Origin of the sequence: Streptomyces radicis (assembly GCF_003626575.1) — a bacterium.
Taxonomy (GTDB): Bacteria; Actinomycetota; Actinomycetes; order Streptomycetales; family Streptomycetaceae; genus Streptomyces; species Streptomyces radicis.
Window position 1 is genome coordinate 57,672 of the sequence record NZ_RBDY01000001.1, and the last position, 113,212, is coordinate 170,883.

A 113,212-nucleotide genomic window follows, 5' to 3' on the forward strand; every position below is an offset into this window, starting at 1 on the left:
GCCGCTGGGCAGATAGGCGGCGGGGTCGTCGCGCTGGACGTCGCCGAGGTTGGCGGCGAAGCCGGTCGCGACCACGGCGAGCGCGATCCAGACCGCCAGGATGAGCCACTTGCCGCGCCGGACGAGTCTCGCCAGCCGGGTGCTGTCCGGCTGGGGTGTGTCAGCCGGGGCTGAGCGGGAAGTCAGGGTGTCGGGCATGTCTCCGATTGGGCCAGAGCCGACGCGGGCGGCGCATCGCCGAGGCGACCCCATTGGCCTGATGCTTACTCACTCTTGGGAGTGAGGCCTGACGCCCGGGGCGCACTCGCGGGGGTGAAGCCCGAAATGGCCTGGGTGCATAGAGTCGTTGGGATGTTCGACTCAGCTGATCTCCGGTCGGGACACCGCCGTGCGCTCCATGTGGCGACGGTGGCGACGGCGATCGGTCCCGCGCTCATCGACCAGGTCACGACGGACGACGCGTCCGTCGCATGGCTGCTGCTCGGCGCCTACGCGCTGGTGGCCGCCGCCGCGCTGGCGGTGGCGCACCGGTGGCCGTTCGGGGCGTTCCTCATGGTCCTGCTGCCCTTGGGCGCGGCGGAGGTCGGCGCCGCGGCGCTTGAGGTGCGGATCAGCTCCTTGGCGGTGCTGCCGCTGGCGTTCGCCAGCTACGCGCTGGGCGCCTACAGCGCGCTGCGGCGGGCGGTGCTCGCCCTGCTGACCGGCGCCGCGGTGGTGGTCTTCGGCGTCTGGCTCAACCACGCGACGGCGCCCGACGACCGGCGCGGCGGCTCGGACGTGCTCGCGCTGCTCACGCCGCTGCCCGCGGCCTGGGCGCTGGGGATGGTGGCGCGCGGCAGGCGCGAGGAGATCGCGGCGGCCGAGCGGCGCGCCGAGCACGCCAGGCGCGAGCAACGGCTGCGCGAGGAGCAGGCGGCCACGGCCGAACGACTGCGGATCGCCCGCGACATGCACGACGTGGTCGCCCACTCGCTGACGCTGCTCGTGGTGCACGCGGAGGCGCTGCGGGCGCGCGGCGACCAACTGCCCGCCTGGGCCAGGGAGGAGGTGGACGCGATGGCGGCGAGCGGTCGGCAGACCACGGCCGAGCTGCGCGAGGTGCTCGGCTTCCTGCGCCGCGTGGGCCAGGGCGCGCCGCGCGGCCCGGTGCCGACCCTGGCCGATCTGCCGCACCTGGTGGAGACGGCACGGCAGGCGGGCACCCCGGTCAGCCTCAGGGTGTCCGACCGGCTCACCTCACTGCCCCGGCCGATCCAGCTCGTCGCCTACCGGATCGTGCAGGAATGCCTGTCCAACGCGCGCAAGCACGCCCCCGGCGCGGAGGTCGGCGTGCGCGCCGATGTCACGGACGAGGACACCGCCACGTTCGACATCACCTGCGGACCCCCGCCCGCCGACCACCCCGGCACCCCCGGCACCGGCATCGGACTGATCGGCCTGGGGGAGCGCGTCAAGGCGCTGAGCGGCACGATGAGGGCGGGCCCGGCACCGAACGGCGGCTTCCACGTGCGCTGTACGGTTCCTCTCAGGTCTCGCGACGGCTAGGGGAGGGCAGACGCCATGCCTTACGGCGACCACACCATCCGCGTCGTGATCGCGGACGACGAAGGGGTCGTCCGCGACGGCATCCGGATCATGCTGGAGTCGCAGCCGGACATCACGATCGTCGGGACGGCGGGCGACGGGGACCACGCCCTGCGCCTGTGCACCGAGATGCGCCCCGACGTCCTGATGCTCGATGTGCGGATGCCGGGTCGCAACGGCCTGGAGGTGCTGGCCGAGCTGGTGGCTCGGGGCCTGGTCGGTCCCGATGCCATCCGGGTGTTGATGCTGACGACGTTCGACATGGAGGAGTACGTCGACGAGGCGCTGACCTCGGGTGCCAGCGGCTTCCTGCTCAAGAGCTCGTCGTACGAGGAGCTGACGGTGGCGGTCAGGGCCACCGCGGTGGGCGACGGCGCGCTCAGCCCCAGCGTGGCCCGCCGGATCATCCGCGACTACGCGGCGACCCGCCGCGCCGAGCACACCGATCCGGCGGACCTGGCCAGGATCGCGGAGCTGACCACGCGCGAACGCGACGTGTTGGCGCTGATCGGCGAGGGGTTGAGCAACGGCGAGATCGCCGAGCACCTGACGGTCTCGGGACACACGGTCAAGAGCCATGTCAGCCGCCTGCTGACCAAGACCGGCTGCCGGGACCGCGCCCAGGCGGCCGTCCTGGCCCGGCGCACCGCCACCCACCTGCTGCTTCCCCCGAGCGGCGACTGCCCGGACGCGGGCCTGCCCCCCTCGCGCGGCTGACGCCGCGACCAGGAGACCCGGCGCCCCGCCCGGGCCGGGGCGGCCTGGCGCCGCCGCCTCAGGGGAGACGTCGCCCGAGGGGCTCACCCTCGGGAGTCCGGTCGGCGGGCGGTGGCCCGGCGGCGTCCCGACAGGCGTGCGCCGGTGCGGTGTTGATGGCGACGACCTTGGGCGCGGTCAGCTCGTCGATCGCCGCCTCGATGCCCTCCCGGCCGATGCCGGAGCGCTTGAAGCCGCCGAACGGCATCGCGTCGATCCGGAAGTCCGGGCTGGAGTTGATCAGCACCGCGCCGACCGTGAGGGCGCCCGCCACGGCCATCGCGTCCTGGAGGTCGCGGGTGAGCACGCCCGCCTGGAGGCCGGTGTCGACGGCGTTGGCCGACGCCACCGCCTCGTCGAGCGAGCGGAACGGGTCGAGCAGCACGACCGGGCCGAACACCTCCTGGGTACGCAGCCTGGCGCCCGCGGGGACGCCGGTCAGCACCGCGGGGGTGACGAAGCCGCCGCGCCGGTCGCCGCCGGTGTGCAACACCGCGCCGCCGCCGACCGCCTCGCCGATCCAGGCCGTGACGCGGGCGGCCTCGGCCTCGCTGACCAGCGGGCCCACGTCGGTCGCCGGGTCGCGTTTGCTGCCCACGACCAGCCGCGCCGCGGCCGCGCAGACCCGCTCGACCACCTCGGCGTAGCGGGACTCGGCGACCAGCACGCGCTGCACGGACAGGCAGTTCTGCCCGGCCACGCCGAACGCGCCGTCGATGACGGCCCGCGCTGCCTGCGCGGGATCGGCGTCGGCGCACACGATCAGGGCGTTGTTGCCGCCCAGCTCCATCAGCAGCTTGCGGGCCGGGCCGCCGCGCGCGATGCGGTCGGCCGTGCGAGGGCCGCCGGTGAAGGAGACGACATCGACCCGCGGGTTCCTGGTGAGGGCGGCTCCGGTGTGCCGCCCCGGCAGGGCGGCCAGGTAGTCGCCGGGGACGCCGCCGCGCAGCAGCAGATCGACGAGCGCGAGGGCGCTCAGCGGCGTCTGCGGGGCGGGCTTGAGCACCACGGGGTTGCCCGCCACCAGCGCGGGGCCCAGCTTGTGCGCGACGAGGTTGAGCGGGTCGTTGAACGGCGTGATCGCCGCGACGACGCCGAGCGGCTCGCGCGTGTACCAGCCGGTCCAGCCGTGCCCGCGGGGCGAGTTGTCGAACGGCACGGTCCTGCCGGTCAGGCCGCCCGCGGCGTCCGCGGCGAGCCGCAGGGTCTCCACGGCCCTGCGCACCTCGGCGTGCGCCTCGGTGACGGTCTTGCAGGACTCGGCGGCGATGATGGCGGCGAACCGGGGCTCCGCGGCGGCCAGCGCGGCGGCCGCGTGACCGATGGCCTCGCGGCGCCGCCACAGCGGCCAGGCGTGCCCGCGCCAGCGCGCGGCCAGGTGGGCGACGGCCCGGTCGGCCTCCTCGTCGGTGGCGTCCATGACCCGGCCCACCTCGGCGCCGTCCTCCGGGTCCCTGACGATCAGGCCGCGGCGCCCGTCCTGCCACGCGCCCTCCCAGTAGCCACCGGCCGGCGGCGCCCACACCGGCCGACCCGAGCCGAGCAGGTCACCCGTCGTCGCGGTCATGCGCCTCTCCCGTTCTCTTTCCCGGCCCTTTCCGCGGCCCTTTCCGCGGCCTCGTCTCCGGCCTCTGCTCCGGCCTCGCCGGCGAGCGCGGCGCGGGACTCGGACCAGCGGTGGCAACGCACCTGGTGCCCCCGTTCGACCTCGTGCGCGGGCGGCGGCTCGGTGCGGCAGTGGTCGGTCGCGAGGGGACATCGCGGGTGGAAACGGCAGCCGGCCGGTGGATGGATGGGCGAGGGCGGCTCGCCCGTCACCTCCGTCCCCGCGCCGGACGCGGCGGCAAGGAGCGCCAGCGTGTAGGGGTGGCGGGCGCCGTCGAACAGGTCGTCGCGGTCGGCGAGTTCGACGATCTCGCCCAGGTACATGACCGCGATGCGGTCGCCGAGGAACCGGACCACCCGCAGGTCGTGGGAGATCATGACCATGGTGAGCCGGTGCTCGCGGCGCAGCCTGCCGAGCAGGTTGAGGATGCGGGCCTGCACCGAGGCGTCGAGCGCGGAGGTCGGCTCGTCGCAGATCAGCAGCTTAGGGCCGAGCAGCAACGCCCGTGCGATGACGACGCGTTGCAGCTGACCGCCCGAGCAGGCCCCCGGGTGGCGGCCGAGGTAGCCGTCGTCGAGGCCGACCTCGGCCAGCGCCGCGGACACGGTCCCGGCCCGTTCCTCCCGGGTGCCGATGCGGTGCTGGGCGAGCACGGCGTGCATGCTCTCGCCGATCGTCATGCGCGGATCCAGGGCCGCGTGCGGGTCCTGGAACACCAGCTGCGCGGTGCGCGAGAGCCTTCTGCGGCCCGCCCCGTCCCGGACGGCGGCGTCCATGCCGTCCACGGACACCCGCCCCGAGGTGAGCGGGATCAGACCGAGCACGACCCGGGCCAGGGTGCTCTTGCCCGACCCCGACTCGCCGACGAGTCCGAGGACCTGGCCCGCCGGGACCCGGATCGTCACGCCGTCGAGCGAGTGCACGTGCTCGCGCCGTCGGCGCAGGCCGCGCCGCGGCAGCCGGAAGTGCTTGGTCGCCGCCTCGACGACGACCATGTCGGCGTCGGGGGCGTCGGGGGCGTCGGGGGCGTCGGGCGTGGCGGGCGCGGCGGCACTCATACCTGCTCCTTCGGCTGGGCGGCGTGCGACGGGGCGGCCTGGGGCGATGCCACCCAGCAGCGGGTGGTGTGGTCGGCCGAGCCGCCCCCCGAGAAGGCGAGTTCGGGCTCGGCGGCGGCGCACTGGTGCTCCAGGCGTGCCGCGTGGCTGGCGGCGCACCGCGGCTGGAACCGGCACCCGGCCGTCAGCGAGAGCGCCGGGCCCGCGTGCCCGGGGATCGCGTACAGCTCGCCGTGCTCGTCGGGCCGCAGCAGCGAGCACTCGACGAGGGCGCGGGTATAGGGGTGCTGCGGCGCGGCGAGCAGCTCGGCCGCGGGCCCCTGCTCGACGATGCGGCCCGCGTACATGACGGCGATCCGGTCGGCGATGGCGGACACCACGCGCAGGTCGTGCGAGATGAACAGCACCGACATGCCGAGCTCGGCCTTCTTGGCGGCGATGAGGCGCAGGATCTGCGCCTCGACGGTGGCGTCGAGCGCGGTGGTCGGCTCGTCGGCGATGAGCAGCCGCGGCTGTCCGGCCAGCGCGGTGGCGATCATCACCCGCTGGGCGATCCCGCCGGAGAGCTGGTGGGCGTAGGCGCGGGCCCGCCGCCGCGGCTCGGGGATGCCGACGTCGGCGAGCAGCTCGACGGTGGCCCTGCGCGCCGCGGCCCGGCTCAGCCGCCCGAACCGGCGCAGCGGCTCGGCGACGTGCGCGCCCACGGTGGCCGTGGGGTCAAGCATCCGCTTCGGCTGCTGGAACAGCATGCCGATCGTGCCGCCGCGGATCGCGTTCATCCGCCGCTCACCGGCCGCGAGCAGGTCCTCGCCCGCGACGGTCAGCGCCCCGGCCTCGGCGACCAGGGGCGCGGGCAGCAGCCGGATGAGCGCGAGCGCGGTCATGCTCTTGCCCGACCCCGACTCGCCGACCAGGGCGAGGACTTCGCCTTCGTGGATGGTGAGGGAGACGCCGTCGAGGATGCGGGTGGCCGGGTCGGCCCCGGCGCGGACGGTGAGGTTGTCGACCGTGAGCAGTGCGTTCATGCGCCCTCCTGAGGGTCCGTGGGATCCGCGTCGGCCGCGGGCTCCGCGACATCGGCCGCCGGTTCCCTGTGGTGCCGCAGGGTGTCCAACGCGTCCCCGAAGTGCTTGTCGAGCGTCCTGAGCAGGCCGGAACGATCCCCGGACGCGAGCAGGGAGAGGAGTTGCTCGTGCTCGTCCACCAGGTCCTGGCGGCCCTTGTAGGTGCCGACGAGCAGGTTGAGGCCGAGGCGGCTCTGCGCGGCCAGCGACCTGTACATCAGGGTCAGCCGTTCGCTCCCGGCCGCCTCGACGATGTGGACGTGGAAACGCAGGTCGGCGGCCGACACCTGGAGCCAGTCCTGGTGTTCCACGGCCAGCGCCAGCTGCTTGACGGCCTGTTCGAGGTTGGCGATCAGCGCGGCCGACGCGCCGCGCCGGATGAGCCGCACCAGCGCGGCCCGTTCGATCGCGGCGCGCGCGAAGTACAGGTCGTCGAGGTCGTCGGGGGTCAGCACGCGCACGCTGATGCCCTTGTGCGGGGTGCCGACGAGCAGGCCCTCCTGCACGAGGCGGTGCAGGGCCTCGCGGACCGGTCCCCTGCTGGTCTGGAAACGGGTGGCGAGCTCGACCTCGTTCATCGGCGTGCCGGGCGGGAAGCCGCCCGCCAGGATCCGCTCGCGGATCTGCGACGTGACCACGGCGGCCAGCGTGCGCTTCGGCACGCGCGCCGCCCCTGGGGTGCCGGATGTGTCCCTGGACTTGCTCACAGCTCCTTGGCCTTCCTCCGGGTGTCGATGCCCTGGCCGATCAGCGTGACCCCGAGGGCCGTCACGAAGATCGCCAGACCGGGATGGACGACCAGCCCGGGGGCCTGGGTCAGATACGGCTGCCCGTCCGCGAGCATCGACCCCCAGTCGGCGTCCGGCGGTTGCACTCCGAGGCCGAGGAACGACAGCGCGCCCACCGTGATGAGCTTGTGCCCGAAGCGCAGCGCCGCGTGCGCGAGCAGCGGGCTGAGCGCGTTGGGCAGCACATGCCGGAGGACGATGAACCGCCGGGAGCACCCCAGGGCGCGCGCCGCCTCGATGAAGTCCCGCGCGTTGATCTCCAGGGTGAGGCTTCTGGCGAGCCGGGCGAACGGCGTCCAGCCGCCGATGACCAGGGCCACGATCAGCGTGAGGTAGTTCGCGCCGAGCACCGCGACCAGGAACATCGCCACGATGATCTCGGGGAAGGCGAGCAGCACATCGGTGACCCGCATCACGAACTCGTCGAGCGCGCCGCCGCGGCGCGCGGCGACCATGCCGATGAGCGTGCCGCTCACCGCGCAGATCACCAGCGTGATCGCGGCGATCGACACCGAGAACCGCCCGCCGTCCATGATCCGGCTCAGCACGTCACGGCCCAGCTGGTCGGTGCCGAGCGGGTGGCTGCCGCTCGGGGGCGCCAGCCGTTGCGCGAGGTCCTGGGCCGCCGGGTCGTGCGGCGCCAGCCAGGGCGTCAGGAGCAGCACCAGCAGGATGGCGCCGGTCAGGAACGTGCCGACGAGCAGGCTCGGGGGCCAGCGGCGCGGGCCGGTCCCGCGTTCGGCCACGGGCGCGGCCTCGGCGCCTGGGGCGGGACCGCCGGGGTGAACGGGACCGCCGGGGCGAACGGGGTGTGCGGGGTGCGGGGTGTCAGCCAGAGACATGCGGGGCCCTCACCGTCGGGTTGACCCAGGCGTGGACGACGTCGGTCAGCGTCGTGATGAGCACGGCGAGGCCGACCAGGCTCACGATCCCGGCCTGGATGGCGGGAACGTCGTTGTTGACCACCGACTCGTAGAGCAGCCTGCCCATGCCGGGGATGGAGAAGATCACCTCGACCACCACGGACCCGCCGAGCAGACCGGCGAGCCACAGCGAGAAGAGCGTGAGCACGGGCAGCAGGGCGTTGCGCACGCCGTGCCGGAGCATCGTGGCCCCGAAGCCCAGGCCCCGGGCCCGGGCCGCGGTGATGTGCGGCGACCCCAGCACGTCGATCATGGACGCCCGCGTCACCTGCGTGAAGTAGCTCATCGGGCGCAGCGCCAGGGTCAGGCACGGCAGCACCATCGACGCCGGTCCCTCCCAGCCCGCGGAGGGCAGCACGCCCAGCTGGAGGGAGAACACCAGGACGAGCACCGGGGCCAGCCAGTACTCGGGGACGGCGACGAACGCCTGCGTCACGGTCGTGATCGCGGTGTCGACCGGGGTGCCGCGCCGGACCGCGGCGAGCGAACCCAGCGGCACCGCCACGAGCAGCGCGAGCAGCAGCGTGCTGATCGCGAGCACGGCCGTCACCGTCAGCGCGCCGCCGAGCATGTCGACGACCGGGGTCCTGCTGGTGTACGACAGGCCCAGGTCGCCGCGCAGCGCGCCGCCGAGCCAGTCCCCGTACTGCACGAGCAGCGGCCGGTCGAGGCCGTAGGTCTCCCGCAGGCCCGCCAGCGCCTCGGGGTCGGCGTCCAGGTCGCCGACCCTGGCCCGCAGGATCTTCCGCGCCGGGTCACCCGGGGTCAGATAGGGGATGAGGAACACCACGAACGACACCACGAAGAGGGTGACGGCCAGCACCATCAGCCGTTTGACGAGGAAGGTCATCTCGGGCCCGCCCTTCGCGTCAGCTGACGGCGTCGAGGAACTTGTAGAAGGCCCCGGCCGGCGGCAGGAACCACGGTGGCCCCACATGCCCGGGCACGGCGCGGAACGCCAGGTCGCGCCAGGGGTTGGCCGCCTGCTCCCCGGCGAGCACGCGCGCGAGCACCTTCCCCATGTGGGTGGCCATCTGCACCCCGTGCCCGCTGTAGCCGACGGAGTAGAACACGCCGTCGCGCTCCCCCGCGTGCACCATCCGGTCGAGCGTCATGTCGACAAGGCCGCCCCAGCAGTAGTCGACCCGCGTGCCGGTCAGGACGGGGAAGACGTCCGTCATGGCGCGCGTCAGGATGCGTCCGCTGCGCATCCCGCGGTCGTGGTGGGAGCCGGAGAACCGCGCCCGGCCGCCGAACAGCAGCCGGTTGTCGGGGGTGATCCTGAAGTAGTACAGCAGGTGCTTGCTGTCCGAGGCGACGCGTCGGCGGGGCAGCAGCTCGTCGGCGACGCCACGGGGCAGTGGCTCGGTGACGATGATGAAGCTGCCGACCGGCACGATCCTGCGGCGCAGCCACGGGGTCAGGCCTCCGGTGTAGCCGCTGGTGGCGACCACCACCTGGTCGGCGCGGATCGTGCCGCGGTCGGTGCGCACGTCATGCGCGTGAGGGCCGCGCCTGACGAGCTCCCTGACGCGGGCCTCCTCGTGCAGGGACACGCCGCGGGCCGCCGCGGCGCCGGCGAGACCGGCCGTCAGCCGCCCCACGTGCACCCCGGCGCCGAGCGGGTCCACCATGGCGCCGTGGTAGTAGGAGCTGCCGATCTCCTCGCGGATGCGGGACGGCGGCACCAGGCGCACCTCCTGCCCCGCGAGCGAGCCCATGAGCTCGGCCGAGGCCGCGAACTCCCGGTAGTGCGCGGGCTTGCAGGCCAGCGTCAGCTTGCCCGACCGTTCGAAGTCGCAGTCGATGCCCTCGTGCGCCACCAGCTCCTCGACGGTGTCGATCGCGTCGTTGTAGGCGCGGAACATCGCGGTGGCGGGTCCCTCGCCGTAACGCCGCACGGCGGTGGCGAACGAGATCGCGAGGCCTGTGGTGGCCATGCCGCCGTTGCGGCCCGAGGCGCCCCAGCCGACGGTGTGCGCGTCCACCAGCGCGACGTCCGCCCCGCGCCGCGCGAGGTGCACGGCCGTGGACAGCCCGGTCAGGCCCGCGCCGACGACGACGACGTCGGCGCGGGACGGCAGTTCGCTGCGCCGGAAGTCCCCCGCGGGTTCGGCGGTGTCCAGCCAGTACGAGACGAGCTTCACGGGTTCTCCCCAGTTCTGACGGAGTCGGGGCGTCACAGGCCCAGCAGCGCGGGCAGGCCGGCCAGGTCCTCGGTCTCGGCGTACTCGTAGAACGGCACGGAGGGGTCGTAGCCGCGGTTGACGTAGACCTTGTGCCTGATCCGCAGCTCATGGGCGGGGATCAGGTCGTACCAGATGTGCGAGGAGACGTGCAGGATCTCGTCGCGACCCACGTCGAGCTGGTCGAGCAGGTACTCGAACGCCTGGTACCTGGGCTTGTACGCGCGGGCCTGCTCCGCGGTGAACACCCGGTGGAAGTCGGCGCCGAGCTGGTCCACGTTGTTCTTGAGCATGGCGTCGGCGGCGTTGGAGAGGATCACCAGCGGGTAGGCGGCGGACAGCGTGGCCAGCGCCGCGGGGACCTCGGGGTGCGGGCCCCAGGAGCCGACCGCGTCGACGATCGCGTCGGCGTCCGACGCCCGGTACTGGATGCGCCAGCGGTTGCAGACGCGCTGCCAGGAGTCGCGCAGCACCCGCTGGTAGGGCTTGTAGGGGCCGAGCACCTCGTCGAGGCGGTAGGCGCGGAAGTCCTTGATGAAGACCGGCACTTCGTCGGGGGCGACGCGGTCCTCGATGAGCGGCAGCACGGCCGGGGTCATCTGGAAGTCGGTGAGGGTGCCGTAGCAGTCGAAAGTGATGAACTTCGGGGTGAATCCGGTCAGTCGCATGTCGCGTGATCTCCTCGCGCTTCTTGTCCTCGCGTCGTTCTCGCGTCGTTCTCGGGCTGTCCTCGCGCTGTCCTCGGACCGCTCGGCGGCTACGAACGGCCCAGGGTCACGTCGGCGGTGACGGCGTAGCGGGCGAGCGGGTCGTCGACGAAGCCGCTGACGGACGTCCGGTGCGCCGCGTAGGTCTGCTCGTGCACGATGAACGCGGTGATGGCCTCGTCCTGGAGGTGCCGCGCGACATCCCCGTACACGGTGGCGCGGTCCTCCGGGGCGTCCATGGTGTTCGCCGAGCTCAGCAGCTCGTCGATGTCCTGGTCGCAGTGCTGGCTGATGTTGTAGCTGCCCGCGCAGCTGTAGTCGGAGGTCAGATAGCCCAGCGGGTCGGCGATGTCGGTGAGGTGGTTGCGGGACAGCAGCGCGAAGTCGAAGTCGCCCTCGAGCAGCGACGGTTCGATCGCGGAGTAGTTGCTCGACCGCACCTCGACGTCGATCCCGATCGCCTCGAGATCGGCCTGGACGACCGCGGCGAGGTCGGCGAACTCCGGGCGCTCGGTGTAGGCGAGCAGGGTCAGGCTCAGCTCGCCCGGCTCGTATCCGGCCTCGGCGAGCAGCCGTTCGGCGGCCGCCGGGTCCCGCGTCGGCGCCACCGCGTCCTCCGGGGCCCAGAGTTCGCCGGGGGCGAAGGGCCCGACGGCGGGCTGGGCGCCGCCCGCGTAGACGCCCGACGCCATGGCGTCGAGGTCGAGCGCGGCCTGGACGGCTCGGCGCGCCGCGAGATCGTCGAACGGCGCGCGGGCGAGGTTGAAGTACAGGCCCGTGGTGCGCGGCGTGAACTCCTCGGTGACCTCGACATCGTCGTCGTCGCGCAGGTCGGCCAGGCTGGTCACCGGGACGCCGAGCGCTATCTGGGACTCGCCGGTCTGCACCTGGGTGGCGCGGGTCGCCCCCTCGGCGATGAACCTGGCCTCCACGTGGGCGATCTCGGCCGGCTCACCCCAGTAGTCCTCGTTGCGCTCCAGTGAGATCGACTGGCCCGCGACCTGGGACACCGGGGTGAACGGGCCCGTGCAGTGCCCGATGGGGTCGATCCCCTGGTCGCCGTAGGCGGCCCGGGCCAGGATCCCGGTGTTGCCGCTGGCCAGCCGGTACGGCAGCAGCGCGCTCGGCTCCGGCGTGGTGATCGACAGCGTGGCGTCGTCGACGGCCTCGACCGCGGAGACCGACTCGGGGGTGAACGCGCGTGGCGGGGTGTCGGCGTCGAGTACGTGCCGGAGCGACCGCGCGACCGCGTCCGCGGTGAGGTCCGTGCCGTCCTGGAAGGTGACGCCGTCGCGCAGCGTGAACTCCCAGACGGTGGGGGCTGTTTGCCGCCACTCGGTGGCCAGCGCGGGGCGCAGGGCGCCTGCTTCGTCGTCGTAGGTGAGCAGCGTTTCCAGGCAGCCCACCTGGGTGAGCACCAGCGCGTCGTCGGTCTCGAGGGCGTAGTTGGCGCGGGGCGTGAACTGGAGGCTGACCGTCAGCGTCTGTTCGTCGCCGTCGGAGGATGAGGCCGTGCCGCCGTCGAAGGTGCCGCACGCGGCGAGCGTGAGCGCGGCCGACACGGTGAGTGCCATGGCAGGAAGGGATCGAACGTTTCTCATGCGGACCGCCAAGGGGCCGGGGGCGGAGAGGGTGAAGGAGGACGAGAGGCCGCGTCGGTGCGGGCCAGGTCGTCGGACCGGGATGCGGTGCGGGCGCATGAGTGGCCCGGGAAGAGCGAGGGCGAGGCGGGCTCGCCGACGATGCGGGCCATCCTGGAGGGCCCTTGCGGAGATTGTCAACAACTCTGCGTCAGAAAGTGATCGTTGACGATTCCCAGGCGGTAGGCGGAGGGCATTCTCGGGGTAAATCCCCAGGTGGGAGCGGGTTCTTGGGGATCGCCGGCGGCATGGGTTTCCGTCGTGTCACCGATTTCCCGGGATTGTTAACAGTGGCGACATCGCGGAGCGGGATCGCTCCTGGCGGTTGAGCGCGACGCCGGGCATCAGTAATGTGTCTCGTGAAACATCACGAGCTGGACGCTCTCGCGCGCCCCTCCAGAGACGGGAACTCGGGCCAGATGAGTAACGAAGAACCCGGCGGCCACCGGCACGACGACCCGGCATCCGGGCACGGCCACGACCATGGGCACGACCACGGGCACGGGGATGACCACGGCCATGACCACGGGCACGGCCATGACCACGGGCATGACCACGACCACGAGCACGGGCACGGCCTGTGGGCCAAGCTCAAGCACGCGGTGGTCCCGCATTCGCACGACGCCAACGAGGCCATCCAGACCGCCGAAGAGGCCACGGGCCAGGGCATCCGCACCGCGTGGATCGGCCTGGCGGGCATGATGGCGACCGCGATCCTCCAGATCGTGATCGTCGCCGTCTCCGGATCGATCGCCCTGCTCGCCGACACCGTGCACAACCTCGGCCACGCGGTCACCACCATCCCCCTCGTGATCGCCTTCCGGCTCGGCCGACGGGCCGCCAACGCCCGTTACCCCTATGGATACCGGCGCGCCGAGGACCTGGTCGGGGTGTTCATCGGCCTGGTCATCGCGGCATCGGTGGTGCTGATCATCTGGGAGTCGGTCGACGCCCTGATCAACCCCAGGCCGCTCACCAACCTGGCCTGGGTCTTCGCCGCGGGCATCGTCGGCGCCGCGGGCAACGAGATCGTGGCCGTCTACCGCATCCGCACAGGCCGCAGGATCGGCTCGGCCGCCCTGATCGCCGAGGGGCAGCACGCGCGCGCCGACGGGCTCAGCTCCGTCGCCGTCGTCGTCGGCGTCCTCGGCGTGTGGCTGGGCTTCGAGCGGGCGGACGCCATCTTCGGCCTGCTCATCGGCCTGCTGGTGCTCGGCATCCTGGTCAACACCATGGTCACGGTGTGCCGCCGCCTCATGGACGGGGTCGAGCCAGGCCTCGTCGACGCCATGACAGGGACGGTCGCCTCCGTGGACGGAGTCGTGGCCGTCGACCGCGTCCGCGCCCGCTGGAGCGGACACCGCCTGGAGGCCGAGGTGGACATCGCCGTCGCCGGTGAGCTGAGCGTGCTCGAAGGACACCGGCTCGCCGACCGCGTCGAGCACGAGCTGCTGCACGCGACGCCCCACCTGGGATCCGCCGTTGTCCACCTGCACCCCGTCGTCGGCGGCGAACGCCCCGCCGACCTGCACGAGCTGGCAGGCCATCACGCCAGCGCCGAGGCCCGCGCCGCCTACCGCGCCAAGGTCGCCCTGCGGTCGTAGCGCGCGCCCCGCCGTCCACGCGAACGGGAGGTACGGTTCCATGTCGGACACCCACACCCCTGGCCACCACCCTCACCACGACCGGCGGGACCCGGGTTTCCACGTCCGGGAGCTGACCGCGGCCGACATCCCCGAGGCCAGGGCGCTGATGCTGCGCACCGTCGCCGAGGACTTCGGCGACCCCTACGACCCGATCGTGCACGCCGACGTCGACGACATGGCCGGGTGGTACCTCACGCCGCGGGGGCCGTTCGTGCTCGTCGCCGCCGACCCGACCACCGGCGCCCTGCTCGCCACCGCGGGCATCAGGGGCGGCGCGCTCAAGGAGGGGCTGAGCCCGCCGCACCTCGTCGAGCGCTACCGCGACGGCCGCACCGGCCAGCTCGTCCGGGTGTACGTCCTGCGCGAGCACCGGCGGCGCGGCATCGCCAGGATCCTGATCGACGAGGTCCTCGGCCGCGCCCGGCGCGAGGCCCACTACCGCACCATCGCGCTGCACACGTTCCCGCACTCGCCCGGCGCGCTGCCGTTCTGGCGCTCCATGGGCGCGGAGGTGGTCGAGGACGACACCGAAGGAATATCGCGGGCGCTGTTCATGGAGATCCCCACCAGCAGAAACGAGGAACCCCGGCATGAGCAAAAGGCGTGACGTCTTCATCTTCGTCGCCGAGCCCGGCAAGGCCGACGAGGCCCAGACCTACCTCGGCGCATGGCTCCGTTCCCTGGAAGGACACCCCGGCTATCTCGGCGGCTCGGTGCTCCAGGAGGTGGCCGGTGAGCTGCTGCCCGGCACGCTCGTGCTGATCATGGAGTTCGCCTCCACCGATGACGCCCGCGCGCTGTGGCCGAAGATCGAGAACACCGTCAACCCCCTCTACCCGGACGACAAGTCCGACACCTCTCCCGACCAGGGCACCGCTTTCTTCGACGGCACCCGCGACGCCCTCGCGAACGGCACGCCGCTGCCGCTCAGGTTCACCCGGGGCAACGGCCTGCTGGCGCGGATGCTGCACATCCACGCCGCGGAAGTCGATGCGTTCGCCCCGGTGGCCTGAGGAGGGCGGCGAGGATGAACCGGTACGCCGACGCCGATGTCGCCGTGGTCGGCCTCGGCGCGATCGGATCGATGGCCGCCTGGCGGCTGGCGCTGCGCGGCCACACCGTGCACGGCTACGAGCGGTTCGGCATCGGGCACGACCGGGGCGCCTACTCAGGACAGACCCGGCGCTTCTCCGTGCAGAGCCAGCGTGAGCCCCGGCTCACCCCGCTCGCGCTCCGGGCCCTCGACCTGTGGCGCGAGCTGGAGCGCGACACCGGGCAGCGCCTGCTGCACCTCGTCGGCGGCCTCATCCTCGGCCCGGGCGACACCCCGGCGCTCACCGCCGCCCGCGCCTCGGCGCGGGCGGCGGGGCTCGACCACGAGACCCTCGACGCCGCGGAGTTGGCGCGCAGGTACCCGCAGCACCTGGTCCGCCCGGGCGACAGCGCGGTGTTCGACCCCCACGCCGGGTACCTCCGCCCCGAACCCGCCGTCGTCGGCGCCGTCCGGCGGGCCGAGGAGCTGGGCTCGACCGTCTTCGACCGCACCCGGGTCCGGTCGCTCGAGCCCGACGCCGACGGCGTCGTCGTCAGGACCGAGCACGGCGCCCGCCGTTACGCCCACGTCGTCGTCGCCCCCGGCGCGCGCGTCCGCGACGTCCACCCCGCGGCCCGGGCGACCGTGCTGCCGCGGCGGCTCGTCCAGGGCTGGTACCTGCCCGAGGACGTGCGCCACTACCTGCCCGGCACGTTCCCCGTCTTCGACCGCGTCGGCGACGTCACCGCCTATGGCTTCCCGACCGTCGACGGCGCCACCGTCAAGATCGGGATCTACACGGCCGGGCACCCGGTGGTCCACGACACCGACCATGTGCCGCTGACCGTGGGCCGCGGCCTGCTCGACCACTTCCACGCCACCGTGTCCGGCTACTTCCCCGGGCTGCACCCCGACCCGGTCGCCACCACCGTCGGCGTCGAGGGCTACACGACCGACGGGCAGCCGCTGCTCGGCCCGGCGCCCGGCACCCGGCGGATCCTGCTCGCCTGCGGTTTCTCGGGGGCGGGCTTCAAGTTCGCGCCGGCGATCGGCGACGTGCTCGCCGACCTCGTCGGCGACGGCGGCACCGCCCGCGACGTGGGCTTCCTCGCCCCCGACCGCGCCCTGGCCGCCTGGCCCCCCGAGGCCCTGACACCGGCGTGAGCACGGGGGCGCTGCGGTAGGATCGACGGGTCTTCACCGGCAGAGGGACTGACAGAGGGCTGGACGGCAGAGGTGGACGGCTGATGACGGCCTCGGTGCACAGCGCCGGTCAGCGTGCCACCGCGACCGACAGCGCCCACCAGCACCTCAAGCACCTCATCCTGACCGGCGAGCTGGCGCCCGGCGAGGAGCTGCGCGAGGTGGCGCTCAGCGAATCCACCGGCTTCGGCCGGTCCCCGGTGCGGGAGGCGCTGCGCCGCCTGGTGCAGGAGGGCTTCGTCGAGGTGCGGCCCCGCCAGGGCTACCGCGTCGCCACCGTCACGCTGGCCAGCGTCCGCGACCTGTTCGAGATGCGCCTGCTCCTGGAGCCCACGGCGGTCGAGCTGGCCGCGCGGCGGGCGCCGCGGGAGGAGCTCGAGGCGCTGCACGCGCTGGCCCACCGGACCTATGTGCCGGGCGACACGGCGAGCTACGAGGCGTTCCTCCAGGACAACCGGGAGTTCCACGTCCGCATCGCCCGCGCCAGCGGCAACGAGCGGCTCGCCCGCACCCTCCAGGTCCTGCTCGAGGAGATGCAGCGGCTGTTCTTCATCGGCCTCGGCGACCGCGACAGCGCGTCGGAGATGATGCACGAGCACCACGACCTGCACGACGCGCTGCTCGCCAGGGACGGCGACCGCGCCCGCGCCATCGTGATCGCGCAGATCGAGACCACCCGCGGCCGGGTGCTCGAGGGCCTGATCACCCGCAGCGACCACCCGCACCGCACCGCCGTCGGCGTCGTCCTGACCGATACACGACCCCGCCACGCCTGATCCCGTCACGCCTGAGCCCGGTCCGCGGTGCCGCCGAGGCGGGTCGACCCGGCGGCTCGGGCGGTGTGGGCGGCGTCACGCGTCGGCGCGCGGTCCGGCGTGCGGACGCCGGTTGACAGCGCCGACCGGCCGATCGCATGCTATGCCCGCAGGTCACAAGCGCCAGCGCACGGCCGCCCGTCGAACGGCGTGGTGGCAGTCCGGGCGGCCGGTGTTGCCTGTGCCCGCCGAACGACTCCATGGAGCGCCATGTCGGCCCAGGCCCCGGCCCCGTCGCACCGCGCGATGCGCGGCGGCGGAGCGCGCGTGGGCCGTCCGGCACGGGCTCTTGACCGGGCGCGCGCGGCCGACCGCTGCGGTGCCCCGCGCCCGTTGCGCGTGGTGCTCTGCGTCCAGCCGCACTCGGTGACCGGCTCGCGATGTCCTGCGTGAGCGCCCGCCGCTGAGGCGTGGCCACCCGGGCCACCACGGCCCGTGGGGGAGGCCCCGCCCGTCCGCCAGGGCGCTCGCGTCATGTGCGGGAACGACCCGCCGCCCGTCGGCGTGCGTCGTCCGCTCCCTCGTCGCCCCGTCAGGCCGCGTGCCAGGCGGCGCCGAGCGGCTCCCCTTCCCACGTCGCGCCCGCGCCGCGCCGCGGTGATCCGATCGACCGCAAGGACATCTCCATGGACAGACACGCCCCGCGGCGGCCCATGGCCGCCGCCCTTCTCGCCCTTGTCGTGCTCGCGGCGGGCGCGGCCTGCGGCTCGCCCGCCGGGGAGCAGGACGCCGCGGCCGACTCCGGCGACGGCAGCCTGGTGTTCGCCCGCACCAGCCGCGGCGTCACGGACCTCGATCCGACGGCGGACGAGCTCGCCACGAACAACGCGTACACGCTCGACAAGATCTTCGAACCCCTGGTGGAGCTGCGCGAGGACGGCAGCATCGAGCCGTTCCTCGCCGAGTCGTACGAGGTCGCCGACGACGGCCTGAGCTGGACGTTCACCCTGCGGGACGGCGTCGCGTTCACGGACGGCTCGGCCCTGGACGCCGAGGACGTCGTCTTCACCCTGAACCGGCACCTCGACGTCGGCGGCGCGCTGCCGCTGTCCGCGCCGATCACCGACGTGACGGCGGCCGACGACCGGACCGTGGTCGTCGCGCTGTCCGAGCCGTACGCGCCGCTGCTTGCCGACCTGGCGACCTTCGCCAACGTGATCCTGCCGACCGACCTCGGCGGGCTCACCGAGGAGGAGTTCTTCCAGGACCCGGTCGGCACAGGCCCGTTCACCGTCGACTCGTGGGACAGGACCACGGGCGAGATCACCCTCGCCGCCAACGACACCTACTGGCAGGGCGCGCCGTCGGTCGACGAGGTCGTCTTCACGGTGGTCGACGACGACAACCAGCTCCTCCAGCAGCTCCAGGCCGGGCAGGTCGACGTGATCGACGCGGTGCCCGCCGCCAACGTGGCGGAACTCGAGGCCAACCCGGACGTCCAGGTCAACGTCTCCGACTCCTGGCAGCAGGGCCTGCTGGCGTTCAACACCGTGGACGGCGCGTTCGCCGACGTGCGCCTGCGCCGCGCCGTCGCCTCGGCGCTCGACCGGGAGGCGATCGCGGCGGCGACGACGTACGACACGGCGACCCCGGCGACGACGTTCCTGCCGCCGAGCATCCAGTTCTCCGCCCAGGACACGGACGTGCTGGGCTACGACCCGGCCGCGGCGCGCGACGAACTGGCGCGCTCCGACCACCCGGACGGTCTTTCGACCACGCTGATCGTGGAGAGCTCGTCCGCCAGCCAGACGCAGCAGGCCCAGGCCATCCAGGCGGCGCTCGCGGAGATCGGCGTCACGGTGGAGATCGAGACGCTCGACGCGACCACGTTCTGGGCCCGCTTCGGCGAACGCGACTACGACCTGGCCGTCACATGGGCGATCAGCGACACCGGCGACCCGAGCAACCTCGTGCGCTGGCAGCTCCTCCCCGACGTGGCGGACTCGTACCACACGGGCTACGGCAACGCCGAGGTGATCGACCTCGCGGCCCAGGGCGTCGCGGCCACGGACGACGCCACGCGGGCCGATGTCTACGCCCGCATCCAGCGGATCGCCGCGGACGAGGTGCCGACGGTGCCGCTGACGTACATCCCGACGATCACCGCCACGGGCTCGGGCGTCGAGGGCCTGGTCGTCCTGCCCAACGGCACCACCCGCCTCCAGGACGTGACCGGGTCATGAGGAAAGCCGCCACGCCGCTCGCGCGCCGGGTGGCTCACGCGCTCCTGCGGGCGGGCGGGGTGGCGGCCGGTGTCGTCGTCATCGCGTTCCTCCTCGGACGCCTCATCCCCGGGGACGCGGCCACCGCCCTGCTGGGCAGCCGCGCCACCCCCGAGGCCGTCGCGGAGCTGCGCGGCCGACTCGGCCTCGACGAGCCGCTGCCGGTCCAGCTCTGGGAGTTCCTGACGCGCCTTGTGACCGAGGGCGACACCGGTGCGTCGCTGGTGAACGACGTGCCGACGCGCGAGCTGATCCTCGCGCGCGTCGAACCGACGCTCTGGCTGGTCGCGTTCGCCGCGGTGTTCGCCGTCGTCCTGGCCGTGCCGCTCGCGCTGTGGGCGGCCACGCACCGCGACGGCGTCGCCGACCACGTGGTGCGGATCCTCACCACCGCGGGGATCGCGATGCCCGCGTTCTGGACCGGGCTGCTGCTGATCCTGCTGTTCTCGGTGCGGCTGGGCTGGTTCCCCGTCGGCGGCGTCAGGGACGGCTACCCGGTCAGCGTCGTGCTGCCCGCGCTCACCGCGGCGTTCGCCATCGTGCCCATCCTGGTGCGCAGCCTGCGCGTCCAGCTCGTCGAGGTCCTGCGGGCCGACTTCGTCGCCACCCTCCGCGCCGCCGGCCTGCCGGAACGCCGGATCCTGGCCCGCCACGTGCTGCGCAACGCCGCCCTGCCCGCCCTCGTGCTGGTCGGCACGAACATCTCCTACCTGCTCGGCGGCGCGCTGATCGTGGAGAAGGTGTTCGCCCTGCCCGGGCTCGGGGACCTGATGTTCGACGCGGTCGGCAGCCGCGACCTGCCGGTCATCCAGGGCGTGGTCATCTACTCGGCGCTGGCCGTCGTCCTGGTCACGCTGGTGACCGACCACCTCGCCGCGCTCCTCGACCCCCGGCTGAGGAGGGCCGCGTGACCGCCGCCCCCGTGACATCCGCCGCCCCCGAGGCGACCGAGCTCGCCGTGCCGCTGCCACTCCTGCGGCGCGCGCTGGCCCACCGGTCGCTGATCGCGGGCCTCGTCCTCGTCGGCGCCGTCGTCGTCGCGGCGGTGTGCGCGCCGCTGATCGCGCCGCACGACCCGGCCGCCCAGGACCTGAGGGCGGCGTTGCTGCCACCGTCGGGGGAGCACCTGCTCGGCACCGACCACCTCGGACGCGACGTGTTCTCCCGGCTGGTGTACGCGGCCCGCACCGACCTGCGGATCGGCGCGGTCACGGTCGTCGTCCCTTTCGTGGTCGGCACGCTCGTCGGCAGCGTCGCGGGCTACGCCGGGGGCCGTCTCGACCGGGTCCTCTCCTACCTCGTCGACACGGTGCTCGCGTTCCCCTTCTACGTCCTGATCCTGGCGATCGTCGCCGTGGTGGGCACGGGGGAGCGCGGCATCTACGTGGCCTACGCCCTGGTGGGCTGGGTGGCCTACGCGCGCGTGACGCGCTCGGCGACCTCCGTCACCGCGGCCCAGCCGTGGGTCCACGCGGCGCGGGAGAGCGGCCTCTCGCACCGCCGGGTGCTGCTGCGGCACGTGCTGCCGAACACCCTGCCGCAGGCGGTGGTGTTCCTGTTCACCGACGTGGTGTTCGTGATCGCGGCCGTCGTCACGCTGTCCTACCTGGGGCTCGGCATCCAGCCGCCCACCGCCGACTGGGGCTCGATGATCGCCGACGCCCGTGCGTTCCTGACCACCAAGTGGTGGCTGGCCGCGGCGCCGGGGCTGGCCGTCGTCGTGACGGGGGTGGGCCTGTCGCTGGTGGCCGACGGGCTGACGGACCTGTGGGGGGAACGGTGACCACGGCGGCGGGCAGGGCGGAGCGCAGCGGGCTGCGCGTCGAGGGGCTGCGGGTCACGGTCCGCGCCGGGGCGGCGGAGCGGACCGTTGTCGACGACGTGTCGTTCGCCGTCGAGGCGGGCGGCGCCCTCGGCATCGTCGGGGAGTCGGGCTCGGGCAAGAGCATGACGCTGCGCGCCGTGCTCGGCCTGCTGCCGGCCCGGGCCCGGGTGAAGGCCGGGACGGCGACGGCGTTCGGCACGACGCGCGCCCTCGGCCCACGCGGCCTGCGGGACGTCGGCCCCGGGCGCGTCGGCATGGTGTTCCAGGACCCGTTGAGCGCCCTCGACCCGCTGGCCAGGGTCGGCGCCCAGGTGCGGGAGGTGTGCCGGGTGGTCGGCGGCGAAGGGCGGCGGTCCGCCCGCGACCGGAGCGTCGCGCTGCTGACGCAGGTGGGGCTGCCCGACCCGGCCGCCCTCGCCCGCCGGTACCCGCACGAGCTGTCGGGCGGGCAGCGGCAGCGGGTCGTGATCGCCCTCGCGCTCGCCGCCCGACCCCGGATCCTCCTGTGCGACGAGCCCACCACGGCGCTCGACGTCACGGTGCAGGCCACCATCCTGCGGCTGCTGGCCGACCTGCGTCGCGACCTCGGTCTGACGGTCGTGTTCGTCAGCCACGACCTCCCCGTCGTCACCTCGGTCTGCGACTCCGTCACGGTGCTGCGCCACGGGCGGGTCACCGAGGCCGGGCCGGTCGCCGAGGTCCTGACCGCACCGCGGCACCCGTACACGCGCGAGCTGATCGACGCGGCGCGCGCCCTCGAACTGGAGACGCCATGAAGGCGACACCCGCGGCCCCGACAGGGGACCCGACCGCGGACCTGAGCGTGGACGGCGTCACCGTGTCCTACGGGCGCACGCCCGTGCTGCACGGGGTCGACCTCGACGTGCCGGGCGGGACCGTCGCGGGCATCGTCGGCGAGTCGGGGTCGGGCAAGACCACCCTCGCCCGCTGCCTCACCGGCCAGGTCACCCCCACCGGCGGCACCGTGACGCTCGGCGGGCAGCGGCTGACCCACCGCCGCACCGTGGCGCAGCGCCGGGCGTTGCAGATGATCTACCAGGACCCGTTCTCCTCGCTCAACCCGCGGCTGACCGTCGGGCAGACGCTGACCGAGCTGCTGGCCGTCCACCGGCTCGTGCCGCGCGCCGAACGCCCCGCGCGCGCGGCCGAGTTGCTCGACCTCGTCGGCCTGCCGCCCGAGGCGCTGCGGGCCAGGCCGCGGCAGTTCTCCGGCGGTCAGCGCCAGCGCATCGCGATCGCGCGCGCCCTCGCCGTCGAGCCGCGCGTCCTGGTCGCGGACGAGCCGACCTCCGCGCTCGACGTGGCCGTGCGCGCGACGATCCTCGACCTCTTCGCCCGGCTGCGCGACGGGCTCGGCGTGACGATCGTGCTCATCTCCCACGACCTCTCCGTGGTCGCGCACATGTGCGACACGGTCACGGTGCTGCGGGACGGGCGCGTTGTCGAGCACGGCGGCGCCAGGGACGTACTGCGTCACCCCGAGCACGCCTACACGCGCTCCCTGATCGCCGCCGTACCGCGCCTGCCCCGTCCGGCCGAGCCGCGGGAGGCGACGGCATGACCCGCGTTCTCCTGCTCGCCCCGGTCGGCACGGACATGCACCTGCCCGCCGAGGAACGGTCCGCGCGCCGGGCCGTGCGCCGGGGCACCCATGTCGAGGTCCGGCACCTGCCGGGGCTGCCCGAGACCGTGTACGTCCCGCCCGAGGAGCTGTTCGTGCCCGTCCTCGTCCGCGCGGTCGTCGCGGCGGAACGCGCGGGCTACGACGCCGTCGGCATCTCCTGCTGCTCCGACCCCGGCCTGGCCGAGGCCCGCGCCGCCGTGTCGATCCCCGTGACCGCCCCCTTCGAGGCCGCCCGCGCCCTGCTCCCCGCGCTCGCCCCGCTGTGCGTGCTGTATGTGGACGTGCCGCCGGGGGACGGCGAGAGCGACCGGCACGGCACCGACTGGGTGCCGGAACTCGCCGCCAGGTACGGCATGGGTGACCTCATGACCGCACCGCAGCCGGTGCCCGTGGCCCGGCCCGCCGTGGAACGGGCCGACGCCACGCACACCGCGCGCGACGTCGGTGACGCGCTGATCGCGGCCCAGCGCCGCGGCCTCGAACGGTCAGGGCCCGCCGCCGTCCGGCGCGCCGCGGCCGCGGGCGCGCGCAGCATCCTGCCCGCCTGCACCTACTGGACCGGCACCACGGACGCCCTCACCGGCCTGACGCCGCTGCCGGTGCTCGACCCGGTGGAGCTGCTGGCGCGGCACACCGAGTCGCTGGCCCTGGCAGGCCGCGCACCCGCCGGGTGACCCCGCGCCCCGCCGCGCCCCACGCCGCCCCGCCCCGGCCCCGGCCACCGCCCACTCGACCGAAGGAGCACCGCCATGAGCGAGACCCTCTTCCCACCCGACCGCTACCCGCGGCTGACCGACGGTCTTGGGCGGCTCGCGGGCGGCGCCGGGCCCTCCGTGCTCGTCCAGGCGGAGGCCGTGGTCGCCCTCGAGGCGCTGGCCCACGGCATCGGCCGGTCCGAACGCCCCGTGCTCAGCATCGAGTCGAGCCGCTACGGGCGGCTGACGAGCGCCTGGCTGCGGGCCGCCGGAGCGCGGGTCACCGTGCTCGACCTCCCGGACGGCGAGCCCGCCGACCCCGACCGCGTCGACGCGCTGCTGCGCGCGACACCGGCGACCGCCGCGGTGCTGCTCACCCAGGCCGAGGTGCTCACCGGCGTCGCCCACCCCGTCGACGACATCGTGGCGGTCGCGCACCACCACGGCGCCGCGGTCGCGGTCGACGCCGTCGCCGCGGTCGGCGGCCTGGCCGCGCCTCGCGACGCCGACGCCGTCGTCATCGGGCCGCAGAAGGCCCTCGACGGACCCGCCGGGCTGTCCGTCGCCACCCTGTCCGACCGCGGCTGGGCGCTGCTCGACCGGCAGGACGACACCCACGCGTCCGTGCTCAATCTGCCCTACCTGCGGCGCGCCGCCGCGGAGAGCGCCGCCGCCGGGACGCTGCCCGGCACCCCTTCGGTGCCGGAGCTCGCCGCGGCCGAACGGGCCGTCGCCGCCGTCGAGGCCGAGGGGATCGAGGCCAGGATCGCCCGCCACCACGCCACGCGCGCCGCGGTCAGGGCGGGGCTGCTCGCGGCCGGTCTGACGCCATGGGTCGCCGACGAACGCCACGCGAACCCGCTCGCCACCACCGTCGCCGTGCCACCGGGCGTGGCCGCGCCGGAACTGGCCGACCGCGCCGCCGCGGTCGGCGGCCACTGGGCGGTCGGCGACAGCACCCCGCGCGGCGCGTACCTGCGGGTCAGCCACTACGGCCGCCACGCCACCCTCGCCAGGGCCCTCGGCGAGCTGGTCGCCCTCACCCACGCCGCACACGCCGACACCGGCGCCGCGGCCGAAGCGGCGGCCGACGCCTGGCTCGCCGCCGCCCCCTGACAGCGCGCCGCGCCGCGCGAGCGAGCCGCCCCACGGAAGGACCTCCCATGACGTATCGACTCGCCGCCGACGTCGGCGGCACCTTCACCGACATCGTGCGCCTCGACGAGGCCACCGGTGCCTGCCTGGCCACCAAAGTGCCCACCACGCCCGACGACATCGCGGTCGGCGTGGTGCGCGGCTTCGACGAGATCGTCGACGGCGACTACACCGGCGTCACCGGCATCGTGTACGGCACCACCGCGGGGCTGAACGCGCTCATCCAGCGCGGCGGCGCCCGTACCGCGCTCGTCACGACCCGCGGGTTCCGCGACGTGTACGAGATCGGGCGCGGCAACCACCCGGACATGTACGACAACCAGTACCGCAAGCCCGTGCCGCTGCTCGGCCGCCGCGACGTGGTCGAGGTGGGCGAGCGCACCGACCGGCACGGCACGGTCGTCACCCCCGTCGACCCGGACGAGCTGCGCGAGGTCGCGGGCCGACTGGCCGCGGGCGGCTACGCGTCGGTGGCCGTCGCGTTCCTGCACGCCTATGTCAACCCCGCCAACGAACGGGCCGCGGCCGAGGCGCTGCGCGCGGCCCTGCCCGCGGCCGTGCCGGTGACCGCGTCGAGCGACATCGCCCCGGAGCTCGGCGAGTACGAACGCGTCAGCACGACCGTCATGAACGCCTACATCACCCCCGTCATCCGCGGCTATGTGACCCGCCTGCGCCAGCTGCTCACCGACCGCGGCTTCGGCGGCGAGGTCTTCGTCATGCAGTCCAACGGCGGGGTGCTCACCGAACGGGTCGCGGCCGCGCAGCCGGTCCGCATCGTCATGTCAGGACCCGTGGGCGGCGTCATCGGCGCGGGCGCGGTGGGCGCGGGCCTCGGGACCGGGCACGTGCTGGCCGTCGACATGGGCGGGACCAGCTTCGACGTGAGCCTGATCGTCGACGGCGCCCCGCAGATCGCGCTGGAGTCGCAGCTCGAGGGCTTCCCCGTGCTGGTCCCCTCGGTACAGACGCTCAGCGTCGGGGCCGGAGGCGGCAGCGTCGCCTGGACCGAGGCGGGCAGCATGCGCGTCGGCCCTCGCAGCAGCGGCGCCCGGCCGGGCCCGGTCTGCTACCGGCTGGGCGGCCGCGAACCCACCACCACCGACGCCAACGTGGTGCTCGGCCGGATCGCCCCCGAGCACTTCCTCGGCGGGCGCATGGCGATCTCCCCCGACCTGGCCGCCGAGGCCCTCGCCGCCTACGGCGCGCCCCTCGGGCTGACCGCCACCGAGGCGGCCGAGGGCGTCCTGACCATCACCAACAGCGCGATGGCGGACGCCATCCGGCAGATCACGCTGCGCCGCGGCCTCGACGCCAGGGACTTCACGCTGCTCGCCTACGGCGGCGCGGGCCCGCTGCACGCGGTCGCGCTCGCCGAGGAGTTGGAGATCGACCGCGTGGTCGTGCCGCCGCGGCCAGGGGCGTTCTCGGCGTGGGGCATGCTGCACGCCCCGCTCCGGCACGACGGGGCGGCCTCGTTGCTCCGCCCGCTCGACGCCGTCACCCCCGCCGCCCTGGACGACGCGTTCGCCGCGGTGCGCGCCGACCTCGACCCTGACCTCGTCGCCACGATCGAGGCCGCGGGGCCCGTGGTGGAGCGGCGCTCGCTCGACCTGCGCTACCGCGGCCAGAAGTACAGCGTCAACCTCGCCCTTGACGGGCTCGGCGGGGTCCGCGCCATCCGCACGGCGTTCGACGAGCGCTACCGGGTGCTGTTCGGCTTCGCGTCGCCCGACACGCCCGTCGAGGTCGTCAACGCCCGGCTCGCGCTGGTCGCGAAGCGGGCGCACACCGAGCCGCCCGCCACCGAGCCGCCCGCGCCCCTGACCGCACGGGCGCGACAGGTCATCGAGGGCGTGTACGACGGCCGACGCCACGAGATCGCCGTCGTCGCCCGCGCCGGACTCGCCGTCGGCGACACCGTCCCAGGCCCCGCCGTGCTGGCCGAGCTCACCGCCACCACCGTCGTGCCGCCCGGCTGGCGGGCCGTCGTGGACGCCGACGGCTCCCTGACCCTCACCCGCGCCCCCGCGGACCCCGCTCACCCGGACAGGAACCGCACATGACCGCCACCGTCAGCCCCATCGTCGTCGAAGTCATCCGCAACGGCTTCAACTCCGCGGCCGAGGAGATGAGCGTCTCGCTCTTCCGCGGCGCCCACACCCCCGTGATCTACGAGGCGAAGGACTGCGCCGTCGGCCTGTACGACGCCAGGGCCCGACTGCTCGGGCAGGCGCCGGGACTGCCCATCTTCCTGGGCAACATCCAGGCCTGCATCGAGCACGTGACCGCGAAGATCGGGCTCGACGGCTACGCCGACGGCGACGTGTTCATCCTCAACGACGCGTACATCCAGGGCTCGCACCTGACGGACATCACGGTGCTCGCGCCGATCTTCGTCGACGGCGCGCTCGTGGCGTTCGCCGCCACCAGGGCCGACGGCGGGCACCTGGGCGGCAAGGACCTCGGCGTGTCCACCGGCACCCGGCACATCTACGAGGAGGGGCTGCGCATCCCGCCGGTCCGGCTGGTCAAGGCGGGCGTCCCCGACGAGGAGATCTTCGACATCCTGGCGCTGAACAGCTTCTTCCACGCCGCCCGCCGCGGCGACCTGGAAGCGCAGGTCGCCGCCTGCTACAAGGGCGCCGAACGCCTCAGGGCGCTGTACCGGAAGTTCGGCCGGGCGGTGGTCGAGGCCGCGACGGCCGACATCTTCCGCCAGTCCGAGGAGCTGGACCGCCGCGCGGTCGCGGCCATCCCCGACGGCACGTACACCGCCACAGGGCTCATCGACGACGACGGCGTGTCCGGCACGCCGGTGCGCGTGCGGGTCGCCGTCCGGGTGACGGGGGACGAGATCGCCGTCGATCTCACCGGCTCGAGCGCGGCCACCCCCGGCCCGGTCAACTCAGGGCAGGTGCAGGCGATCTCGGCGTGCCGCGTCGCGTTCAAGGAGCTCATCAACCCCGAGGCACCGGTCACCGGCGGGAACTTCCGCAACCTGACCGTCGTCGTCCCCGAGGGCAGCGTCTTCGACGCCCGCGAGCCCGCGCCCGTCCAGTGGTACTACACGCCGCTCGGCCTGCTCATCGACCTCGTGCAGCGGGCGTTGGCCCCGGTGCTGCCCGAACGGGTCGCCGCCGCCCACTTCGGCGACTCGATGATCGTCTCGTTCGTCGGCACCGCGCGCGACGCCGGGGGCGCCGAGGACGCCGAGGACTTCGTGCTGATCGACGCCGAGGCGGGCGGCTGGGGCGCGTTCCACGACGGCGACGGCCAGGACGGGATGATCAACGTCATCAACGGGGACTTCAAGAACCTGCCCATCGAGTTCGTGGAGAACAAGTTCCCGCTCACGATCGAGGCCTACGGGCTGCGGCAGGACTCCGAGGGCGCCGGGCGATTCCGCGGCGGCCTGGGCGTGCACAAGACGTTCCGGGTCGAGCAGGACGGCACCGCGCTGTCGCTGTGGCTCGACCGTTCCCTCACCCCGGCCTGGGGGCTCTTCGGCGGCCACGACGCCACAGGCCCTGTCGCGGTCGTCGCTCCCGGCACGCCGGACGAGCGCCGACTCAACAAGATCACCGACCTGCGGCTCGCCGCGGGCCAGCGCGTCCAGGTCCTCACCGGCGGCGGAGGCGGCTACGGCGACCCCGGGGAGCGCGACCCTGCGCACGTCGCCCGGGACGTGGCCGACGAGTACATCTCGCCCCACCGCGCCCGCGACGTGTACGGCCGAACCGCGCCGCCACGACCGGCCACGAACGACCCCCGGTGACCCACCCGACCCCCGGCCTCCGCTCCACAGGCCCTCAGCGCCGAGGGAGCTGAGCGCACGCGACGGGGTGACCGGTGCACCGACCCTGTCGTGGTGCCGGATCCCGCGGGGACGACCGCCCACCGCGGCGCGATGAGTTCCGCGGCGTCCGGCGGTCATACCGTCGAACCGGTTACGGAGGAGGACGTGTGATGCGCAGGGTGACCTATTCGATGAACGTCTCGCTCGACGGCTACATCGTCGGGCCGGACGGCGGCTTCGACTGGACGCCGCCCGACGAGGATGTCTTCCGCTCCTGGATCGACGAGACCCGCGAGGTCGGCGTCTACCTGCTCGGGCGACGGCTGTACGAGACGATGCTGTACTGGGAGACCGCCGACCAGGATCCATCGCTCGACGACTCCAAGCTCGAGTGGACCGCGCTCTGGAAGGCGCTCCCCAAGGTGGTGTTCTCCACCACGCTTTCGGCGGTGCGCGGCCATGCCCGCCTGGTCTCCGGCGGCCTGGCTGAGGAGATCGAGCGGTGCCGGGCCGAGCCGGGGGAGGGCAACATCGCGATCGGCGGCGCGACCCTCGCCGCCGAGGCGGCCGCGGCGGGCCTGATCGACGAGTACCGGACCAGGGTCTACCCGGTGCTGGTGGGCGGCGGCATCCCGTTCTTTCCCCGGCACGAGCGCCGGGTCGATCTCGAACTCCTCGAGACCCGCACGTTCGACTCGGGAGTCGTCCACCTCCGCCACCACGTGACGCGCTAGCTGTACTGACCCGCGGGGCTGCGGCGCCGCTTCGCCGCCGGGGCGGGTTCAACGCACCCGCTGTGCGCGCGCTTCCGCCGTGGCGGCGTCGGAGGACGGCGGGGGCGCGTCCGGGTAGAAGGTGGCCGTGCCGGTGATCGTCAGGCCGGTGCTGTCTCCCGGCCGCAGGGCGAGTGGCCCCGCGTGGCGAACGGCGACGGCCCGGGGCAGGCCGCCGACGCTGATCAGGGCCACCGTGTCGTGTCCGTGGAAGCGGATGTCCGTGACGGTGCCGCGGGTCGCGGAGGCATCGGCGGCGCCCAGCCTCAGCTGCTCGGGCCGCAGCAGGGCCGTGCCGTCGCCGTCGGCGTCCGTGGTGCGGGCGTCCGTGGTGAGGGGGACGCGGCCCAGGGGGGTGTGGGCGATGCCGCCCGCCGCGCTCGCCGGGACCAGGACGGCGTCGCCGACGAAGCCCGCCACCCACATGCTGGCGGGCTGCCGATAGACCTCCTCGGGAGTGCCGTGCTGCTCGACCCTGCCCTCCCGCAGCACGGCCACCCGGTCCGCGACGGACAGCGCCTCCTGCTGGTCGTGCGTCACCAGGACCGCGGTCGCGCCGGTGGCCCGCAGGGCGGCGCGCACGTCGTCGCGGAGTCCACCGCGCAGGGAGCTGTCCAGGGCGTTGAACGGCTCGTCGAACAGAACCACGGAGGGCCGCGGAGCCAGGGCGCGCGCCAGGGCGACACGCTGCTGCTGACCACCGGAGAGTTCGTGCGGCATCCTCGCGTCCAGTCCCGCGAGCCCGACCAGCTCGAGCAACTCCCCGGCCCTCGCGCGCCGGTCGGGACGGGCCAGAGCGGTCAGTCCGAAGGTGATGTTGCGTGCGACGCTCAGATGCGGGAAGAGAGCGCCTTCCTGGGCGACGATGCCGATCGCCCGCCTCTCGGGGCGGATCCGCACACCGGGCCCTGAGAGGACGCGGCCTCCCACGGCGACCGTTCCCCCGGTGGGCTCCACGAAGCCCGCGATGATGCGCAGCAGGGTGGTCTTGCCGCAGCCGGACGGGCCGAGGACCGCGGTGAGTTCCCCGCCGGCGACGTTCAGGTCAAGGCCGCGCAGCACCGGCTCGCCGCGGCGGTAGGTCTTGGTCAGTCCTCTGACGCGCAGTTCGGTCATCGGTGTCTTCCGAGGAGGTAGGAGGGGACGGCGGCGATCAGGATCAGGGCCAGGGCATAGGGAGCGGCGGCGGCGTAGGCGGCCACGCCCGTGTGCGTCCACAGCCGGGTCGCCAGGGTGTCCATGCCGGTGGGGCGCAGCAGCAGCGTGGCGGGAAGCTCCTTCATGATCACCACGAAGGTCAGGGCCGCGCCGGTCGCGATCCCCGGCGCCGCCAGCGGAACGGTCACGGCGCGCAGGGTGCCCAGCGGGCCCCGGCCCAGCGAGCGCGCCATGTACTCGAGCTCGGGGGGCGCCTGGAGCACCGCCGTGCGAACGGCGGTGACCGCGAGCGGCAGGAACAGCATGGCGTAGGCCATGACGAGCAGCGGCCACTGCTGATAGAGCGCGTAGGCGTAACGCACGGAGAGGAAGACCATGGCCAGGGCCACGGTGATGCCCGGCAGGGCGTGCCCGGCGAACGACGCCTGTTCAAGCAGATGGGCGGTGCGGGTGCGGTGACGGGCCGCGACCACGCCGACCGGCAGGGCGAGCAGGATCGTCAGGGCCGCTCCCGCGGCGGCCAGGCGGGCGGTCGCCCAAGCGGTGTCGGCCAGTTCCGCCGGGTCCCAGGTGGCGGACGTGCCCTGGGCGATCCAGTAGCCGAGGGAGCCGAGGGGAAACGCGACCGCCGCGCCCGCGACCAGGGCGCACCAGCCGACGGCGGGCCCGCGCAGCCGCCCGAGGGGCAGCCGTTCGGCGGGTCTCGGGCTGCCCCGCCCTGTGCCCGCGAGCCGGGCCCGGCCGCGGGCGCGGCGTTCGGCGAGGACCAGGAGCGCGGTGAGCAGCACAAGGACACAGCTCAGCACGGCGGCCGGGGTCCGGTCGAAGCTGGCCCGGTAGGACGTGTGGATGGCGCGGGTGAAGGTGTCGTAACGCATCAGCGACACCGCGCCGAAGTCGGCGACCACGTAGAGCGCGACCAGCAGCGCGCCGCCGCCCACCGCGTGCCTCAGCTGCGGCAGGGTGATCCGGAGGAAGACCCCGAGAGCTCCGTGCCCCAGCGAACGCGCCGCCTCCTCCTGGGCCGGATCGATCCCGCGCAGCGCCGCGGCCACCGGCAGGTACACGTAGGGCGAGCAGGCCAGGCTCAGCACCAGGGCGGCGCCCCGGAAACCGGCCAGGGAGGGGAAGGCCGACAGCCAGCTGAACGCCATCACATAGCTGGGAACGGCCAGCGGCAGGGTCGCGAGCACGGCCCACAGACGGGGCGCGGGCAGGGCCGTCCGCTCGGTCAGCCAGGCCAGGGACACGCCGATCAGCACGCTGGCGGCCACGACGACCAGGGCCAGGCTCAGGCTGCGGACCAGGAGGTGGGCCGTGCGGCCGTCGGCGACGATGTCCCATGCGTACCCGAAGCCGTGTTCGAGGGAACGGACCGTCAGATAGACCAGCGGCAGCAGCGCGAACGCGGCGGTGACCGCCGCGGGAACGGCCAGCACCGCCGACATCCGCGGGCCTTCGGACGTGCCGCGCCGCCGCCGGGACACCGCGGGGGCGCGGCGCTTCTCACCGGGCCCGGCGCGGAACAGCGACTGGCTCGGCACGTTCATTCCGGCATCTGTCAGACCATGCCGACGTCTTGCAGCAGGGTCAGCGTCTCCTGGAGCGTGGCGAGGTCGCTCAGGTCGATGTCGGGGACCTCGAGGGATTCCAGGCTGGGCAGTTCCTCCACCGGGCTGGTCACCCCGGCGGCCAGCGGGTACTCGAAGGTCTCCTCGGCGAAGTACGTCTGCGCCTCCTCGGAGAGCAGGAAGTCCACCGCCTCCTGGGCGGCCGCCTCTTGGCCGCCGTACGCGGTGATGCCGACCCCGGCGACGTTGACCAGGGACCCCGGGCCGCCGCCGGGCAGGTAGTGGGTCCCGACGCTCACCTCGTCCTCGCCCACCTCCGCGGCCAGCTCGTACACGTAGTAGTGATTGATCAGCCCGAAGGCCAGCTCCCCGCTGTTGACCGCGTCGAGGATCGGGCCGTTGCCGTCGAAGGCCTGCGCGTCGTTGGCCCGGAGGTCCTCCAGCCACCGACGGGTGGCGTCCTCCCCCTCGAGCACGCGCATCGCGGTGACGAACGACTGGAACGAGGCGTTGGTCGGCGCGTAGCCCACCTCACCGCTCCAGCGGGGGTCGGTCAGGTCGGCAAGCTCCTGCGGGAGCTCGTCCTCACCGACCTGCTCGGGCGCGTAGGCCACGATCCTGGCCCGCCCCGAGACACCCACCCAACTCCCGTCCTCCGCACGGAACGTCGGCTCCACCTGATCCAGGGCCTCCCGCGGCAGCTCCGTCAGCAGCCCCGCCTCCGCCAGCGCGCCGAGCGCGCCGGCGTCCTGTGACAGGAACAGCCCGGCGTTGGTGCGTTCACCCTCCTCGAGGATCTGGGCGGCGAGCTCGGCGCTGTCCCCGTACCGGACGGTGACCGTCGTGCCGGTCGCCTCCTCGAGGCGCTCGAGCAACGGGTCGATCAACTCCTCGTTGCGCCCCGAGTAGATGACCAGCTCCTGCGAGGCGTCGGACGTCCCCTCACCACCCGCCTCGTCCGGTCCCTCGTCGTCACCTCCGCACGCCGTGGCGAGCGGCACCACCAGACCGAGCCCGGCCAGCGCGAACGTCAGCCGACGCCACGAGGCCCGGCGATGACCGCGCCAGGGATGAGGCGAACGCGAGAGGGAGGACATGCTGAACCCTTCTGCCGAGAGGCGCGTCACGGTGGCGCCGATGATCGCCCGGTCGATGCCGGGCGGCTCATTATTAAGGTTAGCCTTGCCTAATTGTCAATGGACGAGGGGTCGCCGCCCCAAGGTCATGGCATCTGGGTGGGACTGGCGGACCGTTTCCGGGAGCGGGGTGTCACCCCTGGTGGAGCGGTGCGGCTCAGCGGGTCCGGTAGCGGGCGTAGATCAGTCCGCTGTCGAAGGCGCGCTCCTCGACCAGCTCGAGATCGAGGCGGACGCCGTCGGGGAAGAACCGCTTGCCGCCGCCGACCACGCTCGTGGTGATGAACAGGTGGTACTCGTCCACCAGACCGGCCGCGATCGCCTGGGCCGCGAGGTTCGGGCCGTCGACGGTGAGGTCGTGATCGGCCTCGGCCTTGAGCTTGCGCACCGCGTCGGGGTCGAAGGTCCGCTCGATCCTGGTCTTCGCGCTGGCCACCGACTCGAGCGTCGTGGAGTACACGATCTTCTCCGCGGCCTGCCAGTCGCGGGCGTACTGAAGGATGTGCGGAGGCTGGTCGGGCTCGGTGTGCGCGGTCTCCCAGTAGACCATCGTCTCGTATATCCGTCGGCCGTAGAGGTATGTGCCGACGGGGCGGAAGAGGTCGTTGATGAAGGTGTGCACCTCCTGGACCTCGGCCCCGGTGCCGAGGTCGCCCTCCGCCGCCTCGGCGTAGCCGTCGAGCGAGGTGATCATCGAGTAGATGAGCTTGGCCATGCGTTTCCTCCGGTACGAGCGCGTCAGTCTGCCGGTGGTTCCGAAGACTGTGACCTCCGCACGACCCGGAACTCATCGATCGGCCGGTCGCCGGTTCGCACCCGGTCGGGTCCACGGGTTGGACGAGCGGCGGGCACGCAAGTGGCTGACTGAGCTGATCGTTGCTCGAGAACTGTCCCTCGCCTCGGACACCGCCGACACCGTACCGCCCGCCGAAGCTCCCCGGATCGGGATGGACTGGCGGTGCCGCACGGTGGCTGACGAAGACTCGCTCGTCCTCCTCATCCGCGCCGCGCAGATCGCCGACGTCATCACCGCCCCGCCCGGCAACGCCTGTCCCACCTGGGGAACCGCAGCTCCGTCGAGGTCATGGATGTCTTCTACGCGCTCAAGACCCGCGACGACGCACCCGAGGAGGGAACACACGGACGCGCCGGACAGAGATCTAGGGACAGTCCTCGGCGTGCCGCATCGGGCGGGTTGCGTGGAGTGAGGCCAGGAGGTTCAGTCGGTCGGCGTCGGCGCTTCCCGGTGCGGCCGTCCAGACCAGCATGACCGGGCCCGGTGCGCCGGGCAGGGGGTAGGTGTCCCAGTCCAGGGCGATGTCGCCGACCTCGGGGACGTGGAAGGTCTTGGTGCCGCTGACCGAGGTCCGGACGTCGTGCCGGGCCCACAGGCGTCGGAAGTCGGCGCTGCGGATGCTCAGTTCGCCGACGATCGCGGTGGCGCGCGGGTGGGTGGGGTCGGTGGCGATGGCGGAGCGCATCATGCCGATGTAGTCCAGGGCCTGGTGCTCCCAGTCCGGGCAGCGGCGCCGGTCGGTCGGCGTGTCGTCGAACATCAGCAGGAGCATGTTGAGCCGGTGTGCGGGGTGGTCGTCGGGGTTGCCGAGCAGTGCTTCGGCCAGGGGGTTCCAGGCGAGCAGGTCCAAGTGTCGGCCGAGTACGACGGCCGGAGTGTTCATCACCCGTAGCAGTCGCCGTGTACCGGTCGGCACCCGCTCCGGGGCGCGCTCCACCGGGCCGGGTGCGGGGCGTCGGGCGGCGCGGGCCAGGGCGAACAGGTGGCGACGTTCGTCGTCGTCCAGAACGAGGGCGTCGGCGAGGGCGTCCAGGACCGTGTCGGAGGGGCGTACCTCTCTGCCCTGTTCCATCCGCTGGTAGTAGTCGGTGCTCAGACCGGCGAGCAGGGCCAGCTCCTCGCGCCGCAGTCCGGTGACCTTGCGCCGGCCGCCCGGCTCCAGGCCGACGTCGCGCGGACGCAGTCTGCCGCGCCGGGCGCGCAGGAAGTCACCGAGTTCACGAGCGTGCGGATGGGTCATGCCCCCAGTGTCCCGCCGCGCCGGACCTTCATGGTAGGTCGGCCGGTCCCAGGCAGACGGGGCCTACCTCGCCCTCGCGCCGTGCTCCTACCGTCGTTGCTCCACCGCACCCGATCGATGTCCTCGCGAGGAGTACCGCATGGCCGGATGGAACACCGACCAGATCCCCGACCAGCACGGCAGGACCGCCGTCGTCACCGGCGCCAACTCCGGACTCGGACTGGTCACCGCGACCGCACTGGCACGCCGCGGCGCCCGCGTCGTCCTCGCCGTCCGCAACACCGCCGCCGGCGCGGAGGCCGCCCGCGGGATCGCGGGTGACGTGGAAGTGCGCGAACTCGACCTGGCCTCCCTGGACTCGGTGCGCGCCTTCGCCACCGCGCTCGTCTCCGACCATCCGGTCATCGACCTACTGGTCAACAACGCCGGAATGGTCCTGCTCGGCCCGCGCCGCCTCTCGCGCGACGGGTTCGAACTGCACCTCGCCACCAACATGCTCGGCCCCTTCGCCCTGACCGGCCTCCTGCTCGACACGCTCGCCGCGGCACCGAAGCCACGGGTGGTCAACCTCAGCTCCATCACCCACAAGACCGCGCGCTTGGACTTCGAGGACCTGATGGTCGAACACAACTACCGAGCCCCGTCCGCCTACGGCCGCTCCAAACTCGCCGTCACCGTCTTCGGCATCGAGCTGGACCGTCGGCTGCGGGCCGCCGGATCGCCGATCATCAGCACCCTGGCCCACCCGGGTCTCACCCGCACCAACCTGACACCGCGCGCCTGGGAACACCGCGGTCGGCTCGGACACATGATCGCGCGGCTCGGCCTGGTCGCCACCCAACCGGTGGAGCAGGGCGCTCTGCCACAGCTGCGGGCCGCCACCGAACCCGGCGTCCACGGGGGCCAGTTCTTCGGACCGGCCGGATTCTTCGAGACACGGGGCCGCGTCACCGAAGCACGCCTCAGCCCGGAGGCGGCCGACCCGAGCGTCGGCAAACGACTCTGGGCGGTCACGGAACTTCTCACCGGAGTCACCTACCTGTGACGCGAGCACTCGTGGTGCGGTGCCCGCGCCCGTGCACGCCTCCGACACCACGCCGATCGGTCGGCTGTCGTCGGCGAGGTCGTCGAGGGCCTTGAGGACGTGGTGGCGCCGGCGGGCGGAGTTGTCGCGCGGGCCTCGATGAGAGGGCCGGTCGGTGATGGTCGGCAACTGGCCGGATTGGTGTGATCCGGTTGCCCCCGTGGTGCTGACGGCGCCCTGTCGGGAGATCATCACCCGGTGGGCCAGAGGCTGGGTGGACGCGCGGATCGCCGCCCACGCCCGGGCAGGCAGGACATGGGGACTGGCCGACGCGGTCGACGCGTTGCTACGTGGGAGGGCCCGCCGTCGGTGAGGGCGGCGGGCCGTCGGGCTGGGACCGGTAGGTGTCAGAAGTTGTTCTCGAGTTCCGGCCGAGTCGTCGCGACTCGGCGCCGTAGCGCCAGTGCCAGATGCGTGACGACGCCCGCTGCGTCCGCGAGGCTCGGCGGAGGCGGGAGATCCGGCCGTGGCGTGTCGGCGTCGGATGCGGACGCCGACATGCCACGGGGCCTGCTCATCCCGGTATCGGGGCCTGCTTTTCCACGGGCAGCCACAAGTGGCCCGAGCCGAGGTCGGGCTCCTCTTCGTGCTCGACGGCCACCAGTGCCGGGCCGGGGGTGGTGCGGTAGGTGGGGTGGGCTGGGAACCATTCTGTGTAGACCGCGCGCCACAGGGTTTGCAGTCCGCGGGGGAACTCCACCCGTTCGAAGGGGAACACCGCCCAGGTGTTCGGGGGAACCTCCAGGCGTTCCATCCCCTCGGGGGTGGGGGCGGTGGTGGCCGCGGCGACGTAGTAGTCGATCTCCTCGCCTGGGTCCCCGGTGTCCCCCAGGGGCACCGTCACCGACAGCGCACCGCGGGGCTCTTGGTCACTGAGCGCATCGAGCCGCTCCCAGGTGGCGTCATCGACCTCTTCGGTGAAGGCGATCATGTCGGGATTGGGGCCCTCGGCGACGTTGGGAACCCGCTTTCTCAGCCCGACCAGGGAGAAGGCGTCTTTGTCGAGGATGCGGTAGCGCATCGTGGTGCTCCCTTCGATGGTGAGGTGAAAGGCCAGGCGGGACTGGGAGACCAGCGTGGCCCCGGTGCGCCGGGCCTGGCCGGGGGTGATGCCGTGGACGGCGCGGAAGGCCCGGTTGAACGCCTCGGCCGAGGAGTATCCGTAGTCGACGGCGATATCGAGCAGCGTCCTGCGGCCCTCCATCACCTCGGCGCCGGCCAGGGTGAGCCGACGCCGGCGCACGTACTCCGACAGCGGCATCCCCGCCAGCGCGGCGAACATCCGGCGCAGGTGGTGCTCGGATGTCAGCGCGGTGCGTGCCATCGCCGCCACGTCCACCGGGCGGCCGGGGTCTCCCTCGACATGCTCCAGGGCCTTGTTCAACCGGTCCAGCATCGCTTCCTCCTTCGTTCACCAGCGACGTTAACGAGCACGAACGGTGCGGTTCCCGATAGTTGCCGTGCGCCTTCGATCAAGCCAGGGCTCACCCGATCGAAGGCGCAAAGAAAGTGGCTTCGGCTGTTGCCGGTGTTGGGCAACGCGTTCCGGAACCACCCCACCGCGGCGTGCCTCGCGGTCGCGAGGCACGTCCTGATCTCGCCGATCAGGGAGGCGAACGTCAACGCGTCCCCCGCGCCGACCGCGACGCCGACCCGTTCGTGGCCCGCGGCTCGTCGGGTGCCTCACTCTCCGGCCGACGGCGCCTCAGGGTGTGGGGCGGGTGAGGGAGCGCGGGCGCAGCGCGCCGATGTCGCCGATCGCGTCGAGGGAGTCGAGGACATCGGTGACGCGCCGCGCCTCGGCGCGCTGGATGCCCGCCGCCGCGAGGTTGGCGTGCAGCTTGCCCATGACCTCCGTGGAGCGCACCGCCGTGGGTGGCTCCGTGGTCAGCGCATGGGTGCGGCCCGCGCCGTCCGTGAGGACCATGTCGCACGCCCATGACCCGGGGGCCGCTCGCTCGTTGGCCTCCAGGGAGAGCCGGGGCAGGGGCGGCAGCCCGGCGAGGCTGGCCTCGCGGAAGAACAGCGCGTCGCCCGCCCTGCCTTCGCGCGCCGCCGCGTACACGAACGCGGCGCTGGCGGCGGCCTCCGTCGGCCCCGCGACCTCGAGGTCGGTGGTGACGAACCTGAGCAGCGCGGGGGGCAGGCCCAACCGGACCGCGCGGACGTCGCGCAGGTCCACGCCCGCCTCGGCGAGGCGCCCGAGCGCCGCGGCGAACCCGTGCAGCGGGCGGGCGCAGGGGAAGAACTTGATGACACAGCCCTCGACGCTCTCGCCCGGTGCCCGGGCCGCCACCTCGTGGGGCGGCCCGAAGGCGCGCACGCCGGGACCGTCCAGATAGGTCCACGACGCCTGGGCCCCGGCCTCGGCGAACAGCGCGGCGCGCGCACCGCGTGCCGCCTCCTCGGCCGCGGCGACGTAGTGCCCCTCGGCGAGGCGATCGTCGGAGAGCAGCCCGCCGGGCGCCGCCGTGGCGATGCCGATCGCGTGCCTGAGCGCGGTGTCGTCGAGCCCGATCGCGACGCCGACGCCGACGGCCGCGCCCACCGCGGCATAGCTCGATGTCGGCCACCAGCCCCGGGCGTACATGTCCGTTCCGCCGGCGCGCGCGCCGAGGTGGGTGACCACGGCGTATCCCGCCAGCACCGCGTCGATGAGGTCCCGGCCGCCGCGCGCCCGCCAGGCCGCGACCTGGAGCGTCGCGGGGATGACCGCGGCCGACGTCACCACGGCCGATCCCGGATGGAGGCTGTCGAACTCGTCGATGTGGCAGGCCAGCGAGTCCAGCGTCACCGCCTGCCCGAGCCCCAGCGGCCGCGCGTCGGCGAGGGACCGGAACGGGCCGCCGTCCTTCCACGCCGCGCCGGCCAGGGCGACGCGCCTGACCAGCGGGTGGGAGGCGCCGAGAGCCATGCACCCGAGGGTGTCGGCGACTTCGAGCGCCGCCCTGCGGCGCGCGGACGCGGGTGCGTGGGCCTCCGCGCGTGCCTGCGCCACCAGGTCGTCGAGGAGCGTGGGCCCCGGCGGCCCGGCGGCTGCCGTCATGGGGAGCTCTGCCGCGCGAGCAGGGGCAGCACCCGGGTCGCGACCGCCTCGGCGAGCGTGTGCGGCAGGTCGTAGGAGCCGACGTGCTGGAGGAAGATCGAGGTCGCCCCGAGGTCCCGCGCTTCCCCCACCCGCGCGGCGATCTCCTTCGGGGTGCCGAACAGGGTGAAGGCGCGGGCGAAGGCCACCGCGTCCTCGTCGCTGACCCAGCGCGAGCAGTGCTCGACGGCGAGGTCCCAGTCCTCCGCGTGCACCAGGTCGGGATACACCTCGGGCACCCGGCTCGGCACCTCGATGTCGATCCCCGCGCCGGCCAGCGCGCTCTGCCCGCCCTGCTGGGCGATTCCGGCGCAGATCGGCTTCAACACGCGTGCGTCGCGTTCGATGTCGTCGGTCACCAGCGCGTGCGCGGACACGATGATCTCCACCTCGTCCGGGTCGCGGCCCGCCTCGGTCGCGCCCTGACGCACCAGGGACACCGCGCGGCGCAGCAGGTGGGGTGCCACGCCGCTGAGCAGGATGGCGCCGTCGGCGATCTCGCCGGCGAGGCGCAGGTTGCGCGGGCCGCTGGCGGCCACGTGGATCGGGACACCGGGGAACGGGTCGCGCATCCGGACCTCGGCGTCCCCGAAGGTGGCGGTGGAACCGTTCAGCAGCGCGCGGATGTCGGCGACGCCGGCGCGCAGCGCCGCTCCGGTGCTGGGGCGGAGCCCCACCGGCTCGACCGAGCTGTTGCCGACGCCGAGCCCCAGCCGGAACCTGCCCCCCGCCGCCTCGGCCACGGTCCGGGCGAGTGAGGCGACCACGCTGGGGTGCCGGGTCGCGACATTGCTGACCGCGGTGCCGAGGCCGATCCGGGTCGTGGCCCGCGCGGCGGCGAACAGGGTCAGATAGGCGTCGCGCCACAGCACCTGCGAGTCCGGTACATGGACGTCGTCGAACCCCTGGGCCTCGACCCGCGCGACAAAGGACGCGATGTCGTCGGCCGGCAGGCACGGGGGGACTCGCAGCCCGATCCGGGGCGCGCCCGTGGTCATGCGTGCGCCTTCAGGAAGGCGAGCGTCTCCTGGTTGAACCGCTCGGCGTGCTCGTGCTGGGGCCAGTGGCCGCACTCGTTGTAGATGCTGAGTTCGGAGCCCCGGATGGCGGCGTTCATCGCCCGCGCCTCGGGGACATCGCCGAACGGGTTCTCCGCCCCCCACACGACACGGGTCGGCGCGGTGATCCGGCCCATCTGCTCCTTGGTCAGCAGGTCCTGGACGCGGTTCTCCCGCTCCTGGAGGCACAGCAGCTGGTCGATGTTCTTGACGAACGAGGCGCTGTGGTAGATGGCGTGGCGCACCTCGACCAGCTCGTCGCTGACGTTCACCGGGTCGTGCATGAGGAGTTCGAGCCTGCGGCGGGTGAGCGCGATGTCGTCGGTGAGCACCGCCTTGCGGGTGCTGGTCTTGATCCGCTCCATCACCTCCGGGTTGGCGACGGTCCCTCCCGCGGCCACGAGCGTCAGCGTCCGCACCAGCTCGGGCCGGTCGCAGGCCAGGCGCGCCGCGACCCAGCCGCCGAGCGACTCGCCGACGAAGTGCGCCGAGGTCATCCCGCGGGCGGCCAGGTAAGCGACGACGTGTTCCACATACCCGGGGATGCGGTACGGGGTGCCGGGGCTCTCGGTGTAGCCGTGGCCCATCATGTCGATCGCGTGGCACTCGTAGTGCTCGGAGAGGACGGCGACGTTGCGTACGAACGCCTCGAGGTGCCCGCTGGTGCCGTGCAGCATGATGACGGGCTCGCCGCTGCCCGCGCGGAGTGAACGGGTGCGCAGGCCGGCGGCCTCCACGTACTCGACGGCGAACTCCACATCGCCCAACTCGGTCCAGATGCTCATCTCTCGTCCTTCTCCTTGACTTCCAGGCCCGCCGGTTCGAAGAGGGCCACCCCCATTCCGGTGAGCCATTCGGCGATGGGCTCGTACGCCAGGGTCCGTCCTCGGCCCGGACCCACGGCCGCGGTCATCGCGATCCACGAGCGGATCTCCTGGGCGCCGTTGCCGGCCACCTCCTCGATCTGCGCGGTGCTCATCGCCAGCACGCCGCCGAGGTCCCCCTCGCCCAGCTGGGCGAGGAAGTCGCGGTCGAAGTCGGGGTTGATGTCGGGGCGCGCGGCGCGAATGATCCGGCGGCGCCGCACCTCGAACTCCCGCCACTGCTCCCGCCCGTTGAGCCATGCCTCGACGAGGAAGCGGTCGTCGTCGGTGAGCGTGGCGGCCCAGTCGGGCCACGGCAGCCGGTGCGAGAGCCCTCCCGACGCGATGACCGCGACGCGCTTGTCCTCGCCGTCGGACTCGATCACCCGCCGCAGGCCGCGACCGAGCGCATGGGCCCGCTTCAGGGAGATGAGCGGCGGGGCGAACATGTTGACGACCACGGGGACGATCGGCACGTCGAGCCCGGGGACGAGGTGTTGCAGGCTGTGGGTGATGCCGTGGTCGACCGTCAGGCGAAGCGAGAAGGCGGGGTCGAAACCGTCCTCGACCAGGCCGTCCACCAGCGCCTTCGCGAGCGTGGTGTCGACCGGCAGCGGCCCGGACGGAGTCTCGGCCTCACCGGCGCCCAGTACCTCGGACACGCCGACGGTGATCGAGGGCATCAGATCGAGGAACAGGCCACGGAAGTGGTTCGACCCGATGACGACCACGGTGTCGGGCGCGACCGCGGCGAGATGGTCCCGCGCCGCGTGCAGCCCGTCGCGGAAACGATGGGCGGCGGGCAGGTGGTCGACCTCGGACCAGTGCGTGTTCATCAGGGTGCTGTGGGAGGCGCCGACTCCCGCCACGACCGTACTCACGCGGGCACCTCTTCCTTCGCGCCGGTTTCCCCGGTGCCGCCCTGGGCCTGCCGCTCCTTGAGGAATTCCAGCGCGATGTCGACGATCATGTCCTCCTGCCCGCCCACCAGCTTGCGGCGGCCGACCTCCTTCAGGAGGGTGCGGGTGTCGACGCCGTAGCGCTCCGACGCCGCCTCGGCATGGCGCAGGAAGCTGGAGTAGGCGCCTGCGAAGCCCAGCGACAGCGTCTCCCGGTCCACCCGGACCGGCCGGTCCTGCAACGGTCGCACCAGGTCGTCCGCCGCGTCCATCAGGGCGTCCAGGTCGCACCCCTGGCGCCACCCCACCAGCTCGCACACCGCGACCAGCGCCTCGATCGGGCAGTTGCCCGCTCCCGCGCCCTGCCCCGCGAGGGAGGCGTCCACCCGTACCGCGCCGTGCTCGATCGCGGTCACCGTGTTCGCCACGCCGAGCGTCAGGTTGTGGTGGGCGTGGATGCCGATCTCGGTGGCCGGGTCCAGGACGTGGCGGTACTCGGCGATCCGCTCGCGTACCCCGCCCATCGTGAGGTGTCCGCCGGAGTCCGTCACATAGACACAGTGCGCTCCCGCGGCCTCCATGACGCGGGCCTGCTCGCCCAGCGCCACGGGGTCGGACATGTGGGCCATCATCAGGAAACCCGAGACGTCGTACCCGATCGCCCGGGCCGCCTCGATGTGCTGGACGGCGATGTCCGCCTCGGTGCAGTGGGTGGCGACGCGCACCGACCGCGCGCCGGCGTGCCACGCGTCCCTGAGGTTCTCCACGGTGCCGATGCCCGGCAGCAGCAGGACGGTCAGCCGGGCGCGCCGCACCACCTCGGCCGCCGCCTCGATCCACTCGAGGTCCGCGTGCGCTCCCGCGCCGTAGTTCACGCTGCCCCCGGCGAGCCCGTCGCCATGGGTGACCTCGATCGCGTCCACGCCCGCCGCGTCGAGCGCGGCGGCGATGGAACGCACCTGGTCGACGCTGTACTGGTGCCTGATGGCGTGCATCCCGTCGCGCAGCGTCACATCCTGCACATAGAGCCGGTCGATGGCGGTCATACGGCGGTCTCCAGTCGGTCGGCCCGCACGAGAGACTCGCCCACGTGCAGGGCGGCGGCGGTCATGATGTCGAGGTTGCCTGCGTAGGCAGGCAGGTAGTCGCCCGCGCCCTCGACCTCGAGAAAGACGGACACCAGGCTGATGTCGGAGCGGTCCTCGGCGGCGCAGAGCCGCAGGAGCGGGTCGTCACCGGCCAGCCGTCGGCACTGGACCTCCTGCTTCAGCCGGTAGCCCCGCACATAGGTCCGCACCGTGGTCACCATGGCGTCGACCGCCGCGCGGGCCCCCTCGGGGGTGATGCCCTCGGCCAGGCAGTAGACGGTGTCGCGCATGATCATCGGCGGCTCCGCCGGATTCAGGATGATCACGGCCTTCCCCCGGGCCGCGCCCCCCACGACCTCGATGGCCCGGCTGGTCGTCTCGGTGAACTCGTCGATGTTCGCGCGGGTGCCGGGCCCGGCCGAGCGCGAGGAGATGGAGGCGACGATCTCCGCGTACCGCACGGGTGCCACCGCGTTGATGGCGGCGACGATCGGTATCGTGGCCTGGCCTCCGCAGGTGACCATGTTGACGTTGCGCGAGTGGGCAAGGCCGGCGAGGTTCACCGGCGGGACGACCAGCGGACCGATCGCCGCGGGCGTCAGGTCCACCACGCGCACCCCCGTGGCGCGCAGTACCTCGTCGTTCCTCAGGTGCGCCTTCGCCGATGTGGCGTCGAAGACGAGGTCGATCTCGTCGAACCCCGGCATCCGCAGCAGCCCCTCGACCCCGTCGCTCGTGGTCGCCACGCCCAGGCGCCGTGCCCTGGACAGGCCGTCCGACTCCGGGTCGATGCCGACGAACGCGGCGACCTCCAGGGCGTCCGAGACGCGGAGGATCTTCAGCAGCAGATCGGTCCCGATGTTCCCCGACCCGATGATCGCCACCTTGTGTGTGCTCATGTCTCTTCTCCTGAGAACTCGACGGTGACGTCAAGGCGTCGGGAACTGTCGTGGAAGGTCGCGGTGAAGAGGTCACCGGGCGAAGCGGGCACCATCGGGCCGAGCGCCCCGCTCAGCACGACATCGCCGCGGCGCAGTGGGGTGCCCAGGTCGATCATGGCCCGGGCCAGCCACATCAGGCTGATGAGCGGGCCGCCGAGACAGTCGGCCCCGCGGCCGTGCGACACCGTGTCGTCGTGGCGGCGCAGGAGCATGGAGACATCGGTGAGGGACGTCTCGTCAAGTGTCAACTCGCCGTCGCCCAGCACGAAAAGACCGCTGGAGGCGTTGTCGGCGATGGTGTCGACGATCCCGATGTCCCAGTCCGCCACGCGGCTGTCGACGATCTCGATGGCCGGCATCGCGCGGGCGACGGCGGGGAGCAGTCCGGCCGGCGCGGCAGGGACCGCATCGATGCCGTGGGCCAGCTCGAAGGCGACCTCCGCCTCGACCTTGGGCTGGAGCGTGCGCGAGGGGGCGATCGTGCCCCCGGCGTCGACCCGCATGGACCGCAGGAGGGTGCCGTAGTCGGGCTGGTCCACCCCGAGTTGACGCTGTACGGCGGGCGAGGTGAGGCCGATCTTGCGGCCGACGACCGCTTCGCCGTCGGTCGCCAGGGCGAGGCCGATGTTGTGCTGCTGCACGCCATAGGCGCGAGCGAGCCGCCCCTGCCCCAGGAGATCTCTGACCGGTCCCGTGGGTACACCGGTGGTTCCCGCGTTCCGCAGGCGTTCGGCCGCGAGCAGCGCGGCGCTGTCACCCGGGTCGAGGCCGGAAGCACGGTGATGGGCTTCAGTCATGTCTGCGATGATCCGGGTCGGCGTCCCGATCCGACAGGAGATGTCCCGCCACACGGAACTCGTCGGGCGACTCCACGGCGGCGCCGGCGACCCGCAGATGGCGCGCCAAGCCGAGTGCCGAGGTCTTGACCGCGGCCGCCAGCTGGGGCATCCGGTAGGCCGAGATCGGCACCGAGATGGACATCGCGGCCATGATCTCGCCGTGCACGATCACGGGCGCCGCCACGCACTCCCGGCCCAGGGTGGCCTCCTCGCGCTCGAAGGCGAGGCCGGTCGCCCTGGCCTCGGCGAGCTCGCGCGCGAGGCGCACGGGGTCCGTCACCGACTTCCTGGTGATCCGACGCAGCGGCCTGGCCAGGAAGTCGGCCCTGACCTCCTCGCTGCTGAAGGCGAGCAGCGCCTTGCCGATACCCGTGCAGTTCAGGGGGAGCCGACCGCCGACCCGCGAGGGCAGGCCGAGGTCCGAGTGCCCGTAGATCTTCTCGACGTACACCACGTCGAAGCCCTCCCTGATACCCAGGTGCACGGTCTCGTGGGTGGCCATGAACAGGTCCTGGAGGAACGGGAGCGCGGCCACCCGCAGCCGCTGCTTGACGGGCACCAGGCTGCTCAGCTCGAAGAGCGCGATGCCCAGCTCGTAGCCCTGCTCGCTGAGGGTGAGCAACTGCTGCTCGACGAGGATCTGGGTGAGCCGGTGGACCGTGGACTTGGGCATCCCCGTGCGCTCGGCCACGTCGGTCAGCCGCAGACACTGATCGCCCGAGCGGAACGCCTGGAGGATCCGCAGGCCCTTCTCCAGCATGTTCGACTGATCCCGCGTGGCCTCAGAGTTCCGTGACACGGGACACCCCTTTTCTCCTGGCTGATTCCTGGTATTAGATCGGAGGATTCCTGCTCGCGAACGGTGAGGTCAGCCGGCGGGACGGAGACCGGTCTGGAGGAGAGAGGCCAGGTGACATCGTGCGGCGTTCACTCATCACAGTACGGTAACCGGACTGCCGGGGCGTTCCGTCAGACAGAACTCATGGCGCAATCCCATCGGTTGATGGCTAGGTTGCGCTGAACCGCGCTCCACCGGGGCGCCTTGCCCCATGTCCCATCCCCGCCCCGGGTCGGGCGGGATCGACCGAGCCCCGCTCACGCACTGAGCGTTGGACGCGTCCGCGCATCACGTCGGTTTGGAAGGGAGTGTCCGATGAGGACCACACCAACAATGCGTCGCCGTGCCGGTGAGCGCCACGTCGCCGGGGACGGCGGGGACCGGACGGGCATCCTGCACGTCGAGGAGCTCAGGAAACGGTACGCGCCGGACACTCCGCTCGTCTGCGACGGACTGAGCTTCAACGTGAATCAGGGCGAGTTCGTCGCCATCATCGGCCCCTCGGGATGCGGCAAGTCCACGCTGCTGCGGATGATCGCCGGGATCCTGTCGCCCACCAGCGGCGACGTCTGGGTCGGCGGCCGGCGGATCGATGGGCCGCCGCCGGAGATGGCGCTCGTCTTCCAGGACTACACGCGCTCGCTCTACCCCTGGCTCACGGTGGAGCGGAACGTGCGTTTCCCGCTGGCCAAGCGCCGTGACCTCGACAAGGCGGAGAAGGCCGAGCGGGTCGCCGAGGCGATCAGGACGGTCGGGCTGACCGGCTTCGAGAAGTACAGTCCGGGCCAGCTCTCGGGTGGGATGCAGCAGCGGGTGGCCATCGCGCGGGCCCTGGCGTTCCAGCCGCAGATCCTGCTGCTCGACGAGCCCTTCGCCTCCGTCGACGCGTTGACCAAGGAGGGGCTCGAGGACACCCTGCTCGACGTCCGCGACCGCCTCGGCGCCTCGGGGAACACGATGCTCATGGTCACCCACGACATCGACGAGGCGATCTATCTCGCCGACCGCATCGTGGTGCTCAGCAAGCCACCGTGCGTCGTCGCCGAGGAGCTGTCCGTGGACCTTCCCGTGCCGCGCACCCAGGTGGAGTCGCGTAGCCACCCGGAGTTCCTCCGGATACGCGCCTATGTCCACGACGTGATGGGCCTGACCGACCAGCGGCGCAGGACCCACGGCGGACCGCAGCCCTCGGCCTGAGTCCCATGAACCAGGCACCTACACACACAAGGCAGGTACGCATCATGGTCACCAAGAAGACGAGAGGAGCGGTGGCGCTCGTCGTGGCGGCCGCGCTGTCCTCGCTCGCGGCCTGTGGGGGAGACGGCGACACGGTCGTGGAGGAGAACGCGGACGGCACCACCAGCATCACCGTGGCCACGGTCGCCTCCGACTCCGGTTCCCAGGCGTTCTACGCGGACAGCCTGGGGTTCTTCGAGGACCAGGGCCTCGAGGTCACCGTGAAGGTCGTGGCGAACGTGCCCGATCTCGCGGCGGCCGTCGAGTCGGGCGACGCCCAGTTCGCGCTGACCTCGCCCACCTCCGTCGCCTCCGCCTCCACCGCGGGCATCAACTTCCGCATTGTCGCGGGGGGCGCGATCTACACGGTGGACAACCCCGGCGTCTGGATCATGGTGCCGGCCGGGCAGGACGGGATCACCTCGGTCGACGACCTCGAGGGCAAGTCGATCGCGGTCAACGCGCTCAACACGATGCCCCACCTCTCGACGCTGGCGACGCTCGACGACGCGGGCGTGGACGTGGACAGCATCAACTCGGTGACCCTCGACTTCACCCAGGTGGGACAGGCCTTCGAGAGCAACCAGGTCGACGCGGCGACGGTCACCGCGCCGTTCAACTACCAGATCGAGAGCGACGGGATCGGCACCACGATGCTGAGCCCCTACGACGCGGTCAACAACGGCGAGGACTTCTACAACACCATCTGGTTCGGCGAGCAGGGGTTCATCGACAGCAACCCCGAGGTGGTCGACACGTTCCGGGCGGCGATCGCCGAGACCAACGCCTGGGCGAACGACCCGGCCAACGAGGACGAGCGCAAGGCGATCCTCCAGGAAGTGACCAGCCTCACCGACGCCACGATGGAGGACATGCAGCTGCTGCTCTTCGACGACGAGGTGTCACCCGAGATGATCCAGCCGCTGATGGACCTCATGGAGAGGTTCGAGGTGCTTCCCCAGCCGGTGGACGCGGCCTCGATCATCGCCGGCACCGACTGACCGGTGCCCAGGGAGACGGGCGACACGGCGGGCAGGGAATCCAGGGATTCGGAGGACGAGAGATGAGTCTGACTTCGGCGCCGACCGAGGAGGCCGTAGCCGGTGCCCCGGCTCCCGTGGCACCGGGGCGCGCCGCGCGACGTGGGCCACGACTCGGCGTCAACCCGCGGGGCTTCGCCTTCGCGCTGGGACTGCTCGTCGTCATCGAGCTGTTGACGGCGACGCTGGTGACCTCGGCGTATGTGCCGCGCCCCAGCGAGGTGGGGTCGGCGCTGCTGAGCGAGATCGGCGAGGGCGACATCCTCAGCGGGCTGGGCGACACCCTGTGGGCCTACCTCCAGGGCCTTGGCATCGCGGCAGGGCTCGGCGTGATCCTCGGCGCGGCGCTCGGCGCGTCGAACGTCGCGTACCAGACCTTCAGGGTGGTCATCGAGTTCCTGCGCCCGCTGCCCTCGGTCGCGCTGATCCCGTTCTCGATCCTGCTCCTCGGGGTCGGCTCGACCACGACGGTTGCGATGATCGCCTACGCCTCGTTCTGGCCGATCCTGTTCAACACGTACTACGGCGTGCGTGGCGTCCACGCCACCTCCGTCGAGACGGCCAGGAGCTTCGGCGTCGGCGGGCTCGGAGTGTTCTTCCGGGTGCAGATACCGAGCGCCGCCACCAGCGTCGCCGCCGGAGTCCGCATCAGCGCCTCGATCGCCCTGATCCTCGTCATCACCGTCGAGATGCTCACCAGGAGCGGTGGGCTCGGTCACTACATCGTGCGGATGCAGGTGGCCATCAGAACCGAGGAGATGTACGCCGGGATCTTCCTGGTGGGGCTGATCGGCTACCTCATCAGCCTGGTGGTCGGCCACCTGGAACGACGGGTGGTCTTCTGGAACGTCGACAGCCGAGAGGACGGTGGCAGGTGATGAGCCGCACCACGTTCGTGAACCGGGTGCTCCCCTGGATACTGCCGCTCACGCTCCTCGGTCTGTGGGAGTACTTCGGACGGGTGGGCGACTCGATCTATCTCCCCCCGCTGAGCGAGGTCCTCACGGCGATGCGCGAGGACTGGCTGTTCGACCACGCGCAGAGCGACCTGCTGCCCAGCCTGCGTCGCTTCGCGGTGGGGTACCTGGCCGGCAGCGTCCTCGGCATCCTCCTCGGCATGGCGATCGCCTCGTCGCGGCGGGTGGCGCAGTACACCGGGCCGACCCTGGAGTTCCTCCGCGCGCTGCCCGCCGTCGCGGTGCTGCCCGTCGCCGTGCTGATCTTCGGCCTCGGTGACGGGATGCGGATCTCGATCATCGCCTTCGGCGTCCTGTTCCCCGTGCTCGTCAACACCGCGACCGGCGCGAGGAACACCCGCCAGGAGCGGATCGACGTCGCCCGGATGTACGGTCTCAGCCGATTCGAGATCGTACGGCGGGTGATCTTCCCCTCGGCGATCCCCATGATCTCCGCCGGGCTGCGTGTCGGCCTCCCGATCGCGTTGATCATGATGGTGGTCTCCGAACTCGTGGGCGGCCAGAACGGAATCGGCTTCTACCTGACCACCACGCAGTCGATCTTCGACATCTCGGGGATGTTCACCGCGCTGATCATCCTCGGGCTGCTCGGCAACATCATCAACGCCGTGTACACCCGCCTGGAGACGAGGAGCCTGCATTGGGCGAGCCAGCTGTGAGCGGCGCCGGCGCGGGCCAGCCGCCGCCCATCCGTCTGACCGTGAACGGAGCCCCCGTCGAGGTGCGGGCCCCCGGCTCCACCACCCTCGCCACGGTGCTGCGCGAACAGCTCGACCTGCGCGCCACCAAGATCGCCTGCGAACGGGGCGAGTGCGGCGCCTGCACCGTGCTGGTGGGCGGGCGGCCGACCATGGCATGCGTGACCCCGGCCGCCCTGGTGCGGGAGCCGGTCGAGACCCTGGAGGCCGTCGCCGACGAAGTGACCGACCTGCGCGCGGAGTTCGCCGACCGCGGCGCGTTCCAGTGCGGCTTCTGCACCCCGGGCCAGCTGGTGCACGGCGCCGCGCTGACCAGGCGGGCCGATGAGCTGAGGGAGTCGGGGGACCTCCAGGAGAGGGTGAGGACCGAGCTGTCCGGGAACATCTGCCGCTGCACCGGATACCAGGCCATCACCCAGGCCGTGTGCGCGGTGATCGCGAGGCGGGCCACGCGGATGCCGGAGGGCGCCCGATGAACCCCATCGGCGAGCGGGTGCGCCCGCTCGACTGGGACGCCCGCACCCGGGGCACGGTCCCCTACACGGCCGACCTGTGGCGCCCCGGACACCTGTGGGGCGCGATCCTGCGCTCGCCGCACCCCTTCGCCGAGATCGTCGCCGTCGACACCAGCCTCGCCGAGCGGCTGCCCGGCGTGCGCGCCGTCCTCACCGCCGCCGACTTCCCCGAGGGCATCCGCTATCTGCACCGCGGCGCACCGCTCTCCGACCGGCCCCCACTGGCCGAGGACGTGGTCCGGCACGTCGGCCAGGAGGTCGCCGCCGTCGCGGCCGACACCCGGGAGATCGCGCAGGCCGCCCGCGACGCCATCCGCGTTCGCTACCGGGTGCGGTCGGCGCCGCTGACGCCCCGGGCCTCGCTCAGGCCCTCGGCCCGACGCCTGCACACCCGGGTGACCGACGAGCCCAACGTGGCGATGATCCTGCACAGCGACTGGGGTGACGTCGAGCGGGGGCGAAACGCCGGAAGCGTCGTCGTCGAGGGCTCGTTCGTCTATCCGAGCGTGTCCCACGCCTGCATGGAGCCCAACACGACGCTGGCCGCATGGCACGAGGAAAGCGGCTCCGTCGAGCTGTGGACGTCCACCCAGGCCCCGTGGTTCATCGCCAAGGAGGTCTCCCACCTGCTCGGCATCCCGCACGAGCGGGTCATCTGCCGCGAGGTCGCGGTCGGAGGCGGCTTCGGCTCCAAGTCGAAGGCGTCCGAGCACGAGATCCTCGCCGCCGCGCTGTCCCGCAAGGCCGGGCGCCCCGTGCTGGTGGAACTGTCCCGCGAGGAGGAGTTCGGGGCGAACAAGCCCAGGCACCGCTTCGAGACCAGGCTGCGCACCGCGGCCGACGATCAGGGCGTCATCCGGCTCTTCGACGCCGACATCCTGGTGGACAACGGGTCCTACAACCACATGGGCACCTCGGTCATGCGCGTCGGCGTGATCACCCTGGGCTCGATGTACCGCCCGGACGGCGCCACCTTCACCTCCCGCCTGGTGGACACCGCGACCCAGCCCGGCGGTCAGTTCCGCGGCTACGGCACGCCCCAGGTGTCCCTCGCCGTCGAGTCACAGGTGGACGAGCTGGCCGACCGCCTCGGCCTCGATCCCCTCGAGATGCGGCTGCGCAATCTGGGCCCCGAGTTCGCCACCACGCTGTGCGGCTACGAGGTCACCACCTCGAGGCTCGGCGACTGCCTGCGAGTGGTCCGCGACGAGCTCGGGTGGGACGCGCACCGGGCCGCCCGGGTGCCGGGCCGGGGCGTCGGCGTGGCCGCGGGGATGCACGGCAGCGGGGCCTACGCCTATGCGTCGGCCAACCGCAGCGACGCGGCGATCGACGTCTACGCCGACGGTCGGGTGCGCGTCCGGCACGGCAGCGCCGACGCCGGTACCGGCCAGAACACCATCCTCGCCCAGATCGCCGCAGGCGAGCTCGGGGTGCCGCTCGACCGCGTCGAGGTGCTGTCGATGGACAGCGAACGCACGCCCTTCGAGCTCGGCGCGTGGTCGTCCCGCGGGACGCACATGACCGGCTTCTCCGTCGGTATCGCCGCCAGGGGGCTGGCCGACAAGCTACGAGCCCTGGCGGCGCTCAAGCTCGGAACCGACGCGGTCGAGCTGCGCGGGGGCCGCGCCGAGGCCGACGGTGAGGGAGTGGAGATCGGCGCGCTGGTCGCGCTCAGCGAGGAGGCCACGCCGGACGGCCGGCTGAGCAACGAGGCGAGCTATCTGCTGACCGGCACGGAGATGATCAGCCAGGACAAGGACCGGTTCAACCTGTCGCCCACCTACGCCTTCGCCGCCCATGGCGCGGTGGTGGACGTGGACCGCAGGACGGGGAAGGTGCGGGTCGTCGACTATGTCGCCGCCCACGACGTCGGCCGCGCCCTCAACCCCACGGCCGTGGAGGGGCAGATCGTCGGCGGCGCCGCGATGGGGATCGGCGCCGCGCTCGGCGAGGAGCTGGTGCGCGAGGGCGGACGGGTGGTCAACACCTCCTATCTGCACTACGCGATGCCACGGTCGGCCGACCTCCCCTCCCTCAGGCCGGTCATCGTGAACGGCGAGGACGCGGCCGGACCCTACGGCGCCAAGAGCGTGGGCGAGATGTCGATCATCCCGCCGGGTGCCGCGGTGGCCAACGCTGTCAGCGACGCCGTGGGGGTGCGGATCACCGAGCTGCCCATCACACCGGACAAGGTGCTCGTCGCCCTCGCGGAGAAGGAGGGGCGTCGCCGTCGGCACCACCTGTGGCGTCGCCCCGGCCGCTGGTGGGTCGCGGTCATCCGCTCCCTCTACCCGCTCGGCCTGCACCATGTGCTGCACCGCTACGGCACCAGGATCGGCCGCCGCCGTCGCGTCGGCCGATCCACAGGGGCGCCCCCAGCGGCGCCCGCGCTCTCCGCGCCGGGCTCGCTGGCGGAGGTCGCCGCCCTCGTGTCCCAGGGCGCCCAGCCGGTCGGCGGGGCGACAGACGCTCTGGTCGAGCGCCGCAGGGAGCCCCGGCCGGCAGCGGTGCTGGTCTCCACGACCGGGGTGGCCCGGATGCGCCGGATCACCGAGGAGGGCGGCGGCCTGCGCATCGGCGCCGCCGTGACCCTGACGGAGTTGGCCGAGGCCCTCGCCGACTCACTGCCGTTCGTCACCGAGGCGATCCGCACCATCGCCTCGCCGCAGATCCGCAACAGCGCCACCGTGGGGGGCAACCTCGCGCAGGAGAAGCGCTGTTGGTTCTTCCGCAACGGCTTCGACTGCTACAAGCGCAACGGCGCGACCAGCCCGTGCTACGCGGTCGGCGGCGACCACCGCTTCCAGCACGCCGTCATCGACGGGCACCGCTGCCAGGCCGTCACGCCGTCCGACCTGGGCACGGTGCTCGGCGCGGTGGACGCCGACGTGCTGCTCGTCCGCGGCGCGGAGAGCCGCACGGTGCCGGTGGCGTCGCTCTACTCGGGCCCCGGCGAACTCACCCTTGGGGACGGCGAGTTCGTCGGTGAGGTCGTCATCGGCGAGGTGGCCCTCGCCCGTCGTGGCGCGTTCGCCAAACTCGCGCTGTACCAGGGGGACTTCGCGACCGCCTCGGCCACACTCTCCGCCCGGGTGGACGCGGACGGCCGCTGGCACGACACCCGCGTCGTCCTCGGCGCCGTCGCGCCGACGCCCTGGCGCGCCCTGGCGACCGAGCGGGCGCTCAACGGCACCGTGCCCACGGCGCGGGGGCTACGCTCCCTCCTCGACGCGGAGCTGGACCGGCACGCGCATCCCCTGCCGGGCAACGGCTGGAAGCTGGACGCCGTCGCCGGGTTGGCGGAGGAGGCGTTCGAACGGCTGGCTCGGTGAGCGCCGCGCACGGAAACCACCTCGGGGGACGGTGAACGCCTCCCGCCCTGCGGTCCGTTCTGTCCCGATAAGCTCGACGTCAAGATGATGACACCCACGAGGATGACCACCCATGGCTGACAACCAAGCGGGCCGCGGCCGGGCGATGACGGCGGATGACATCGCCCATCAAGCCCTCGAACTGGCCGACACTCGTGGTCTCGAGAAGCTCACGGTGCGCAGCCTCGCCAACAGGTTGGGCATCGGGACGATGACGCTCTACGGCTATTTCCGCTCCAAGGAGGAGATCCTGGACGCCGTGGCCGATCTGGCGCTCGGCTCGCTCGCACTGCCGAAGGCGGCGCCGGACGAGCGGCCGAGGGACGCGATCGAGGCCGTGGCGCGAGCCTTTCGCAGGCTGATGTCCGCCCACCCCTCGATCGTGCAGATCCTCAGCTCGCGCGTGACCACCAGCGCCAGGGCGCGGCGCGGGGCGATGGAGGCAGTCATCGACCGGCTGGTGACCAGCGGCATCCCCGGCCCGCTCGCCGTCCAGTGCTACGGCTTCATCCTGATCCACGCGCTGGGGTTCTCCAGCTACCAGGGGCCGCGCGCCTGGGCGCAGGACGACGCCGAGGATCGGGCCGAGTTGCACCGGCAGCAGAGCCACTTCTACGCGTCCCTGCCGATCGCTGACTTTCCCCGACTGGTGGAGCTGCGCGAGGCGATCGTCGAGCTGCCGTCGGAAGGCCAGTTCGCGTTCGCCGTCGAGTCTCTCGCCCACCTGGTCGAGGCTCGACTCGCCGGCTCCTCGACCGACGGGAGTGGCCCTCTCATCGGCTGAGGAGCCGGGCGGTCAGGGAGGTGCGGGCGGTGCGTCCGACGCACCGCCCGGTCAGTCCACCGGCTCGCAGACGTCCAGCGCGGTACGGATCAGATGACGCGTCAGCCGCGTCATCTCCCTGATGTCCACGACATTCATCCCCGAGGGGAAGTCGAGCGGCACGGGCGCGTCGGGGCCGATCCTGGTCATCCCGATCCTGGCCGTGGGGATGCCACGGCCACGGAGGATGTTCGCGTCGGTCGCGCCGCTGTTCTCCCTGATCACCTCGTGCGGTCGCCCCTCCTCCGCCTCCCAGGCGCGGATCGCCGCCTGGACGACCGCGTCGTCCGTCGGGGTGGCGGTGCCGGGGATGGCGAGCACCATCTCCCAGGAGATGTCGAGGCCCTGGTGGCGCGCGGAGATCTCCCGCATCGCCGCCGCGAACTCCCGGCGAGCCAGGTTCGGCGGAGTATCGGGGCCGACGCGCAGGTCGACCATGAAACGCACCGCGCTGGACGAGACGGCGGGCATCCGCATCCACCCGCCCTCGATGGCCCCGATGTTCCCCTGGGGCGCCACCAGCCCGCCGGTGTGCCGGCGGGAGTAGGCGACGAACCAGGACTCCAGGTCGTTGATCACCCTGCCCGCCTCCACCACCGGATTGACATAGGGCATCCGATGACGGCTGCCGACATAGCCGAACGTCCCGTGGACCGTCACCTCGAACCAGCACAGGCCGACCTCCTCCCAGGCCACGGTCCAGCCCGGCTTCGCGATGAGCGCGTGGTCGGGGTAGACACCCTGCTCGACCAGGAAGGAACAGCCGACGCCCTGCCCGGTGTTCTCCCGGCCCAGCTCGGACGGCGTGCGCCGGTGGGTCGGCATACCCCCGGCGCCGAGGCCGATCCAGAGGTCGCCGGCGAGGGTGATCCCCGCGGCCCTGATCGCTTCGCCCGCCGCCATGACACAGGCCGCGTGGCCCTTGGGGTTGCTGGCCCCGAGGCCCAGCACGAAGTCGCCGTCGACCACGGCCTCGGGGCGCATGTCGGCGCGCAGCCGTGGCGCCGCCCATGGCTCGTCCTCGGCGGGGTCGCCCGTCGTCAGGGTGTCGATGGGCGCGTAGAGCAGCAGGCTCGGCCCCTCCCCAGCGCCGGGGAGCTTGGCCACGGCGTTGGCCTGGCGCGCGTCGAGGGGCTGCACCCGGGCGTCCACCCCCGCGTCGACGAGCCGCGCGGCGGCCCACTCGGCCAGCGGGCGCTCCTCGCCCGTCGGGCTCGGCACGTTCACCAACCCCACGACGATCTCCCGCAGTTGACGTGGGGAGACCTGGGCGATGGCCCGGTCCACCGCCTCACTCGACCGCGCCGAGCGCTCGGCGGCCGTCATCGGCCGTGCGTCTCGTCGCGGACGACGGTGCCGCTCAGGCGCAGAAAGGCCAGGCGCGTGACCTTCGGGGCGGCGAAGGCACCGGCCAGGAGGCAGGCGCAGAGCAGCGCTCGCTCGGGGGTGATTCTCACCGTTCTTCCTTTCGTTCCAGGAACTCCGTGACGAGGCGCCCGTATGCGTAGGGGCGTTCCTCCTGCGGATGATGGGCGGTGTTGGCCAGGACGGCGATGTCGGCGCGCGGCATGGTCGCGGCGACGGCCGCGGCGTAGGCGGGGGAGGAGAAGGGGTCGTGGGCGCCCCACAGCCACAGTGTGGGGTGCTGGATCCCGGGCAGCCGGTCCCCGATGTCCTGGGCTCTGCCCCTGCCCGATCCGTCGGCGACGGCCATGGCCCACGGGGTCACGCTGTTGGCGAAGCGGGCCTGGACGGTTGCCTCGGGAACGCCGGCCGCGTCGTACCACTCCAACGAGGCCAGCAGCTCCCGCATCTTGGCGGGGGAGGGGCCGCTCCCGCCGTAGTAACGGGCGCGGGCCTCGCCGGCGACGCCCGGGTCGTTCGACGGTGAAGGGACCGGCTGGCTGCCGGTCAGCACGATCCGCCCTACCCGGGCGGGATGCAGGGCGGCGAGGTTGAGCGCCACCGAGCCCCCCAGGGACTGGGCGACCACATCGACCTGGTCGAGCGCGAGGTCGTCGAGCAGCCCGACCAGGCAGGCGACGTGGAAGTCGAGGGCCGGGTCGTCGAAGGGGGCGGCGGCCGAGTCACCGTACTGGGCCAGATCGACGAGGAGATGGCGGCGGTCGGCGGGCAGATGGGGCAGGCAGGGCCCGAAGTCGAGTCGGCTCGAGCAGCCTGGCCCGCCCCCGTGCAGCAGCATCACCACCGGTCCCGAGCCCTCGCCGCGGTGGGCGAGCGCGACGCGCCGCGCGGGCGAGCCCACCGCCTCCCTACCGCTTGGCACCGGGGGTCCGATCCACCTGGACGGTCGGCCGCTCGCTCTCGATGTGGCGACGCCAGGCCGTCAGTGACAGATCGGGCCGGTACAGCTTCTCCGGTGGCGCGTCCATCACATCGACCATCCAGGCGTCCTGGCCGGTGAACTGGCCGTGGAACAGCCAGCGGATGGCGGCGAGGTACTTGGCCTTGAACGCCGACGCCCGGACCCCGCTCTCGAAGCGGACCATGATCTGGACGTAGCGGACCCGCTCCTCGTCCACGGGCACGTACCACTCGTAGTGGATGAAGTGCGGATAGGCGACCCGGAGCAGTCCGGGGAGCCGGATGGAGACGAACCCGGGGATCTCGAGGGACTTGATGACGGGATTGATGTCCGCCGACTTGCCCGGCGCGTCCGGCAGCGGCATCCGCTTCCACCAGCGCTTGTTGGTCCAGGTGCCGAGCCCGGGGAAGTCGGCCTCCCAGTGCACCTCGTCCTGCACACGGATGAGCCAGCCGTCCTTCTCGACGATCCGCGTCTTGTTCCAGGCGGGCATTACCTTGAACAGGCGCCACAGGGCCGTGTTGTGCAGGTACTTGGCGTGGCCCTCGTCGAACCCGTTCTCCGCGGCGAACCGCCAGTTGCCCTCGCGGATGTCCCACCGCCCGCCCATCGTGAACTCGTTGTCCACCAGCTCATCCGGGATGTCACGCTCGACCGGCGGCGGGTCGCCGTCCCCGACGTAGACCCAGACCAGGCCGAGGCGTTGGGCGACGGGATAGGTCGAGACCGACACCTTGTTGTTGATCGGCGACTCGGGCCCGTCCGTCAGCGCCGCGCACATCTCGCCGCTGTCGAGCCGGTAGGTCCATCCGTGGTAGGGACAGCTGATCGTGCCCTCGTACTGACGACGTCCGAGCGAGAGCGGCACGCCGCGGTGGGGGCAGCGGTCGTGGAGGGCGAAGATCTCGTCCTTCTCCCGCACCAGCACGATGTGTTCGCCCAACAGCTGGACCGGGACGGGCTTCCTGCCGACCTGCTCGGCCCACATCAGCGGGTACCAGTAGTCGCGGAAGCCCAGCACGGCCTTCTCGTACTCGGGCCAGGACGACCAGTCGTTGCCATGGGGCGACGTCTCGGCGGTGGGACGCACCCGACCGCGCCGACGCTTGGCCGGCCGGGGCTCGTTCTCGATGGTGCTCACGGGGGTTTCCTTCCGGTGAATGGCTGACGTCGGGGTCGGCCCTCAGATGTCCAGGACCAGTTCGGGGCCGACCGCTCGGGAGACGCAGACGGCCAGACTGCTCGTGTCGTCCAGCCCGTCGCCCGAGCGGACGGAGTCCCGGTGCTCGGGCATGCCACGCAGCACGCGGACCTCGCAGGAGCCGCACACTCCCGTACGGCAGGCGTTGGCGACGCCGACTCCCGCCTCCTCCAGGGCGTCCAGGATGCTCTGGGAGGCCGGAACGTGCAGGTCGAGCCCGGACCTCTCGCAGCGGACGCTGACCGGCCTGGTCGCGAGGCCGGAGAAGTCCTTGGCGGCGAAGCGCTCCAGGTGCAGGGCACCCGCGGGCCACTGCGCGCACCTGGCCTCCACGGCGTCGATCAGGCCGGTCGGGCCACAGCAGTAGACGGCGGTGCCCTCCCTCGGCTCGCCGAGGAGGGAGTCGAGGTCCAGCAGCCCGAACTCGTCCTCGGGGCGGATGTCGACGCGGTCGGGGTGGCGGCCGAGCGCCTCGGTGAACGCCATCGAGGCCCGCGTCCTCCCCCCGTAGGTCAATCGCCACTCGGTTCCCTCGGCCTCGGCCTGGCGAAGCATGGGGAGGATCGGGGTGATCCCGATGCCACCGGCGATGAACCGGTACTCATCGGCCGGCTCCAGGGCGAAGTGGTTCCTCGGCCCGCCGACCTCCACCAGGTCCCCAGGACGCGCCCGGCGGTGGACGAACTCCGAGCCGCCGCGGGAACGTTGCTCCAGCAGCACGGCAACGGTGTAGCGTCGGCGGTCGGCCGGGTCCCCGCACAGCGAGTACTGGCGGACGACGCTCGGAAGGCCCACGTCGATGTGCGCCCCTGGCGACCACGCCGGCAGCCAGCCGCCCTCGGGGTCGACGAGCGTCAGGCTCATCACCCCGTCGGACTCCCGCCGCATGGACTCGATCATCAGGTCCAGGACGCCCTCGTCCCCATCCTCATCCCACGGGCTCATGTCTCTCTTCTTTCTCTCCGACCCAACGCCGCATGGCGTGGGCGACGCACAGCGAGGAGGCGAAGGCCGCGATCGCGACCGTGATCCAGCCGGCGCCGTACCCCTCGTGGGAGGAGACGGCGGCGAACAGCAGCGGCCCACACGCCCCGCCCAGGAAGACCCCGCCCTGGGTCAGCCCGGTCGAGGCGGGGACCCGGCCCGCCCGCACCCGGCTGACACTCAGGTTGAACAGCCCGTTCCAGCCCCAGCCGAAGGCGTAGGCGAGGACGACGCCGACCGCGAACGCCCAGGCCGCGCCGTTCCACGCCAGGAACAGGAAGCCCGTGGAGCCGAGCAGCAGCAGCCCGGCCACCGAGCCGAGCATCCGCCGAGGCCCCCCGGTGCCGCCGCCCCGCCAGGCGGCGACGATCCTGACCGCCACACAGGCGAGGCTCCCAGCGATCTGGGCGGCGGCGATGGAGCCGGGCGACAGGTCCCGCTGCTCCCCGGTCAGGGCGACGAACGACGGCAGGGTGGTGGCCGCGAGCGAGGCGAGGAACGCGCCCGCGACCATGGCCACCATCAGCGGCGCCCCGCCGATCGGCCGCGCGCCGGGGGCTGGGGGCCGCGTGGCCGTGGTGCTCGGCGCCCCGGCGTCGGCCCGCGCGATCAGCAGCTGACCGGCGAGCGTCAGCACGGCGACCGTCCACAGCGCGTGGCGCCACGAGGCGGCGTCGCCGAAGACGGCCAGCAGGACACCGGAGAGCATCGTGGACAGCGGGATGGCGGACTGGACGACGCCGAAGCCGAGCCCCCGTGCGCCGGGGTCGGCGACGGTGGAGAGCACCTGGTTCGACGAGGGCTGCACCAGCGAGTTGGGAGCCCCGAGCAGCGCGAGCGCGACGATGACCGTCGCGGCGGAGTCCGCGACCGCGACCAGCACCAGGCTGAGCGTGCTGCCCGCCGAGGCCAGCCGCAGGGAGGCGGTCGGCCCGAGTGTGGTGACGACCTGCCCGGCCAGCGGGGACAGGGCGGCGGAGACCACGTAGTAGGCGGCGACGGCGATCCCCACGTCGGTCGGCGTGAAGCGGATGCTCTCGCCGATCTGGATCGACAACGAGCCGACCAGGAACGGCGCGACGGAGGCCGAGACCATGGTCGCGAACACCGCCGCCACCGCCCGGGCGCCACCGGCGGCCGAGCGCGCCGTGCTGCTCGGAGCTGCCACGTGCCACCTCGTCCCAGTTGCCGTACTAAGTACGGTACGAATGATTCATGTGTGGTACACGGTTGCGCCAGGAAAGTTCCGCCTGCCGGACCGCGCTCAGCGCGGCGCGTCGAGCAGGTCCTGAAGCCCGGCCCTGTCGGCCCCGACGGCGAGGCCGACGGCCAGCGCCAAGCGCGCCTTCTGCGGGGTCAGCCGGTTGCTCACCAGGAGCCAGGGCTCGGCGGGCAGCACCCGGCCCGCCGGGGTGCGCCGGGACTGACACACCACGACGCCGTCGCACGCCGCCTCCCGCAGCGCGTCCCGCTCTCCAGGCGTGGTGAACCCGGCCCCCATCCCCGCCGAGACGACGGCCCGGCCACCGGCCGCGACGGCCGCCCGGATCGCGGCCCCGTCCGCCCCGAGACAGGAGGTCACGATCTCGACCCGGGGGAGCGCGCTCGGCACCGGGACGCCTGCCACGGGGGACGGAGCCACGGGAAGGCGGAGTCGGGCCTCGCCCGCCGCGGTGGCGCGGCCGAGCGCGGGCGCGGACCGGCTGAAGGAATCCACCCGCGAGGTGTGGCCCTTGTGGACAGCGGCCGGGTGCAGCACCGCACCGTCGGAGACCACGAGCACCGAACTCGTCCCGGCCTCCGCGGAGCGGGCGACCGCGACCGAGGCGCCCAGGTTGTCGAGCGCGTCGCTGCCCACGGCGGTCGGAGGGCGCATCGCCGCCGTCACCACCACGGGGACGGGACCCGGGTACAGCAACCACAGCAGATAGGCGATCTCCTCGAGCCCGTTGGAGCCACAGGTGACCACGATGCCGCTCGGGCGGTCCCGTTCGGCGACGGCCCGCACATGCGCCAGGAGGGCCAGCACGTCGTCGAGCCCCAGATGGTGGCTCGGCGCCGTCCCCCAGACCTCGGGCCTGACGTCGCCGAGCAGGTCGGCCACCGGGGCCATCACCTCCTCGGGGCTCAGGCTCTTTCCGGTCAGGTGGTAGCTGTGCAGGTCGAACGCGTCATGGCCCACGGCCTGAAGCGTCCCGCCGAGGGCGACCCAGCGCACCGTCCCGGTCGAGCCGTCGCCCAGGGGCGCGGTCATGAGCCCGGCCGGTCGAGCTCGCGCACGAAGTCGAGCACGGCCCGGGCGAAATCCTGGGGCCGGTGGTCAACGGCGGCCACACCGGTGCCGGGAATGATCAGCGAACGCGCGTGGGCGAGCCGCCGCTCCAGCCTCGGCACGTCGGGCAGGGAGTATCCGTCGAGTTCGCCGCACAGGATCAGCGTGGCCGCCTCGACCGCGGAGACGCGCTCCTCCATCCGATAGCGGTTGACCGCCTCGTGGCCCTCCTCGACCCGATCGATGACGCGCAACGCGTCGGCGACCAGACGGTTGAGCAGATCGGGGCGCTCCCGGGGGTAGAAATCACGGCGCCGCGCCCAGAGTTCGGCGAGATGACTCCCGTCGTCCTCGACCTCCACGAGGTCGATCGGCGGGGCGAGGGCCACCCGCGCGCGGCGTTCGGCGCTGACATAGGGCGTGCCGGACAGCACCAGACCGTGGACCAGGTCGGGGCGGCGCGCCGCGACCTCCACCGCGATCACCCCGCCGGTGTGGTGGCCCACCAGGACGACGCGGCGCAGGGACAGGGCGTCGAGGACGTCCTCGACACCGTCGGCGAACATCTCGACACTGAACGCCGCCGTCGGCCTCGCGGACTCGCCGAAGCCGACCGTGTCCATGGCGAGGGCCCGGGCGTGCGGCGCCACCAGGGGCAGCACGTCGCGGTACTCGTCCCAGGAGCGGGGCGTCTGGTGCAGGAAGAGCACAGGGCGCCCGGCGCCCGACTCCACGACGTGCAGTTGGCCATGGCGGGAGTCGACATATCTCTTGATCACGAGGGGGACTCGCCTCCCGTCCGGGGCGTCGCGGGCCGGAGCCCGGGGCCGGGAAGGCTGTGTGCCGCGCTCAGGAGCCTGCCGTACCGGGGCAGGTCATGGGAGATGCCCAGGGTGCGCAGTACCTTCCACACCAGGGCCTGGTTGCTGGCGACGACCGGCCGGTGGACGGTCCGCTCCAACTCGTCGAGCACCGCGGCGACCTGGGTGCCGGCGCAGCTGATGAGCAGCGCGTCGGCGTCGCTGCCCGGGCCGACCAGCGTCCTCGCCTCGGCCGGCCAGCGCTCCGGCGGAATCGAACCCTGCTCGACCGGGGAGTGGCACTCCGGGCCCCCGTGGGCCACGACGTCGAAACCGTGTCGGCGCAGGTAGTCGATCTCCCGGCGCTCGACCTCCCACGGATACGGGTCGAGCAGCGCGATCGTCCGCGCTCCCAGTGCTCGAAGCCCCTCGACGACGGCGTCGATCGTGGTGACGGCGGGGAGGCCGGTGGCCGCGTGGATGCGTCGCGTGATGTGTTCCGACCCGGCCAGCATGCTCGCCGCGGTGCAGTTGAAGGCGATCAACTCGACCTCGGCGTCGGCCAGGAGGGACGCGTGCGCCTCGAGGTCGTCGACCAGGCGCAGATCGTCCACCACGCCGGTGCGCGCGAACGGCATCCTGGTCGTGAGGAACCGGACGCCGGGCGGCGCCATGACCTGGACCTCGTGGTCGCAGAGCCCACCCGAGGGATACAGCTGGCCGACGCGAGCCGAGATACCGCGCTCTCCACCCACGCTGGCTCCTTCCCACGTTCGTACAAAGTACGGGACACTGTACGAGCGGCCGCCGGGGCTGACAAGGGTTTCCGGCTCGGCGTCATCGCGGTGGGGCCCACGGCGGAACGCGCCATGACCCGGCGCGCGTCGTTTCCGCTGTGCGCGCGGGTGCTCACACGGGGGCCTCCGGGCGCCAGCCGAGGTCTCTTGGAGTGTCCGACGGGGGCCGAACGCGACCGCAGGCTGGCCCGGCACCGCGCCGCGCTCGAAGCCGGGGCCGATCCCGCCCTGGTCGCCTCCTGGAGCCGCGAGGCCCAGGCCGAGCGCCTCGCGGCGGAAACGCGGCTCAAGCGGATCAAAGGCCCCACCGGCCCGGCGCGGCGGATGAGCCGCCAGGAGATCCGCGACCTCGTCGACGCCCTTCGCCGGACAAGGCCGGGTTGCCTGAAAAACAAGAGGTGTTGGCCGAGTCCCGGCCAACATCACGCGTGGGCGTACTGATGGTGTCCGAGGGGGGACTTGAACTCTCCTCTCGGGCACCGCCTTGTGTGGCCTCTGACCTGCATGAATACCGGTCTGGAGAGCCGATTGCGGCGCTTTCGTTCGGGCCTGTTACCTGGGGTTTCTGGGTGTTCCTGCCTGCTGTTGGTCATGCGTTGGTCATGTGGCCAACCCGCCGTCGGCTTCGACCTGGCCCCGTTGACCGGTGCGGATGCCCACGCGGGTGGCCGGAGAGGCTTTGGGCGGGAGCTGCGTTGGGGCGAGAGAGCGGGGGCCCGTACGCTGGCCAGCGGATCGGGCGGGCTCCTGGCCTGCCCGCGGTTGAGCCCGATGGGGCCCCCGCTCTTGGAGGCTCGCCCCAACGTGGCTGCCTAAAGCCTCGGAGGTCGCTCGCCCCGGCGTTCAGTGGGTTGAGAGTCGTCTGCCTCCGCTACCGCGTGGCGCGCTGGCGGCGCGTTCCCTCGTAACGTCTCGCGCGGGGTGTGATGAAGCCGGGGAGTTGGGAGATGTGGCGGCTGGCCCACAGGACGGTGAAGCAGCCCATGTGGAAGGACTCGCCGCCCGCGAAGTGGAGCAGTTTGCCGCCGCTGGCGAGCGCGCTCATGTCGCACACGGTGTAGGGCCGTCCCCCGACGACCAGTTGGTCGCCAATCTTGACCGTGGCGGCGGTGATCTCGATCGCCACCATCCCGGTGGGGTTCATCGAAGCACCACCGCCAGGGCGATGACGATGACGAGGGCGCAGCCCACGACGACCTGCGCGACGATCTCCGCCCGCGACGGCGGGGGCTGGCGGAGAGCTGTCTCCCAGAAGGAGCGGGGCCGTAGGCCGGGTGGGTCGGCGCGCCAGATGGTGAGGGTGGTGCGGTGGGGCATGACGAACAGGTGGCCCGAGGTGAGCCCCAGCTTGATCCCGCCGTGGACGCGGGTGCGGGTGATGACCTTGAAGTGCTGGTCACCGATGGTCAGTACGTCCCCGGTGAGGACCGATGCCGCGGTGACCTCGACACGGTGCACGCCGTCGGTCGCGGACATCGGCCGCCGCAGGCGGCGTCGCCAGCGGGTGGGCCGGGAGACGTGTGAGGGGTGGGGTCGGGTCGGGGGCCAGAAGAGGAACGGCCAGAAGATGGCGGACTCCGGAAGGTCATCGTGATGGACAAGGACTGGCCGCCCGCCCCGGTCGTGACCAGGACGGGGCGGGCGGGTGCCCCGGGGCGCGTAGAGGAGGAAGCGGCTCCGGGGATGTCCGCCCGGTCGTGGGCCGGGCGGGCTTGGGCCTGCTGCCACCCGGGCCGCCGTGCCTTCCCCGGCGGGGCGGCCTCACGGGTGACAGCAGGGGTCAGGGGTGGTGGTGCGGCTGCTCGGCGAGGTGCGCCGGGCGGTCGCGTTCGATCTCGTCGGCGCGGGCCATGGCGTACAGGCGGCGCACACACCGGGGGCAGGCGTAGGCGGGCGCGGTGGCGATCCCGTCCGGGCCCCCGATGGAGACAGGTCCGATCCAGACCACCGGCTGGATGGCTTCGGGGTCGCAGCCCAGCCAGCAGCGGCCGTTGACGGGTTGGTCCCTGCCGTGGTCGGGGTCGCGGAGGTAGAGGTCGATCGCGCCGTTCACCGCGCCTCCCCAACGGTGCCGCTTCCCTGCCGGGCGGCCTCCCGCAGCCGCGCGACGGCCGCGCGGGCCTCGTCGTGGGCCGCGTGCAGCTGGTCGGCGTCGAGCGTGCGGTCCCTCGTGCGGGCCACGGCGGCCAGCAGCCGCGCCAGCGGCGCGGCGAGCACGGGGGACTCGCCCAACGGCGCGAGCCTGGCCACCAGTTCACCCGGAACGATCTCCGGATAGGGCAGGCGTGTCCCGTCGTGGCGCAGCGGGTGGAAGGCGAGCGGGATCAGCCGCTCACGCACCAGGCAGCCCCGGCACACACGGTGGACCCATCCGCCACCCGACCCGGCATGGTGCACTGCCACCACCGTCAACGGCGGCACCGTCGTCTCGCACGTGGCACACCGAGCGATCACCAGGCGCCCCACGTACTGGTGTGGCACGGGCAGTTGCACGCCTCGGCGCGTACGCCGTATCCGAGGTCGCGTGGTGCGGCACCGTGGCGGCACTTTGCGTGACGGCTGAGGGCGCAGTCCGGGGAGCGGTATCCACCGGTGTGCGCTTCCTTGATGACGGTCACCAATGCGGCATGGAGGAATCCCGGATCGGTCAATCGGCCCTCGGGCGGGCTGGCCCACCACAGCAGCGCTCCGGGGCGCGCGTTCGCCGGGGGCACCAGCAACTCGCGGCTGTCGCCGAGCACTTCGACGTGCGGCAGGTTCCACCCGGACGCGGTGCCGGGAGGGATCAGCCACCAGTGAAGCCCCTCGCGCTGGTCGTCGACGACCGGTCCGACGATCCGCCCCAACAGGACGAACGCGCTGATGCTTTCCAGGCACGGGACTTGAACGGCATCCCACCAGCGACCACACGGTAAGGCGAGGGGACCGTTAGCCCCTGAGGGAATCCACTCGGGAGGGATCGATGCGGTGAGATCGAAGGTAGGCGTCATGGTGGCTCCAGTGACCGTCTTGGTGCTGACGGTCACAGCCTTCTGCCGCGAAAGGGCTCTGGCGTCCCTAAGGTAGGGACGCCAGAGCCTTGACAGATAGCCAGGCTGCGGTTACACACCGCTCCATTGGGCGTATTCCCGCAGCTCAGGCGACGCCTTTGCGCGTGCCCGCAGCAGCACGCCCACCGTTTCGTGCACGTCCGGGTGGTAGCGCGTCAACTGGGCTGCGGTTTCTCTCGCCCTGCGGAGTGATGCCAAGGCTTCTTCGTGCCGCGCCGTCCACGCCTCGGCGCTGGCACGGCGGATGAGGAAACCGGCTACCCGCGTGGGCTGGTAGGCGTTCGGCCACTGCACCGTCCGGGCCACCCGAAGCGCGTGCTCGTGCTCGCTCCGGTTCATGGCCACGTCGATTTCGCCGAGCTTCACGTTCAGCTCGCCGAACGCGAGCGCGTAACGGGTGCCCGGCGGATCGGCGACGGCATCGGCCTCGGCCGCCTGTTCCGCCACCTCCTTGGCCTGACCCAGCCAATCCTCTGCCGCCGCATAGTCCTTCTGGACCGCAGACAGGGCCGACGCGCGCAGCAGGAGTGTGCCGCGCACGGCCAGTGTGGCGGGCTCGCCGTCGTCGTCCAGGTCGCGCACCGCCTGGCGCACCAGCGCGACTCCGCGATCCGCTCGCGAAGCTTCCGCGTGCGTCATGACCGCCCGTTCGTACCGTTCGACCGCGACTTGCCTGGGGTCGCCGGAGTGTGGCGCGGCGGCGGCCATCTTGGCCAGCGCGAGTCTGGCCAGCCCCATGTAGCCGAGGCGGTAGGCCACGATCGCCGTCGTACGAGCTACCTCGGCCTGCATGGCGTAGGCGCGTTCGCGGTCGCGCCCCGGTGTGTCATGCCGCTGGACGGTGACGGCGGCATCGGTGATCAATTCGGGCAGGGCTTCGGCGACTTCGCCGAACTTGCCAGCGGCGCGCTTCTTCGAGACGGCCTTGATCCGGTCGGCGACCTCATCCAGCGTCCGGGGCTGAACGTCGTCGTCCGGTGGGATGTCCCAAGCGTCCAGGGCGCTGCTGATCGGCGTCAGCAGGGCGTCCAACTGGTCTTGCTGCAACATGTGGATGTAGGGCTGTCCGTGCAGCACGGAGATGGTGACGCCCAGCGCTCGCGCGACAGAGGCCACGATGCTGGGCGACGCGGGCTGGTCTCCGTTCTCGAAGCGGGAGAGCTGGCTGGTGGACACGTGGGCCCTTCGCCCCAGTTCAGCCAAGCTGTAGTCGCGGATCGCGCGAAGCTCTCTGATCCGCTCCCCAGTGTGTTTATCAGTGCGGTCGTGCATACTGACCTCGCGATAACCGTTTCGACCTCGACACTTCGAAACGGTACTCCCGCCAGCGATGGCAGGGACAGTGAACGAACGGCCCCGCTGCGGCGGGGCCTTCGTGCTGGAATGCTCGTTCGGCGGCATCCGCTCGTTCGTTCTGTTCCGGCCCGGAATCAGGTTGCCTGCCCTGAGGCGCAAGCAGATACTCACCAGACATGCCTAGACCGGGCATGTCTGGTGTCGGTATGGGGCCTGTCTGGTGCCGTGCCGGGAGAGGAGTGAGCGATGTTGGGTAGCTGGACGTTGCGTGGGGCGGTCGGAGCGTTGGCGGCGGCGCTGGTGCTCAGTGTGGTGGTGAGTGCGGAGTCGGATGCGTCGTCGGGGTCGAGGGCGCGGGCGGCTCCGGGTGTGGTGGAGCGGTGGGGTGGCGGCGGCCCGGCGGGCCCCACGTCGGTGGGTGCGGGTGGGCGCGAGCTGGTGTCCGTGCGGCAGATGGCCGGTGACTTCATGGATGTCGACGGTCAGGGCGTGCGGTTGCGGATGGGGCCCGGGACGCAGTACGTGGCGCGGGGGCTGATGTATCCGCCGGACACGGTGTACGTCGCGATGCAGTTCGACGCGCGCGACCCCCGGGCCGACTGGGTGGGTGTGCTGGTGGAGGACTCCGTCACCGGCCTGTCCGGCTGGGGCTGGATGCATTCGGACTACCTGCGGCACATCTGAGCCAGAGGGGAAATGTGAACCTGAGGTGGTGATTTGGTGATGCCGTGATCGGTGGGTCGTCCGCGTTCGGGCGACCCACCGTGCGGAGTCCCTGGTGTACGCGGTGTTGCACGTGCAGATGTTCTTGCGTGGGCGGGGGATGAAATGCCCGCCGTAGTTGTTCGTGTCTTGTCAGTGGCATATGTGGTGTGCTTGGGTGGCCGAAATCGAACGGAATTTGTCAAAGGGAAGCGCAGTGGCCGTTGGTGACTCCTTTTCGGATGACGTCGGAGATGAGGCAGCGGAGTACGTAGCGGGGGTGGGGTATGTAGAAGCGTGGCGACGCGCGTCGGTGAAGGCGGCTGAGATCAATACGCTGTTGGCGGGGCTGGGTGTAGGGCCCGGGGAGCTGGTGGCGCTGCCGGACGCGGATCCGGCGGGGCGGCCGGTGGTGCGGGTGCGGGCGTCCGGATCCGGCGCTGACCTGGCGCTGTGTCTGCTTCGGCAGTGCGCGGAGGGTCAGCGGGAGCAGTAGCGCTGTGGGAACGGCGGCGACTGTCGACGTTGATCACTGCGGCGCCATAACTCGCCCTGGCCGATGGTTAGTTGATGGGCCATCACTTCGAACGGGCCTCTCGGCGGGCGGGAGGGCATTAGTCTGGGGCGGTCGCGCGATCGATGGCCGGATAGGCGGAGGGGCGAGATGATATTTCGGCGCAGAGGGGTCCGTAGCAAGTTCCGGAATGAGCCTCGGCTTGAGTCAGGAAAGCGCGGGCGGACTGATCTGGTGTGTCCGTCGTGCGGTACGCGGGTGCGGATGACCGGCTTGATTCCGCCGGATGCGAAGTTGCGGCGGCACAGGTGCAGTTGAGCAGGTGACGAGCTGGAACGGCCTCGGGGGGATCCCGGGGCCGTTCGTCGTCCGGGGGCCGTCCGGTGACCCGGCTGCCCCGGTGCGCTCCGCCCCTCTTCGCGCCGGACGCATCCGGTGGGGGCGGGTCCCGGTGGTCACAGCCGCGGTGGTGCTCGGGCGGGGCGGTCGGGCCGCTCGGGCGGGACCGGCCGCCAGGCCGCAGCCCGCCCGAGGGCGGCCCGGGCCGCGCGTCGCGCGGATGCGCGGCGCTCTTGAGGATGTGAAGAAAGTTTGGACCAGGCTCAGCGGCGGGGTTTGGTCGCGGCGCTGTGGTGGATGAGGTCGGCTTGCGCGGCGGGGATGCGGAGGGTTTCCAGGGTGAGGGGGCGGGCGTCGCGGCCGAGGGTGACGCGGTGGACCACGAGCAGGGTTTCCGTGGCATCGTTCAGGCCGAGGGCGGTGTGCTCGCCGGGGCGGCATGGTCGCGCGGTGGTGTGGGTGTCCCAGGTGAGGGGGTGTCCGGCGGCGGCCAACGCGTCATAGATGGCGGTGGGTTCGGCCTCGGGCGTGGTCTCCACGGTGGTGCCCGTGATCACGTCGTAGGGCAGGAGCACGCGGTGCAGGGCGCGGACAAGTGAGCTGCCGACGGTGACCTTGCGGTCGGCGGCGAACGCCGGGGCCTCGTTGCTGGCGTCGCGGTGGAGAAGGACGGCGTCCTGCGGGTCGGTGATGAGGACGCGGGTGATGGCGGGGTCCCCGGTGGTCTCCAGGGCGGTCGCGAGCTGATGGGGGGCCTTGGCGTTGGCGCGGGCGATGCCCAGGTCCAGGGAGACGCGGCGGGCCGGGTGGGCGACGTAGACGGGGCGCCCGGTCTGGTGGGGGGCGAGCAGCCCCATGGCGCGCAGCTCTCGGACGGCGGAGCGCACGGTGATGCGTGAGACGCCGTATTTCTCGGAGAGTTCGGGGGTGCCGGGCAGGCGGCTGCCCGGCGGGTAGGTGCCGTCGAGGATTGCGGCGGCCAGGCGCGCGGCCAGCTGCGTGTACAGCGGGTCGGCCTGGGTGAGCGGTTGGTCGGCCACCTGCGCGGGTCTCCTCCGGTGTCGTGCTGAAACGTCGGGCGCCAGGATATGACTTGCCTGACCATGCCGACACCGCGCATGCTCCACGTTGTGACCAGACATGTCTGGTGTAGGCATGTCTGCCTGGCGCTCATGGAGAGGAGCGAGTGATGCAAGGGATTCCTGTGGATCCGACGCGGTTGGGGCGGTTCATGGTGGTGGCACCGCCGACGCCTCGTGTCACGCCGGAGGGTGAGCAACGGCGGGACCGGGACGGGCGCCCTCAGTGGGTGGTCGCGGTGGCGGTGCGGCGTCCGGAGCGCCGGGCGGAGATGGTGGAGATCGTGGTGCCGGGCGATCCGGGAGCGGGGCTGTCGGAGGGCATGCCCGTGCACCTGGATGACTTGGAGTGCACCTTTTGGGCGGTCGGGGATCGGTCGGGGTTGAGCTGGCGGGCGTCGGCGGTGACGGCTGTGTCGGCGAGTGCGGCGGCGGGTTCGTCGGGTGGCGGGCGTAAGTCGGTGGCGTCGGGGGGTGAGCGGTGATGGCGGCGACGGACTTGCGTTGGATGCGGGCGCTGTCGTCGCTGGACGAGCTGTTCACGATGGCGTCGCTGGTGGATGACTCGGCCGAGGTGGATGACCTGTTGTTGCTGTTGGTGCAGCGGCGGCTTGCGTCTGAGCTTGGGCCGTTGGCCGAGCGGTTCCGGGAGTTGGCGGATGAGTCGCAGGAGCGGGTGACGGGTCAGCCCGTGCCGCTTGCCGAGGGGCAGTTGCTGCATCCGCCGGAGGTTCGCCGGAGGGAGGCGCAGTGGTGGGAGCACGAGAACCCGACACCCCCCGGTACGTGACGATGGGCGAGATTCTGCGGCATCTGCGGATGCTGGCGGGTGCGGAAGCGATGCTGATGGCGTCGGATGATCCGCAAGCGGTGCTGAGTCTGCTCGACCTGGTGAAGCGGCACGGGATGCAGGTGTCGTTGAAGGCGACGGCGTTGCTCGCGGAGCGGGAGCGGGCCGACCGCGAGGGGCCGCGGTGATGGCCGAGGTGTTGTCCTGGTCGCTTGCGGTGGTGCTGGCGGTGGCGGTGGTCGCGCGCGGGTGGTGGCAGCCCCGGTTGTCGGCGTGGTGGGCGGTGGCCGGTGGGCGGCCGTGGCCGTGGCTGCTGCTGGGGTATCCGGCGGTGGTGCTGCGGATGCGGTGGTCCTGGCGGCGGTTGTGCACGACGACGGGGCTTGCGGTGATGAAGTCGCCGCGCTGGTTGATGGTCGGGCGGGATACGTGGGTGGCGGGGCGGTCGTTGCGGCCTTCCCCTCCCGGGTTGGGGGTGGCGCGGCCGACGCGGGCGGGCCTGCGGGTGCGGGTGCGGCTGCATCCGGGGCAGGTGCCGGAGCAGGTGGAGGCGGTGGCCGATGCTCTCGCGCACGCGTGGCGGGTGCATGCGGTGCGGGTGTCCTCGCCACGTCGGGGCGTGGTGCTGCTGGTGGTGACGGCCCGGGATCCGTTGACGGCTGCCGGTGGCGTACGGCCCGGGGAAGGGTCAGGCGTCGCACGGCGGTTGTTGTCGGCGGTGGTGGGGCGGCTGGAAGACGGCGCGCCGTGGGTGGTCGACCTGCGGCGGGTGCCTCACTGGCTGGTCGTCGGTGCGACGCAATCGGGCAAGTCGACGTGGCTGGCCTCGCTGGTCACGGAGTTGGCTCCTCAGCCGGTCGCGTTGGTGGGCATCGACTGCAAGGGCGGCCTTGAACTGGGCTTGTTCGAGCGGCGGTTGTCGGTGTTGGCCACATCGCGGGCCGAGGCGGCCGAGGTGCTGCGGGCGCTGGTGGAGGAGGAGTTGCCATGGCGGATGACGGTCTGTCGCTCGGCGGGGGTGCGGGACATCTGGCACTTGCCGAAGGACGAGCGGCCGTTCCCGATCGTGGTCATCGTCGATGAGCTGGCGGAGCTGTACCTGTCGGACGGCTCGCGCGAGGGGCGGCGGGAGGCGGCGGACTGCTCGGTCGCGCTGCTGCGGCTGGCGCAGCTCGGGCGCGCGTTGGGCGCGTATCTGGTGGTGGCCGGGCAACGTGTCGGTTCCGAACTCGGCCCGGGCGTCACGGCGTTGCGGGCTCAGCTCGGCGGGCGGGTGGTCCATCGCGTCAACGACGAGGCCACGGCGGAGATGGCGCTCGGGGATCTCCAGCCCGGGGCCGTGGCGGTGGCGCAGACGATCGGGGAGGACGAACCGGGAGTCGCGGTCACGGCGGTCTCGGGCCGTTGGTCGCGGGCCCGTTCGGCGCTGGTCTCCCCGGAGGAAGCGGAGAGGGCGGCCGTGCGGTACGGGCACCGTACGCCGGTGCTCGCACGGCTGGCCCCGCCCGGCGGTGAGGAGGCGGCGCCATGACCGAGTTGCCGTTGGTGGCGGTGTTCGGGCTGGCGACGTTCCTGATCGTGCGCAGTGCCGAAGTCCATTGGTGGGTCGCGGCGTTGTGCTTCCTGTTCGGGTTCTACTTCGCCACCACCCCGTATGCCGAGGTCGTGAGCGGCTTCGTCGACTGGCTCATCGGCCGGGCCTCGGGGGATGCGTGATGTCCCGGCGTCGGCGTGAAGGGCGGGATCGGGTCGTGTACTGCCACCGGTGCCTACGGCCCCGGCACCGTACGCGGTCGGGGCGGGTTTTGCGCTGCGGGTGCCGGACGGCGCGGTGGCGGCGGGTGCCGTGGCGGCGGCGATGAGCTCGAGGACGGAGAGGAACTGGTCGACGTGAATGTGTCGGAGTCCCCTGCGAGGGGTCCACCATGGCCGGGGCATGGAGCCGTGGGCGGCGCTCCGCCGGATCCCGTGCGGGGCGTCTGCTCACCCTGTCGGAGACAGAGCGGGACTTGATCCGGCTGGCGAACGAGCCTGGCGCGGCACGGTGGTTGGAGCAGATCCGGGCCACGGGTGGGTGCGAACAGCCGGTCCACCTGGCGGGTCACTCCACGGTCGTGGACGCGGCGACAGGTGAGGTCCTGCGGTCGTTCGACACGGCGGACGAGGGCGGGCGGCTGGCGGTGCGCTGCCGGACCCGGCGGTCGGTACGGTGCGAGTCCTGCGCCCGGCAGCACCAGGGCGACACCTACCACCTGGTCAGGGCGGGGCTGGCCGGGGGTAAGGGCATCCGCAGTGAGGTGGTCGAGCACCCCCGGCTGATGGTGACGCTGACCGCCCCGTCGTTCGGGCGCGTGCACCGCTCGGGCCGGTGTCACTCCTTGCGGCCCGGGGTGTGCCGCCATGGTGCGCCGATGGGCTGCGGCCGGTTTCACCGCGATACGGCCGCCGTGGTCGGGGCCCCGCTGTGCGCGGCCTGCTACGACTACCCCGGCCATGTGCTGTGGCACGCGCACCTCGGTGAGCTGTGGTCGCGCACGATGCGCAACGTGCGCCGCCTGCTCGCTGCGGCGGGCGGCGTCCCGCGTTCCCGGCTGAGCGAACACCTCACGGTGTCGTTCGCCAAGGTCGCCGAATACCAGCGCCGCGGCGCCGTTCACGTCCACGCCGTCGTGCGTCTCGACGGCCCGGAGGGTGCGGGGACATCTCCCCCGGCCTGGGCGACGGAAACGGTACTCGCGGCGGCCGTCCGCACCGCCGCAGGCGCGACAAGGGTCGCCACGCCGTACGCCCCCGAGGTGGGCGAACGCACGGTCGTGTGGGGGCGGCAGCTCGATATACACCCCATCGGCGATCAAGATCGCTTCACGACGCCCGTGCGGGACGACGCCGTGGCGGCCTACATCGCCAAGTACACGACCAAGAGCGCGACGGAAGGTGGCACCGACTATCCGGTGCGGTCGCTCGCGGACGTCAGGGCCCGGCGGGTGCCCGAACACGTACGCGCGCTCATGCGGGCCTGCTGGCGCCTGGGCGGCCTGCCGGAGTTGGCACATCTGCGGCTGCGGGGGTGGGCTCACATGCTCGGCTTCCGGGGTCATGTGCTCACCAAGTCGCGGGGCTACTCGACCACGTACAAGGAGCTGCGCGCCGCGCGGGCGGCATGGCAGGGGGGCGGCCGAGTGGATGGCACGGTCGTGGACTCGGCCTGGCGGTATGTCGGGCGGGGGTGGACCCCGGGTGAGGCCGAGTTGGCGCGGGGTGTGGCGTTCGACGCGGCGGCGGGCCGGGCGTTGGCCCGTGAGGCGGTCGGGTGGGTGGAACGCGGTGGATGACACCAGCGGCGAGGACCCCGAGCGCGGCGGGGGTGGGGGTGGTGGGTGGGGCGCGGCGGGCGACCTGGACCACGGATCGGACCCCAACAGGTTGGAAAGCGCGGAGAGAGAACGTCGCGAGGCGTACCGAATTGCAGATCGGGAACGGGAAATGAATAACTCGACGACCCCTTATTCTGCGGGGCAGTTGATGACTCTTACAGAAGTGGCAACCTATCTTCACAAACCCTCTGGATGGGTGTACGAAAATTGGCGGTCGGAGGGAATTCCCTTCAAGAGGGTGGGGAATCAGCTTCGCTGCCGATTCTCCGATCTAGAAAAGTGGCTCGATCGGCAGGCCGCCGAATGAATGCGCGTAACGAATGCATATCAACTCGTTTTTCTGGAGCCACGGAGGGCAGGAAATCACAAAGAGGGAAAATGAAGGGAGCGCAGATGGCAAAAAGAGGAAACGGCCTGGGATCCACCCCCGTGCAAATACCGAGAAAGGGGCGCCCTGACACGTGGGGCGTGCGAACGCCCCAGCACACAGACCCGGCGACCGGGAAGAAGGTTCGCCCATGGCTGGGCCGAGAATTCCCCACGAAGACTGCCGCGGAGAAGGCACTTCGCACGTGGCTGGCCGAGCGCGATCAGGGGAGGGTCGTAAGCAGCTCAGACATGCGCCTGGGCGCCTGGCTCGACCGCTGGCATGCCGGTCACCGGCGGGAAGGCACGACCAAGGCAGGCTACGAGACGAAGATCCGCCTGCACATCAAACCCCACATAGGGAACCTGAAACTCAAGGAGATCACAGACGACATCCTGAATGAGCTGTACCGAAAGCTGGAACAACAACCCTGCCCCTCGAACAATGGTGAACCTTTGGGGCCGAAATCGGTTCGCCATATTCACAACATTCTATCCGCTGCCCTGGGTGCCGCAGTCCCCAAGCTGATCCCCATCAATCCCTGTGCGACAGCGAAACCGCCGACGGAACGGCAGATCAAGGCAAAGGAGCAGAGATACCCCACCCTCAACGACAGTCAGACGGCCGATGTCCTCCGGGCCATCTGGCAGCCCTGCGGAATGCGGGCGTGCGACAAGGGTGAGACGCATCACTGTCTCCGGGACGCGGCGTTGTGGACGGTTCTCGCCGTTACGGGCCTGCGTCGCAGTGAAGCTCTCGGACTGCACTGGGAAGCCATCCAGTGGGACAACTCGGCGATCGAGCTGTCCTGGGTCGTCGGGGAAGAGGGGAACTCCTACCACCTGCGCCGACTGACAAAGGATGGCGATGCGGCCGCCGTGATCTATGTGGATCCGGCACTCATGGCCGTTCTCAGGTGGCAGCGCGACCGCGTAGAAGCCGAGAAACGGCGTCTGGGCGACGACTGGACGGACCACGGCCTTGTGTTCCCCCGGGACGGCTTCAGGCTCCGCAGGGACGGCGCGGGGGGCCCTCAAGACCCCGAGAAGGTGTCGGCCCGCTGGCGAAGCCTCCGCGACAGGCTCAGCCTGCCGGAGAGCATCCGCCTGCACGACCTGCGCAGCAGCTACGTCACCAACGCCCTGGACGCCAAGGAGAACCCCGTGGAGATCTCGGCGAACGCTCGTCACCACTCCCCGGGCTACACGATGACCCGCTACGGCAAGCGCCGCGAGGAAGGGGCCCGCAAGCTCGCTGCCAGCAGCGCGGGCCGCATCGGGCTGGCTCGCCTGGCCTGACACAAGATCGCTGACCCGTTGGTCGCGTGGTTGGTCACACAGAGGGCCAGACAAGAGAAAAACCCCTGATCAACAGGGGTCTCTATGGGTGTCCGAGGGGGGACTTGAACCCCCACGCCCTTAATCGGGCACTAGCACCTCAAGCTAGCGCGTCTGCCATTCCGCCACCCGGACGGGGTGTGTGTCCACCGGGCCGCTCGTGCCCGGTGACGTGGAAACCATAGCAAAGTCCGGGGCGTGACGACGGCCTCGGGTGGCCGGGGCAGATGGGCCTTGGGGCGGGCGGGCGGGACAGGGGAGGATGGGGCGGACAACTCGGTAGGAGGAGGCAGCGTGAGCCAGTCGAGCGCGACATCGGACCGTACTGGAGGCAGCCCGAGGGCTGAGGACGAGGTCGTCGGGCTGTGCCGCGATCTCATCCGGATCGACACCAGCAACTACGGCGACGGCTCGGGCCCCGGCGAGCGCGCCGCCGCCGAGTATGTCGCCGAGCAGCTCGCCGAGGTCGGGCTCGAGCCCAAGATCTTCGAGTCCCGGCCGGGCCGGGCCTCCACCGTCGCCCGGATCGAGGGCACCGACCCCTCGCGCCCGGCGCTGCTGATCCACGGGCACACCGACGTCGTGCCCGCCAACGCCGCGGACTGGACGCACGATCCGTTCTCCGGGGAGATCGCCGACGGCTGCGTGTGGGGCCGGGGCGCGGTCGACATGAAGGACATGGACGCCATGACCCTGGCCGTCGTCAGGGACCGGCTGCGCAGCGGGCGCAAGCCGCCGCGGGACATCGTGCTGGCGTTCCTCGCCGACGAGGAGGCGGGCGGCGTGCACGGGGCGCGTTTCCTCGTCGATCACCACCCCGAGCTGTTCGAGGGCGTGACCGAGGCCATCAGCGAGGTCGGCGGCTTCTCGTTCACGGTCAACGAGAACCTCCGCCTCTACCTGATCGAGACGGCCCAGAAGGGCATGCACTGGATGCGGCTGACCGTCGACGGCACCGCGGGCCACGGGTCGATGACCAACCGGGACAACGCCATCACCGAGCTGTGCGAGGCCGTGGCCCGCCTCGGGCGGCACACCTTCCCCGTACGCGTCACCAAGACCGTGCGGGCCTTCCTCGACGAGCTGTCCGACGCGCTCGGTACGGAGCTCGACCCGGAGAACATGAAGGAGACCCTCGACAAGCTCGGCGGCATCGCCAAGATCATCGGCGCGACCCTCCAGAACACCGCGGCCCCCACCCAGCTCGACGCCGGATACAAGGTCAACGTGATCCCCGGCCAGGCCACCGCGCACGTGGACGGCCGCTTCCTGCCCGGATTCGAGGAGGAGTTCCTGGCCGACCTCGACCGCGTCCTCGGGCCCCGGGTGAAGCGGGAGGACGTGCACAGCGACAAGGCGCTCGAGACGACGTTCGACGGCGCGCTCGTGGACGCCATGCAGTCCGCGCTCCAGGCCGAGGACCCGGTGGCCAGGGCCGTGCCCTACATGCTCTCCGGTGGCACGGACGCCAAGTCGTTCGACGACCTGGGCATCCGCGGCTTCGGATTCGCCCCGCTGAAGCTGCCCCCCGAGCTGGACTTCGCGGGCATGTTCCACGGCGTCGACGAGCGGGTCCCGGTTGACGGCCTCACCTTCGGCGTCCGGGTCCTGGACCGTTTCCTCGACCAGTGTTAGGAGCAGATCACCCGAAAATCGGGCTGATGTGCGACGTTCCTCAAGGTGAGTGAAAGAACACGACTCCTGGTGTCCTCGTTTCTTCCTCCTCGTTGCAGCAAGTGCAGTCCCCGGCAGGGACCGCATTGTCAACAAGGAGGAAGAATGATCAAGAAGGTCGCCGCCGTTGCGGCTGCCGCCAGCGGGCTGGTGCTGGCTGGTTCGGGGCTGGCTCTTGCGGACTCCAACGCGGGTGGCGCCGCGATCGGTTCGCCCGGTGTCCTCTCCGGGAACGCCGTGCAGATCCCGGTGAGCATCCCGGTCAACCTCTGCGGGAACACCGTCGACATTATCGGTCTGCTGAACCCCACCTTCGGCAACGCCTGCGTCACCAGGTGATCCCCTGCCCCACACGATGAGGGCTTAGCCGCGGTCCCGGAGCGCGCGTCGCTCCGGGGCCGTTCCGGCTGCATGGAGGGTGCGGGTGCCCTCAGCCCCCACCCCGCACCCACGAGACAACAAGGCAGGGAAAACACCATGCGACAGGTCACGAGCAAGGGCCTGATCACCGTGGCCGCCGCCGGCGGCCTGCTGACCGCCCTCTCAGGCGGCAGCGCGTACGCCGACTCGGACGCGGCGGGCGCGGCCGCGTTCTCCCCCGGAGTGGCGTCCGGGAACTCCGTGCAGGTCCCGGTCCATGTGCCGGTCAACGCCTGCGGGAACACCGTCGATGTCGTCGGCGCGCTGAACCCCACGTTCGGCAACAGCTGTGTCAACACCGGCGGGTCGAACGCGGGGGCCGGGGGCGGCGGAGCCCAGGCAGGCGGGGGCGCCATCGGCTCCCCCGGAGTGGCGTCGGGGAACTCCGTGCAGGTGCCGGTCGACGTGCCGGTCAACGCCTGCGGGAACACCATCGACGTCATCGGCCTCGGCAACGGCACCACGGGCAACACGTGCGTCAACGGCGGCCCGGTCGAGCGGCCGGAGCACCCGGAGGAGCCCGAGGCCCCCGAGCCGGAGGAGCCGGAAGGCTCCGAGGAGCCGGACGACGAGGAGCCCCGCACCCCGCCGTCCTCGGACGACGGCCCGACGCCGCCGCGGAGCCAGGGCGGTGACCCGGTGGAGAGCGGTGACTCCGTCGACGCGCGGCCGCAGCTGGCGTCCACGGGCAGTGGCCTGCCGATGACCGGCGCGCTGCCGCTGGGCGCGGGCCTGCTGGTCGGCGGCTACGTGCTCTACCGGCGCGGTCGACTGGCCGCCCGCGGCTGAGCACGACCGGTTCGACGCCCGGGACCCGCGCACGCGGGTCCCGGGCGTCACCATGTGGCGCGTAGCTGTCGGATGATCCTCCGCCGGAGCCGCACCCGGCGGCTGCCGTCCGGATAGAGGCGCAGCCGTGCCAGCTCCCAGTGCCCGTACTCGGCGTGGTCGGTCAGCAGGCGGGTGGCGGCGGCACGGGAGACCCCTCGTGGCACATACACATCGCGAAACTCATATTCCGGCATCGTATCTATTGTGCGGGCAAGCCCTCGATGCCGATACCGTCTGCACCATGTCTGATGCCGTGCAGCCCACCGCTGCCCAAGTCCGCGCCGCCGCCGACGCGCTCAAAGAGGCGATCGACCGGCACCTCGCCGTCATCGAACGGCGCAGCTCGGCGTCCGGAGGGGACGACGAGGACGATGACGCGGTGTTCGCCGCGTTCAACGAGATGGCAGCCGCGGGTGAGGCGTACGACGAGCTGCTGTACGACGTCTACGACGAGGTCACACCGTTCGAGGTGCCCGAGACGGACGGTGTGACCCCGTACTCGGGGCCCGACGAGCCCGTCGCGCTGAGTCTGTTCATCCGCAGGGATTACTCGCTGGTCGAGCCGAGGCGGCTGGTGGCCCAGGCGCAGCGGGTCGCCGAGCTGGATCCCGAGGCCACGGACGGCGAGGAGCCGGAGGACGATGACGCCGCGGGGCGGGGGATGCAGACCGCGCTCGGCGTGCTGTTCGGTGAGTTCGACCCGGACGAAATCGCCAGCAGACACAAGGAGTTCGGCCTCGAGGAGGGCGACGCGACGCTCTGGGTCGTGGCCGCCGAGCCGGCCGAGCCGGGGGAGTGGCTGGCCGCCCCCTTCGACGCCGTCGATCCCGAGCGGGTGCTGTGCCGCTTCGACATCAGCGAGGCATTCGAGGAGGACGACCTCGACACCGTCGACTGACCCCAGGCCCGATCCCAGCCCTCAGTGAGCCGCACCGGACACCGCCTGCTCGCGCAGGAGCGCGCGCAGGCGGGTGGTCCGCTCGGTGGCCGGGGGCTCGGCCACCGCCCGGGCCAGCGCGGGGCCCACGCCCTGGACGACCGACAGGTGCTGCTCGGCCCTGCCGAACGCCGTGTACACCCATGACCGGTCGATGGCCGCCGCCGCGTCGCCCGGCAGCACCACCACCGCGGCGGGCCAACGGCCGCCCGCCGCCTGGTGCGCGGTGACGGCCCAGCCGTGCCGCACCGTCTCCCCGACCAGCTCCCTGGCCACCCGGAACTTCCCCTCGGGACCCTCGAGCCACAGCCCCTCGCCGTCCGCGTCGGCCACCGTCGCGAGGCGCGTGTGCCCTGCCGCGGGGGAGTGGGCCACCAGGTCGCCGGGGTCGAAGCCGCCGAACCGGCCCGGCCCTGGGTTGATCCGCTCCTTCAGCGCGGCGTTCAACGCCCGGGTGCCCGCCGCGCCGCCGTGCCCGGGCGTGATCACCCGCACGTCCCGCGGCGACCGGCCGAACGCCCGCGGCACCGACTCGGTGACCAGCTGCACCGCGCGGTGCACCGCCTCGCCCGCGTCCCGCACCGGGACGATCACCACCTCGCGGTCGGGGGCGGCGACCTGGAGCAGCTCCCCGGCGCCCACGCCCGAGACCAGCTCCCCGATCGGGCCGGGGTCCGGCGTGCGGGACGTGACCCGCGGGCAGGTCCCCGAGGCCAGCAGGTCGGCGAGCACCTGCCCAGGACCCGCGGCTCCCAGCAGGGCGGGGTCGCCGCTGAGCACCAGGCGCGCGCCGTCGGGCAGTGACTCGACGAGCGCCGCCGCGTCCTCCGCGCCCAGCTGCGCGGCGTCGAGCACGGCCACCAGGTCGAGCGCGAGCAGCCCCTCCTCGTCGCGGCCCGGGCCCTCCGCCTCGCTCAGCAGCCCGGTCAGCGTGACGGCGCCCTCCGCGTCGGCGGGCGGCAGCAGCGCCGCCAGCCGCGCGCGCCCGTCGGGGCCGTGCGCGACCGCGAACGCCCGAAGCCCCAGCGCGCGCGCCGCCGCGACCAGCGCCAACGGCTCGGCGCGCGCCGCCTCACCGCCGGTGTGCACGACCACCGCGCCGCCCGCGGCGGCCCTGAACAGCTCGGCCGCTGATGGCGTCGCCCTCGCGGCCGCGACCTCCCAGCCGTCCGCGGGGAAGCCCGCGTCGGGAAGCGCGCCGAACGTGCCGCGCAGCCGCGCCAGCCCGTCGGCCAGGCCCTCCTCGGCCATGGCGTGGCGCTCAAGGCCGAGCAGCACCCGCACCCTCGGCTCCTCCTCGGGGGCGTCGCCCGCCGTCGGCTCGTCGAGCGGCTCGCGGAAGACCAGGGCGGCGCCCGCCTCGATCGCGTCGCGCACCGCCGCCTCCGGGTCGGGAACGGCGTGCCGGGCCAGCCCCTCGGCGACCGAGGGCAGCTCCACGGCGGTGTGCCCGGCGCGGGCGGCACGCTCGAGCAGCCAGCCCACCAGGGCGCGCGTCCTGCGCTCGTCGCCGGGGGCGCACTCCTCGCCGAGCAGCGCCCTGGCGAAGCCGTCCGCCTGCTCGGGGAGCACCCCTGCCACCTCGAGCAGCCGCCACGGGTCGGCGGGCAGCTCGTCGGCCGCGCCCTCGCCGAGCGCCGCCGCCACCCGGGGCGCGAGCGCCTCGGGCGCGCCACCGCGCGCGAGCAGCCCCGGCAGCTCGGCCGGCACCGCCACGGGCCCCCGCGCCTCAGGGGCCGCGGGGTCGGGCGCCGCCCCCGCCGCCCGGCGGGGGCGCGCGGGGGCGCGCGGGGGCGTGGGCCTGGTGAAGAACGAGTCGGCGGAGCGCTCCCCGCTCTCCACCGCGCGCACGGCGGCCCGCAGCTCGTCGGCCCGGGATCCTGGGCCCTCCGAGGGGGTGGCGTTCTCCGCGGTCACAGCGCACTCCAGTCGTGGTCGGGGTAACGGTGCACCGGGGCCGACACGTCGTCCAGCGCCCGGCAGATCTCATCGGGAAGGCTAAGGTCCTCCACTGACAACGCCTGCCCCAGCTGACGCGCCGTCCGCGCGCCCACGATGGGCGCGGCCACCCCTGGCCTGTCCCGCACCCACGCGAGCGCCACCTGCAACGGCGTCACCGCGAGCCCGTCCGCCGCTATCGTCACCGCGTCCACGATCCGGCTCGCCGTCTCGTCGAGATAGGGCGCGACAAAGGCCGCGAGCCCCTCCGAAGCGCCGCGCGACTCGGGGGGCGCCGTGCCCTGCCGGTACTTGCCCGTCAGCACCCCGCGGCCCAGCGGGGACGACGGCAGCAGCCCGATGCCCAGGTCCGACGCGGCGGGCAGCACCTCGCGTTCGACGCCGCGCTGGAGCAGCGAGTACTCCATCTGCGTGCTGGCGAGCCGGGTCCGCGTCCCCGGCGAGGCCAGCTGCCAGGTGGCGGCCTTGGCGAGCTGCCAGCCGCAGAAGTTGGAGACCCCGGCGTAGCGGGCGCGGCCGCTGGCCACCGCGATGTCAACGGCCTGGAGCGTCTCGTCGAGCGGTGTCGCCGGGTCGAAGGCGTGCACCTGCCACAGGTCGACATAGTCGGTGTTCAGCCGCGTGAGCGAGGCGTCGAGGGCCGCGAGGAGGTGCCCGCGCGAGCCGTCGAAGCGGCGGTCGGGGTCGGGAACGCTGCCCGCCTTGGTCGCGATCACCACCTCGGCGCGCGGCACCAGGTCGCCCACCAGCCGACCCAGCAGATACTCGGCCCCGCCGTCCCCGTAGACGTCCGCGGTGTCCACCAGGGTGCCGCCCGCCGCCCAGAACACCTTGAGCAGCTCCGCCGCGTCCTGCTCCCCGGTGTCGCGCCCCCAGGTGAGGGTGCCGAGTCCGAGCCGGGAAACGCGCAGGCCGGTCCGGCCCAGGTGCCTGAGATCCATGGGCGTTGAGCGTACTTGCGGCCAGACGGTACAGTCCGAGGGACCGGTGGGTTACCGACCGGTAAGGGCGGCCTGGAGGAGCGGACATGCGACTGGGGATCAACCTCGGCTACTGGGGAGCCGGGATGGACGCGGACAACCTCACCGTCGCCCAGGAGGCGGACCGGCTGGGGTACGCGGTGTGCTGGGCCGCCGAGGCGTACGGCTCCGACGTGCCCTCGGTGCTCGCCTGGGTCGCCGCGCGGACCGAGCGGATCGACGTCGGCTCGGCCATCCTCCAGATCCCGGCCCGCGCCCCCGCCATGACGGCGATGACCGCGGCGACGCTCGACACGCTCTCCGGCGGGCGCTTCCGGCTCGGCCTCGGCGTCTCGGGGCCCCAGGTGTCCGAGGGGTGGTACGGCGTCGCGTTCGACCGGCCGCTGGCCCGCACGCGCGAGTACGTCGAGATCGTCCGCAAGGCGCTCTCGCGCGAGCGGCTCACCCACGAGGGCGAGCACTGGACGCTGCCCCTGCCGGGGGGTCCTGGCAAGCCGATCAAGCTCACCGTGCACCCCGTCCGCCCGCACATCCCGCTGTACATCGCGGCCATCGGCCCCAAGAACCTCACCCAGACCGGCGAGATCGCCGACGGCGCGCTCCTGCTCTTCTACTCCCCGGCGCACGCCGAGGAGACGGCGCTCGCGCCCCTGCGCGCCGGGCGCGCGAAGGTCGGCAAGGGCCTCGAGGGCTTCGACGTGGTGCCCACGGTCCCGCTGGCGCTCGGCGACGACATCCCCGCGCTGGCCGACCAGTTCAGGCCGTACACCGCGCTGTACGTCGGCGGCATGGGCTCCCGCGAGCAGAACTTCTACAACCGCCTCGCCCAGCGCATGGGCTATGCCGAGGAGGCCGCGGAGATCCAGGAGCGCTATCTCGCCCGCGACAGGGACGGGGCGGCCGCCGCGGTCCCGCACCAGCTCATCGACGACACCACGCTGATCGGCCCCGTCGCGCGGATCGCCGACCGGATGCGGGCGTTCGCCGACGCCGGGGTCACCACCCTGTCGCTCGCGCCCGCCGGCTTCACGCTGGAGGAGCGCGTCGCGGGCCTGCGCGCCGGCGCGGAGGCGTTGGAACGCGCCGGGCTCGCCTGAGAACGCTCCCGCTCCAGGGCCTACGCTGGCGACATGCCCACCCTGCTGCTCCTCCGACACGGTCGGACCACCGCCAACTCCGCTGGCCTGCTGGCCGGTCGCGCCCCCGGCGTCCGGCTCGACGACCACGGCGAGTCCCAGGCCGCGGCCCTGCCCGACCGGCTGTCCGGCGTTCCCTTGGCGCTCGCCGTGCACAGCCCGTTGGAGCGCTGCGCGCAGACCCTGGCGCCCCTGCGCGCCGCCCGCCCCGAGCTGCCCGTGCACGCCGACGACCGGGTCACCGAGTGCGACTACGGCGCGTGGACCAACCGCGCGCTCAAGGAGCTGGCCCACGAGCCGCTGATGGCCACCGTCAGGAGCCAGCCGTCCGCCGTGGTCTTCCCCGGCGGCGAGGCGCTGCGCGACGTGCACGCCCGCGTGGTCGCCGCCGCGCGCGGCTGGGACGCCACGGTCGCCGCCGACCACGGCCCCGACGCGGTCTGGCTGATGTGCACCCACGGTGACAACATCAAGGCGATCGTGGCCGACGCCCTCGGCCTCCACCTCGACCTGTTCCAGCGCATCGCCCCGCACCCCGCGTCGCTCACCGCGATCCGCTACGGCAGCCCGCCGTTGCTGCTGCGCTTCGGGGACACCGGCGACCTGGCCGAGTTCGTCCCGCACACCGAGGAATCGACGCGGGACGCGGCGGAGGCCACCGAGGCGCCGGTGGGCGGTGGTGCCTAGGCACGGTGATCGCCAAGCGCAGTAGGGTGCCAGTGTCCCAAGCAGTCGACCCCACGGAGCAGTACGTGTCCCGTCAGGTGTTCCTCTACGACCCTCCCGAACGCTTTGTCGCCGGGACGGTCGGACTGCCTGGCCGCCGTACCTTCTTTCTACAGGCCACGGCGGCAGGGCGTACCACCAGCGTCGCTCTGGAGAAGGCCCAGGTGGAGGCGCTCGCGGAGCGCATCGACGAGCTGCTTGACGAGGTGGTGCGCCGCTCCGGGGGCAACACCACCGTGCCCGCCGTCGCGCCCGCCGAGCTGAGCGACACCGACCCGCTCGAGACCCCCGTCGAGGAGGAGTTCCGCGTCGGCACCATGGCCCTGGCGTGGGACAGCGACAGCGAGCGGATGATCGTCGAGGCGCAGGCCCTCGTCGAGCTGGACGCCGAGTCGGAGGAGGCGTTCGCCGAGGCCGAGGAGCGCCTGCTGCGCGACGACGAGAACGGCCCCCCGATGCTGCGGGTCCGGCTCAGCGGCACCATGGCGAGGGCGTTCGCCAAGCGCGCCCTCGAGGTCGTCAACGCCGGGCGCCCGCCCTGCCCCCTGTGCAGTCTCCCGCTCGACCCGGAGGGACACGTATGTCCGCGCCAGAACGGATACCGGCGCAGCCGGATGTGACGGCGGGCGAGGTGCTGGCCCGTGGCGAGCTGACGGTGGTCGGGCGGATCACGGACGCCTCCAACGCGGTGCTCTACGCCACCGCCGAGCTGGACGGGCGCAGCGTGCCGTGCGTGTACAAGCCGGTCGCGGGGGAGCGCCCGCTGTGGGACTTCCCCGACGGGACCCTGGCGCAGCGCGAGGTGGCGGCGTACGAGGTCTCCCGCGCGCTCGGCTGGGACATCGTGCCGCTCACGGTCCTGCGCGAGGGCCCGCTCGGCACCGGCATGTGCCAGCTGTGGGTCGGGCCCACGCCCGAGGACGAGGACGTCCCGCAGGGCCCGGGCGACCTCCTCGCGCTCGTCGACGCGGACGAGCCGGGGCCAGGGTGGAAGGCCGTCGGGTTCGCCGAGGTCGCCCCCGGCCGCTCCGCCCTGCTGGTGCACGCCGACGACGAGCGGCTGCGGCGCGTGGCCACCCTCGACGCGGTGATCAACAACGCCGACCGCAAGGGCGGGCACCTGCTGCCCCTGGCCGACGGCCGACTCCACGGGATCGACCACGGCGTGACGTTCCACACGGAGAACAAGCTGCGCACCCTCCTGTGGGGCTGGGCGGGCGAGCCGCTGCCCGGGCCCGCGCGGGAGGCGTTGCGGACCCTTGACGCCCAACTCGCCGACGGCACCCCGCTGTCCACCAGGCTCGCGGAGCTGATCACGCCGGCGGAGTGCGACGCGCTGCGCGCCAGGACGGCCGCCCTGCTCGACACCGGGCGCCTGCCGAGCCCGGGCGGCGAGTGGCCCGCGATCCCCTGGCCGCTGGTGTGAGAGGCGCTTCGGCCCTGTCGTAGTGGCGGCCTCGGCCGGTTAGGCTCGGGGCATGTATGCCTGGCCAGCCTCCAAAGTTCCCGTTCTGCCCGGTCAAGGCCGTGATCTCTCGATTCACGACACCGCGACGGACCGCCGCGTCACCCTCACGCCCGGTCCCGTCGCCCGGCTCTACGTCTGCGGCATCACCCCTTACGACGCCACCCATCTCGGACACGCGGCCACCTACATCGCGTTCGATCTCGTGCAGCGGGTCTGGCTCGACACCCAGCGCCAGGTCCACTATGTGCAGAACGTCACCGACGTCGACGACCCGCTGCTCGAGCGGGCCGCCGCCACGGGGGAGGACTGGACGGCGCTCGCGGAGCGCGAGATCGCGCTGTTCCGCGAGGACATGACCGCGCTGCGGGTCCTGCCGCCGCGGGACTACATCGGCGCGGTCGAGGCCATAGCCGACATCGTTCCCCTCGTCGAGCGGCTGCGGGACAGCGGCGCGGCCTACGAGCTCGACGGAGACGTGTACTTCTCCGTCGAGTCCGACCGGCACTTCGGGTCCGTCGCGGGCCTCGACGCCGACACCATGCTGACCCTGGCCGCCGAGCGCGGCGGCGACCCCGGCAGGGACGGCAAGAAGAACCCCCTCGACCCGCTGCTGTGGCAGGCGGCCCGCCCCGGCGAGCCCTCGTGGGACGGCGCGTCGCTCGGCCCTGGGCGCCCCGGCTGGCACATCGAGTGCGTCGCCATCGCGCTCGACCACCTGGGCATGGGCTTCGACATCCAGGGCGGCGGGTCCGATCTCGCCTTCCCGCACCACGAGATGGGCGCGTCGCACGCCCATGTCCTCACCGGCGCCCACCCGTTCGCCCGCTCCTATGTGCACAGCGGAATGGTCGGGTACGAGGGCGAGAAGATGTCCAAGTCCCGCGGGAACCTCGTCCTGGTCTCCCGGCTGCGCGGCGCCGGGGTCGACCCCGCGGCGATCCGGCTCGCGGTGCTCGCGCACCACTACCGCGCCGACTGGGAGTGGACCGACGCGGAGTTGGCGTCGGCCGAGGGGCGGCTGGCCGCGTGGCGGGCCGCCGTCTCGCGCCCCGACGGGCCACCGGCCGACGCCGTGGTGGAGGAGATCCGCGCGGCGCTCGCCGACGACCTGAACGCCCCCGCGGCGCTGGCCGCCGTGGACCGCTGGGCGGCCGACCAGGCCGCGGGCGGCGGCGGGGACACCGGCGCCACCGGTGTCGTCTCCCGCGCCGTGGACGCGCTCCTCGGCGTCGCCCTGTAGCTCCCCCCGGGCCCCGCGGGCGCCGACGGCTCGTCAGTCGTCGGAGTCCGCGGGCCCCTGATCCTGCGGGCCCTGGCCCTGGTCCCCTTCGGAAGGCCGCTTGCGCGGCCTGGTCCTTCCGCTGCCGGGATCGCGCAGATACGAGCCGCTCGCGTCCCCCGCGGACGGCTGCCCGTCCCTGCGGCGCAGATACCGCTCGAACTCCTTGGCGATCGCCTCGCCCGTGGCCTCCGGCAGGTCGGCGGTGTCCCTGGCCTCCTCGAGCGACTTGACGTAGTCCGCCACCTCGCTGTCCTCGGCGGCCAGTTGGTCGACGCCGATCTGCCACGCGCGGGCGTCGTCCGGCAGGTCGCCCATGGGGATGCCGAGGCCGAGCAGGTCCTCGAGCGAGTGCAGCAGCGCGAGCGACGCCTTGGGGTTGGGCGGCTGCGCGACATAGTGCGGAACGGCCGCCCACAGCGTCACCGCGGGCACCCCCGCGTGGGTGCACGCCTCCTGGAGGATCCCGACGATGCCGGCGGGCCCCTCGTACCGCGACTCCTCGAGGTCGAGGGTGCGGGCCAGGTCCTCGTCCGAGGTCACGCTGGTGACGGGGACGGGACGGGTGTGCGGGGTGTCGCCGAGCAGCGCGCCCAGGACGACCACCATCTCGACGCCCAACTCGTGGGCGAAGCCGAGGATCTCGTTGCAGAACGAACGCCAGCGCATGCTCGGCTCGATGCCGCGGACCAGCACCAGGTCCCGGCGCTTCACCGGGCCGTGCTCGGAGCCGATCCTGACCACGGAAAGGCGGGTCGTGGGCCAGGTGACGCGGCGCACTCCGCCGTCGAGCCAGATGTGCGGGCGGTTGACCTGGAAGTCGTAGTAGTCCTCGGCGTCGAGCGCCGCGAACACCTCGCCCTTCCACTCCCGCTCCAGGTGCGCCACCGCGGCCGAGGCCGCGTCACCGGCGTCGTTCCAGCCCTCGAACGCGGCCACCATGACCGGGTCGACCAGCTCGGGAACCCCGTCGAGCTCGATCACCCAGCGCCTCCTCCCGGCCGGGTCGGGTGGGAAGCCCCGGCCCGGCTGCCGTAACTGTTCCGTGCGGCCCCAGCCTACGGCGTGACCGTGCCCAACCAGCAGCCTTGCTACGCATGGGCACCGCGTGCGCTCCGTGATCGCCCGTGACGGAGCGCGAGGGCGGGGGCGGGCACCGGCCGGGAGGGACCGGTGCCCGCGGCCCTGGAGGGCCGGGGAGTGAGGCGTCAGTCGCCGTCCTCGAGCCAGCCCATCGTGCGGTCCACGGCCTTGCGCCAGTACGCGTACTCCTTGTCGCGCTCGGCCGGGTCCATGCCGGGGGTCCACTCGGCGTCCTTGCGCCAGTTGGCCCGCAGGTCCTCGACGTCGGTCCAGAACCCGACCGCGAGACCGGCGGCGTAGGCGGCGCCCAGGCTCGTCGTCTCGGCCACCTCGGGGCGCACCACGGGGACGTCGAGGAAGTCCGAAATGGTCTGCATCAGCAGGTCGTTGGCGACCATGCCGCCGTCCACCTTGAGCGAGGTGAGCTTGGTGCCCGAGTCCTTCCGCATGGCGTCCACGATCTCCTTGGACTGCCACGCCGTGGCCTCCAGCACGGCCCTGGCGATGTGCGCCTTGGTGACGTAACGCGTCAGGCCCGCGATCACGCCCCTCGCGTCGGCGCGCCAGTGCGGCGCGAACAGGCCGGAGAACGCCGGGACGAAGTAGGCGCCGCCGTTGTCCTCGACCGTCCTGGCCAGGTCCTCGATCTCGGGCGCGGTCTTGATCAGCCCCAGCTGGTCGCGCATCCACTGCACGAGCGCGCCCGTGACGGCGATGGAGCCCTCGAGGGCGTACACCGGCTCCTGGTCGCCGATGCGGTAGCCCATGGTGGTGATGAGCCCGGCGTAGGAGTTGATGGCCTCGGTGCCGGTGTTCATCAGCAGGAACGTTCCGGTGCCGTAGGTGGACTTGCCCTCGCCGACCGAGAAGCAGGTCTGCCCGAACAACGCCGCCTGCTGGTCGCCGAGCGCCGATGCGACCGGGACGCCGTCGAGCGCGCCGCCCTTGGCGTTGCCGTAGACCTCCGACGACGACCTGATCTCGGGGAGCACCGAGGACGGGACGCCGATGGCCTCGCACAGGCCCTCGTCCCAGCGCTGGGTGCGCAGGTCCATCAGCATCGTGCGGGAGGCGTTGGTGACGTCCGTGACATGGACCCCGCCGTCGACGCCGCCCGTCAGGTTCCAGATGACCCAGGAGTCCATCGTCCCGAAGAGCAGCTCGCCCCGCTCGGCGCGCTGCCTGAGGCCCTCGACGTTGTCCAGGAGCCAGCGGACCTTTGGACCCGCGAAGTACGCGGAGAGCGGCAGCCCTGTCTGGCGGCGGAAGCGGTCCATGCCGCCCTCGCGGCCGAGCTCGCGGGTCAGCGCGTCGGTGCGGGTGTCCTGCCAGACGATCGCGTGGTGCACCGGGTCGCCCGTCGCCCTGTCCCACAGCATCGTGGTCTCGCGCTGGTTGGTGATGCCGATCGCCTTGACCTGCTCCTTGCCGATGCGAGCGCTCGCGAGGGCGCCGGCCATGACCTCCTGGACATTCGTCCAGATCTCGGCGGCGTCGTGTTCCACCCAGCCCGGCTTGGGCAGGTACTGCTCGTGCTCCTTCTGGGCGACGGAGATGACGTGGCCGTCGCGGTCGAAGATCAGGCAGCGGCTCGAGGTGGTGCCCTGGTCGATGGCGGCGATGTACTCGTTGGTGGCGATGGCGTCGGTCATGCGGCGGCTCCTGATCGGGTCCGGGCGGCTTCAGGGGGCAGAACGGCGTGGTGCGCGTGCCGGCCGCGACGGTGCCGGTCCCCGGCCGACAGTCGGCCGACGTTCGACAATGCCGACCATGGCACGGCAGTTTTCTCCTCGGTTGCGACCGCCGTCAAGGGTCGTGCGACAGATAACGCTCGGGTGTGCCTGGATTGTCCTAGAAGCGCCCGGCTCCCAGCTCGCGCGACACGGAACGCGCACAGTCCCTGACGGCCGCGACCAGCCAGGGCCGCGGCTCCCCTTCGGCGAGCACGCGCTCGACCGCCCCGCTGATGCCCACCGCGCCCACGGCCGCCCTCCCGCGGTCAAGGACGGGCGCCGCGATCGAGGCCACGCCGTCCCACGTCTCGCCCACGTCACTCGCCCAGCCCCTGGCCCGCACCCGCTCCAGCTCGGCGCCGAACCGCGCCGGATCCACCACCGTCAGCTCGGTGAACGCCTCGAGCGCCCCCTTCGACGCCTCGGCCCGCACGGCCGGGTCCCACGCGGCGAGCGCCTTGCCGAGCGCCGTGCTGTGCAACGGGTGCAACGCGCCCACCTCGGGCACCTGGCGGCTGTCGTCGGGGCGGAAGACGTGGTGCAGCAGCAGCACGCCCTGCCCGTGCGGCACCCCGAGGTAGGCGCTCTCCCGCGTGGCGCGCGCCAGGTCGTCCGTCCACACCAGCGCCCGCGCGCGCAGCTCGTGGGTGTCCAGATAGCCGCTGCCCAGGCGCAGCAGCTCGGCGCCCAGCCGGTACCGGCCGCTGGTCGGGTCCTGCTCGACCAGGCCCTCCTTGGCCAGGGTCCGCAGCAGCCCGTGCGTCGTGCCCTTGGCGAGCCCGACGGCGGAGGCGATGTCGGTGAGCCCGAGCCGCCGCTCGCCGCCGGCGAGCAGCCGCAGCACCGCGGCGGCGCGCTCGAGCGACTGGATGCTCCGCGCCATGTCCGCCTCCTGTCCGCCCTCGACGACCGAGGAAGTTCGGCAATGCCGAACGATAGCGGACGATGCCGATTGGTGGCGGGGTAACGGGCGCATCGGGAGCGCGCACCCCGCCGTGGTGTCTCCCCCGGCGGGGGCCACGGCCGTTAGGCTGATTCGGTGCGCTTCGTTCACGACGCGCATAGCCGACAGCCGTCGCACCCCAGGGAGCATGCCCATGGCCTCATCCAGCCCGCCCTTCGCGCCCCAGGCCGAGCGAGCCGCCGCGCTCAGGGAGGCCCTCGCCTCCCGCGTCGTCGTCGCCGACGGCGGCATGGGCACGATGCTCCAGGCGCAGGAGCCGACGCTGGAGGACTTCCAGCAGCTCGAAGGGTGCAACGAGGTCCTCAACGTCACCCGCCCCGACATCGTCGCCTCCGTCCACCGCGCCTACTTCGATGCCGGTGTCGACTGCGTCGAGACCAACACCTTCGGCGCCAACCTCTCCGCCCTCGGCGAGTACGAGATCCCCGAGCGCATCGCCGAGCTCTCGGCCGCCGGCGCGCGCGTCGCCCGCGAGACCGCCGACGCGTTCGCCGCCGAGGACGGCCGCCCCCGCTGGGTGCTCGGCTCGATCGGCCCCGGCACCAAGCTGCCCAGCCTCGGCCACATCACCTACCCGGCCCTGCGCGACGCCTACCAGCGCAACGCCGATGGCCTGATCGAGGGCGGCGCCGACGCGCTGCTCGTGGAGACCAGCCAGGACCTGCTCCAGACCAAGGCCGCCGTCCTCGGCGCCCGGCGCGCCCTGACCGCCGCGGGCGCCGACCTGCCGCTGATCGTCCAGGTCACGGTCGAGACGACCGGCACGATGCTGCTCGGCTCCGAGATCGGCGCCGCGCTGACCTCCCTCGAGCCGCTGGGCATCGACATGGTCGGCCTCAACTGCGCGACGGGCCCGGCCGAGATGAGCGAGCACCTGCGCTATCTCGCCCGGCACGCCCGCGTTCCGCTGTCCTGCATGCCCAACGCCGGGCTGCCCGTCCTCGGCAAGGACGGCGCGCACTACCCCCTGGGCCCCGCCGAGCTGGCGGACGCGCACGAGACGTTCATCGGCGAGTTCGGCCTCTCGCTCGTCGGCGGCTGCTGCGGCACCACACCCGAGCACCTGCGCCAGGTGGTGGAGCGGGTCCGCGACCTGCGGCCCGCGCCCCGCGACCCCAGCCCCGAGCCGGGGGCCTCGTCGCTCTACCAGACCGTGCCGTTCCGCCAGGACACGTCCTATCTGGCCATCGGCGAGCGGACGAACGCCAACGGCTCGAAGAAGTTCCGCGAGGCGATGCTGGCCGGGCGCTGGGACGACTGCGTGGAGATGGCGCGCGGCCAGATCCGCGAGGGCGCCCACATGCTCGACCTGTGCGTGGACTACGTCGGCCGCGACGGCGTCGCCGACATGGCCGAGCTGGCGGGTCGTTTCGCCACCGCGTCGACGCTGCCGGTCGTGCTGGACTCCACCGAGCCCGCCGTGCTCGAGGCCGGACTCGAGAAGCTCGGCGGCCGGGCCGTGATCAACTCTGTGAACTACGAGGACGGCGACGGGCCCGACTCCCGCTTCGCCAGGGTCACCCGGCTTGCCACCGAGCACGGCGCCGCGCTCATGGCCCTGACGATCGACGAGGAGGGCCAGGCGAGGACGCCCGAGCACAAGGTCGCCATTGCCGAACGGCTGATCGCCGACCTCACCACGAACTGGGGCGTGGCCACGTCGGACATCATCATCGACTGCCTCACGTTCACCATCTGTACCGGCCAGGAGGAGTCCCGCAGGGACGGCCTCCACACGATCGAGGCCATCCGCGAGCTCAAGCGCCGCCACCCCGACGTGCAGACCACCCTGGGCCTGTCCAACATCTCCTTCGGCCTCAACCCCGCCGCCCGGCTCGTCCTCAACTCCGTCTTCCTCGACGAGTGCGTCCAGGCCGGGCTCGACTCCGCGATCGTGCACGCCGCCAAGATCCTGCCGATCGCCCGGATCGAGGCCGAGCAGGTCGAGGCCGCCCGCGACCTCATCCACGACCGGCGCACCCCCGACCACGACCCGCTCCAGCGCTTCCTCGAGCTGTTCGAGGGCGTGGACGCCAGGTCGATGCGCGCGGGCAAGACCGAGCAGCTGCTCGCGCTGCCCCTCGACGAGCGCCTGAAGCGCCGGATCGTCGACGGCGAGCGCAAGGGCCTGGAGGCCGACCTCGACGAGGCGCTGACCGAACGCCCCGCGCTCGACATCGTCAACGACACGCTGCTGTCCGGCATGAAGGTCGTCGGCGAGCTGTTCGGCTCCGGGCAGATGCAGCTGCCGTTCGTCCTCCAGTCCGCCGAGGTGATGAAGGCGGCCGTGGCCCACCTCGAGCCGCACATGGAGAAGTCGGGCGCCGACGGCAAGGGCACCATCGTGCTGGCCACCGTCCGCGGCGATGTCCACGACATCGGCAAGAACCTGGTGGACATCATCCTGACCAACAACGGCTACAACGTGGTCAACCTCGGCATCAAGCAGCCGGTCTCCGCCATCCTCGACGCCGCGAAGGAGCACCGGGCCGACGTCATCGGCATGTCGGGGCTGCTGGTGAAGTCCACGGTGATCATGAAGGAGAACCTGGAGGAGCTCAACCACCGCGGCATGGCGGCCGACTACCCCGTCATCCTGGGCGGCGCCGCCCTCACCCGCGCCTATGTCGAGCAGGACCTGCACGACATCTACCGCGGCGAGGTCCGCTACGCCCGGGACGCGTTCGAGGGGCTGCGGCTGATGGATGCCCTGGTCGCCGTCAAGCGCGGCGTCCCGGGCGCCACTCTCCCCGAGCTCAAGCCCCGCCGCGTCGCCCGCCGTTCGGCCCCGCTGCCCGAGGCCGACGGCGGCGACGGCGGCCCTGTCCGCTCCGACACCGCCACGGATGTCCCCATCCCCACCCCGCCGTTCCTCGGTACCCGCGTCGTCAAGGGCATCCCGCTCAAGGACTACGCGGAGTGGCTCGACGAGGACGCGCTGTTCAAGGGGCAGTGGGGCCTGAAGGCCACGCGGACCGGCGAGGGGCCCGACCACGCCGAGCTGGTCGAGACCGAGGGCAGGCCGAGGCTGCGCGGCTGGCTCGACCGGCTGCACACCGACAACCTCCTGGAGGCGGCCGTCGTCCACGGCTACTTCCCCTGCCACGCCGAGGGCGACGACCTGGTGATCCTGGACGACGAGGGCAAGGAGCGCACCCGCTTCACCTTCCCGCGCCAGCGCCGCGGCCGACGGCTGTGCCTGGCCGACTTCTTCCGCCCCGCCGAGTCGGGCGAGACGGACGTCGTCGCGCTCCAGACCGTGACCATCGGGCCCCGGGTGAGCGAGGCGACCGCCGAGCTGTTCGCGGCCGACTCCTACCGCGACTACCTGGAGCTGCACGGCCTGTCCGTCCAGCTCGCCGAGGCGCTCGCCGAGTACTGGCACGCCAGGGTCCGCGCCGACCTGGGCATCGGGGGCAACGACCCCGCGGGCCTCGACGGGATGTTCCGCACCGAGTACCAGGGCTGCCGTTACTCCCTCGGCTACCCCGCCTGCCCCGACCTCGAGGACCGCGCCAAGATCGCCGAGCTGCTCGGCTCCGAGCGCATCGGCGTCACGCTCTCCGAGGAGTTCCAGCTGCACCCCGAGCAGTCCACGGACGCCATCGTCCTTCACCATCCGGAAGCCAACTATTTCAACGCCCGTTGACCCGTCCGGGTGATATGGCCCGGGCGGCTTCCCGAGCGCCGACGTAGACTGATCGGTCCGGTACAGGCCGGTCGCCCCCCAGGGCGGCCGGCCTGCGCGTCCCTTGTGGACTTGTGGAGGTGTGCGGATGACGAGTTCCCTGCCCGCCATGGATGTCAGGGCGCCGTACGACGGCGGCCCGCAGGCCGTGCTGCTCGACATGGACGGCACGCTGGTGGACACCGAGGGCTTCTGGTGGGACGCCGAGGTCGAGGTCTTCGGCGCCCTGGGACACGAGCTGGCCGACGAGCACCGCGAGGTCGTGGTCGGCGGCCCCATGACCCGCAGCGCCGGGTACCTCATCGAGGTCACCGGCGCCGACATCACCCTGGACGAGCTGCGCGTGCTGCTCAACGCGGGCTTTCTGCGCCGCCTCGAGCGCGGCGTTCCGCTGATGCCGGGCGCCAGGCGGCTGCTGACCGAGCTGGCCGCCCACCGGGTGCCCACCGCCCTGGTCTCCGCGTCCCACCGGACCGTCATCGACCGCATGCTGGTCTCCCTGGGACCCGAGCACTTCGCGCTCACCGTCGCGGGCGACGAGCTGCCGCGCACCAAGCCGCACCCCGACCCGTACCTCGCCGCGGCCGCGGGCCTCGGCGCCGACCCCGCGCGCTGCGTCGCCATCGAGGACACCGCCACCGGCGTGGCGTCCGCCGAGGCGGCCGGCTGCCTCGTGATCGCCGTTCCCTCGGTGGCCCCCATCCCGGCCGCCTCGGGGCGCACCGTCGTGGACTCGCTGGAGCGGGTCGACCTCCCTCTGCTGCGCTCCCTCGCGGCCCGTGATGTTTCTCACCTGAGGAACGGGGTTTCGGCGGACTAGGGTCGTGGCGGCCGGTCCCGCAGCAAGGATAAGAGGAAGACCCGTGAGGCGACGAGGTGCGTTGGCGCCACTCCCGACGACCCTCGGGCTTGTCACGGCCCTGCTGCTCGGCGGCTGCGGCCTCACCGGCGACGAAGGGCCCGGCGACGCCGAGCGAGTGGTCGTCGGGATGACCGACGAGGTGCTGGCCACCGACCCGGCCTCCGGCTACGACCCCGGCTCCTGGCTGGTGTTCAACAACGTCTTCCAGTCGCTCCTCAGCTTCCCGCCCGGCGGGACCGAGCCGCAGCCCGAGGCCGCCAGGTCCTGCGGCTTCACCGACCGGGTCAGCCAGCGTTTCACCTGCACCCTGCGCGAGGACCTGACCTTCAGCAACGGGCACGAGCTCACCTCCCGCGACGTCAAGTTCTCCTTCGACCGCACGCTGAGCATCAACGACCCCGACGGGCCCGCCGTGATGCTCTCCACGATCGACCGAATAGAGACGCCGGACGACCGGACCGTCACGTTCCACCTCAACCAGCCCGACGCCACCTTCCCGCAGAAGATCGCCTCGGGCGCGGGGTCCATCGTGGACCACCGCTCCTACCCCGCGGACGAGCTGCGCACCGACGGCGAGGCCGTCGGCTCCGGCGTCTACACCCTGGAGAGCTACGGCGACGGCGAGGCCGTCTTCGCGGCCAACGACGACTACCAGGGCCCGGCCGAGCGGAAGAACGCCGAGGTCACCCTGCGCCTCTTCCACGGCGACCAGCAGGCCCTCAGGACCGCGGTGGAGAACGGCGAGGTCGATGTCGCCTACCGCGGCCTGGCCGCGAGCGACATCGCCGACCTGGAGAGCTCGACCATCGCGGGCGGCAGCCGCGTCAAGGTCGTGGACGGCACGAGCGCCGAGGTCCAGCATCTGGTGTTCAACATGGACGACCCCGTGGCCGGCGACCCCGGCGTCCGCCGCGCCATCGCCCACCTCATCGACCGAGGCACCCTCACACGCGACGTCTACCGGCGCACCGCCGAGCCGCTGTACTCGGTCGTCCCGGTCGGCATCACCGGCCACAACACCGCGTTCTTCGACACCTACGGCGACCTCCCGCGCCCCGACCTCGCCGAGGAGGCGCTGCGCGAGTCCGGCCACACCGACCCCGTGGAGCTGACCCTGTGGGTCACCCCGGCGAGGTTCGGACCCGACACCGAGGCGGCGTTCGAGTACATCGCCGACCAGCTCAACGCCAGCGGCCTGTTCGACGCGTCGGTGCGCAGCGTCCCGGCCGACGAGTTCGCCGAGGGCGTCAGCGACGGCGACTACGGCGCCTATGTCCGCGGCTGGGTGCCCGACTACCCCGACCCCGACAACTTCACGGCCCCCTTCTTCGGCGAGGGCAACGTCCTGGAGAACAACTACGAGTCCCCCCGCATCACCGACGAGCTGATCCCGCGCACCGAGCAGGAGAGCGACCGCGGCCGGACCGTCGAGGACTTCGCCACGCTCCAGGACATCGTCGCCGATGAGCTGCCGCTGATCCCGCTCTGGCAGGGCAAGCAGTACGCCGTCGCCGCCGACGGCATCGACGGACTCCAGTGGACCCTGGACGCCTCCACCGTCTTCCGCTTCTGGGAGATCGGCAAGTCCGAGTCCTGAGGCCCCCGGAGCGCACCGGGGCCCGGCCCATGACCCGGCTCAGTTGCCCGGGCGCACCAGGCCGCTCTCATAGGCGAACACCGCGGCCTGCACCCGGTCGCGCAGCCCCAACTTGGTGAGCACATGGCCCACATGGGTCTTCACCGTCGTCTCGCTGACGAAGAGGTCGGCGGCGACCTCGGCGTTCGACAGGCCGCGCGCCACGAGCTTGAGCACCTCGACCTCGCGCTCCGTCAGCGTGCTCAGCGCGTCGGGCACCGACTCCTCGCCCGATGGCAGCTTCCCGGCGTACATGTCGAGCAGCCGCCGCGTCACGCTCGGCGCCAGCATCGCCTCGCCCGCCGCCACCACCCGGATCGCCTGCACCAGCTCACCGGCGGGCGCGTCCTTGAGCAGGAAGCCGCTGGCCCCCGCCCGCAGCGCCTCCACGACGTACTCGTCCAGGTCGAACGTGGTCAGCACGAGCACCTTCGCCGGACCGTCCTTCTCGGGACCCGTGATCCGCCGCGTCGCCTCCACCCCGTCCATCCGCGGCATCCTGATGTCCATCAGCACCACGTCGGGCTGCAACGCCCGCACCTGGTCGAGCGCCTGCACCCCGTCCCCGGCCTCCCCGATGACGGCCAGGTCGTGCTCGGCCTCGAGGATCATCCGGAATCCGGTGCGCAGCAGCGGCTGGTCGTCGACCAGCAGAACGCGGATCGGCAGCACGGGGTCGCCCTTCGCTCGGGGGTACGGCACGGGTCACTCGGGACCGCGCACCATTCTCGCTCACCCCCCTCCCTCAGTCCTCCCCGCCTCCGCCGCACCCGCGGGGGCGCGGTCGTCCAACGGCAGCCTGGGCTGGATCATCAGCGGATAGGGCGGGGGAGTGCCGCCGAACGCGGGGCAACGGGCCCTGTGGTCGCACCAGTCGCACAGCCGCCCGGGACTCGGCCGCCAGTCGCCCGTCTCGGTCGCCTGGCGGATGGCCTCCCACAGCGCGAGCAGCTTCCGCTCCACGCTGCGCAGATCCGCCTCCTGCGGGTCGTACGTCAGCACGTCCCCGCTGCCGAGATACACCAGCTGGAGCCGCCGCGGCACCGTGCCCCGCAGCCGCCACAGCACCAGCGCGTAGAACTTCATCTGGAACAGCGCCTCGCCCGCGAACTCCGAACGCGGCGCCTTCCCCGTCTTGTAGTCCACGACGCGGACCTCGCCCGTCGGCGCGATGTCCACCCGGTCGATGACGCCCCGCAGCCGCAGCCCCGACTCGAGGCGCGTCTCCACGAACAACTCCCGCTCCGCGGGCTCGAGACGCGTCGGGTCCTCGAGCGAGAACCACCGCTCGACCAGCTCCTCCGCCCCCGTCAGCCACTCGGCCAGCCGCGCCGCGTCGATCCCCTCACCGCCGCCGTCCTCACCCGGGCCGCCCTCACCTGAGCCGTCCTCACCCGAACCGGTGAACAGGCGGGCCAGCTCGGGCCGCTTGGCCAGCAGGCGCTCCCACTCGCCCACCACGAGCGAACGCGCCCGCCGCACGCTGCGCTGCGCCGCCGGCGCGTCGAAGACCCGCTCGAGCACGGCGTGCACGACCGTCCCACGGGTGGCCGCGGCGTTCGGCTCCTCGGGCAGTTTGTCGATCACCCGGAAGCGGTACAGCAGGGGACACCGCATGAAATCGGCGGCCCTCGACGGCGAAAGCGAGTCAGGAGGCGTGGCGGCGGACCCAGTCATGGAGCGAACCCTACGGCGCGTCACTGACACTCAGCGGCATACCATCGACTCCGGGCCCGCACGCACGGCAGGATTCGGGCGCGAGGCAACGAGGGGAACTGGTGGGAGACTCGGACGACGACCGGACGCCGCCTTCCGAAGGGCGGCAGGACCCGGAGGGCACGCCGCGGCGCCCCCAGGAGCCGGCCGAGCCGGTTGACCCGGCGGAGCCCACGTTGGGCAAGGAGCCGGTACCGCCCCAGGAGAAGGAGGCGGGCGGCGGCATCCTGATGGGCCGCGTCTTCGGCGTCCCGGTCTATGTCGCCCCCAGCTGGTTCCTGGTCGCCGCGCTGATCACGTGGTTCTTCGGGAACCAGCTCGACCGCGTGCTGCCCGAGCTCGGCATCGGCCGCTACCTGGTCTCCCTCTTCTTCGCCGTCGCCTTCTACGCCTCCGTGCTGGTCCACGAGCTGGCCCACACGTTCGCCGCCATCCGCTTCGACCTGCCCGTGCGCCGCATCCAGCTCCAGTTCTTCGGCGGCGTCTCGGAGATCGAGAAGGAGTCCCAGACCCCGGGCCGCGAGTTCGTCCTCGCCGGGGTCGGGCCGCTGCTCTCCCTCGTCCTCGCCGGCGTCTTCTGGCTCGGCATGCTCACCGTCGAGGCCGGCACGGTCCCAGGGGTTCTGCTCGCGGGCCTGATGATCTCCAACCTCATCGTCGCCGCGTTCAACCTGCTGCCGGGCCTCCCCCTCGACGGCGGCCGCATGCTGCGCGCCGTCGTGTGGAAGCTCTCCGGCAGCCCCATGACCGGCACGGTCGCCGCCGCCTGGTCGGGGCGCGTCCTGGCCGTCGCCGTCCTCGTCGGCTTCCCCCTCGCGACCCACATGGGCAACGTCACCGACCGCGGCTCGTTCACCGGCCTCGAGTCCCTCACGGACGCGCTGCTGGCCGCCATCCTCGCCGCCATCATCTGGACCGGCGCGGGGAACAGCCTGCGGATGGCCAGGCTGCGCGAGCGCTTGCCCGCGCTCAACGCCCGCGCCCTGACCCGCAGGGCCGTCCCCGTCACCGGCGAGACCCCGCTGTCCGAGGCGCTGCGCCGGGCCAACGACTCCGGCGCGCGCGCCCTCGTGGTCGTGGACCCCGACGGCAGCCCGGTCGCGGTCGTGCGGGAGGCGGGCATCGCGGGCGTTCCCCAGCACCGCCGCCCCTGGGTCCAGGTCGGCACCCTGGCGCAGGACCTGGCCGACGGCATGCGGCTGTCGGCCGACCTGTCGGGCGAGGGCCTGCTCGACCACCTCAGGGCCACCCCGGCCACCGAGTACCTGGTGGTCGAGGACACCGGCGAGATCTACGGCGTGCTGTCCACGAGCGACGTGGAACGGGCGTTCATCGACGCCATGGCCCGCCCCTCGCCGTCCCCGAGACCGCGCTCCTCGCCCTGACCCACCTCCTCGGATTCGGCCGTCAAGTCCGCCTGGACTAGGCTGTCCGCATGTCCGAACCGACCGGTGCAGCCCGCCGTCGCGGGCCCTTCGAGGTCGGGGACCAGGTCCAGCTCACCGACCCCAAGGGCCGCCACTACACGTTCACGCTCGAAGCCGGGAAGAGCTTCCACACCCACAAGGGCGCCTTCCCCCACGACGAGCTGATCGGCGCACCCGAGGGGACCGTCGTCCGCACCACCGGAAACGTCGCCTACCTCGCGCTGCGCCCCCTGCTCCCCGACTATGTCCTGTCCATGCCGCGTGGCGCCGCCGTCGTCTACCCCAAGGACGCCGGGCAGATCCTCGCCATGGCCGACATCTTCCCCGGCGCGCGCGTCGTCGAGGCGGGCGTGGGCTCGGGGTCGCTCAGCACGTTCCTGCTGCGCGCCATCGGGGACCAGGGCATGCTGCACTCCTACGAGCGCAGGGCGGACTTCGCCGAGATCGCCCAGGAGAACGTCGCCCGGTACTTCGGAGGCCCGCACCCCGCCTGGCGGTTGACCGTCGGCGACCTCCAGGACCACCTCTCCGACACCGACGTGGACCGCGTCATCCTGGACATGCTCGCGCCCTGGGAGTGCCTGGACGCCGTCTCCAAGGCCCTCGTGCCAGGCGGCATCGTGTGCGCCTATGTCGCGACCACGACGCAGCTGGCCAGGACGGTGGAGACGATCCGCGAGCACGGCACGTTCAACGAGCCGCGCGCGTGGGAGACCATGGTCCGCACGTGGCACGTCGAGGGCCTCGCCGTCCGCCCCGACCACCGCATGATCGGGCACACCGGCTTCCTGCTGACCGCCCGCCGCCTCGCCGACGGCGTCACCCCGCCGCTGCGCCGCCGCCGCCCCGCGCCCGGCGCGTACGGCGCGGACTACACCGGGCCCGGCTCCGCCGGGGGCGAGCGGGCCGAGGCGGATTGATCGACCCCGCCGGAGGGCCGCGGTGTGACGTGTGGCACGATTCCGTGCGCGTTCCCTTCCCCACCCCGCGCTCCTGAGGGAGTCACCGCGTGCAGCTTCCGGCAGGTCAGGACCTTCCCCACACCCGTGCCCGCGCCGTTCACTGGCTGACCACCGCCGCCGTTCTCGCGGCCGCGACGGTCGTGGCGGCGATGGTCGAGCCCTCGGGCGCCACGGCCACCGCCACCGCGGGCGACGGGCCGGGCCCCGAGCGGGCGGCCGCGGGCGCCGCCCCCGTCCCCGGCCCCGACGCCGAGGCGGCCGACTACCCCCTCGACTGCGGCCCGCTGGGCGTCGTGGTGAGCGACCAGGCGTCCGTCGACCTGGACGGCGACGGAACGGGCGAGACGGTGGCCGTCGTCCACTGCGACGCCGGCTCGGGAACGCCTCCGCACGGCGTGTACCTGCTCGGCCACGGGGAGGGCGAGGGCGCGGCGCCGCGCGTCACCGAGACCCTCGTGGACCCGGCGGAGCGGATGAACGTCGACCGCTTCGAGGCGGACGACGACGCCATCGCGCTGCGCCTGTACGGCTACTCCTCGCCCGACGTGCCCAGTTGCTGCCCCGACATGCAGCGCGACGTCAGCTGGTCGTGGCGGGACGGTGCGCTGACCCTCGACGTCGCCGCGCCGCCCAACAGCGTGTGAGCCCCACGGCCCCGGGCGCGGTCAGGCCGCCTCGGGGCCGTACACCTCGGTGCCGTCGGCGACCCTGCGCACGTGGATGCACTGCCCGGGGCAGTCCTTCACCGAGTCGGTCACGTCCCGCAGCAGCGGCAGCGGAACGGGCGCGGTGGCCCCGGGGGCGGTGAGCAGATCGGCCTCCTCGCCCGGCGCCACGGGCGGCTTCACATAGGCGAGTCCGTCGATGTCGAGCTCGAACACGTCCGGCGCGTACTGTGCGCAGATTCCGTCCCCGGTGCACAGGTCCTGATCGATCCAGACCTCGAGCTCGTCAGCGGCTTCGTTCGGCACGGTCATTCGTCTACCGTTCCTCGTCGGGTGGAAACGTCGGGGCGAAACAAAGAGAGCCATCCACGCCGGGTGTTGACCGCTTACGACCATACAGCGGGCCGCTTTCCGACCGTGCGGGGTGGGTATTTCCCTGGCGTGAGGGAGTGCGCAAGGGTGAAGATCGGACACGCCCCGACCGTCTTTGTGATCTAGGGGTTTCGAACTGCACCGGTCCAGGTAGGGTCTGGAAGCGTCCAGCTCCCCTTGGAGGAGGTGAGGACCCGTGGTATCCCAGAACGACGACAGCAACCGCGGCATCCGGCCTGGTCGAGGTTCAGACGACCCGACCCGGCAGCTTGCCGACCTTGAGCAGGAGATCACCGTCCTGCGCCGCAAGCTGGCCGACTCTCCGCGGCACACTCGGATTCTCGAGGAGCGGATTGTCGAGCTCCAGACCAATCTTGCCGGCGTCTCCGCGCAGAACGAGCGGCTGGCGAGCACGCTGCGCGAGGCGCGGGACCAGATCGTCGCCCTCAAGGAGGAAGTCGACCGGCTGGCCCAGCCGCCCTCCGGATTCGGTGTGTTCCTGACCGCGAACGACGACGGCACGGCCGACATCTTCACCGGCGGCCGCAAGCTGCGGGTCAACGTCAGCCCGAGCATCGACCTCGACGAGTTGAGACGCGGCCAGGAGGTCATGCTCAACGAGGCGATGAACGTGGTCGCGGCCATGGAGTTCGAGAGCGCGGGGGACATCGTCACCCTCAAGGAGGTCCTGGAGGACGGCGAGCGGGCCCTGGTCGTCGGGCACACCGACGAGGAGCGGGTGGTCAAGCTCGCGCAGCCGCTGATGGACGTGACCCTGCGCGCGGGCGACGCCCTCCTCCTCGAGTCCCGCTCCGGCTACGTCTACGAGGTCGTGCCCAAGAGCGAGGTCGAGGAGCTGGTCCTCGAAGAGGTGCCGGACATCGACTACACGCAGATCGGCGGCCTGGGCGGCCAGATCGAGCTGATCCGCGACGCGGTCGAGCTGCCCTACCTGCACCCCGACCTCTTCCGCGAGCACGAGCTGCGCCCGCCCAAGGGCGTCCTGCTCTACGGCCCGCCCGGCTGCGGCAAGACGCTCATCGCCAAGGCCGTCGCCAACTCACTGGCCAAGAAGGTCGCCGAGGTCACGGGACGGCCCGCGGGGAAGAGCTTCTTCCTCAACATCAAGGGCCCCGAGCTGCTCAACAAGTACGTCGGCGAGACCGAGCGGCACATCAGGCTCGTCTTCCAGCGGGCCCGCGAGAAGGCGAGCGAGGGCGTGCCCGTCATCGTCTTCTTCGACGAGATGGACTCCCTCTTCCGCACCCGCGGCTCGGGCGTCAGCTCGGACGTGGAGAACACCATCGTTCCGCAGCTGCTCTCCGAGATCGACGGCGTGGAGGGCCTGGAGAACGTCATCGTGATCGGCGCCTCCAACCGGGAGGACATGATCGACCCGGCGATCCTGCGCCCGGGCCGCCTCGACGTGAAGATCAAGATCGAGCGCCCTGACGCCGAGGCCGCCCGTGACATCTTCTCCAAGTACCTCACCTCGAGGCTGCCGTTGCACTCCGACGACCTGTCGGAGCACAACGACAGCCGCGAGGTCACCGTCCAGAGCATGATCCAGACGGTCGTCGAGCAGATGTACGCCGAGTCCGAGGAGAACCGCTTCCTCGAGGTCACCTACGCCAACGGTGACAAGGAGGTCCTGTACTTCAAGGACTTCAACTCCGGCGCCATGATCCAGAACATCGTGGACCGGGCGAAGAAGATGGCGATCAAGGACTTCCTCGACCACCGCCAGAAGGGCCTGCGCGTCTCCCACCTGCTCTCCGCCTGCGTGGACGAGTTCAAGGAGAACGAGGACCTGCCCAACACCACCAACCCCGACGACTGGGCCCGCATCTCCGGCAAGAAGGGCGAGCGCATCGTGTTCATCCGCACGCTCGTCACCGGGAAGCAGGGCGGGGACACCGGTCGCTCGATCGACACGGTGGCGAACACCGGTCAATACCTGTAGTGCATGACACGTCGGCTGCGGGGCACGCGAAGGCGGGCTCCGCAGCCGTTCGTTTCCGAAACAGTCCTGAAGGAAACCCGCAGTGACCTCCTCACCGCAGCCCGTGTCGCCTAGGCTCGTAGCCAGCGACGGGACGGTGGAGAGCCGCCGCCGGGCAAGGAGGGCCGCATGACTGTACGGCGAGTGATGGGCATCGAGACGGAGTACGGCGTTTCCGTTCCCGGACACCCGAACGCCAACGCCATGCTCACCTCCTCCCAGGTCGTGAACGCCTACGCCGCGGCCATGCACCGCGCCAGGCGGGCGCGCTGGGACTTCGAGGAGGAGAACCCCCTGCGGGACGCCCGCGGCTTCGACCTCGCGCGGGACAACGCCGACGCGAGCCAGCTGACCGACGAGGACATCGGCCTGGCCAACGTCATCCTGACCAACGGCGCCCGCCTCTACGTCGACCACGCCCACCCCGAGTACAGCGCCCCCGAGACGACCAACCCCATGGACGCGCTCCTGTGGGACAAGGCGGGGGAGCGGATCATGGCCGAGGCCGCCCGCAGGGCCGCCGAGGTGCCGGGCGCCCAGCCGATCCACCTGTACAAGAACAACACGGACAACAAGGGCGCCTCCTACGGCACCCACGAGAACTACCTGATGAAGCGGGAGACCCCGTTCTCCGACATCGTGCGGCACCTCACGCCGTTCTTCGTCTCCCGCCAGGTGGTCTGCGGCGCGGGCCGGGTGGGCATCGGCCAGGACGGCGGCGAGCACGGCTTCCAGCTCAGCCAGCGCGCCGACTACTTCGAGGTCGAGGTGGGCCTCGAGACGACGCTCAAGCGGCCGATCATCAACACCAGGGACGAGCCGCACGCGGACGCCGAGCGGTACCGCCGCCTCCATGTGATCATCGGTGACGCCAACCTCGCCGAGCTGTCCACCTATCTCAAGCTGGGCACCACCGCGCTGGTGCTCTCGATGATCGAGGACGGCTTCATCGCCGTGGACCTCGCGGTCGACCAGCCGGTGCGCACCCTGCACCGGGTCAGCCACGACCCCTCCCTCAGGGAGCTCGTCACCCTCCGCAGCGGGCGCACGCTGACCGCCGTCCAGCTCCAGATGGAGTACTACGAGCTGGCAAGCAAGTACGTCGAGGAGCGCTGGGGCTCGGACGCCGACGAGCAGACGATCGACGTGCTGACCCGCTGGGAGGAGGTGCTCGGCGCCCTGGAGCGTGACCCGATGAGCCTGGCGGGCCAGCTCGACTGGGTGGCCAAGCGCGAGCTGATGGAGGGCTACCGGCGCCGTGACGGCGTCGGCTGGGACGCCGCGCGCCTGCACCTCGTGGACCTCCAGTACGCCGATGTGCGCCCCGACAAGGGCCTGTACAACCGCCTGGTCGCGCGCGGCCGGATGAGCACGCTGCTGTCGGAGGAGGACGTGGCGGCGGCCCGCGTCGACCCGCCGGAGGACACCAGGGCGTACTTCAGGGGCCGCTGCCTCGACCAGTACGCGGACGACGTCGCGGCGGCGTCCTGGGACTCGGTGATCTTCGACCTGCCGGGCCGTGACTCGCTCCAGCGGGTGCCGACGATGGACCCGCTGCGCGGCACACGGGAGCACGTCAAGGACCTGCTCGACCGCTGTGAGACGGCCGAGGATCTTGTTCGCGCCCTCTCGGGCGGCTGATTCGCCCCGGATCCGGGAATCATGGAGGTGGTTCCCGGACGTTGTAGCAAAGAAAGGCCGATGTCAGCCCCGGCTAGTAGGGTCTGATCTTGATACGTCGAGCTGAAGCATGGGGTGAGGGAGATGGCGACCAAGGACACCGGCGGCGGCCAGCAGAGGGCGTCGCGCACCAGTGAAGAGACCGAGGAGCAGACTCAGGACGCGGAGGTCTCGGAGGACCTCAAGGAGCGCCAGGAGGCTCTGACGGACGACGTGGACTCCGTTCTCGACGAGATCGACGAGGTCCTGGAGTCCAACGCCGAGGATTTCGTGCGGAGTTTCGTGCAGAAGGGCGGCCAGTAGCCCGCCCGCAGGGAAGCGACGCGACCCGGGTGGATCTTCAGCGCATGACGGGTAGGGTCCGTGGCATACGCTGCCTCCAGCCCCGGCCGCACAGCCGGACCGGGGCGGCGGACCGTTTCTCCTGACTGGAAGGAAACCTGTGGCGGCCAACTCCCACGACCAGGGGCGACTCCCGGCAGCCTTCCTGCGGCCGGGGTCCTCCTCTTTTCTGGACTTCCTCTCCGACTACGCCCCCGAGCGGCTCCCGGGAAGCCAGGTGCTGCCCCCCGTCCAGGGCGCGGTGGAGGCCGTCCACGGCACCACGATCGTCGCCGCCACCTTCGCCGGCGGCGTGGTGCTCGCCGGTGACCGCAGGGCCACCATGGGCAACATGATCGCCCAGCGCGACGTCGAGAAGGTCTTCCCCGCCGACGAGTACTCCGCGGTGGGCATCGCGGGCACGGCTGGGCTCGCCGTCGAGCTGGTGAAGCTGTTCCAGCTGGAGCTCGAGCACTTCGAGAAAGTGGAGGGCCATGCCCTCTCCCTCGAGGGCAAGGCCAACCGGCTGTCCGCCATGATCCGCGGAAATCTCGGCATGGCCTTGCAGGGCCTGGCCGTGGTGCCGATGTTCGCCGGGTACGACCTGGAGCGCGAGCGCGGCCGGATCTTCTCCTACGACGTCACCGGCGGCCGTTCCGAGGAGCTGGGTTTCGCGGCCGTCGGGTCCGGTTCGATCTTCGCCCGCGGCGCGTTGAAGAAGCTGCACCGCGAGGACCTGACGGAGCAGCAGACCGCCACGGTCGTCGTGCAGTCGCTCTACGACGCGGCCGACGACGACTCGGCGACGGGCGGTCCCGATCTCGCCCGCCGGATCTTCCCGATCGTCACGGTGATCACCGAGGATGGGTTCCGCCGGCTCGGCGAGGCGGAGGTCTCCGAGATCGCCAGGACGGTCACCGAGGGCCGTCTCTCGCAGCCGAACGGCCCGCTGGCCCCGGTGCTCTAGCGGCCCTCGCGGCACATGGAAGATTTCCGACGGACAGGACAGAAAGGGACGAGTAGCCGGTGTCGACGCCGTTCTATGTCTCACCCCAGCAGGCCATGGCGGACCGCGCCGAGTATGCCCGGAAGGGCATCGCGCGCGGGCGCAGCCTGGTCGTGTTGCAGTATGCCGACGGCATCGTGTTCGTCGCCGAGAACCCCTCGCGGGCGCTGCACAAGGTCAGCGAGATCTACGACCGGATCGCCTTCGCCGCGACCGGCAAGTACAACGAGTACGAGAGCCTGCGCATCGGCGGCACCCGGTACGCCGACCTGCGCGGCTACACGTACGACCGCGAGGACGTGACGGCCCGCGGGCTGGCGAACCTCTACGCGCAGACGCTCGGCAACATCTTCTCCAGCGCCGCCGAGAAGCCCTACGAGGTGGAGCTGCTGGTCGCCGAGGTCGGGGAGACCCCGGCGCACGACGAGATCTACCGCCTGCCGCACGACGGCTCCATCATCGACGAGCACGGCTCGGTCGCCGTCGGCGGGAACTCCGACCAGATCGGCAGCTATCTCGACCAGCGCCACCGCGACGACCTCAGCCTGGGCGAGGCGTTGCGGCTCGCCGTCGAGTCGCTCACGCGCGACAGCAACGGCGGGGAGCGGGAGTTGACCGCCGATCAGCTCGAGGTCGCGGTCCTCGACCGGAACCGCGCGCAGCAGCGGAAGTTCAAGCGGGTGTCGGGACCCCAGCTGGCCCGGCTGCTCGACGAGGGCCAGACCGCCCCGGCCGCGGAGGAGTCGCCCGAGAGCGCTCCCGAGGACGGCGACGACGAGGGGAAGTGATCGCGGGAACGCCCCGCCCCCGATGCCTCTGACGCCCCGGTGCCCTATGGCGCCGGGGCGTTCGTCCGTCCGCCGGCCGGTGGTGGCGGGGCCGTCGAGCCGCGCGGGGTCAGCGTGACGGGCAGCACGGTCGTTCCGCCGCGCTCGCCCGCGAGGGCCGCGAGCAGGGCCCGCATCCCCGCCGCCCCCAGCTCCTCGGCGGGCAGCGAGACGGTGGTCAGCTCGGGCTCCACGGCGGTGGCCACGGCCAGGTCGTCGAAGCCGGTGACCGAAAGATCGTCGGGGATCCTGATGCCGAGGCGCCTCGCGGCCTTGCACGCGCCCGCGGCCTGGAGGTCGTCGTCGCACACGAGCGCGGTGGGCCGGTGCGCGTCGGCCAGGGCGCGCTCGGCCGCGAGGAGGCCGCCCGTGACGTCGATGGGGGCGCGTTCCGTGGTGACCAGGCGCGCCCCCGGCACCGTGGCGAGCTCATCGGCAAGCACCCGGGCCCTGACGCCGAAGGTCCAGGACGGCACGTCGGCCGCGATGTGCGCGAAACGCCGGTGGCCCAGGTCGAGCAGGTGCCGGACGACCAGCCGCATGCCGGTGGCGATGTCGGGGTTGACCGTCGCGGCGGCGCCGTCGCCCGGCTCGCTGTCCAGCATCACCAGCGGCATCCCGTCCCCGCTGAGGGCGGCAAGCGCCTCGGCGGCCATCGAGGAGGCGAGTACACCGTCGAGCGTCGCGCCGGCCGAGGCGAACGGGTCGGCGGCCCGGCCGATGCCGGTGGGCGGGGAGTAGAGCACCACCCCGACGTCGTGCTCGGCGGCGACCCTGACGGCGCCCGCGTGCATGCGGGCGAAGAACTCGTTGGTCAGCGCGGGCACCACCACGAGCGCCGTGCGGCCGCGCCCGAGCCTGAGGGTCCGCGCGGCGAGGTTCGGCCGGTACCCCAGCTCGCGGACCGCCTCGCGCACCGCCGCGGCACGGGCGGGGGAGACCCGGCCGCGCCATCGCTCGCGCAGCACGAGCGAGACGGTCGCCTGGGACACCCCGGCGCGCCGGGCGACGTCACGGCTCGTGGGTCTCGACGGCGTCGCGTTGCTCATGGCCGGCTCCTGTCGTCCTTGGCCCCCTCCGACCCCCTCCGACCCCCGTGGTCTCCCGGAGCGTGCCCATCGTACGTACAATCAGCGGGCGTTATACGTAAAACTTCCTGGGAGGGCGGAGCCATGGCCACGGGCTATCTGGAGCTGCTGCGGTCCCGGCACGTGCTGCGGCTGCTCACCGGCACCCTGGTCGGGCGGCTGCCGCACGGCACGGCGGCGCTGGCCATCGTGTTGTTCGCCCGGGCCGAGGGCGGCGGATACACGCTGGCGGGCCTGCTGTCAGGGCTGCACGGCCTGGCCACCGCGATCGGGCAGCCGCTGCTCGGCCGGCTCGTCGACGTGTACGGGCAGCCGCGGGTGATGGTGCCCGCCGCGCTGGTCTCGGCCGCCGCCATGGGACTGCTCGCCGCCGTCGGGATCGAGCCACTGCCGCTGGCCTGCGCGGCCATCCTGGTGGCCGGGCTGACCACCCCGCCGCTCGAGGGCGGGCTGCGCGCGCTGTGGTCGAGCGTGCTCGGCGACTCCGAGCGCGTGCACCGCGCCTACGCGCTGGACGCGGTCGCCCAGGAGCTGATATTCGCCGGGGGGCCGCTCGCGGTGATGCTGCTCGTCGCCATGTGGTCCGAGGGCGCGGCGCTGCTGGTGATCAACGCGGTCGGCGTGCTCGGGGCGTTGTCCGTGCTGCTCTCCGGCCCTTCGAGGCGGTGGCGCGGGGCGGCGCGGGAGGCGCACTGGCTCGGCGCGCTGCGCTCGCGCGGGCTGTTGGCGCTCCTCGGCTGCTTCTTCTTCGTCGGGGGCGCCCTGGGCGCCATCTCGGTGGCCGCCGTGGCGTACGCGGACGCGAGGGGTGACGAGCTGGTGGCCACCTATCTGCTCTCCGCGCTGGGCGGCGGCGCCCTGATCGGCGGGCTCTGCTACGGGGCGAGGCACTGGCCAGGCGTCCCCGAGCGGAGGCTGGCGCTGCTGGTCACCGCGCTCGCCCTCGGCTATCTGCCGCTGGCCCTCGTGCCCGCGTCCGTGCCCGTGATGACGCTGCTCCTCGGGGTCGCGGGGATCTTTCTCGCACCCGCCCTGGCCTGCGCGTTCGTGGTCATCGACCGGCACGCGCCGACCGGGACCGTGACCGAGGCGTTCTCCTGGATGGTGACGACGTTCGGTGTCGGCGCCGCGGTCGGCACCGCCGTGGTCGGGCCCGCCATCGAGTGGGGCGAGGACGCCGCGGGGTTCGCCGTCGCGGGCGGCTCGGGCCTGCTGGCGCTGGCCGTGCTGGCCGCGACGCGGCGTGTTCTCGCAGCTCCCGGGGGTGTCCCCGGGCCCGTCGCCGGATCGCAAAATGATCGAAACGCCGTACTCGAACCCGGTTTCAGAAGCGGGCATCGGGCGTAATGTTCACTCATGGACCGCCGAATCTTCGGGCTGGAGAATGAGTACGGCGTCACCTGCACGTTCCGTGGCCAGCGCAGGCTGTCTCCGGACGAAGTGGCGCGTTACCTCTTCCGCCGAGTCGTGTCATGGGGCCGGAGCAGCAATGTGTTCCTGCGCAACGGCGCCCGGTTGTACCTGGACGTCGGTTCGCACCCCGAATACGCCACCCCCGAGTGCGACAACGTCACCGAGCTCATCACCCACGACAAGGCCGGCGAGCGCATTCTCGAAGGGCTGCTCGTCGACGCGGAGCGGCGCCTGCACGAAGAGGGGATCGCCGGCGACGTCTACCTGTTCAAGAACAACACCGACTCCGCGGGCAATTCGTACGGCTGCCACGAGAACTATCTGGTGGCCAGGCACGGGGAGTTCTCCCGGCTCGCGGACGTGCTGATCCCGTTCCTCGTCACCCGGCAGCTGATCTGCGGCGCCGGCAAGGTGCTCCAGACGCCGCGCGGCGCGGTCTTCTGTGTCAGCCAGCGCGCCGAGCACATCTGGGAGGGGGTCAGCTCGGCCACGACCCGTTCCCGGCCCATCATCAACACCAGGGACGAGCCACACGCGGACGCCGAGCGGTACCGCAGGCTCCATGTGATCGTCGGCGACTCGAACATGTCGGAGACGACGATGCTGCTCAAGGTCGGCGCCACCGACCTGGTGCTGCGGATGATCGAGGCGGGCACCGTGATGCGCGACCTCACCCTGGAGAACCCGATCCGGGCCATCCGCGAGGTGAGCCACGACATCACCGGCCAGCGCAAGGTGCGGCTGGCCACGGGGCGCGAGGCGTCGGCGCTCGAGATCCAGCAGGAGTACTTCGAGAAGGCCCTGGACTTCTGCGAGCGGCGCGGCATGCGCACCGGGCTGACCGAGCAGGTCCTCGAGCTGTGGGGCCGGACCCTCGAGTCCATCAGGGCACAGGAGCTCGACAAGATCAACACCGAGATCGACTGGGTGATGAAGTACCAGCTGATCGAGCGGTACCGGGCCAAGCACAACCTCACGATGTCGCACCCGCGGGTGGCGCAGATAGACCTCGCGTACCACGACATCCACCGCCGCCGCGGGCTCTACTACCTGCTGGAGCGCAGGGGCCAGGCGCAGCGCATCTGCAACGACCTGAAGATCTTCCAGGGCAAGTCCGTCCCCCCGCAGACCACCAGGGCCAGGCTGCGCGGCGACTTCATCCGTCGCGCCCAGGAGCAGCGGCGCGACTTCACGGTGGACTGGGTTCACCTGAAGCTGAACGACCAGGCGCAGCGGACCGTGCTGTGCAAGGACCCGTTCCGGTCGGTGGACGAGCGGGTCGAGAAGCTGATCGCTGGGATGTGACGGCACCCGGCGGCGCGCCCGCCGGTCGCGCGCGCTGAGGCCGTAGGGTGGGGCGGGACCCGTGGGGTCCCGCCCCCGCCCTTGTCTACCCCAAGTTGGACTCATGATCCCGATCGAACGAGCGCGCCGCCTCGTGGTGGTGCTTGCCGTACCCGCCCTGCTGCTGACCGCCGCCTGTGGCTCCGACGACGGCGGGTCGGAGTCCTCCGATCCCGAGGGGCCGGTGGCCACCGTCACAGGCGAGGCCGGCGAGCCGCCGGAGATCACGCTCGAGGACGGGGCCCAGGCCGGCTCCGAGTCCGTCGTCGAGGTGCTCTCCGAGGGGGACGGCGACGAGGTCCAGGACGGGGACTTCCTCCGGGTCGACGTCGTCGGCAGGGTCCTCGAGGCCGACATGGAACTGCTCAACACCTGGAACGGCAACCCCCAGGCGCCCGAGGACGCCCCCAGGACCCAGTTCGTGGTCCAGGTGGGCGCCGCCGCTTCGATGCCGGAGGCCGCCACGACGCCCCTGGTGGGCACGAAGGTCGGCAGCCGGGTCCAGGTCGAGGGTCCCGTCTCGGACATGCTCGGCCCCAGCGCGGCGCAGGCGGGGATCGAGGAGGACGACGGGGTCGTCTGGGTCTTCGACATCGCGGCCGCGTCGCGCGTCGACCCGGCCGCGCACGCCGAGGGCGACCAGGCGGCGGTCGATGAGGGCCTGCCCGAGGTGGAGGCGGGCGAGACGGGCCCCACGATCACCGTTCCCGAGGGCGAGGACCCGCCCTCGGAGCTGCGGCAGCAGACGCTCATCGAGGGTGAAGGGCCCGAGGTCGAGACCGGGGACGGGCTGATCGCCCACTACACCGGCGTGCTCTGGGACGGCGGGGAGATGTTCGACTCGTCGTGGGAGCGCGAGATGCCCTCGGGCTTCCAGATCGGCACCGGCTCGGTCGTCCCCGGCTGGGACGAGGGGCTGGCCGGCAAGAAGGTGGGGGACCGGGTGCTGCTGGTGATCCCGCCCGACCTTGGCTACGGCGACCAGGAGGCGGGCAACGGGGCCATCCCCGCCGGTTCGACCCTGGTGTTCGTCGTGGACATCGTGGGCCTGGTCTGACGCCCCGCGCGTCCACCGCCCGCGAGACGTACGAGAGTCCGACAGGAGAGTTGTGGTGAACATCGACAAGCCCGAGGTGGACTTCCCCGGGGGCGAGCCGCCCGCCGATCTGGAGGTCAAGGAGATCTGGGAGGGCGACGGGCCGGTCGCCGAGGCGGGGGCCCAGGTCTCCGTGCACTACGTCGGGGTCGCGTTCAGCAGCGGCGAGGAGTTCGACGCCAGCTGGAACCGAGGCACGCCGCTGCGCTTCCAGCTGGGCGCCGGGCAGGTCATCCCCGGCTGGGACCGGGGCGTGCAGGGCATGCGCGTCGGCGGTCGGCGGCAGCTGACCATCCCGCCGCACCTG

General features: G+C 72.3%; 108 protein-coding genes and 1 tRNA gene (2 of these 109 only partly in view). 58 read left to right on the top strand and 51 right to left on the bottom strand.

From position 1 onward, the window contains the following. On the bottom strand, positions 1-198 hold the 5' portion of the coding sequence (locus D7318_RS00215) for an MMPL family transporter (RefSeq protein WP_183091248.1). It extends 1,935 nt beyond the left edge of the window; the window shows 198 of its 2,133 coding nt (coding positions 1-198); it begins with the start codon at positions 196-198; the stop codon falls past the left edge of the window. Positions 199-351: 153 nt separating this feature from the next. Between D7318_RS00215 and D7318_RS00220 the strand changes: the two genes are divergently transcribed. Then, positions 352-1,545, top strand: coding sequence for a sensor histidine kinase (locus D7318_RS00220; RefSeq protein ID WP_147437583.1), 1,194 nt, complete (start codon positions 352-354; stop codon positions 1,543-1,545). Positions 1,546-1,560: 15 nt separating this feature from the next. Continuing rightward, a complete protein-coding gene (locus tag D7318_RS00225; protein ID WP_120694751.1) occupies positions 1,561-2,301 on the top strand; it encodes a response regulator in 741 nt (246 codons plus the stop codon). Positions 2,302-2,359: 58 nt separating this feature from the next. Here D7318_RS00225 and D7318_RS00230 read toward each other — a convergent pair whose 3' ends face one another. From D7318_RS00230 to D7318_RS00270, 9 genes are all read right to left on the bottom strand, one after another. Then, positions 2,360-3,907, bottom strand: a complete 1,548-nt coding sequence (locus D7318_RS00230; RefSeq protein ID WP_120694752.1) for an aldehyde dehydrogenase family protein — start codon at positions 3,905-3,907, stop codon at positions 2,360-2,362. Continuing rightward, positions 3,904-5,004: an oligopeptide/dipeptide ABC transporter ATP-binding protein gene (locus tag D7318_RS00235; protein WP_120694753.1), complete on the bottom strand. Its 1,101-nt coding sequence runs from the start codon at positions 5,002-5,004 to the stop codon at positions 3,904-3,906. Before D7318_RS00235 ends, D7318_RS00230 begins: the two co-directional genes overlap by 4 nt. Further along, a complete protein-coding gene (locus D7318_RS00240; protein WP_120694754.1) occupies positions 5,001-6,029 on the bottom strand; it encodes an ABC transporter ATP-binding protein in 1,029 nt (342 codons plus the stop codon). The genes D7318_RS00235 and D7318_RS00240 overlap by 4 nt, the downstream gene beginning before the upstream one ends. Then, on the bottom strand, positions 6,026-6,775 hold the full coding sequence (locus tag D7318_RS00245; protein WP_120694755.1) for a GntR family transcriptional regulator: 750 nt from the start codon (positions 6,773-6,775) through the stop codon (positions 6,026-6,028). The genes D7318_RS00240 and D7318_RS00245 overlap by 4 nt, the downstream gene beginning before the upstream one ends. Continuing rightward, positions 6,772-7,698, bottom strand: a complete 927-nt coding sequence (locus D7318_RS00250; RefSeq protein WP_120694756.1) for an ABC transporter permease — start codon at positions 7,696-7,698, stop codon at positions 6,772-6,774. Before D7318_RS00250 ends, D7318_RS00245 begins: the two co-directional genes overlap by 4 nt. After that, entirely contained in the window at positions 7,685-8,629 is a 945-nt protein-coding gene (locus D7318_RS00255; RefSeq protein WP_120694757.1) for an ABC transporter permease, read from the bottom strand. Before D7318_RS00255 ends, D7318_RS00250 begins: the two co-directional genes overlap by 14 nt. A gap of 19 nt (positions 8,630-8,648) precedes the next feature. Beyond that, positions 8,649-9,926, bottom strand: coding sequence for an NAD(P)/FAD-dependent oxidoreductase (locus D7318_RS00260; protein WP_120694758.1), 1,278 nt, complete (start codon positions 9,924-9,926; stop codon positions 8,649-8,651). Positions 9,927-9,958: 32 nt separating this feature from the next. Beyond that, the gene (locus tag D7318_RS00265) at positions 9,959-10,633 is read right to left on the bottom strand and encodes a haloacid dehalogenase type II (RefSeq protein WP_120694759.1); all 675 of its coding nucleotides are present in this window, start codon (positions 10,631-10,633) and stop codon (positions 9,959-9,961) included. Positions 10,634-10,722: 89 nt separating this feature from the next. Continuing rightward, a complete protein-coding gene (locus D7318_RS00270; RefSeq protein ID WP_220729454.1) occupies positions 10,723-12,246 on the bottom strand; it encodes an ABC transporter substrate-binding protein in 1,524 nt (507 codons plus the stop codon). A gap of 485 nt (positions 12,247-12,731) precedes the next feature. Between D7318_RS00270 and D7318_RS00275 the strand changes: the two genes are divergently transcribed. The 15 genes from D7318_RS00275 to D7318_RS00345 all read left to right on the top strand — a co-directional run bounded on the left by D7318_RS00275 (position 12,732) and on the right by D7318_RS00345 (position 29,084). Further along, positions 12,732-13,916, top strand: coding sequence for a cation diffusion facilitator family transporter (locus tag D7318_RS00275; RefSeq protein ID WP_120694760.1), 1,185 nt, complete (start codon positions 12,732-12,734; stop codon positions 13,914-13,916). Positions 13,917-13,956: 40 nt separating this feature from the next. After that, positions 13,957-14,565 carry a GNAT family N-acetyltransferase gene (locus tag D7318_RS00280; protein ID WP_120694761.1) on the top strand — a complete coding sequence of 203 codons (609 nt, stop codon included), beginning with the start codon at positions 13,957-13,959 and terminating at the stop codon, positions 14,563-14,565. Beyond that, the gene (locus D7318_RS00285; protein WP_120694762.1) at positions 14,549-14,971 is read left to right on the top strand and encodes a hypothetical protein; all 423 of its coding nucleotides are present in this window, start codon (positions 14,549-14,551) and stop codon (positions 14,969-14,971) included. Before D7318_RS00280 ends, D7318_RS00285 begins: the two co-directional genes overlap by 17 nt. Positions 14,972-14,985: 14 nt before the next feature. Next, positions 14,986-16,155, top strand: a complete 1,170-nt coding sequence (solA, locus tag D7318_RS00290; RefSeq protein ID WP_120694763.1) for an N-methyl-L-tryptophan oxidase — start codon at positions 14,986-14,988, stop codon at positions 16,153-16,155. Between the two features lie 83 nt (positions 16,156-16,238). After that, on the top strand, positions 16,239-16,970 hold the full coding sequence (locus D7318_RS00295; RefSeq protein WP_120694764.1) for a GntR family transcriptional regulator: 732 nt from the start codon (positions 16,239-16,241) through the stop codon (positions 16,968-16,970). 665 nt (positions 16,971-17,635) lie between these two features. Further along, the gene (locus tag D7318_RS00300) at positions 17,636-19,192 is read left to right on the top strand and encodes an ABC transporter substrate-binding protein (RefSeq protein WP_120694765.1); all 1,557 of its coding nucleotides are present in this window, start codon (positions 17,636-17,638) and stop codon (positions 19,190-19,192) included. Then, positions 19,189-20,142 (top strand): ABC transporter permease, encoded by a 954-nt coding sequence (locus D7318_RS00305; protein WP_120694766.1) that lies wholly within the window; start codon positions 19,189-19,191, stop codon positions 20,140-20,142. Before D7318_RS00300 ends, D7318_RS00305 begins: the two co-directional genes overlap by 4 nt. Then, positions 20,139-21,014 carry an ABC transporter permease gene (locus D7318_RS00310; RefSeq protein ID WP_120694767.1) on the top strand — a complete coding sequence of 292 codons (876 nt, stop codon included), beginning with the start codon at positions 20,139-20,141 and terminating at the stop codon, positions 21,012-21,014. The genes D7318_RS00305 and D7318_RS00310 overlap by 4 nt, the downstream gene beginning before the upstream one ends. After that, positions 21,011-21,832 (top strand): ABC transporter ATP-binding protein, encoded by an 822-nt coding sequence (locus tag D7318_RS33290; RefSeq protein ID WP_220729456.1) that lies wholly within the window; start codon positions 21,011-21,013, stop codon positions 21,830-21,832. Before D7318_RS00310 ends, D7318_RS33290 begins: the two co-directional genes overlap by 4 nt. Next, a complete protein-coding gene (locus D7318_RS33295; RefSeq protein ID WP_120694768.1) occupies positions 21,829-22,638 on the top strand; it encodes an ABC transporter ATP-binding protein in 810 nt (269 codons plus the stop codon). Before D7318_RS33290 ends, D7318_RS33295 begins: the two co-directional genes overlap by 4 nt. Next, entirely contained in the window at positions 22,635-23,375 is a 741-nt protein-coding gene (locus D7318_RS32335) for an aspartate/glutamate racemase family protein (RefSeq protein WP_147437584.1), read from the top strand. Before D7318_RS33295 ends, D7318_RS32335 begins: the two co-directional genes overlap by 4 nt. 75 nt (positions 23,376-23,450) lie before the next feature. Further along, complete coding sequence (locus D7318_RS00330; RefSeq protein WP_120694770.1) at positions 23,451-24,512, top strand: aminotransferase class V-fold PLP-dependent enzyme; 1,062 nt, start codon at positions 23,451-23,453, stop codon at positions 24,510-24,512. A 47-nt stretch (positions 24,513-24,559) separates the two neighbouring features. Beyond that, positions 24,560-26,617, top strand: coding sequence for a hydantoinase/oxoprolinase family protein (locus D7318_RS00335; RefSeq protein ID WP_120694771.1), 2,058 nt, complete (start codon positions 24,560-24,562; stop codon positions 26,615-26,617). Continuing rightward, complete coding sequence (locus tag D7318_RS00340) at positions 26,614-28,329, top strand: hydantoinase B/oxoprolinase family protein (RefSeq protein WP_120694772.1); 1,716 nt, start codon at positions 26,614-26,616, stop codon at positions 28,327-28,329. Before D7318_RS00335 ends, D7318_RS00340 begins: the two co-directional genes overlap by 4 nt. Positions 28,330-28,520: 191 nt before the next feature. After that, entirely contained in the window at positions 28,521-29,084 is a 564-nt protein-coding gene (locus tag D7318_RS00345) for a dihydrofolate reductase family protein (RefSeq protein WP_120694773.1), read from the top strand. Between the two features lie 48 nt (positions 29,085-29,132). Here the strand turns inward: D7318_RS00345 and D7318_RS00350 are convergent, their stop codons facing one another. The 5 genes from D7318_RS00350 to D7318_RS00370 all read right to left on the bottom strand — a co-directional run bounded on the left by D7318_RS00350 (position 29,133) and on the right by D7318_RS00370 (position 35,024). Further along, the gene (locus tag D7318_RS00350) at positions 29,133-30,239 is read right to left on the bottom strand and encodes an ABC transporter ATP-binding protein (RefSeq protein WP_120694774.1); all 1,107 of its coding nucleotides are present in this window, start codon (positions 30,237-30,239) and stop codon (positions 29,133-29,135) included. Beyond that, positions 30,236-31,831: an ABC transporter permease gene (locus D7318_RS00355; RefSeq protein ID WP_408055428.1), complete on the bottom strand. Its 1,596-nt coding sequence runs from the start codon at positions 31,829-31,831 to the stop codon at positions 30,236-30,238. Before D7318_RS00355 ends, D7318_RS00350 begins: the two co-directional genes overlap by 4 nt. A gap of 11 nt (positions 31,832-31,842) precedes the next feature. Further along, positions 31,843-32,949, bottom strand: a complete 1,107-nt coding sequence (locus tag D7318_RS00360; protein WP_120694775.1) for an iron ABC transporter substrate-binding protein — start codon at positions 32,947-32,949, stop codon at positions 31,843-31,845. 196 nt (positions 32,950-33,145) lie between these two features. Next, positions 33,146-33,703 (bottom strand): dihydrofolate reductase family protein, encoded by a 558-nt coding sequence (locus D7318_RS00365; RefSeq protein ID WP_120694776.1) that lies wholly within the window; start codon positions 33,701-33,703, stop codon positions 33,146-33,148. A 445-nt stretch (positions 33,704-34,148) separates the two neighbouring features. Then, a complete protein-coding gene (locus D7318_RS00370; RefSeq protein WP_120694777.1) occupies positions 34,149-35,024 on the bottom strand; it encodes a helix-turn-helix transcriptional regulator in 876 nt (291 codons plus the stop codon). Between the two features lie 139 nt (positions 35,025-35,163). On the opposite strand from D7318_RS00370, the gene D7318_RS00375 reads away from it, so the two are divergent. Then, positions 35,164-36,069: an oxidoreductase gene (locus D7318_RS00375; RefSeq protein WP_120694778.1), complete on the top strand. Its 906-nt coding sequence runs from the start codon at positions 35,164-35,166 to the stop codon at positions 36,067-36,069. 553 nt (positions 36,070-36,622) lie between these two features. Here the strand turns inward: D7318_RS00375 and D7318_RS00380 are convergent. From D7318_RS00380 to D7318_RS00420, 9 genes are all read right to left on the bottom strand, one after another. Next, positions 36,623-37,504: an AraC family transcriptional regulator gene (locus D7318_RS00380; protein WP_120694779.1), complete on the bottom strand. Its 882-nt coding sequence runs from the start codon at positions 37,502-37,504 to the stop codon at positions 36,623-36,625. A gap of 309 nt (positions 37,505-37,813) precedes the next feature. Next, on the bottom strand, positions 37,814-39,154 hold the full coding sequence (locus D7318_RS00385) for an MmgE/PrpD family protein (RefSeq protein WP_120694780.1): 1,341 nt from the start codon (positions 39,152-39,154) through the stop codon (positions 37,814-37,816). Continuing rightward, positions 39,151-40,191 carry an LLM class flavin-dependent oxidoreductase gene (locus D7318_RS00390; RefSeq protein ID WP_120694781.1) on the bottom strand — a complete coding sequence of 347 codons (1,041 nt, stop codon included), beginning with the start codon at positions 40,189-40,191 and terminating at the stop codon, positions 39,151-39,153. The genes D7318_RS00385 and D7318_RS00390 overlap by 4 nt, the downstream gene beginning before the upstream one ends. Continuing rightward, positions 40,188-41,036 (bottom strand): alpha/beta fold hydrolase, encoded by an 849-nt coding sequence (locus D7318_RS00395; RefSeq protein ID WP_120694782.1) that lies wholly within the window; start codon positions 41,034-41,036, stop codon positions 40,188-40,190. Before D7318_RS00395 ends, D7318_RS00390 begins: the two co-directional genes overlap by 4 nt. Next, positions 41,033-41,995: a DODA-type extradiol aromatic ring-opening family dioxygenase gene (locus D7318_RS00400; RefSeq protein ID WP_120694783.1), complete on the bottom strand. Its 963-nt coding sequence runs from the start codon at positions 41,993-41,995 to the stop codon at positions 41,033-41,035. Before D7318_RS00400 ends, D7318_RS00395 begins: the two co-directional genes overlap by 4 nt. Further along, positions 41,992-43,059 (bottom strand): 4-hydroxy-2-oxovalerate aldolase, encoded by a 1,068-nt coding sequence (gene dmpG / locus D7318_RS00405; protein ID WP_120694784.1) that lies wholly within the window; start codon positions 43,057-43,059, stop codon positions 41,992-41,994. Before dmpG ends, D7318_RS00400 begins: the two co-directional genes overlap by 4 nt. Then, entirely contained in the window at positions 43,056-44,000 is a 945-nt protein-coding gene (locus tag D7318_RS00410) for an acetaldehyde dehydrogenase (acetylating) (RefSeq protein WP_120694785.1), read from the bottom strand. Before D7318_RS00410 ends, dmpG begins: the two co-directional genes overlap by 4 nt. After that, on the bottom strand, positions 43,997-44,839 hold the full coding sequence (locus D7318_RS00415) for a 2-keto-4-pentenoate hydratase (protein WP_120694786.1): 843 nt from the start codon (positions 44,837-44,839) through the stop codon (positions 43,997-43,999). Before D7318_RS00415 ends, D7318_RS00410 begins: the two co-directional genes overlap by 4 nt. Next, on the bottom strand, positions 44,832-45,680 hold the full coding sequence (locus D7318_RS00420; protein WP_329604548.1) for an IclR family transcriptional regulator: 849 nt from the start codon (positions 45,678-45,680) through the stop codon (positions 44,832-44,834). Before D7318_RS00420 ends, D7318_RS00415 begins: the two co-directional genes overlap by 8 nt. Positions 45,681-46,034: 354 nt before the next feature. Here D7318_RS00420 and D7318_RS00425 point away from each other — a divergent pair, with 354 nt between their 5' ends. The 7 genes from D7318_RS00425 (at position 46,035) to D7318_RS00455 (ending at position 54,343) form a co-directional block, all read left to right on the top strand. Beyond that, on the top strand, positions 46,035-46,916 hold the full coding sequence (locus D7318_RS00425) for an ABC transporter ATP-binding protein (protein WP_230423217.1): 882 nt from the start codon (positions 46,035-46,037) through the stop codon (positions 46,914-46,916). Positions 46,917-46,960: 44 nt separating this feature from the next. Continuing rightward, positions 46,961-47,956, top strand: a complete 996-nt coding sequence (locus D7318_RS00430) for an ABC transporter substrate-binding protein (RefSeq protein WP_183091247.1) — start codon at positions 46,961-46,963, stop codon at positions 47,954-47,956. 62 nt (positions 47,957-48,018) lie between these two features. Then, entirely contained in the window at positions 48,019-48,873 is an 855-nt protein-coding gene (locus tag D7318_RS00435; RefSeq protein ID WP_120694790.1) for an ABC transporter permease, read from the top strand. Continuing rightward, complete coding sequence (locus D7318_RS00440) at positions 48,873-49,631, top strand: ABC transporter permease (protein ID WP_120694791.1); 759 nt, start codon at positions 48,873-48,875, stop codon at positions 49,629-49,631. Before D7318_RS00435 ends, D7318_RS00440 begins: the two co-directional genes overlap by 1 nt. After that, a complete protein-coding gene (locus D7318_RS00445; protein WP_268987323.1) occupies positions 49,628-50,146 on the top strand; it encodes a (2Fe-2S)-binding protein in 519 nt (172 codons plus the stop codon). Before D7318_RS00440 ends, D7318_RS00445 begins: the two co-directional genes overlap by 4 nt. Next, a complete protein-coding gene (locus tag D7318_RS00450) occupies positions 50,143-53,520 on the top strand; it encodes a molybdopterin cofactor-binding domain-containing protein (protein WP_120694793.1) in 3,378 nt (1,125 codons plus the stop codon). The genes D7318_RS00445 and D7318_RS00450 overlap by 4 nt, the downstream gene beginning before the upstream one ends. 112 nt (positions 53,521-53,632) lie before the next feature. Beyond that, positions 53,633-54,343: a TetR/AcrR family transcriptional regulator gene (locus D7318_RS00455; RefSeq protein ID WP_120694794.1), complete on the top strand. Its 711-nt coding sequence runs from the start codon at positions 53,633-53,635 to the stop codon at positions 54,341-54,343. Positions 54,344-54,394: 51 nt separating this feature from the next. Here D7318_RS00455 and D7318_RS00460 read toward each other — a convergent pair whose 3' ends face one another. The 9 genes from D7318_RS00460 to D7318_RS00495 all read right to left on the bottom strand — a co-directional run bounded on the left by D7318_RS00460 (position 54,395) and on the right by D7318_RS00495 (position 62,720). Further along, positions 54,395-55,708 (bottom strand): M20 family metallopeptidase, encoded by a 1,314-nt coding sequence (locus D7318_RS00460; protein WP_120694795.1) that lies wholly within the window; start codon positions 55,706-55,708, stop codon positions 54,395-54,397. Further along, positions 55,705-55,839: a hypothetical protein gene (locus D7318_RS34520; RefSeq protein ID WP_268987324.1), complete on the bottom strand. Its 135-nt coding sequence runs from the start codon at positions 55,837-55,839 to the stop codon at positions 55,705-55,707. The genes D7318_RS00460 and D7318_RS34520 overlap by 4 nt, the downstream gene beginning before the upstream one ends. Further along, positions 55,836-56,669, bottom strand: coding sequence for an alpha/beta fold hydrolase (locus tag D7318_RS00465; protein ID WP_230423219.1), 834 nt, complete (start codon positions 56,667-56,669; stop codon positions 55,836-55,838). Before D7318_RS00465 ends, D7318_RS34520 begins: the two co-directional genes overlap by 4 nt. Then, on the bottom strand, positions 56,656-57,849 hold the full coding sequence (locus tag D7318_RS00470; protein WP_230423220.1) for a Rieske 2Fe-2S domain-containing protein: 1,194 nt from the start codon (positions 57,847-57,849) through the stop codon (positions 56,656-56,658). The genes D7318_RS00465 and D7318_RS00470 overlap by 14 nt, the downstream gene beginning before the upstream one ends. A gap of 42 nt (positions 57,850-57,891) precedes the next feature. Continuing rightward, positions 57,892-58,854: a PDR/VanB family oxidoreductase gene (locus D7318_RS00475; RefSeq protein ID WP_120694796.1), complete on the bottom strand. Its 963-nt coding sequence runs from the start codon at positions 58,852-58,854 to the stop codon at positions 57,892-57,894. Continuing rightward, on the bottom strand, positions 58,838-60,061 hold the full coding sequence (locus tag D7318_RS00480; protein ID WP_120694797.1) for an MFS transporter: 1,224 nt from the start codon (positions 60,059-60,061) through the stop codon (positions 58,838-58,840). Before D7318_RS00480 ends, D7318_RS00475 begins: the two co-directional genes overlap by 17 nt. Before the next feature lie 96 nt (positions 60,062-60,157). Then, positions 60,158-61,147, bottom strand: coding sequence for an asparaginase domain-containing protein (locus D7318_RS00485; protein WP_120694798.1), 990 nt, complete (start codon positions 61,145-61,147; stop codon positions 60,158-60,160). Further along, positions 61,144-61,944, bottom strand: a complete 801-nt coding sequence (locus D7318_RS00490) for an alpha/beta fold hydrolase (protein WP_120694799.1) — start codon at positions 61,942-61,944, stop codon at positions 61,144-61,146. Before D7318_RS00490 ends, D7318_RS00485 begins: the two co-directional genes overlap by 4 nt. Continuing rightward, a complete protein-coding gene (locus tag D7318_RS00495) occupies positions 61,941-62,720 on the bottom strand; it encodes a maleate cis-trans isomerase family protein (RefSeq protein ID WP_230423223.1) in 780 nt (259 codons plus the stop codon). Before D7318_RS00495 ends, D7318_RS00490 begins: the two co-directional genes overlap by 4 nt. Positions 62,721-62,834: 114 nt before the next feature. Between D7318_RS00495 and D7318_RS00500 the strand changes: the two genes are divergently transcribed. Next, positions 62,835-63,203 carry a hypothetical protein gene (locus tag D7318_RS00500; RefSeq protein ID WP_147437585.1) on the top strand — a complete coding sequence of 123 codons (369 nt, stop codon included), beginning with the start codon at positions 62,835-62,837 and terminating at the stop codon, positions 63,201-63,203. Between the two features lie 430 nt (positions 63,204-63,633). Here D7318_RS00500 and D7318_RS00505 read toward each other — a convergent pair whose 3' ends face one another. From D7318_RS00505 to D7318_RS00525, 6 genes are all read right to left on the bottom strand, one after another. Continuing rightward, positions 63,634-63,906: a hypothetical protein gene (locus D7318_RS00505; RefSeq protein WP_147437586.1), complete on the bottom strand. Its 273-nt coding sequence runs from the start codon at positions 63,904-63,906 to the stop codon at positions 63,634-63,636. Next, the gene (locus tag D7318_RS00510; RefSeq protein WP_120694803.1) at positions 63,903-64,238 is read right to left on the bottom strand and encodes a hypothetical protein; all 336 of its coding nucleotides are present in this window, start codon (positions 64,236-64,238) and stop codon (positions 63,903-63,905) included. Before D7318_RS00510 ends, D7318_RS00505 begins: the two co-directional genes overlap by 4 nt. A gap of 304 nt (positions 64,239-64,542) precedes the next feature. After that, on the bottom strand, positions 64,543-64,815 hold the full coding sequence (locus D7318_RS00515; protein WP_120694804.1) for a hypothetical protein: 273 nt from the start codon (positions 64,813-64,815) through the stop codon (positions 64,543-64,545). Beyond that, on the bottom strand, positions 64,812-65,102 hold the full coding sequence (locus tag D7318_RS00520) for a hypothetical protein (RefSeq protein ID WP_147437587.1): 291 nt from the start codon (positions 65,100-65,102) through the stop codon (positions 64,812-64,814). Before D7318_RS00520 ends, D7318_RS00515 begins: the two co-directional genes overlap by 4 nt. A gap of 110 nt (positions 65,103-65,212) precedes the next feature. Further along, on the bottom strand, positions 65,213-65,788 hold the full coding sequence (locus D7318_RS32340; RefSeq protein ID WP_147437588.1) for a hypothetical protein: 576 nt from the start codon (positions 65,786-65,788) through the stop codon (positions 65,213-65,215). Positions 65,789-65,863: 75 nt separating this feature from the next. After that, positions 65,864-67,084, bottom strand: coding sequence for a helix-turn-helix domain-containing protein (locus tag D7318_RS00525; protein WP_120694806.1), 1,221 nt, complete (start codon positions 67,082-67,084; stop codon positions 65,864-65,866). A 270-nt stretch (positions 67,085-67,354) separates the two neighbouring features. Here D7318_RS00525 and D7318_RS00530 point away from each other — a divergent pair, with 270 nt between their 5' ends. Next, complete coding sequence (locus tag D7318_RS00530; protein WP_120694807.1) at positions 67,355-67,792, top strand: hypothetical protein; 438 nt, start codon at positions 67,355-67,357, stop codon at positions 67,790-67,792. A 1,134-nt stretch (positions 67,793-68,926) separates the two neighbouring features. On the opposite strand, the gene D7318_RS00540 is transcribed toward D7318_RS00530, so the two are convergent. After that, positions 68,927-69,703, bottom strand: a complete 777-nt coding sequence (locus tag D7318_RS00540; protein WP_183091245.1) for a GntR family transcriptional regulator — start codon at positions 69,701-69,703, stop codon at positions 68,927-68,929. A 523-nt stretch (positions 69,704-70,226) separates the two neighbouring features. Here D7318_RS00540 and D7318_RS00550 point away from each other — a divergent pair. The 7 genes from D7318_RS00550 (at position 70,227) to D7318_RS00580 (ending at position 75,571) form a co-directional block, all read left to right on the top strand. Beyond that, complete coding sequence (locus tag D7318_RS00550) at positions 70,227-70,532, top strand: hypothetical protein (protein ID WP_120694811.1); 306 nt, start codon at positions 70,227-70,229, stop codon at positions 70,530-70,532. Next, on the top strand, positions 70,529-70,720 hold the full coding sequence (locus tag D7318_RS00555; protein ID WP_120694812.1) for a hypothetical protein: 192 nt from the start codon (positions 70,529-70,531) through the stop codon (positions 70,718-70,720). Before D7318_RS00550 ends, D7318_RS00555 begins: the two co-directional genes overlap by 4 nt. Further along, positions 70,720-72,063, top strand: coding sequence for an FtsK/SpoIIIE domain-containing protein (locus tag D7318_RS00560; protein ID WP_120694813.1), 1,344 nt, complete (start codon positions 70,720-70,722; stop codon positions 72,061-72,063). The genes D7318_RS00555 and D7318_RS00560 overlap by 1 nt, the downstream gene beginning before the upstream one ends. Beyond that, positions 72,060-72,248: a hypothetical protein gene (locus D7318_RS00565; RefSeq protein ID WP_120694814.1), complete on the top strand. Its 189-nt coding sequence runs from the start codon at positions 72,060-72,062 to the stop codon at positions 72,246-72,248. The genes D7318_RS00560 and D7318_RS00565 overlap by 4 nt, the downstream gene beginning before the upstream one ends. A gap of 293 nt (positions 72,249-72,541) precedes the next feature. After that, positions 72,542-73,864 (top strand): replication initiator, encoded by a 1,323-nt coding sequence (locus D7318_RS00570; protein WP_230423224.1) that lies wholly within the window; start codon positions 72,542-72,544, stop codon positions 73,862-73,864. Positions 73,865-74,054: 190 nt separating this feature from the next. Beyond that, positions 74,055-74,213, top strand: a complete 159-nt coding sequence (locus D7318_RS00575) for a helix-turn-helix domain-containing protein (protein ID WP_230423277.1) — start codon at positions 74,055-74,057, stop codon at positions 74,211-74,213. 311 nt (positions 74,214-74,524) lie between these two features. Beyond that, a complete protein-coding gene (locus tag D7318_RS00580) occupies positions 74,525-75,571 on the top strand; it encodes a tyrosine-type recombinase/integrase (RefSeq protein ID WP_183091243.1) in 1,047 nt (348 codons plus the stop codon). A gap of 89 nt (positions 75,572-75,660) precedes the next feature. Here D7318_RS00580 and D7318_RS00585 read toward each other — a convergent pair. Then, positions 75,661-75,745, bottom strand: a tRNA-Leu gene (locus tag D7318_RS00585). Positions 75,746-75,904: 159 nt separating this feature from the next. On the opposite strand from D7318_RS00585, the gene D7318_RS00590 reads away from it, so the two are divergent. The 3 genes from D7318_RS00590 (at position 75,905) to D7318_RS34715 (ending at position 78,493) form a co-directional block, all read left to right on the top strand. Then, positions 75,905-77,245: a M20/M25/M40 family metallo-hydrolase gene (locus D7318_RS00590; RefSeq protein WP_120694817.1), complete on the top strand. Its 1,341-nt coding sequence runs from the start codon at positions 75,905-75,907 to the stop codon at positions 77,243-77,245. A gap of 144 nt (positions 77,246-77,389) precedes the next feature. Then, on the top strand, positions 77,390-77,623 hold the full coding sequence (locus tag D7318_RS00595) for a chaplin (RefSeq protein WP_120694818.1): 234 nt from the start codon (positions 77,390-77,392) through the stop codon (positions 77,621-77,623). A 138-nt stretch (positions 77,624-77,761) separates the two neighbouring features. Then, on the top strand, positions 77,762-78,493 hold the full coding sequence (locus D7318_RS34715) for a chaplin (RefSeq protein ID WP_120694819.1): 732 nt from the start codon (positions 77,762-77,764) through the stop codon (positions 78,491-78,493). 47 nt (positions 78,494-78,540) lie between these two features. On the opposite strand, the gene D7318_RS00605 is transcribed toward D7318_RS34715, so the two are convergent. Further along, the gene (locus D7318_RS00605) at positions 78,541-78,729 is read right to left on the bottom strand and encodes a DUF5703 family protein (RefSeq protein WP_077062428.1); all 189 of its coding nucleotides are present in this window, start codon (positions 78,727-78,729) and stop codon (positions 78,541-78,543) included. Between the two features lie 47 nt (positions 78,730-78,776). Between D7318_RS00605 and D7318_RS00610 the strand changes: the two genes are divergently transcribed. Then, positions 78,777-79,433 carry a hypothetical protein gene (locus D7318_RS00610; RefSeq protein ID WP_120694820.1) on the top strand — a complete coding sequence of 219 codons (657 nt, stop codon included), beginning with the start codon at positions 78,777-78,779 and terminating at the stop codon, positions 79,431-79,433. A gap of 21 nt (positions 79,434-79,454) precedes the next feature. Here D7318_RS00610 and D7318_RS00615 read toward each other — a convergent pair whose 3' ends face one another. Continuing rightward, positions 79,455-81,389, bottom strand: a complete 1,935-nt coding sequence (locus D7318_RS00615) for a helix-hairpin-helix domain-containing protein (protein WP_230423225.1) — start codon at positions 81,387-81,389, stop codon at positions 79,455-79,457. After that, positions 81,386-82,372, bottom strand: coding sequence for an aldo/keto reductase (locus D7318_RS00620; protein WP_120694822.1), 987 nt, complete (start codon positions 82,370-82,372; stop codon positions 81,386-81,388). Before D7318_RS00620 ends, D7318_RS00615 begins: the two co-directional genes overlap by 4 nt. A gap of 86 nt (positions 82,373-82,458) precedes the next feature. Here D7318_RS00620 and D7318_RS00625 point away from each other — a divergent pair, with 86 nt between their 5' ends. The 5 genes from D7318_RS00625 (at position 82,459) to mshC (ending at position 86,981) form a co-directional block, all read left to right on the top strand. Next, positions 82,459-83,508, top strand: a complete 1,050-nt coding sequence (locus tag D7318_RS00625) for an LLM class F420-dependent oxidoreductase (RefSeq protein WP_120694823.1) — start codon at positions 82,459-82,461, stop codon at positions 83,506-83,508. 33 nt (positions 83,509-83,541) lie between these two features. Then, positions 83,542-84,234: an MSMEG_4193 family putative phosphomutase gene (locus D7318_RS00630; RefSeq protein ID WP_120694824.1), complete on the top strand. Its 693-nt coding sequence runs from the start codon at positions 83,542-83,544 to the stop codon at positions 84,232-84,234. 65 nt (positions 84,235-84,299) lie between these two features. After that, positions 84,300-84,893 (top strand): DUF3090 domain-containing protein, encoded by a 594-nt coding sequence (locus D7318_RS00635; RefSeq protein WP_120694825.1) that lies wholly within the window; start codon positions 84,300-84,302, stop codon positions 84,891-84,893. Continuing rightward, positions 84,854-85,699, top strand: a complete 846-nt coding sequence (locus D7318_RS00640; RefSeq protein WP_120694826.1) for an SCO1664 family protein — start codon at positions 84,854-84,856, stop codon at positions 85,697-85,699. Before D7318_RS00635 ends, D7318_RS00640 begins: the two co-directional genes overlap by 40 nt. Before the next feature lie 52 nt (positions 85,700-85,751). Beyond that, the gene (gene mshC, locus D7318_RS00645) at positions 85,752-86,981 is read left to right on the top strand and encodes a cysteine--1-D-myo-inosityl 2-amino-2-deoxy-alpha-D-glucopyranoside ligase (RefSeq protein ID WP_120694827.1); all 1,230 of its coding nucleotides are present in this window, start codon (positions 85,752-85,754) and stop codon (positions 86,979-86,981) included. A gap of 33 nt (positions 86,982-87,014) precedes the next feature. On the opposite strand, the gene D7318_RS00650 is transcribed toward mshC, so the two are convergent. From D7318_RS00650 to D7318_RS00660, 3 genes are all read right to left on the bottom strand, one after another. Then, entirely contained in the window at positions 87,015-88,004 is a 990-nt protein-coding gene (locus D7318_RS00650) for a PAC2 family protein (RefSeq protein WP_120694828.1), read from the bottom strand. Between the two features lie 224 nt (positions 88,005-88,228). Then, positions 88,229-89,755, bottom strand: coding sequence for a glycerol kinase GlpK (glpK, locus tag D7318_RS00655; protein ID WP_120694829.1), 1,527 nt, complete (start codon positions 89,753-89,755; stop codon positions 88,229-88,231). A 199-nt stretch (positions 89,756-89,954) separates the two neighbouring features. Further along, the gene (locus D7318_RS00660) at positions 89,955-90,719 is read right to left on the bottom strand and encodes an IclR family transcriptional regulator (protein WP_120694830.1); all 765 of its coding nucleotides are present in this window, start codon (positions 90,717-90,719) and stop codon (positions 89,955-89,957) included. A gap of 214 nt (positions 90,720-90,933) precedes the next feature. Here D7318_RS00660 and metH point away from each other — a divergent pair, with 214 nt between their 5' ends. The 3 genes from metH (at position 90,934) to D7318_RS00675 (ending at position 96,947) form a co-directional block, all read left to right on the top strand. Next, entirely contained in the window at positions 90,934-94,449 is a 3,516-nt protein-coding gene (gene metH / locus D7318_RS00665) for a methionine synthase (protein WP_120694831.1), read from the top strand. A 127-nt stretch (positions 94,450-94,576) separates the two neighbouring features. Then, positions 94,577-95,308 (top strand): HAD family hydrolase, encoded by a 732-nt coding sequence (locus D7318_RS00670; RefSeq protein WP_120694832.1) that lies wholly within the window; start codon positions 94,577-94,579, stop codon positions 95,306-95,308. A 43-nt stretch (positions 95,309-95,351) separates the two neighbouring features. Beyond that, positions 95,352-96,947, top strand: coding sequence for an ABC transporter substrate-binding protein (locus tag D7318_RS00675; RefSeq protein WP_408055429.1), 1,596 nt, complete (start codon positions 95,352-95,354; stop codon positions 96,945-96,947). A 39-nt stretch (positions 96,948-96,986) separates the two neighbouring features. Here D7318_RS00675 and D7318_RS00680 read toward each other — a convergent pair whose 3' ends face one another. Continuing rightward, complete coding sequence (locus D7318_RS00680) at positions 96,987-97,655, bottom strand: response regulator (protein ID WP_120695200.1); 669 nt, start codon at positions 97,653-97,655, stop codon at positions 96,987-96,989. A 63-nt stretch (positions 97,656-97,718) separates the two neighbouring features. Continuing rightward, a complete protein-coding gene (locus D7318_RS00685) occupies positions 97,719-98,663 on the bottom strand; it encodes a RecB family exonuclease (RefSeq protein ID WP_120694833.1) in 945 nt (314 codons plus the stop codon). A gap of 215 nt (positions 98,664-98,878) precedes the next feature. On the opposite strand from D7318_RS00685, the gene D7318_RS00690 reads away from it, so the two are divergent. From D7318_RS00690 to D7318_RS00700, 3 genes are all read left to right on the top strand, one after another. Then, positions 98,879-100,087 carry a site-2 protease family protein gene (locus D7318_RS00690; protein WP_230423279.1) on the top strand — a complete coding sequence of 403 codons (1,209 nt, stop codon included), beginning with the start codon at positions 98,879-98,881 and terminating at the stop codon, positions 100,085-100,087. A 50-nt stretch (positions 100,088-100,137) separates the two neighbouring features. Next, complete coding sequence (locus D7318_RS00695) at positions 100,138-101,049, top strand: tRNA (adenine-N1)-methyltransferase (protein ID WP_120694834.1); 912 nt, start codon at positions 100,138-100,140, stop codon at positions 101,047-101,049. An 89-nt stretch (positions 101,050-101,138) separates the two neighbouring features. Continuing rightward, positions 101,139-101,735 carry a hypothetical protein gene (locus D7318_RS00700; protein WP_120694835.1) on the top strand — a complete coding sequence of 199 codons (597 nt, stop codon included), beginning with the start codon at positions 101,139-101,141 and terminating at the stop codon, positions 101,733-101,735. 21 nt (positions 101,736-101,756) lie between these two features. Here the strand turns inward: D7318_RS00700 and D7318_RS00705 are convergent, their stop codons facing one another. Continuing rightward, positions 101,757-102,068, bottom strand: a complete 312-nt coding sequence (locus D7318_RS00705) for a ferredoxin (protein WP_120694836.1) — start codon at positions 102,066-102,068, stop codon at positions 101,757-101,759. Positions 102,069-102,324: 256 nt separating this feature from the next. Between D7318_RS00705 and arc the strand changes: the two genes are divergently transcribed. The 5 genes from arc (at position 102,325) to prcA (ending at position 107,925) form a co-directional block, all read left to right on the top strand. Further along, a complete protein-coding gene (gene arc / locus D7318_RS00710) occupies positions 102,325-104,091 on the top strand; it encodes a proteasome ATPase (RefSeq protein WP_120694837.1) in 1,767 nt (588 codons plus the stop codon). A 168-nt stretch (positions 104,092-104,259) separates the two neighbouring features. Next, entirely contained in the window at positions 104,260-105,771 is a 1,512-nt protein-coding gene (dop, locus tag D7318_RS00715; RefSeq protein ID WP_120694838.1) for a depupylase/deamidase Dop, read from the top strand. Positions 105,772-105,894: 123 nt separating this feature from the next. Beyond that, entirely contained in the window at positions 105,895-106,113 is a 219-nt protein-coding gene (locus tag D7318_RS00720; RefSeq protein ID WP_049567989.1) for a ubiquitin-like protein Pup, read from the top strand. Between the two features lie 139 nt (positions 106,114-106,252). Continuing rightward, complete coding sequence (prcB, locus tag D7318_RS00725; protein ID WP_120694839.1) at positions 106,253-107,098, top strand: proteasome subunit beta; 846 nt, start codon at positions 106,253-106,255, stop codon at positions 107,096-107,098. Between the two features lie 59 nt (positions 107,099-107,157). After that, the gene (gene prcA, locus D7318_RS00730; RefSeq protein WP_120694840.1) at positions 107,158-107,925 is read left to right on the top strand and encodes a proteasome subunit alpha; all 768 of its coding nucleotides are present in this window, start codon (positions 107,158-107,160) and stop codon (positions 107,923-107,925) included. Positions 107,926-107,969: 44 nt separating this feature from the next. Here the strand turns inward: prcA and D7318_RS00735 are convergent, their stop codons facing one another. After that, positions 107,970-109,013 carry a LacI family DNA-binding transcriptional regulator gene (locus D7318_RS00735; protein WP_120694841.1) on the bottom strand — a complete coding sequence of 348 codons (1,044 nt, stop codon included), beginning with the start codon at positions 109,011-109,013 and terminating at the stop codon, positions 107,970-107,972. Between the two features lie 123 nt (positions 109,014-109,136). Between D7318_RS00735 and D7318_RS00740 the strand changes: the two genes are divergently transcribed. The 4 genes from D7318_RS00740 to D7318_RS00755 form a co-directional block, all read left to right on the top strand. Then, positions 109,137-110,399, top strand: a complete 1,263-nt coding sequence (locus D7318_RS00740; protein ID WP_120694842.1) for an MFS transporter — start codon at positions 109,137-109,139, stop codon at positions 110,397-110,399. Between the two features lie 9 nt (positions 110,400-110,408). Then, on the top strand, positions 110,409-111,770 hold the full coding sequence (pafA, locus tag D7318_RS00745; protein WP_120694843.1) for a Pup--protein ligase: 1,362 nt from the start codon (positions 110,409-110,411) through the stop codon (positions 111,768-111,770). Positions 111,771-111,873: 103 nt separating this feature from the next. Then, the gene (locus D7318_RS00750; RefSeq protein WP_120694844.1) at positions 111,874-112,866 is read left to right on the top strand and encodes an FKBP-type peptidyl-prolyl cis-trans isomerase; all 993 of its coding nucleotides are present in this window, start codon (positions 111,874-111,876) and stop codon (positions 112,864-112,866) included. Between the two features lie 55 nt (positions 112,867-112,921). After that, a protein-coding gene (locus tag D7318_RS00755) for an FKBP-type peptidyl-prolyl cis-trans isomerase (RefSeq protein WP_120695201.1) crosses the window boundary here: on the top strand, positions 112,922-113,212 show its 5' portion. Its footprint extends 84 nt past the window's final position; only the first 291 of its 375 coding nucleotides appear in the window; its start codon is at positions 112,922-112,924; the stop codon falls past the right edge of the window.

Excerpts from the sequence above, each read along its gene's own strand:
- D7318_RS00220 (WP_147437583.1), top strand. The coding sequence starts at position 352 with ATGTTCGACTCAGCTGATCTCCGGTCGGGACACCGCCGTGCGCTCCAT.
- D7318_RS00225 (WP_120694751.1), top strand. The coding sequence starts at position 1,561 with ATGCCTTACGGCGACCACACCATCCGCGTCGTGATCGCGGACGACGAA.
- D7318_RS00230 (WP_120694752.1), bottom strand. The coding sequence starts at position 3,907 with ATGACCGCGACGACGGGTGACCTGCTCGGCTCGGGTCGGCCGGTGTGG.
- D7318_RS00235 (WP_120694753.1), bottom strand. The coding sequence starts at position 5,004 with ATGAGTGCCGCCGCGCCCGCCACGCCCGACGCCCCCGACGCCCCCGAC.
- D7318_RS00240 (WP_120694754.1), bottom strand. The coding sequence starts at position 6,029 with ATGAACGCACTGCTCACGGTCGACAACCTCACCGTCCGCGCCGGGGCC.
- D7318_RS00250 (WP_120694756.1), bottom strand. The coding sequence starts at position 7,698 with ATGTCTCTGGCTGACACCCCGCACCCCGCACACCCCGTTCGCCCCGGC.
- D7318_RS00255 (WP_120694757.1), bottom strand. The coding sequence starts at position 8,629 with ATGACCTTCCTCGTCAAACGGCTGATGGTGCTGGCCGTCACCCTCTTC.
- D7318_RS00265 (WP_120694759.1), bottom strand. The coding sequence starts at position 10,633 with ATGCGACTGACCGGATTCACCCCGAAGTTCATCACTTTCGACTGCTAC.
- D7318_RS00270 (WP_220729454.1), bottom strand. The coding sequence starts at position 12,246 with ATGGCACTCACCGTGTCGGCCGCGCTCACGCTCGCCGCGTGCGGCACC.
- D7318_RS00275 (WP_120694760.1), top strand. The coding sequence starts at position 12,732 with ATGAGTAACGAAGAACCCGGCGGCCACCGGCACGACGACCCGGCATCC.
- D7318_RS00280 (WP_120694761.1), top strand. The coding sequence starts at position 13,957 with ATGTCGGACACCCACACCCCTGGCCACCACCCTCACCACGACCGGCGG.
- D7318_RS00285 (WP_120694762.1), top strand. The coding sequence starts at position 14,549 with ATGAGCAAAAGGCGTGACGTCTTCATCTTCGTCGCCGAGCCCGGCAAG.
- solA (WP_120694763.1), top strand. The coding sequence starts at position 14,986 with ATGAACCGGTACGCCGACGCCGATGTCGCCGTGGTCGGCCTCGGCGCG.
- D7318_RS00295 (WP_120694764.1), top strand. The coding sequence starts at position 16,239 with ATGACGGCCTCGGTGCACAGCGCCGGTCAGCGTGCCACCGCGACCGAC.
- D7318_RS00300 (WP_120694765.1), top strand. The coding sequence starts at position 17,636 with ATGGACAGACACGCCCCGCGGCGGCCCATGGCCGCCGCCCTTCTCGCC.
- D7318_RS00305 (WP_120694766.1), top strand. The coding sequence starts at position 19,189 with ATGAGGAAAGCCGCCACGCCGCTCGCGCGCCGGGTGGCTCACGCGCTC.
- D7318_RS33295 (WP_120694768.1), top strand. The coding sequence starts at position 21,829 with ATGAAGGCGACACCCGCGGCCCCGACAGGGGACCCGACCGCGGACCTG.
- D7318_RS32335 (WP_147437584.1), top strand. The coding sequence starts at position 22,635 with ATGACCCGCGTTCTCCTGCTCGCCCCGGTCGGCACGGACATGCACCTG.
- D7318_RS00330 (WP_120694770.1), top strand. The coding sequence starts at position 23,451 with ATGAGCGAGACCCTCTTCCCACCCGACCGCTACCCGCGGCTGACCGAC.
- D7318_RS00335 (WP_120694771.1), top strand. The coding sequence starts at position 24,560 with ATGACGTATCGACTCGCCGCCGACGTCGGCGGCACCTTCACCGACATC.
- D7318_RS00340 (WP_120694772.1), top strand. The coding sequence starts at position 26,614 with ATGACCGCCACCGTCAGCCCCATCGTCGTCGAAGTCATCCGCAACGGC.
- D7318_RS00345 (WP_120694773.1), top strand. The coding sequence starts at position 28,521 with ATGCGCAGGGTGACCTATTCGATGAACGTCTCGCTCGACGGCTACATC.
- D7318_RS00350 (WP_120694774.1), bottom strand. The coding sequence starts at position 30,239 with ATGACCGAACTGCGCGTCAGAGGACTGACCAAGACCTACCGCCGCGGC.
- D7318_RS00355 (WP_408055428.1), bottom strand. The coding sequence starts at position 31,831 with ATGAACGTGCCGAGCCAGTCGCTGTTCCGCGCCGGGCCCGGTGAGAAG.
- D7318_RS00360 (WP_120694775.1), bottom strand. The coding sequence starts at position 32,949 with ATGTCCTCCCTCTCGCGTTCGCCTCATCCCTGGCGCGGTCATCGCCGG.
- D7318_RS00365 (WP_120694776.1), bottom strand. The coding sequence starts at position 33,703 with ATGGCCAAGCTCATCTACTCGATGATCACCTCGCTCGACGGCTACGCC.
- D7318_RS00370 (WP_120694777.1), bottom strand. The coding sequence starts at position 35,024 with ATGACCCATCCGCACGCTCGTGAACTCGGTGACTTCCTGCGCGCCCGG.
- D7318_RS00375 (WP_120694778.1), top strand. The coding sequence starts at position 35,164 with ATGGCCGGATGGAACACCGACCAGATCCCCGACCAGCACGGCAGGACC.
- D7318_RS00380 (WP_120694779.1), bottom strand. The coding sequence starts at position 37,504 with ATGCTGGACCGGTTGAACAAGGCCCTGGAGCATGTCGAGGGAGACCCC.
- D7318_RS00385 (WP_120694780.1), bottom strand. The coding sequence starts at position 39,154 with ATGACGGCAGCCGCCGGGCCGCCGGGGCCCACGCTCCTCGACGACCTG.
- D7318_RS00390 (WP_120694781.1), bottom strand. The coding sequence starts at position 40,191 with ATGACCACGGGCGCGCCCCGGATCGGGCTGCGAGTCCCCCCGTGCCTG.
- D7318_RS00395 (WP_120694782.1), bottom strand. The coding sequence starts at position 41,036 with ATGAGCATCTGGACCGAGTTGGGCGATGTGGAGTTCGCCGTCGAGTAC.
- dmpG (WP_120694784.1), bottom strand. The coding sequence starts at position 43,059 with ATGACCGCCATCGACCGGCTCTATGTGCAGGATGTGACGCTGCGCGAC.
- D7318_RS00410 (WP_120694785.1), bottom strand. The coding sequence starts at position 44,000 with ATGAGCACACACAAGGTGGCGATCATCGGGTCGGGGAACATCGGGACC.
- D7318_RS00415 (WP_120694786.1), bottom strand. The coding sequence starts at position 44,839 with ATGACTGAAGCCCATCACCGTGCTTCCGGCCTCGACCCGGGTGACAGC.
- D7318_RS00425 (WP_230423217.1), top strand. The coding sequence starts at position 46,035 with ATGAGGACCACACCAACAATGCGTCGCCGTGCCGGTGAGCGCCACGTC.
- D7318_RS00430 (WP_183091247.1), top strand. The coding sequence starts at position 46,961 with ATGGTCACCAAGAAGACGAGAGGAGCGGTGGCGCTCGTCGTGGCGGCC.
- D7318_RS00435 (WP_120694790.1), top strand. The coding sequence starts at position 48,019 with ATGAGTCTGACTTCGGCGCCGACCGAGGAGGCCGTAGCCGGTGCCCCG.
- D7318_RS00440 (WP_120694791.1), top strand. The coding sequence starts at position 48,873 with ATGAGCCGCACCACGTTCGTGAACCGGGTGCTCCCCTGGATACTGCCG.
- D7318_RS00450 (WP_120694793.1), top strand. The coding sequence starts at position 50,143 with ATGAACCCCATCGGCGAGCGGGTGCGCCCGCTCGACTGGGACGCCCGC.
- D7318_RS00455 (WP_120694794.1), top strand. The coding sequence starts at position 53,633 with ATGGCTGACAACCAAGCGGGCCGCGGCCGGGCGATGACGGCGGATGAC.
- D7318_RS00460 (WP_120694795.1), bottom strand. The coding sequence starts at position 55,708 with ATGACGGCCGCCGAGCGCTCGGCGCGGTCGAGTGAGGCGGTGGACCGG.
- D7318_RS00475 (WP_120694796.1), bottom strand. The coding sequence starts at position 58,854 with ATGAGCCCGTGGGATGAGGATGGGGACGAGGGCGTCCTGGACCTGATG.
- D7318_RS00485 (WP_120694798.1), bottom strand. The coding sequence starts at position 61,147 with ATGACCGCGCCCCTGGGCGACGGCTCGACCGGGACGGTGCGCTGGGTC.
- D7318_RS00500 (WP_147437585.1), top strand. The coding sequence starts at position 62,835 with ATGACCCGGCGCGCGTCGTTTCCGCTGTGCGCGCGGGTGCTCACACGG.
- D7318_RS00505 (WP_147437586.1), bottom strand. The coding sequence starts at position 63,906 with ATGAACCCCACCGGGATGGTGGCGATCGAGATCACCGCCGCCACGGTC.
- D7318_RS00510 (WP_120694803.1), bottom strand. The coding sequence starts at position 64,238 with ATGTCCGCGACCGACGGCGTGCACCGTGTCGAGGTCACCGCGGCATCG.
- D7318_RS00525 (WP_120694806.1), bottom strand. The coding sequence starts at position 67,084 with ATGCACGACCGCACTGATAAACACACTGGGGAGCGGATCAGAGAGCTT.
- D7318_RS00530 (WP_120694807.1), top strand. The coding sequence starts at position 67,355 with ATGTTGGGTAGCTGGACGTTGCGTGGGGCGGTCGGAGCGTTGGCGGCG.
- D7318_RS00550 (WP_120694811.1), top strand. The coding sequence starts at position 70,227 with ATGGCGGCGACGGACTTGCGTTGGATGCGGGCGCTGTCGTCGCTGGAC.
- D7318_RS00560 (WP_120694813.1), top strand. The coding sequence starts at position 70,720 with ATGGCCGAGGTGTTGTCCTGGTCGCTTGCGGTGGTGCTGGCGGTGGCG.
- D7318_RS00565 (WP_120694814.1), top strand. The coding sequence starts at position 72,060 with ATGACCGAGTTGCCGTTGGTGGCGGTGTTCGGGCTGGCGACGTTCCTG.
- D7318_RS00575 (WP_230423277.1), top strand. The coding sequence starts at position 74,055 with ATGACTCTTACAGAAGTGGCAACCTATCTTCACAAACCCTCTGGATGG.
- D7318_RS00580 (WP_183091243.1), top strand. The coding sequence starts at position 74,525 with ATGCGCCTGGGCGCCTGGCTCGACCGCTGGCATGCCGGTCACCGGCGG.
- D7318_RS00595 (WP_120694818.1), top strand. The coding sequence starts at position 77,390 with ATGATCAAGAAGGTCGCCGCCGTTGCGGCTGCCGCCAGCGGGCTGGTG.
- D7318_RS34715 (WP_120694819.1), top strand. The coding sequence starts at position 77,762 with ATGCGACAGGTCACGAGCAAGGGCCTGATCACCGTGGCCGCCGCCGGC.
- D7318_RS00605 (WP_077062428.1), bottom strand. The coding sequence starts at position 78,729 with ATGCCGGAATATGAGTTTCGCGATGTGTATGTGCCACGAGGGGTCTCC.
- D7318_RS00610 (WP_120694820.1), top strand. The coding sequence starts at position 78,777 with ATGTCTGATGCCGTGCAGCCCACCGCTGCCCAAGTCCGCGCCGCCGCC.
- D7318_RS00620 (WP_120694822.1), bottom strand. The coding sequence starts at position 82,372 with ATGGATCTCAGGCACCTGGGCCGGACCGGCCTGCGCGTTTCCCGGCTC.
- D7318_RS00625 (WP_120694823.1), top strand. The coding sequence starts at position 82,459 with ATGCGACTGGGGATCAACCTCGGCTACTGGGGAGCCGGGATGGACGCG.
- D7318_RS00630 (WP_120694824.1), top strand. The coding sequence starts at position 83,542 with ATGCCCACCCTGCTGCTCCTCCGACACGGTCGGACCACCGCCAACTCC.
- D7318_RS00640 (WP_120694826.1), top strand. The coding sequence starts at position 84,854 with ATGTCCGCGCCAGAACGGATACCGGCGCAGCCGGATGTGACGGCGGGC.
- mshC (WP_120694827.1), top strand. The coding sequence starts at position 85,752 with ATGTATGCCTGGCCAGCCTCCAAAGTTCCCGTTCTGCCCGGTCAAGGC.
- glpK (WP_120694829.1), bottom strand. The coding sequence starts at position 89,755 with ATGACCGACGCCATCGCCACCAACGAGTACATCGCCGCCATCGACCAG.
- D7318_RS00660 (WP_120694830.1), bottom strand. The coding sequence starts at position 90,719 with ATGGCGCGGAGCATCCAGTCGCTCGAGCGCGCCGCCGCGGTGCTGCGG.
- metH (WP_120694831.1), top strand. The coding sequence starts at position 90,934 with ATGGCCTCATCCAGCCCGCCCTTCGCGCCCCAGGCCGAGCGAGCCGCC.
- D7318_RS00670 (WP_120694832.1), top strand. The coding sequence starts at position 94,577 with ATGACGAGTTCCCTGCCCGCCATGGATGTCAGGGCGCCGTACGACGGC.
- D7318_RS00685 (WP_120694833.1), bottom strand. The coding sequence starts at position 98,663 with ATGACTGGGTCCGCCGCCACGCCTCCTGACTCGCTTTCGCCGTCGAGG.
- D7318_RS00695 (WP_120694834.1), top strand. The coding sequence starts at position 100,138 with ATGTCCGAACCGACCGGTGCAGCCCGCCGTCGCGGGCCCTTCGAGGTC.
- D7318_RS00705 (WP_120694836.1), bottom strand. The coding sequence starts at position 102,068 with ATGACCGTGCCGAACGAAGCCGCTGACGAGCTCGAGGTCTGGATCGAT.
- dop (WP_120694838.1), top strand. The coding sequence starts at position 104,260 with ATGACTGTACGGCGAGTGATGGGCATCGAGACGGAGTACGGCGTTTCC.
- D7318_RS00720 (WP_049567989.1), top strand. The coding sequence starts at position 105,895 with ATGGCGACCAAGGACACCGGCGGCGGCCAGCAGAGGGCGTCGCGCACC.
- D7318_RS00735 (WP_120694841.1), bottom strand. The coding sequence starts at position 109,013 with ATGAGCAACGCGACGCCGTCGAGACCCACGAGCCGTGACGTCGCCCGG.
- D7318_RS00740 (WP_120694842.1), top strand. The coding sequence starts at position 109,137 with ATGGCCACGGGCTATCTGGAGCTGCTGCGGTCCCGGCACGTGCTGCGG.
- pafA (WP_120694843.1), top strand. The coding sequence starts at position 110,409 with ATGGACCGCCGAATCTTCGGGCTGGAGAATGAGTACGGCGTCACCTGC.
- D7318_RS00750 (WP_120694844.1), top strand. The coding sequence starts at position 111,874 with ATGATCCCGATCGAACGAGCGCGCCGCCTCGTGGTGGTGCTTGCCGTA.